Origin of the sequence: Streptomyces gossypii, from assembly GCF_025165795.1 — a bacterium.
Lineage (GTDB): Bacteria > Actinomycetota > Actinomycetes > Streptomycetales > Streptomycetaceae > Streptomyces > Streptomyces gossypii.
Map to the genome: position 1 here is coordinate 57,672 of NZ_JAJAGO010000016.1, position 113,594 is coordinate 171,265.

The window sequence follows — 113,594 nt, forward strand, 5'->3', positions numbered from 1 at the left end:
GGGCACCTGGCGCAGCAAGCGCATCGTGCTGGCGAAGGAGCGGGTCGGCTTCTCGCTGCACGAGACCACGCTCTACGCAGGTACGGAAACCTCGATGTGGTACGCCAATCACATTGAGGCCGTACTGTGCGTAGAGGGCGAGGCCGAGCTCACCAACGACGAGACCGGTGAGAAGCACTGGATCTCCCCCGGCACGATGTACCTGCTCGACGGGCATGAGAAGCACACGGTTCGTCCGAAGTCCGACTTCCGGGTCATGTGCGTTTTCAACCCGCCGGTCACCGGCCGGGAAGACCACGACGAGAACGGGGTCTACCCGCTTCTCACCGAACCTGCCGAGGGCTGAGCGCCCCAGCAAGGCCGAGACGCCCCACGCGGCGCCACGTCGGTCGTTCGCCCAGCAGAAAGGGCCGTACGAGAGGAGAGGAAGGCAACACCATGATCACCGCACCCGAGCGCACCGCCGACCTGTACCCGACTCGCGGAACCACTGAGGTGGCATCACCGCGACTGGACCCAGTTGTGTGGTCCGAACCGGGAACGAAGGGGCCAGTCTCAGCCCCGGAACTGGCGGACTTCGAGCGGGACGGGTTCCTCGCGATCGACCAGCTGATCACGCCCGACGAGGTGGCGGTCTATCAGCGGGAACTGGAACGGCTCACCTCCGGTCAGGAGATGAGGGACGACGAGCGCTCGATCGTCGAGCCCAAGTCGCAGGACATCCGGACCGTGTTCGAGGTGCACAAGATAAGCGAGGTCTTCGCCGCACTGGTGAGGGACCCGCGTGTGGTGGGCCGGGCACGGCAGATCCTGGGGTCGGACGTGTACGTCCACCAGACCCGGATCAACGTCAAACCGGGGTTCGGTGCCTCAGGTTTCTACTGGCACTCGGATTTCGAGACCTGGCACGCGGAAGACGGTCTGCCGCGCATGCGGACCGTGTCGGTCTCGATCGCACTGACCGAGAACTACGACACCAACGGTGGCTTGATGATCATGCCGGGGTCGCACAAGACCTTCCTCGGCTGTGCGGGAGCCACACCGAAGGACAACTACAAACAGTCGTTGCAGATGCAGGACGCGGGCACGCCGTCCGACGAGTCGCTGGCCAAGTTCGCCGACGCGCACGGAATTCAGCTCTTCACCGGCAAGGCCGGGTCGGCGACCTGGTTCGACTGCAACTGCATGCACGGGAGCGGTGACAACATCACTCCGTATCCGCGGAGCAATGTGTTCATCGTCTTCAACAGCGTGGAGAACGAGGCGGTCGAGCCCTTCGCCGCCCCGGTACGACGCCCCAGCTTCATCGGGGCACGGGACTTCACCCCCGTGAAGTAGCCGGTGCGGTGGGGCGCAGTTGAGCCCCACCGGTACTCCGCCGGCTGGAGGGGCGGGGCCGCAGGGAGAGTCCCGCCCCTCACCAGCCATGAAGCCGGTCCGCAGCGCGAACCGCGCACGGACCCGCACGAGCCTCGGTGCGCACCGCATCGCTCGAACACCGCATCACTCGAACGGCTCAGCGCGGGCCTGGTGTATTCACCTGTTCGGTCAGGCCGTCGAGCCAGCGAACGAGACGGGCCCCCTCGCGGGTCATGATCTCCGGGTCGCGCAGGGCGTTGGAGAGCAGGGACATGCCCTGGTAGGCGCCGACGAGCGCCAGTGCCAGTTCCTCGGGGTCGGCCATGCCCAGCTGGCGGTACTGCTCTTCCACCCAGTCCAGCAGCCGGCGGATGACATGGCCCACCGCGAGGTCGAGGCCGCCCTCGGCTCGTTTGTCGAGTTCGACGGCGAGGGTGCCCGTGGGACAGCCGTAGCGGGCTGCGGTGTCGCGCCCGCTGACCCACGCTTCCACGAGCCCCTTGAGGCGTTCGCGCGGGTCGGGGAGCTGGTCGAGCCGGCCGGTGAGGGCCTCCAGGTGTCCGGTGTGCTCGGAGAGGGCGGCTTCCACCAGCTCGTCCTTGGTCTTGAAGTAGTAGTAGACGTTGCCCACCGGGACGTCGGCGGCGCGGGCGATGTCGGCGATGGTCGTGCGTTCCACGCCCTGCTCGTGGAGGACTCGGGAGGCGGCGGCCATCAGCCGCTGCCGCTTGCCGACGGCCTTCGCCCGGGGGTGCCGAGAATCCTTTGAGTCAGTCACCCAACTGACTATAGACAGCAGCGTGCCGGACCGTGTTAACGTCTCACCCAACGAAGTAAGTCAGCCAACTAACTTACTCATCGAGCCAGGGAGATCGACATGATCGTGGTGACAGGTGCGACCGGGAACGTCGGGCGGGCGCTGGTGCGGAAGCTGACCGAAGCGCAGGTACCGGTGACGGCCGCAGCCCGCCGTATCACCGACGCGGACGTGCCGCCAGGGGTACGGGCGGTGGCCGCCGACCTGGCCGATCCGGCGAGTCTGCCGGGCGCGTTCGACGGGGCGCGGGCGCTGTTCCTGCTGGTGGCAGGCGAAAACCCGCACGGCATCCTGGAAAGGGCGAAGACCGCCGGGATCCGCAAGGTCGTGCTGCTGTCCTCGCAGGGCGCGGGGACCCGCCCGGAGGCATACCGGCACCCGGGCCGGTTCGAGGCGGCCGTCCGGGAGTCCGGGCTCGACTGGACGGTCCTGCGGTCGGGCGGGATGGCCACCAACGCCTTCGCCTGGGCGGAGTCGGTCCGTACCCGGCGCACGGTCGCCGCGCCCTTCGGTGACATCGGCCTGCCCTTCATCGATCCGGACGATGTGGCCGCGGTCGCCGTCTCCGCCCTGACCCAGGACTCCCACCTGGGCGCCACCTACACGCTGACCGGTCCCGCGCCGACCACCCCGCGGGAGAGGGCGGCGGCGATCGCGGCCGTGCTGGGCGAGCCAGTCCACTTCACCGAGCAGACCCGCGCGGAGGCCCACCAGCTGATGGCGCAGTTCATGCCGCTGCCCGTGATCGAGGGCACCCTGGCCATCCTGGGTGAACCGACCGAGAGCGAGCAGCGGGTGAGCCCCGACGCCACGCGAGTCCTGGGCAGGGCACCGGGCACCTTCGCCGACTGGGCCGGCCGCAATGCCGCAGCCTTCCGATGAGCGCGCTCAGAGGGTGCTGAGCACCTCCAGCAGCCGGTCCACGTCCGTCTCGGTGTTGTAGAGATGGAAGGACGCCCGCAGGTTGCCCGCCCGTGCCGAGGCCTCCACGCCCGCCTCCTTCAGCCGGGCGGCGGCGTGGCCGAGACCCGGCACGGCCACGATCGGCGAGGCGGCGGGCACCGGCCGCAGTCCGAGCGCCTCGGCGCCCGTACGGAAGCGGTCGGCCAACCCCAGGTCGTACCGTCCGATCCGGTCGGTGCCGATCTCGCCGACCAGCGCGAAAGAATGTTCGGCGGCGATGTACGAGACGAACGCGGGCCGTTCGTCGAACCGCCGTGCGTCGTGGGCGAGTTCCTCGATCGGCCCGTAACAGCTGTTCCACGGCTCCTCGCCCGCGACCCAGCCGGAGTTGAGCGGCAGCAGCTCGTCGCCGACATCCTCCGGCACCACCAGCAGCGAGACGCCGTGGGGGCTCATCAGCCACTTGTAGGACCCGCACAGCAGGTAGTCGTATGTCTCGGGCGGCAACCGCAGCCAGCCGAGCGCCTGGGTGGCGTCGACGACGATCCGGATGCTGCGCCCGCTGCGTGGCTGCGCGTCCACCGCCGCTCGCAGCGCCGCCAGATCGGCAACCCGGCCGTCCGCGGACTGCACGGCACTGACCGCGACCAGCCCCGTCTGCGGGCCCACCGCCTCGGCGAGCCGCTCCAGCGGGACGCTGCGCAGCTTGAGGTCGGTACGTACCGCGAACGGGTTCACCAGGGAACTGAAATCATCGTCCGCGATCAGCACTTCGGCACCGGCGGGCAGCGAGGCGGCGATCAGTGCGGCGTGCGTGGCCACGGAGTTCCCGACGGCGACCCGGGCGGGGGGCACCTCCGCGATACGGGCGAACGCCGACCGCGCGGCGGCGAGGGCCGTGAAGTTGTACTCCGGCCCGGTGCGCCCGTGCGCCGCGTCCTCCGCCGCGTTCTTGAGTGCCCGCGCGGTGCGCAGCGGAAGCAGTCCGGTGGACGCGGTGTTGAGGTAGGTCTTCGTCAACGGCGCGAACTCCGCGCCTCCCAGGCTCGTCATGTCAGCAGCCTGGTACCGCATTCGGCGGCTGTCCAGTTCGGGTCTCGCGCGCCCGCCCCGGATTCTCGCCGTACGGGCAGGTCAGCCGGGATGTCCGCCGCCCGGAGCCGGAGCGCACGGTACCGGCGGGTGAGCCGGTACCGCACTCCGCTCCCCCGAACGGCGGAGGCGGATCATCGTACGGGGCGACGTACCGGCCCGCGCGGCGCGGCAGCGTAGGGCCCATGACCCAGACCTCCGCTCCTCCTGCTGTCTTTGCAGCTCCCGCTGTATCCGGTCCGCCCTCGGCGCCACACCGCGCCCGCGTCCTGTTCGTCATCGCGGTCGCCGCCTGCCTGCCCTACATCGTCCTCAAGATCGTCTGGATCTGCGGCGGCGACACCGGCATCCCCGCCGACAGCGTGCTGCTGGATCCCGACAGGAAGACGGCACTGCGCCTGGCGAACGGGCTGACCGTCCTGATGGACGCGGCGGTCCTCGGCCTCGCACTGCTGCTGACCCGGCCATGGGGCCGACGGGTCCCGGCCTGGCTGCTGGCCTTCCCGATGTGGCTTGCCACCGGACTGCTGGCGCCCATCATGGTCGCCTTCCCCATCCAACTGGTGGCTGGTGCCGGGTCCGCGGGGACGGCGGAGTCCCGGGCGTTCCTCGACCCGTGGGTGTTCGGGGTCGTCTACGGCGGCTTCATCGTCCAGGGCCTGGCCCTGGGCGGCCTGTTCGTCCCCTACGCGCGGGACCGCTGGGGCCGTCTGTGGCGCGGCCGGATCGGTGAGCTGCCGGACAGCCCGCTCGCTCCGGCGCGGAAGGCCACGGCCGTGGCCGCCGCCGCGCTGGCCCTCTGCCCGCTGACCACACAGCTGCTGTGGGCGTCCGGCTCGGCGGCCGGGCTCAGCGAAGACCTGGCCCAGGACCGGGGCAGCGATATGTACGTCAGCCAGGGTGTCGGCGCCCTGTTCGGCCTCGCCGCCGTGACGGGGCTCCTGCTGCTCGCCTTCCGGGCCCGTCCCGGACTGCGGCTGGCCGTGCCCCTCGCGATGGCCTGGACCGGCTCCGGCGTACTGACCGGATGGGGCGGCTGGATGACGCTCGCGTCGCTGGCCGTGGACGACGCGGAGGCGGGAGCCACCCCGGTCATGCACCTCACCTACTCTGTGCAGATGACCGTCGGCCTGCTCATCCTCACGGCGGGCGCACATTTCCTCGCCGAACGAGCGGCGTCCAGTGCTGTGTCCGGCAACGGCACCAGCAGCACCCCGCGCTCGGAACGATCCGCGGCGTGAGGTGTCCGCTGGGGCGTCGCGCACGGTTGCGCTGGGTGCATCTGCTGCTCGGCGGCGCGCTGCTGATGCCCTATCACCTGCTCGCGATGGCACTGCTGCCGGTGTTCTCCCCCGGTGCCGACCCGTTCCGCTCGGCCGGCTGGCAGCTCCTCGCCTACGGGGTGAGCCTCCCGCTCGTCGCGGCCACCGGCTGGCTCTTCCCCCTGGTGCGCACCCTGGAGACGCACGCGGCGCAGGCGCTGTGCGGCGTACGCGCCGACGTGCCGGCCGGCAGTCCGGCCGCCTCGGACCCCGCCCGGCTGCGTACGGCGGGCTGGTTCACGCTGCATGTCGGGCTCGGTGGGCTGGTCAGCGGGGCGAGTCTGGCAGTGCCGCCACTGGCTGTGGTGCTGCTGCTCATCCCGTTCGTCCCGAGTGTGCGGCACCGGGACTGGGGCCCCGGGTGGGGGTGGGTGGAGGGGCCGCTGTTCTGGACGACACCCTTCATCGGCGCGGCCCTGCTCGCGACGCTGGTGTCGGTGGCGTACGCGGCGGGAGTGCTGCTCGCGCGTGGCGCGGCCCACCTGCTGGGGCCGACTCCCGCCGACCGGCTCGCGGCGGCGGAGGAGCGGGCGCGGATGCTTGCTTCCCGCAACCGGCTCGCCCGCGACCTGCACGACTCGGTGGGCCACGCACTGAGCGCGGTCACCCTCCAGGCGGGTGCGGCCCGGCGCGTGCTGGACGCGGATCCGGAGTTCGCGCGCGAGGCGCTGACCGCCATCGAGGAGACCGCCCGGGACGCGGTGGCCGAACTGGACACGGTGCTCGGCATCCTGCGGGAGGCGGACACGGAGGGCGACCGGAAGGCTGAGGGCCCGCTGGGGCCCACGCTCGCGGCGGGGCTGGCCGGGCTGCTGGCGCGCACCCGCGCCTCCGGTGCGCGGGTGGAGTGCCGGGTGGGTGAGGAGGTGGTGCTCGAAGCGCTGCCCGCCGCCATCTCCCGCGAGGCGTACCGGATCATGCAGGAGGGGTTGAGCAACGCGCTGCGGCACGCGGGGACGCAGCCGATGACGGCGCGGCTGGTTCTGGCAGAAGGGGATGGGCGAGAGACCTTGGAGATCGTGATGGAGAATCCGCTGCCCAACGGGACGGGGCCCGCCGTCGGCACCGGCGGCGGACGCGGGCTGGCCGGGGTCGAGGAGCGGGCCACCCTGCTGGGCGGCTCGGCGCACGCCGGACCGGCCGATGCGCGCGGTACGGCGGTCTGGCGGCTGAGCGCACGACTGCCGCTCGCGGGCGGCGGGCCGGACCGTACCGGCGGGAGGGCCCGATGACCTCCGCCACACCGGCGCCACCCGCGCCGCTGCGCGTGGTGCTGGCCGACGACGAGCGGCTCGTACGCACCGCGCTGCGTGCGATCCTCGGCGCCGAATCCGACATGACCGTCGTCGGCGAGGCCGCGACCGGCACCGAGGCGGTCTCGGTCGTCCGCGAGGCCCGTCCCGACCTCGTGCTGATGGATGTGCGCATGCCGGAGATCGACGGGATCCGGGCGACCGAGCTGCTGCTGGAGTCGATGGGCGCGGACGCGCCCCGGATCGTCGTCGTCACGACCTTCGAGAACGACTCGTACGTCTACGACGCGCTCCGCGTGGGCGCCAGCGGCTTCCTGCTCAAGCGCGCGGCGGCCGAGGAGCTGGTCCAGGCCGTGCGGCTGGTCGCGCACAGCGACTCGCTGCTCTTCCCCTCCGCCGTACGCGGCCTGGCCGCGCGGTACGCGCCGGAGCGCGGGGCCCCCGCGGGGGACGGCCGGGAAGAAGCCGGCAGCCTGCGTTCCCGCCTCACGGAGCGGGAGGCCGAGGTGCTGCGGCTGATGACCGAAGGGCTGACGAACGCGGAGATCGCGGCCAGGATGGCGGTCGGCCCGGCCACCGTGAAGAGCCATGTCGCCTCGGTGCTCGCCAAGCTCGCCGCCCGCGACCGCACCCAGGCGGTGATCACCGCCTACGAACGGGGCTTCGTCACCCCGGGGTGAGCCTGCTGCGCAGCAGCCTCACGTACGGCGTCCAGCGGGCCGGGGCTGCGACCCTGCCGGTGGCGGCGAGCTCGGCGCGGTCCAGGCTTTGCTCCAGCACGGCGTCGTGACAGGGGCGGTACACCAGGGGCCAGCTGAGACGGGCGGTGCCGCGGGCGCGCATGACGAGCGTGTGGCGCAGCACGGTGCTGTGCTCGCCCTTCGGGTGCACGGTGTACTCGTGGAAGCCGTGGAAACCGCGCGGGCCGGTGAAGCGGAAGCGCACCCACTGGCCCGGCGCGTAGCCGATCACCGTGTACCGGACCGGGCCGTGCCCACCGCGCGCGCCGACGGCGAGCGCGCCGTCCAGCACCATGGGGGGCCAGTCGGCTTTCGGCCACAGCCGGTCCTCTGGCCCGGAGAGCCCGTCGATCAGCGCCCCAGCCTCCCGCTCCCCCACCGGCAGCAGCCTTTCGTGAACGTTGTACACCGCCATAGCCGCACTCTTCCCGTCGCGGACCGGTCGCGAGGCTGGTCCAGGTTTTAGAGGTATCTCTCTAAATACACTGGGGAGCATACTCTGAAACCATGGCCCGACCCTCGCGCTACGGTGCGTCCGATCTTCTCGACGCCGCGGTGCGGCTGGCCGCCGAGGGCGGCCCGGCGGCGGTCACGATGGCCGCCGTAGCCAAGTCCGTGGGCGCCCCGAGCGGATCCGTCTACCACCGCTTCGCCGATCGCCCCGCGCTCCTCTCCGAGCTCTGGCTGCGCACCCTCGACAACTTCCAGTCGGGCTTCCTGAGCGCACTGGAGTCGACTGCACCCCGGACGGCCGCGATGGACGCCGCCCGGCACACCGTGTGCTGGGCCCGCGATCACCCCGCCGAGGCGCGGGTGTTGCGCTACAACCCCCGGGACTTCGAACAGGCCCGCTGGCCCCAGGAGGCGGGCCGCGCGCTACAGGCCGCCAACACGCGCGTGTACGGCGCGGTCCACACACTCGCGCACCGACTCGGCGCCACCGGACAGGTGGACGTCGAGCGCGTCGTCGTCGCGGTCATCGATGTGCCGTACGCGCTGGTCCAGCGGCACCTGCAGGAGGGCAGCCCGGTGCCATCGCACGTGCTGGAGACCGTCGCGCAGTGCACTGCGGCTCTGCTGCCGGGCGGCGGCGAACCCCCGTCGTGACAGCGGGTGGCGCGGCGTAGCCGTCACCGGTTGCCCGTCCGTCAGCCGCCCAGTTCGGCAAGGGTGGCGTGGAAGTCGTCGGTGCCCTGCGGGGGACGGTTGTGCGGGAGGCGGGAGAGGACGCTCGCCATGCCGCAGGTGTCCGTGGCCGCCGAGAAGACCAGTCCGGCGCCGATCCCGGCGGCCAGCCAGCGTGCCGCCGGTGCACGGCGGCCCGCGGCCAGCCCCAGCAGCACGAGACCGCCCGCGGCGAGCCGGACCTGGCGCTCCATGGGCCAGACGGCGCGCGCCCCTTCGGGGTGGTCCAGCGGGTAACCCGCGCCCGCCCAGGCGGCGGTGCCACCGGCCAGCGTGGCGGCGGCGGTGTCGGCCTCGGCGAGCGTCTGGCATGCCCGTGCCGAACGGGCTCCGGAGGCACAGACGACCAGCAGCGCACTCCGGGCGCCGGCCGCACGGAGTGCGGGCAGCGCCTCGTCCAGCCGGTCCAGCGGGATGTTGCGCGCTCCGGGGAGGTGGCCGCTCGCGTACTCACCGGGGGTGCGGACGTCTATGAGCGTGAACTCGCCCAGGCGGGAGGCGGCCTGGGCGGGTACCAGGGAGGCGGGGGTGGTCACGAAGGGTCCTTTCGGTCGCGCCGGGGCACCGGTGCTCGGTCGTCCGTGCGAGGGCGGAATTCTCCACGCTACCCGGGAGGGCGCCTTTCCCCCCCAGACGCCCAGGGTGGTCGCGCACTGCGACCTCAACCACACGTGAAATTGAAGACCGCATCCACTGCTTCGAGAAGTTCCTGACCCGGCGCCTGGGTGGGAAGCTCACCAACACCCCGGACGGGTAAGCCCGTTCGCGCGCCCCGCGACTGAACGGCGGAGTGGGGCCGCCCTCGGGCAGCGGCGGAACGGCCGTTGAAACGCTCACCACCGTGCATGATGGAGCACCAAACGATCATCTACGGGAGGCAGCACCGTGAACGAGAGCATGGACCGGGGCCTGGCCGACGGACTGTCAGACGCCCTCCACTTCGCGGCGCCGGACTCGGACTCCGCCCTCTCGGACCTCGCGAGCTCCGGCGTCGTCAGCTGGCTGATCCTCGGCCTGATCGCGGGCACCGTCGCCAAGGTGCTGCTGCCGGGCCGCGATCCGGGCGGGGTCATCGGCACGGCGCTCATAGGCGTGGCCGGAGCCTTCCTCGGCGGCTGGCTGTCGGCCACCTTCCTCGACCGGCCGGTCAGCGACAACTTCGTCGATCCGGCGCTGTGGGTCGCGGCGATCGCGGGCTCGCTGGTGCTTCTGGTCGGCTACCGGATCTTCTTCGGGCACTCCCGCGACCGCCGCTGACAACGGCGGCTGTCCGCCACCCCGACCCGGAGGGGCAGGGGTGGCGGACAGTCGGGCAGGCGGGGCGTTCAGCCGGCCGATCGGCCGCGGCCGTGTGGCCGAACGGCTCAGTACGGGCCGTTGACGTTGTCGATCGAGCCGTACCGGTCGGCCGCGTAGTTGCAGGCCGCGACGATGTTGGCGACCGGGTCGGCCTGGTCGTACGCGGTGCCCTCGACGTGGTAGGCGTCGAACGTCGGCTTGATGACCTGCAGCAGACCGATGGACGGCGTGCCGTTCTGGGCGTTGATGTCCCAGTTGTTGCTGACGTTCGGGTCGCCACCGGACTCCCGCATGATGTTGCGCTCGATGCCCTCGTAGGAGCCGGGGATGCCCTCCTGCTTCATGATGGCCATGGCCTCGCGGATCCACCCGTCCAGATTGTCCGGGTAGCTCTGCCCGCTCGCCGCCGGGCTGTCGGCCGGCGTCTCGCCCGAGTCCACGGCTGTGCGGTCGGCACTGCGGTCGGCGCGCTCCTGCCCCGAGCCTTCGTCCTGCCCGTTCGCGGCCTCCGAGACGGCGAGGGTGAGCTTCTGGCCGGGGAAGATCAGGTCCGGGTCGTCGCCGATGACCTCGCGGTTGGCCTCGTGGACGGTCGACCAACCGCCCTCGATGTCCTGGGCGGTGGCGATGCGGTGCAGGGTGTCACCGCTGACGACGGTGTACGACTCCGCACCGCCCTTGCTCTGCTGCACGGCGGACGTCGTGGCGGACTGCGCCTTGTCCGTTACGGAAACGGGAGCCGCCTGTGCGCCACCGGCGAACACCAGCGGCGCTGCCAGACCGGCACCGCCGACCGTGAGGGCAAGGAAAAGGCGGGAAGTGTTACGGGAATTGATGGGGTTACGCGAACGTCGATGGCGACCACGAGACATGGTTGTGCGTCCTCTCCTGCGCCTGCGAGGTGAGCTGTCGGATTCGGACAGGAGTTGCCCGGCCATACTCCAGCGCTCGACAGCAGAAGCTGCAGCGCAAGGGGCATGGCTTCACCCCGAGCCGGCCGCGTGACGTGCGGCACGGCACTTACCTGGTTCCCCCGCTCCTGCCACGGTGAATGCTGTTTCCCTCCACCGGGGCAGGATTCGGCGTCCGGCGGCGGAACCCCCATCACAGGTCCGGGGGCGAGGAAACATAAACACAGGGCCTTACGAGAGACAAGGCGCTGGAACCCCGCCACTCGCATTCCGGAGAAGGGGCTCGCAAATTCCGCCACGGTATGCTGTGGATCATTTTCCGTGCGTGAGAAGCGCGAATTCCGGGATTTCCCCAATAGGTGGCCTGTGCGCGCGAATTGACGGCGCGCCAACGTCTGAGCCCTTGCGTGGCGGTGCACCGGGCGGCAGAGCGGACGGCTCCGATGTGACTCCCGGCACAGGGCTCTTGGGCGATACCGCTATATCCGTCCATAGCCGACATCGGCCCCATACGGGCTGATCCTCGGGGACGGGCGCTCCGCCCGGCCGCCGGCCGGAGGAGAGAGGCGCGGCGCGGGTGTGCGTACGCAGCCGTCACCGTCCGCACGCAAAGACGGGTATCGCACCGCTTCCGGTTCCCTCCCTGGGCCCCCGGTTCTGCCGGAGCGTGATCGCTCCCCGTGCCCCGCTCCCGCACCCCACCCCTGCCGGGCCTGGCGTGCCGTGCGCGGCAGGAGCACGATGGAGGGGTACCAGCAGCGCGGGAGGCCTCTGCCAGGACCGGCCCGGTGCGCGCCGCCCGGTCGGCCCGCCTTCCGCCGACAGGCGAGGGAGGTACGGAGCAGCATGGCCACATTCATGGATGTCCACACGGGAATGACGGGCATCACCGAAGATCAGCTCAGGGAGGCGCACACCGCCGACCGGGCGATCGAAGGCGATGAGAACGTCCGCTTCGAGAAGGCATGGGCCGACCCGGAGGCGGGCGTCGTCTACTGCCTCTCCGAGGCACCCTCCGCTGAGGCGGTGCAACGGATCCACGAGCGGGCGGGTCACCCGGCCGCCGAGATCCACGAGGTGCCGCTGGAGGTCTGAGTCCGCCCGGCTTCCGCTCCCAAGGCCACGACCGCCCCGGCCGCCCGTCGCCGGGGCGGTCGTGGTTCCCGCCGGAGGCGGTTACGCCCTGGTGCACGTCGTTACGTACAGCCCGCCCGCTCCATGGCCAGTACCGCCAGTGAGCGGGCGGTGGCGGCGGGGTTTTCGGTGACCGAGAGGCCGCCGAGCACCGTCGCCCCTTCATGCAGCAGCGCGAGCTCGTCCGCGAGCCCCGCCGGGTCCGCCGCGCCCGCTTCCTCACCCAGCTCACGCAGATAGCCGCGCAGCCAGCGCTTCTGGTCCTCGATCACCGCCCGGCCGGGATGCGCCGGACCGGTCAGCTCGGCGGCGGCGTTGACGAAGGCACAGCCACGCGGGTTCTCCCGGCGCATCCACTCCCCCAGCCCGTCGAAGGTCGCCAGTACGCGCCCGTACGCGCTGCCGCCGCCTGCCGAGACCCGGGCGGTCAGCCACTCCCGCCAGCGCTGGTCACGCTCCCGCAGGTACGCCGCGACCAGGGCTTCCTTCGAGCCGAAGCGGTCGTAGAGCGTCTTCTTCGTGACTCCCGCCTGCCGGGCGATCAGGTCCACTCCCACCGCGTTGATGCCGCGCCCGTAGAAGAGCAGGGCCGCCGCGTCCAGGATCTTCCGTCCGCCGGGCGTGAGCGTCCCGTTCGCCACCCGATCACCTCCGCACTTGCAGTAAACCGATCTGTCTAGTTCACTCTACTCCCATCGGGAGTAAACAGATCGGTTTACTCGTCGCATCCGCCGCACCCGCCGCACCCGCCGGGGCTGAGAAGGACGAGGGAGATCCATGCGTGGCACCGCCATATCCACCGGGCTCGTGGTGATGTGGAGCTCCGGGTTCATCGGGGCCGAACTGGGGACCAGGGAGACCACCGCCGACACGCTGCTGATGTGGCGCTTCCTCGTCGCCTCCGCGCTCCTCGGCGGCGCGTGGCTGCTGCTGCGCCGCCGAAGGCTGCCGCCACGGGCCCTGGCGGAGCAGGCACTGATCGGACTGCTCTCCCAGGGCGTCTACCTCGGCGGAGTGGTCTGGGCGGCCGGTGCAGGAGTCCCCTCCGGGACCTCGGCACTGATCGCCGCCCTCCAGCCGCTGGCCGCAGGCGCGCTCGCCGGGCCGCTGCTGGGCGAGACGGTGCGCGGGCGCCAGTGGCTGGGCCTGGGGATCGGGCTCGCCGGAGTCGCGCTTGTCGTGGGGGACGACCTCTCCGCACCGGCCGCCGCACCGCTCTGGGCCTACGCGCTGCCGTTCGCCGGTATGGCGGGCCTGCTGGCCGCGAGCTTCCTGGAACGGCGAGCCCGGCACCCGCTCGCCCCCGCCGACACGCTGCCGCTGCACTGCCTCACCAGCGCGCTCGCCTTCACCGTGATCGCGGGGGCGGCGGGGCACGCGGTTCCGCCGGGCGGCGGCTCGTTCTGGATGGCGGTCGGCTGGGTGGTGCTGCTGTCCACCGTCGGCGGCTACGGCTTCTACTGGCTCAGCATGCGCCGTAACGGAGTCACCCGCACCAGTGCCCTGATCTACCTGACGCCGCCGACCACCGCCATATGGGCGTACACGATGTTCGGGGACGCACTGGGCCTGGCCGCCGTGGCGGGGATGGTGCTGAGCGTGGTCGGGGTCCTCGCGGCCACCGTCCGGGTGAAGGGCGGACCGTCGGTGACGGCAGCGGTGCGGGCGGGGACCGGGGCGGGGACTTGCATGGGGCCTGGCAGTAGTACTGGGGCAAAGGAACCGCAAAGCGAAGTCGTTCGTTAGCCGGATCATGACTGCAATGACCCCTGGCTCGAATCTTCCGCTGACCGCCACGCGGGTGGCGGTCGAGGTCACCGCTCCGGTGCGGCTCGACGTGTCGGGCCTGCTGATCGCCGCCAACGGCAAGGTCCGCTCCGACGACGACTTCGTCTTCTACAACCAGCCCAGCGGACCAGGCGTTACCCACAGCAGCGGCGCGGCCGACACGATCACTGTGGAGACCGGCGGTGTGCCCGCCGACATCGAAAAGATCGTCGTGACGGCGAGCCTGGACACCCCCGGCGCCACCTTCTCCGGCACCGAGCCGACGGCCACCGTGCGCGACGTGGGGACGAACGCCGTCATCGCCACCTTCACCCCGCCCCGGCTCGGCCCCGAGACCGCCCTCGTGGTGGTCGAGGTCTACCGGCGGAGCGGCGCGTGGAAGGTGCGCGCGGTCGGGCAGGGCTATGCGAACGGTCTGGGCGGGATCGCGACGGACTTCGGCGTGAGCGTGGAGGAGCCCGCACCCCAGGCCGCGCCGCAGGCCCCGGCACCTCAAGCCCCGGCACCACAGGCGCCCGCCCCACCGGCTCCGCAGGCGCCCGCCGCCCCGGCCCCGCCTCCGCCGGCGCCCCCGGCGCCCCCGGCTCCTGCCGCACCTGCCGCACCAGCCGCACCAGCCGCACCAGCCGCAGGCGGCAGAATCAACCTCGACAAGGGCAGGGTCAACCTGCAGAAGAACGAGACGGTCTCGCTCGTCAAGGGCGGCGCCCCCATGCTGTCCTCGGTGCGGATGGGGCTCGGCTGGGAGCCCGCCTTCCGCTCCAAGGACATCGACCTCGACGCCTCGGTCATCGCGTACGACGCCAACCGCAAGAAGGTCGACGCCTGCTACTTCGGCAAGCTCGTCATCCTGAACGGCGTGATCCAACACTCGGGCGACAACCTCACCGGCGAAGGCGCGGGAGACGACGAGGCGATCACCGTCCATCTCGGCAGCCTTCCGCCGCAGGTCACCGGGCTGGTCTTCACGGTGAACTCCTTCTCGGGGCAGAAGTTCACGGATGTGGCCAAGGCATACTGCCGCCTGCTGGACGCGGGCAGCGGTGAGGAGCTTGTGCGCTTCGACCTCACCAACGCCGAGCCGCGTACGGGCGTGCTGATGTGCAAATTGATCCGCCAGTTCTCCGGCGAGTGGGAGATGACCGCCCTGGGCGACTACGTCGACTCGCGTACGGTCCGGGGCATGGTGAAGCCGGGCGGCGCCGCGCTGTAGCGGGTACGGACCGGGAGGGTGCCCGCCGGCGGGCACCCTCCCGGTCCCGCTCCATACCGCCCGCGGCCTCAGCGCACGCGCTTCCAGGGGCCCGTCACAGCCAGCAGGATGCCCGGCGTCTGGATGTTGGCGAAGAGCGTGCTGCCGTCGGCCGAGAAGCAGACCCCGGCGAACTCGCTGTACTCCGGCTCCTCGTCGGTGCCGAGATTGAGCTCGTTGCGGGCGAGCGGATAGGTCTCGCCGCTGTCGGTGGCACCGAAGAGGTGCTGGTGCCCGGAGCCGTCCTCGGCGAGGATCAGGCCGCCGTAGGGCGAGACGGTGATGTTGTCGGGCCCGTCCAGTCCGCCCGTCTCTGAGGGCTCCTGGTTGACGCCGAGGCGGACCTTCAGGGTGACCGTGCGCCGCTTCGGCTCGTAGAACCAGACCTGGCCGTCGTGCGGTACACCCGGGCTGTCCGAGGCGCGGGCGTAGGAGGAGACGAAGTAGGCACCCCCGTCGGCCCACCACATGCCCTCCAGTTTGCGGGCACGGGTGACCTCGCCCTCTCCGAACTGCTCACGCACCGGCTTCTCCCGTGCGTCACGGTCCGGTACGTCCACCCAGTCCACGCCGTAGACGACGCCGATCTTGGTGCTGTGCGAGAGGTCTTCGACGAAACGGCCGCCCGAGTCGAAGCACTTCATCGCCTGCAGGGTGCCCGCGTCGTCGGCGAGACCACGCAGCTGCCCGCGACCGTGCCGGAAGTCCTCCGGCGGGGCCCAGCGGAAGAAGAGGCCGTTGGGCTCGTCGGCGTCCTCGGTCAGGTAGAGGTGGCCGCGCTTGGTGTCGACGACGACGGCCTCGTGGTCGTACCGGCCCAGCGCCTTGATCGGCTTCGGGTCCTGATTGGCGCGGCGGTCGTGCGGGTCGACCTCGAAGACATAGCCGTGGTCCTTGGTCATGCCGTTCTCGCCGGCACGGTCGGTGTTCTCCTCGCAGGTCAGCCAGGTGCCCCACGGGGTGCTGCCGCCCGCGCAGTTGGTGGAGGTGCCCGCGATGCCGACCCATTCGGTCACATGATCGCCGTGCTTGGAGACCTCCACGACCGTGCAGCCGCCCGAGGCGGCCGGGTCGTAGACCAGGCCGTCGGTGAGCGGCACCGGGTGCTTCCAGTTCGCGCGGGGGCCCTTCAGCTCGTGGTTGTTGACGAGCAGGGTGGCCCCCCGCGCGCCCTCGAAGGCGGCGGTGCCGTCGTGGTTGGAGGGAGTGCTCTCCCCCGTCTCCAGCGTTGTCTCGCCCGAGTGGGTGAGGATCCGGTACGAGAAGCCCGCGGGCAGCGCGAGGATGCCCTCGGGGTCGGAGACGAGCGGGCCGTAGCCGGGGCCGTCGTGATGTCCGTGTCCATGGCCGTTGCCTTGCCCATGACCGTCGTGCCCCTTCCCGTCGGCCAGCGCGCCGGGCGCGGTGGCCAGCACACTCACGCTGCCCGCGAGGGCGACTCCGGCGCCCCCGGCGGCGGATCGCTTGGCGAAGTCTCTCCGGCTGATCGGCATCGTCTGTCTGCCTCTCCTGTGCGCGTCGTCAGTGGTGGCGCGGCACACATTGCGCGCCGCCGACGAACCGGGGCTGAACTGTGCACGACGCCACGGGGCTGTTTCACGGACAAGCGGAAGGCAAGCGTCCGCCGACGGGCGACGGGCCGCGAACGGCAGCGCGCAGCAGGCCCCGCTCACCGATCCAGCCTGGTCCAGACGACCCCAGGCCCGAGAAGACCGCGAGGACAGGGCCTGGGGAGGCCCCGTCCTCGCTGCGTTGTTCGGGCCCGCGGCGATCCGGGAGCGCCCTAGTCGCGCGTGTGCGACCGTGCCTTGAACGCGGCCTTGCGGGCCTCCTTCGCCGCCCCCTTGTCGGGATGGATGCGGCCCATCGCCTCCAGTACGTAGGCGGTGGAGGGGTGATCGACCTGCCACGCCTTGTCGAAGAACCCGGTGTGCTGGTCGACCAGGCCCTGCACCAGGCTCTGGAGTCCCTCCGGCTCGCCCGCCGTGGCCAGTTGGGCCGCGAGCGTGTCGATGGTGAGCCAGAAGACCATCGCCTCGTCCGGCTGCGGCACGTCCGAGGCTCCGAGCTCGACCAGCAGGACCCGTGCCAGGCCGCCCAGTTCGCGGTCGTCGAGCACCTCGCGCAGCGCTGGTTCGCCCTGCGAGCCCGTGAGGGAGAGCGCCAGCTGGCAGGCGAGGCGGCGGGCGGGGGCATCCTTGTCGCTGCCCTGCCCGGCGGCGAGGAGCTCACGCGCGGCGTCCAGCCGGACACGGTCCGCCAGCCACTGTTCGATCTCCAGCCGGGCGCTGTCCTCCGGGAAGGAGGGCACGGCCCCGAGCAGGGTCTCGGCGCTCTCCCCGGCCAGGTCACCGATGACGGGGGCGTCGACGCCCGCGTCGCGCATGCGCTCACGCACGCCGTACATGCCGAGCGGGGTCAGCCGCACCATGCCGTAGCGGGAGACGTCCTCGTCGTCCGGCTCGTCCGGCAGGTCTCCCTCGGACTCCTGGGTGAGCGCCTCGTCCACCGGCTGGTAGGCGATCAGGCCGGTCGGCTCCAGGATCCGGAACTGATCGTCGAGGCGCATCATGGCGGCGGAGACCTCCTCCAGCACCTCGTCCGTCGGCTCCTCCATGTCCTCGGGGACGATCAGCGAGGCGGCCAGTACCGGCAGCGGGACCATGGCCCCCTCGGTGACGGCCGGGTCGGTGACCGAGAGAAGGTAGAGGTTGCCGAGGACGCCGTCGAGGAACTCGCTCTCGTCCTCCGGATTCCAGTCCAGGGCGTCGAGATCGATGGAGTCCGGGTCGAGCCTGCCGTCCTCGCTGACGGCCGGGTCGAGCCCGTCCAGCAGGTCCTCGAGGCTGGGCGTGGCGGCGTCCGCCAGGACGCTCTCCAGCCCGCTCTGCCAGATGTCCAGCACATCCTGCGGGCTGCCGCCGCCGGTCAGCCGGTCCAGCTCCTCGCCGACGGTGGCGGTGGCCACCGGTTCGTCGCTCTCCAGGCTGGGCTCGGCGCCCTCGTCCTCCTCGATCTCGACGAGGCCGGTGTCGACGGCGAGGTTCCACGCCTCGGACACCTCGGCGGGGCCCTCCCCGCCGTCATCCAGATCGAGGTGGACCGTGGCCTCCTTGAGCTGACCGCCGAGCAGCTCGCCGCCCGCACCCACCCGGATGCCCGGCCCGGCCCAGCGGGCGAGGCGCACCGCGCGCGCGAAGAGCGGTGCGGCCAGCGCGTCCCTGGCCAGATCGGCGTCGGCGGGCAGCCGCACGGGCGGCAAGGCGGGACGTTCGTCACCGGGCATGGGGTGGCTCCTTGTGCGGCTTGGTGCGGTGCGGACAGTACGCGCGGATGGCGCGGCACCCATGGTGTGGTGCCCCAGCCTAGGGCGTGTCCGGTGGGTCTTCGGAAGGGTTCAGCCCGCAGGGGGCGCCTCTCGGGCCGCCGGGCTCGGAGGGAGGCCGGCGCGTTCATCCCCGCTTGGCCCGGAGTACCCGCGACGTGCCTTGACAACGCCCGTGCCCTCGGGGAGTTTTACGCGCGTAGAGCGGCCGGGGCGTCCCGCAGGACTCCCTCGGCCCCGGCTGCGTTCCGGTTATTCCACCCGCCCCGGAGGACCTCTTGACCACCCGCCATCACGCCGCACTCGGTGCGCTCACCGTCGCCGCGCTGACCTCCGCACTGCTGACCGTGCCCGCCGCCGCGCGGTCCGCCGCGGACGCCGACGGGCAACTGCGGATCCACGACCTCCAGGGGTCGACCCGCCTCTCCCCCTACGCGGACCGCACGGTGCGCGAGGTCCCCGGCATCGTCACCGGTGTACGCGGCTACGGCTCGAAGGGCTTCTGGATCCAGGACCCGCGAGGGGACGGCTCAGCGGCCACCAGCGAGGGCATCTTCGTCTTCACCGGCTCCGGTCCCGCGCCGGGAGTGCGGGTGGGGGACTCCGTGCTGGTCTCCGGCAAGGTAGGCGAGTACTACTACGGCGGCAGCGGCTCCGGAAACCAGTCGGTTACCCAGATATCCGGTCCGGAGGTGACCGTGGTCTCCTCCGGCCACCGGCTCCCCCGCCCCGAGAAGCTGCACGCCGACCGCATCCCGGAGGCCTACACCCCGCCGGGGGACCCCGCGCAGGAGGACGGCATCGAGGGGCTGGCACTGCGGCCGGAGCGTTATGCGCTCGATCTGTACGAGTCCCTCGAGGGGATGAACGTCCAGGTGCCCGACGCCCGGGTGGTCGGTCCGAGCACCCCGTACGGCGAACTGTGGGTGACGGTGAAGCCCCGGCAGGAGCGCACCGTACGCGGCGGCACCCGCTACAGCTCGTACGACGCGCAGAACTCCGGGCGTCTGAAGATCGAGACGCTGACCCCGCTGTCCGAGGAGCCGTTCCCCGCCACCGACACCGGTGACCGCCTGACCGGCGGCGCGGCCGGGCCGCTGGACTACGACCAGTTCGGCGGCTACAACCTCGCCGCCCGGGAGACGGTGACGGTCGAGCGGCGTGAGCTGCCCCAGGAACGCACCCGGGCGCAGCGGCGGGGCGAACTGGCCGTCGCCACCTACAACGTGGAGAACCTCGACCCCGGTGACGACCCGGCGAAGTTCCAGCGGCTTGCGGACGGTGTCGTCGAGAACCTGGCCTCGCCCGACATCCTGGCGCTGGAGGAGATCCAGGACGACACCGGCGCCAGGAACGACGGCACCGTCACCGCCGGGAAGACCGTGAGCAAGCTGATCGACGCCATCGCAGCCGCCGGCGGCCCGCGCTACGAGTGGCGCGGGATCGCCCCGCAGGACGGCCAGGACGGCGGACAGCCCGGCGGCAACATCCGCAACGTCTTCCTCTTCAATCCCGAGCGGGTGTCCTTCACCGACCGCCCCGGCGGCGACGCCACCACGGCGACCGGCGTCACCGAGCAGCGCGGCCGGGCCGCGCTCACCCACTCCCCCGGCCGCGTCACGCCCGAGGACGCCGCCTGGGAGGACAGCCGCAAGCCGCTCGCGGGCGAATTCCGCTTCCGCGGACGGCCGGTGATCGTGGTCGCCAACCACTTCGCCTCCAAGGGCGGCGACCAGCCGCTGCACGGACGCGTACAGCCGCCGCAGCGGTCCTCGGAGAAGCAGCGGCTCCGGCAGGCGACACAGGTCAACACCTTCGTCAAGGAGGTGCTCGCGGTGCAGCGGAAGGCAAAGGTGGTGGTGCTCGGCGACATCAACGACTTCGAGTTCTCCCCGACCACCCAGGCTCTCACCGACGGGCACGCGCTGCGCAGCACCGTCCGCAGCCTGCCGCGTGACGAGCGGTACACCTACGTGTTTCAGGGCAACGCGCAGGTGCTGGACCAGACCCTGGTCTCCCCCGGCATCCGGCGCTTCGACTACGACATCGTGCACACGAACGCCGAGTTCGCGGATCAGGTCAGCGACCACGACCCGCAGGTGCTGCGCTTCCGCCCCTGAGGGGAGCGCAGCACGACGGGGGCGGCGGGCGGACGGCGGGGGCGGAGCGGCCGGGCCGGGGCGGAAGTTGAGCACTGCTAAACGGATGTCCCAGCACAACTAAGTGGACCTGTGCGGCGGTCGGGAACCAGACTCCGCCCATGACCCCCCGTCCCGGCCTCTTCGGCCGTACCGCAGCCGCCATGATCACCCCGTTCGACGCTGCCGGCACCCTCGACCCGGAGGGCGCCCAGCGGCTGGCCATCCGGCTGGTGGACGAGGAGGGCTGCGACGCCCTCGTGCTCAGCGGCACCACCGGCGAAGGGCCCACCACCTCGGACGCCGAGAAGACCACTCTGGTACGCGCCGTCGTGGAGGCGGTCGGCGACCGGGCGGCGATCGTCGCCGGGGTCGGCACTTACGACACCCGGCACACCGTCGTACTGGCCCGGGCCGCCGAACGGGCGGGCGCGCACGGCCTGCTGGTCGTCACCCCGTACTACTCACGCCCCGGCCAGGAGGCCGTCGCCCAGCATCTGCTGAGCGTCGCCGACGCCACCGGCCTTCCGGTGCTGCTCTACGACATCCCCGGCCGCACCGGCACCGCACTCACCGCCGACACGCTGCTCAGGCTCGCCGAACACCCGCGTATCCAAGGAGTGAAGGACTGCGCGTACGACCTGATGAAGTCGGCGAAGGTGATGGCCGCGAGCGACCTCGCCTACTACTCCGGGTGCGACGAACTGATCCTCCCGCTGTGCTCGATCGGCGCCGTGGGATGTGTGAGCACCGTGGCCAACGTGGCCGGGAGCCAGGTGTGCGCGATGCTGGACGCCTACGAGAAGGGGGACCACCGCGAGGCGGCGCGCCGCCATCTCGCTCTCATCCCGCTGGTGGACGCCCTGATGTCCGAGGCCCCGGGCACGGTGACGGTGAAGGCCCTGCTCCACGCCCAGGGCCTGCCGGGCGGCCCGGTGCGCGGCCCGCTCCTACCGGCCGACGCCGCCCTGACGGCCCGCCTCCTGGAGACCTTCGCCCAGGCGACGGCTTCTCAGTAAGGGCCGCCGTCCGGATCGTCCTCGCCCACCCCGCCTGTCACGTCCCGTACGAGCAGCGCCGCGCCCGCCACCGCACCCGGCATCAGCAGGACCGCGACGAACGGCACCAGGAAGCTCAGCACCAGCGGCACGCCGAACCCCAGCGCCAGGCCCTTGCGCGCACGCAGCAGTCGCAGCCGGTCCCGTACGGGGATGTCGCGGCGCTGCATGGCGACCGAGGTCAGCTCCAGCGTGAGGAAGAACCCGGACACGCAGATCCCCAGGACCGGGACGACCGTCTGGCCGATGACCGGTATGAAGCCCAGCAGGAAGAGCGGCGCGGCCAACAGCAGCGCACGGAAGAGCACATGGAGGCTGTCCCGCAGCGAGATCCACAGCTCCTGCCACAGCGGCCGGTCGGGCCCGACCGGACAGTCGCCCTCGGACTCCTCGACCTGCTCGGAGAGCTTCTCGTAGAACGGGTCGCCGATCAGCAGGGTGACGGCGGTGAAGGTGAGGACGGCGAGCAGCAGCCCTCCCATCCAGAGCAGGACGGCGAACAGGGTGCGCAGCCCCGTCCGCCATGTGTCGCCCCAGTCGTCGGCGAAGGGGGTGGCCCAGACCGCGAGGTCGTCCGTCCAGAAGGCGAGGCCGGTCAGCGCCGCCGCGTACAGCACGAGCGCCACCAGGGCGGGCAGCAGCCCGAAACCGAACCACCGGCCGTGCCCGGCGACCCAGCGCTGCCCGCGCACCAAATACCGCAGCCCCAAACCAAGATCACTCATGGCGGGCACGATATCCGGTGCGCGGGCGGCAGCCGAGGCCCGGCGGCGGGAACCCCCCTGCTGCTCCCGCTGCCGGGCGCGCACCGGCCCCGGTCGGCCCGTGGGTCACCGGCAGGTCACCGGCGGGTGAAAACGGGTTCCCACTCGTCGGCCTTCTGGCCGTCCCGGAAGCCGGTCAGCTGCTTCACCCGGGTGCCCTCGACGTCCACCAGCAGGAGCTGCTGGCGGAACTCATCGGCGCCGTCGCATCGCTTGGGATCGCAGCCCCAGGCGATGAGCCGCTCGTCGTCGGCCCAGGCGAGCAGCTCCTGCACGGGCTGTTTGGCAACCCGCTTCCCGGTCTTCGCGTCCAGCACCTCGGTGGCGATCTCGTCGCCCTCGCCCGCGAACTCACCGGCGGACAGCTTGCCGCCGGGTGACCTGCCCGCCAGGGAGTACGCAAGGTTCTCGCCGGTCGGGGGCTTCGTCTCACGCCCCTCGAGATCGTAGAAGGTCTTCAGCGGCTCCATGATGTTGCGAACGAACACATGGGTGCCGTCGGCGCTCCATTCGACGTCCTCGCGGGCGTTGAAGCGGGTCTTCGGCTCCCCCGGAGACAGCTCGAACCACTTCACGGCGTCGACGTCGATGTCGATGTCGATGTCGATGTCGATGTCGATGAGGTAGTAGCCGGTACGGCTCCGCACCGGTCCGGGTTGCCTCTTGCCGTCACTCATGACCGGTTTGTTCTTGTGCAGCCGGTCCGGGTTCTTGCTGTACGTGGTGGCGAGCAGGCGGCTGCCGTCCGGGGACCAGGAGACTCCGGCAGCGCCCCGGTCCAGCTCGATCCACCGCTCCACCTCGCCGGACTCCAGATCGAGGATGCCGACCCGCTTGCTGGGCAGCGGCCCCTCCAGCACCGCAGCGGTGTGCAGGTTCGGGGCGACGTCGGCCCAGGCCCAGCCCGTCTTCTCGTAGCGCCCCTCGGAGGGGTCGTACAGGTGCCAGTTCCAGCTGTCCACCACGTCACCGTTCGGCTGCTCGATGCGCTCGCGCGTGGTGTAGGCGGACATCGCGGTGTTCCCGGCCGCGATCAGATCCTCGGGCGGTGACTGGTCCGGGTGCGCGAGCACGTCCTCGACGACCGTCCGGTCGGCGGCCCGGTTCCCCTCGCCGCCGATGTCGAGGCCGGGGATCACGAGGGCGGCGGCCACCACGGCGGTCGTGGCCATGGCGGCGCCGGTCAGGGCGCGGACACGGCGGCGGCGGCGGACGCGCAGCACCCGGTCGGCGAAGTCGCGCGGTGCGGCCGGGGGCTCGCGCTCGGACATCTCCTGGAGGGTTTCCCTCACCAATTGTTCGACGTTCACGGCCCTACCTCCGCTGGGGTCACTGCGCCGGACGGTCCGGGCACGTCGCTGAGGCCGAGGGCGGACAGTTCGGGTGCCAGGCTGCGCAGCCTGGCGAGTGAGCGGTGCGTGGTGCTGCGTACGGTGCCGACCGAGCAGCCCAGCAGCCGCGCGACCTCCGTCTCCGGAAGATCCTCGAAGTAGCGGAGCACCAGGACGGTGCGCTGGCGCGGCGTGAGTCGGGACAGCGCGCGGCGCACGGTCAGCCGCAGATCCGCGTCATTGTCGGGCCGCTCCCTGGCGGCGCTCTCCGGCAGGTCGGCGACGGTCAGTTCGCGCTTCCGCCAGCGCAGCCGCCAGCGGCTGATCTGCTGGCGGTAGAGCACCTGCCGTGCGTACGCCTCCGGTTCCTCGACGCGGTTCCACCGGCTGGCGACCTTGATCAGCGCGTTCTGGAGCAGGTCCTCGGCGGCGTGCTCGTCACCGCCGCTCAGCAGGATGGCGGTCCTCAACAGCGCGGGCGATCTGTTCGCCACGAATTCACGGAATTTCTCCTGCCCCTGGGCATCCATCTTCACCTTTCGACGTAGTGACGCTCCTTGGGACGCCTCCGGGCCGCTCCCGCTATGCCTCGCCTGTGGGATTCGTGGGGGAACCGTGGGACCCGTTGCGGGGAAGGGCACGGCAAGAGGCCCGCACCGGGCGCTCCGGTGCGGGCCTCTCGTATGGTCGTCCGGTCAGTTGTGGCTGTGGAGCACCTCGTTGAGGCCGCCCCAGGAGCCGGTGCGCTGGAGGGCGTGGACGGTGCCCGTGGTGGAGTCGCGGCGGTAGAGGAGGTTGTGGGCGCCGGAGAGCTCCAGCGCCTTGACGACCTTCCCGTCCGGAAGCGTCACCCGGGTACCCGCGGTGACGTAGAGGCCCGCCTCGACGACGCAGTCGTCGCCCAGCGAGATGCCGATGCCCGCCTGCGCCCCGAGGAGGCAGCGCTCGCCGATGGAGATGACCTGCTTGCCGCCGCCGGAGAGGGTGCCCATGATCGAGGAGCCGCCGCCGATGTCGGAGCCGTTGCCGACCACGACGCCCGCGGTGATCCGGCCCTCGACCATGGAGGTGCCCAGGGTGCCCGCGTTGAAGTTGCAGAACCCCTCGTGCATGACCGTGGTGCCCTCGGCCAGGTGGGCGCCCAGCCGCACCCGGTCGGCGTCCGCGATCCGCACTCCCGTCGGGGCGACGTAGTCGGTCATGCGCGGGAACTTGTCGATGCTGGTGACGTTCAGCAGCACGCCCTCGGCGCGGGCGGCCAGCCGTGCCTCCTCGACCCGGTCGACGGGCACCGGGCCGATCGTGGTCCAGGCGACGTTGGCGAGCAGTCCGAAGAGGCCCTCCAGGTTCTGACCGTGCGGGCGTACCAGGCGGTGGCTGAGCAGGTGCAGGCGGAGGTAGGCGTCGTGTGCGTCGGCGGGCTTGTCGTCCAGCGAGGCGATGACCGTACGTACGGCGACGATCTCGACCCCGCGGCGCGGGTCGGGGCCCAGTGCCTTGGGGGCCGCGTCACCCAGCAGCTCGGCGGCGCGCTCGGCGGTCAGCCGCTCGGTACCGGCCGGGCCGGGGTCGGCGGCGAGCGCGGGAGCGGGGTACCAGGTGTCGAGGACGACCCCGTCCGCTGTGACGGTGGCGAGCCCGGCGGCGACGGCGCCGGTCGTAGTGGTGGTGGGTGCGTCGGTCATACGCCGAACCTAACCGGAGCCGGGCACGGATGGCCAACCGGTGCGAGGAGCGGCCCGCCCCCCTGCTGCGGGCCGCTCCCCGGTGTCAACGCCGCTCGCCCGGCTGGACGGCCTCAGCCGACGTGTAGGGCTCCGCCTCCTTGGGGGACGCCTCCTTGAGGGACTCGGGCTCCTTGAAGGTGCCGGTGTCGCGGCCGGTGCCGCCCTCTTCGGGATCGACGGGAATGACGTACCTCTTACCGCGGGACCCGCCGTCTTCCGACTCCATGTTCTCGAAAGACTCCAAGGGCAGGCCGCCGGAGGCGCCTCCTTCCGGCTTTTCCACACCCGGGGGCCGCTGCCCCTCCTTGTCGACAAGCGCGGCCTCGCTGACGAGGCCGTTGATGAGGATGTCGCCCTTCTTCATGGGCGGCCCCTCGCTCCCCGGGTCCGAGTCCTCCGTGGCGACCGTGCGCCCGCCCACATAGCGGAGGGTCTCCGGGTCGAACAGGAGCTCGTCCCGCATGCCGTACATGAAGGCGGACTCCAGGAAGAGCGCGACGGCCGGACGGCCCTTCGCGTCCTTGACCAGGTGATCGACGGCCTTCATCCCGTCCAGTTCCGCGAGTGCCCGGAGGACCTTGGCCATCCCTTCGGGCGGCGCGGGATAGGTGCCGAGCAGGACGGTGGCCGCTCCGAAGTTGTGGAGGGCCTCGGGCTCCTTCGCGGGCGCCTTCGGGTCCTGCGGATAGAACTCGCGGGCCCTTTCGAAGATCCCCTCCGCGTCCTCGGGCAGCGCGGCGAGGAACTCGTAGCGCTCGCCGTGGGAGTGGTCGTCCCCCTCCTTCCAGTCCTCGAACTGCGGGTCGTTGTAGAGGGTCCAGGACTCCTGCCTCTTGGGCGCGGGGGGCGGGCCGGTCTCATGGCCTCTGACGGTCTGCTGGTAGACCCACTGCCCGTCGCGCGGCTTCGGGTCCGGCTGGGCCGCCGCGGTGCGCGCGGCCCTGAGCAGCAGGGCGGACGCGTCGCTCAGATCCGGCGCCTGCTGCACGTTCGAGGCGGCGGGGTGGGCCGGGGTGTCGGCAGCGTCACCGGCGAGCTGGGTGCCGACCAGTACGGCCGCGGCGACCGCCGCGGCGGCGCCGACCGAGGTGATCCGCCAGTCGCCCCACACCCGAAGGCGTGCCGAGCGGTGGTCCATGGCGTCGGTGAGCCGCTGACGGCCGGGGCTGAGCCGTGCGTGGTCGGGCACGGGTGCGTCGTCGCGCAGCTCGCGCACCGTGGTGATCTCGTCCATCTCAGGACACCTCCGCAACATCGTGGGCAACCATCGGATTGACGCCAAGGGCAGCCCGCACTTTGCGGCGGGCCCGGTTCAGCCGGGACCGGACGGTTCCGACGGGTATCGACAGCGCTTCGGCTACCTCTTGATAACTCAGCTCCGCCCAGGCCACGAGGAGCAGCACATGCCGGTCCCGTGCCGGGAGGGCTGCCAGCGCGGCGGCCAGCGGCCCGTGCGCGGCCTGTGCGGTCACCCTGGTGTCGACCTGGTCCGACCAGGATTCGGCGACCGGGTCCACGCCGGTACGGGCGAGCGCGCGCAGTGCGCGCAGCTCACTGCGGCGGTGCCTGCCGATCAGGTTGGCCGCGATCCCGTAGAGCCAGGGCCGCGCGCTGGACCGGTCGGTGTCGAAGCGCGCGCGGGTGCGGAAGGCGACCAGATACGTTTCCGCGGTGATGTCGTCGGCGACGGTGTCGCCCAGCCGGCGTGCGGCGTAGCGGTGGATGTCGGCCGCGTGCCGGTCGTACAGCTGCGCGAAGATCTCCGGTCTTTCCCGGGACTCGTCGATGATCGCCGCGTCGCTCATCGGCGGATCGCTGCTCGGTGCGTCGTGCGTCGGCGGATCGTTCACATGCTCCCCCGGGCTGGGTGGCGAGTTGGCGTTCTGCCCTCTGTTGCCCGGAGGCCCGATATGGGTTCACGGGAGTTCACCTCCCGGGTGTGACCACCTGCGCGGCGCCCAGTATGCCCGTGAGCATTCCGCGGATCTCCTGGCTGCCGGCCTCCCGGTCCGTCAGCAGGAACTGCAGCATCAGGCCGTCCAGCAGGGCGGCAAGGGCCCGCGCGGTCGCGTCGTCCGGGGTGCGGCGGCGGAGCAGCGTGGCGAGCCCGTCCAGGCACTCGGCGGCCTGCGGCCGGAGTGCGTGGTGGCGGAGGGCGGCCAGATACAGCTCGTACTCCAGCCGGGCGCGCCTGCGGTCACCGCTCAGCGACTCCTGGAGCAGCCGGACGAGCTCGTCCACGAACGGGACCCCGGGGTCGATGCTCCGCTCCCAGAGCTCGGCCCCGGCCAGCCACTCCTTGCCGGTCTGCCGCAGCGCGGCGTGGAGCAGGTCATCGCGGGAGGCGAAGTGGTAGGTGGTGGAGCCCAGTGGCACGTCCGCCTCGGCGGCCACCCGGCGGTGGGTGAGTCCGTCGATGCCGTGTTCGCCCACCACGCGGATCGCCGCCTCGATGAGGCGCTGGCGGCGATCGGGGTCGTACCGGCGGGCCATCAGTGGGCACCTCCGAGGTTGAGCACGACGACACCGGCGACGACCAGCGCGATGCCCGCGATCCGTGCCGCGGAGACCGTCTCACCGATGAAGACCATGCCGATCGCGGCGACGACCGCCGTGCCGGCCCCGGACCATATCGCGTAGGCGGTGCCCACCGACATGGTCTTCAGGGTCTGCGCCAGCAGCGTGAAGGCGATGACATAGCCCAGACCCGCACCGAGTGAGGGCCAGAGCTTGGTGAATCCGTCGCTGTACTTCATGGCGGTCGTGCCGAGAATCTCGGCGACGATCGCCGCCGCGAGGGTTGCGTAGACCATGTGTACGACAGTACCCATCGATATGTACGCTCGTCCACAGTGCGGTGCGCGCACTGTCGTGACGCCTACGGGACCTCGCGGAGGTAGAGCGCGCCGCAGGTGTGGCAGAAGGGATGGCCCTCGGTGGTGCCCCAGACCTCGGGGGACTGGGTGGCCGCGGTGGGTGCCAGGTCGAGGCCGCAGAGCGCTTCCGTCGCGCCCTCGCGCGTCATGTGCCACAGCTTGGGCGGGTACTTGCGTACGGGCTCGACGTCGTCCGCGTACTCCGCGCGCATCTCGTAGTCCATGTTCTGCCCCTTCCGCCGCTTCCGCCGCTTCCGAGTGTGGCGCGGCGGGAGCCGGGCGGCATCCCGGGCACGGGCGCGGCGGCCCAGCAGCACAGCAGCCCTGCCCGCCGGGGACACCGGCGGGCAGGGCTGCTGTGCTGGGCTGGGCTTGTGGTGGGCTGTGCTGGGCTGCTGGGGCTCAGACGTTGAAGCCGAGCGCGCGGAGCTGCTCACGCCCGTCATCGGTGATCTTGTCGGGGCCCCACGGGGGCATCCAGACCCAGTTGATCTTCAGGTCGTTCACGATGCCCTCGGTCGCCGAGCGGGCCTGGTCCTCGATGACGTCGGTCAGCGGGCAGGCCGCGGAGGTCAGCGTCATGTCCAGAGTGGCCACATTGGCCTCGTCGACATGGACGCCGTAGATCAGACCGAGGTTGACGACGTCGATCCCCAGCTCGGGGTCGACCACGTCGTACAGTGCCTCGCGGACCTCTTCCTCGCTCGCGGGCTTGGTGGTGGTCTCGCTCATGCCGCTTCCCTTTCCCCGGGCTTGTCCGTCAGTCCGGTGTCGCCGTCGCCCAGTGCCTGGGCGGTGGCGTCCTTCCATGCCATCCAGCTCAGCAGAGCACACTTCACCCGAGCCGGGTACTTGGAGACACCGGCGAACGCGACGGCGTCCTCCAGCACCTCCTCCATCGCGTCGTCCGGCTCCAGCTGCCCCCTCGACTGCATCAGCTCCAGGAAGCTCTCCTGGATCCGCTGCGCCTGGGTCAGCTCTTTGCCGACCAGCAGTTCGTTCAGCACGGAGGCGCTGGCCTGGCTGATGGAGCAGCCCTGCCCCTCGTAGCTGACGTCGGCGATGGTCTCGCCCTCGTACCTCACCCGCAGGGTGATCTCGTCGCCGCACGTCGGGTTGACGTGGTGCACCTCGGCGTCGCCGTCGCGCAGCCCGCGCCCGTGCGGGTGCTTGTAGTGGTCCAGGATCACTTCCTGGTACATGGAATCAAGCTTCACGAGTCCGTCCCGTCCCTGCCGTCAGCCGGTCTGCCGTCAGTCACTCTGCAGTCAGTCGCTGTCTGTCTACCCGAAGAAGTTCCGCACGTATTCCAAGCCGTCCACCAGCGCGTCGACCTCGGCCGGCGAGGTGTACAGATAGAACGACGCTCGCGTGGTCGCGGGAATTCCATAGCGCAGGCAGACGGGCCGTGCGCAGTGGTGACCGACCCGGACGGCGATGCCCACCTCGTCGAGTACCTGCCCCACGTCATGCGGGTGAATGTCACCGAGGGTGAACGAGATCGCCGCGCCGCGGTCCTCGCCTGTGTTCGGCCCGATGATCCGCAGATCCGGCACCTCCCGCAGCCGCTCCACCGCGTACGAGGTGATCGCGTGCTCATGCGCCTCGATGCGGTCCATGCCGATCGCCGAGAGGTAGTCCACGGCCGCGCCGAGGCCGACGGCCTGGGCGATCGGGGGCGTACCGGCCTCGAACTTGTGCGGCGCGGGCGCGTACGTCGAGGAGCTCATCGTGACGGTCTCGATCATCTCGCCACCGCCCAGGAACGGCGGCAGGTCGTCCAGCAGGCCCTTGCGGCCCCACAGCACGCCTATGCCCGTCGGACCGCACATCTTGTGGCCGGTGAAGGCGACGAAGTCGGCCTGCAGCGCCTGCACGTCGAGCACCATGTGCGGGGCGGCCTGCGAGGCGTCGATGACGACGAGGGCGCCGACCTCCTGGGCGCGCCGGATGATCGGCTCGACCGGGTTGACCGTGCCCAGGATGTTGGAGACGTGGACGAAGGAGACGACCTTCGTCTTCTCCGTGATGATCTGGTCGATGTTCGAAAGGTCGAGACGCCCCTCGTCCGTGAGCCCGAACCACTTCAGCTTCGCGCCCGTGCGCTGCGCGAGCAGCTGCCACGGCACGATGTTGGAGTGGTGCTCCATCTCCGTGATGACGATCTCGGAGTCGCGCTCCACGCGGTACGGCTCATCCGCCCAGCCGAGCATGTTGGCGACGAGGTTGAGTGACTCCGAGGCGTTCTTGGTGAACACCACCTCGTCGCGGCTCGGTGCGTTGATGAAGGCGGCGACCTTGTCGCGCGCGCCCTCGTACAGCGCGGTGGCCTCCTCGGCGAGCACGTGCACACCGCGGTGGACGTTCGCGTTGCTCCGCTCGTAGTAGCCGTTGAGCGCGTCGAGAACCTGCCGCGGCTTCTGCGAGGTCGCGGCGTTGTCGAGGTACACCAGCTTCGTGCCGTCATGGACCGAGCGGTCCAGGATGGGGAAGTCCTTCCGGAGCACCTCGGTGTCGAGGAGGCCGGTGAGCTCACGGCCGGGGGAAGTCACGCGGTTGCGCCGCCCTTCACATACGACTCGTAGCCCTCTGCCTCCAGCTTGTCCGCGAGCTCCGGGCCGCCGGACTCGGCGATCCGGCCGTGTGCGAACACGTGGACGTGGTCGGGCTTGATGTAGCGCAGGATGCGCGTGTAGTGGGTGATCAGCAGGGTGCCGACCTCGCCGCTCTCGCGGACGCGGTTGACGCCCTCGGAGACCACCCGGAGTGCGTCGACGTCCAGACCGGAGTCGGTCTCGTCGAGCACGGCGATCTTCGGCTTGAGAAGCTCCAGCTGGAGGATCTCGTGGCGCTTCTTCTCACCGCCGGAGAAGCCCTCGTTGACGTTGCGCTCGGCGAAGACCGGGTCGATCTTGAGGCGCACCATCGCCTCCTTGACCTCCTTCACCCAGGTACGCAGCTTGGGTGCCTCACCGCGCACGGCCGTCGCGGCGGTGCGCAGGAAGTTGGAGACGGAGACTCCGGGAATCTCGACCGGGTACTGCATCGCCAGGAAGAGTCCGGCGCGGGCGCGCTCGTCGACGGACATCTCCAGGACGTCCTCGCCGTCGAGCGTCACCGTGCCGCTGGTGATCTTGTACTTCGGGTGGCCGGCCAGCGAATAGGCGAGCGTGGACTTACCGGAGCCGTTCGGCCCCATGATCGCGTGCGTCTCGCCCTGCTTCACGGTCAGGTCGACGCCGCGGAGGATCTCGTTCGGACCGTTCTCGGTCTCGACGGAAACGTGCAGGTCGTTGATCTCAAGCGTTGCCATGGGGAACTCAGGACTCCTGGGTGACGGAGACGAGCACGTCGTCCCCTTCGATCTTTACGGGGTATACGGGGACAGGCAGCGTCGCGGGCGGGCCGGACGGTTTGCCGGTGCGCAGGTCGAAGCTGGAACCGTGCAGCCAGCACTCGATCTGGCAGCCTTCCACCTCGCCCTCGGAGAGCGAGACATGCGCGTGCGAGCAGATGTCGTAGATCGCGAAGACCTCACCGCCCTCCACGCGGACGACCGAGACGGGCGTGCTGTCGATCTCCACCCGCTTCGGGGTGTCCTCCTCCAGCTCGCTCAGCGCGGCCACGCGTACGAACCCTGCCTCGGCGCTCATGAGACGGAAACTTCCAGCTCAGCCTCGATCTTGGCGATCAGGCGGCTCTCGACGTCCGGCAGGCCGATCTTCTGGATGAGCTCGGTGAAGAAGCCCATCACGACGAGGCGGCGGGCCTCCTGCTCGGAGATGCCACGGGCCATGAGATAGAAGAGCTGCTCGTCCTCGAAGCGGCCGGTCGCCGAGGCGTGGCCCGCGCCGACGATCTCGCCGGTCTCGATCTCGAGGTTCGGCACCGAGTCGACCCGCGCGCCGTCTCCGAGGACCAGGTTGCGGTTCAGCTCGTAGGTGTCGGTGCCCTCGGCCGCCTTGCGGATCAGCACGTCGCCGATCCACACCGCGTGCGCCCGCTCGCCCTGCAGCGCGCCCTTGTAGGCGACGTTGCTGCGGCAGTGCGGGCTGTCGTGGTCGACGAAGAGGCGGTGCTCCTGGTGCTGGCCGCTGTCGGTGAAGTACAGGCCGTAGAGCTCGGCCTCACCGCCGGGGCCCGCGTAGTTGACCCTCGGGTGCAGCCGTACGACGTCGCCGCCGAAGGTGACGACCACGGACTTGAAGCTGGCGTCCCGCCCGACCAGGGCGTTGTGCTGGGAGCAGTGGACGGCGGTGGCGTCCCAGTCCTGCACGGAGACCACGGTCAGCTTCGCGCCGTCGCCCAGCACGTACTCGACGTTGGCCGCGCGGACGTTGTCGCCCGTGTGGTCGATGACGATGACCGCCTCGGCGAAGGCGCCGATCTCGAAGACCGTGTGCCCGAAGCTGACACCGCCCTCGCCGTGCAGGCTCAGCCGGATCGGCTCCGTGAGCACGGCCTCCTTGGGCACCGAGACGACCGACGCCTTCTCGAAGGAGCTGAACGCCTGTGCGGCGACCCGGTCGACGGGCTTGCCCGCCCGGCCGATCCGCTCGTCCTCACGGGCGACCGCCTCGACGGTGACGCCTTCGGGCGCGGAGACCTCGACCTTGAGCGAGCCGGACGCCTGCGCCGTGCCGTCATGGAGTCCGCGGAGCCGCTCGAGCGGCGTGAAACGCCATTCCTCCTCGCGGCCGTGCGGCACCGGGAATTCGGCCACGTCGAAGGACGGCGCCGCGCTCATCCTGGTGGCGACGGTGGATTCGGCGGCCACCGCGATCGATCCGGTGGTGTTCGAACCGCCCGGGATGTTCTGAGCCTCAGCCATGACTGTCGCTTTGCTCACTCTCTGTCTGTCTGTGTGGCGTCTGTCTGTGTGGCGGGTCTGTCAGGCGGCCGTCCCCGCCCAGGGCGGCGGGGACGGAGGGGATCGGCGTCAGCCGACCGCGCCTTCCATCTGCAGCTCGATCAGCCGGTTCAGCTCCAGCGCGTACTCCATGGGCAGCTCCTTGGCGATCGGCTCGACGAAGCCGCGCACGATCATCGCCATCGCCTCGTTCTCGGAGAGGCCGCGGCTCATCAGGTAGAAGAGCTGGTCGTCGCTGACCTTGGAGACCGTCGCCTCGTGGCCCATCGTCACGTCGTCCTCGCGGACGTCGACGTACGGGTAGGTGTCCGAGCGGGAGATGGTGTCCACCAGCAGCGCGTCGCAGAGCACGTTCGACTTGGAGCCCTCGGCTCCCTCTGCGATCTCGATGAGACCCCGGTAGGAGGTACGGCCGCCGCCACGCGCCACCGACTTCGAGACGATGTTGGACGACGTACGGGGCGCCATGTGCACCATCTTCGCGCCGGCGTCCTGGTGCTGGCCCTCGCCCGCGAACGCGACGGAGAGCGTCTCGCCCTTGGCGTGCTCGCCCATCAGGTACACGGCCGGGTACTTCATGGTCACCTTGGAGCCGAGGTTGCCGTCGACCCACTCCATCGTCGCGCCCTCGTAGGCGACGGCACGCTTGGTGACCAGGTTGTAGACGTTGTTCGACCAGTTCTGGATCGTCGTGTAGCGGCAGCGGCCGCCCTTCTTCACGATGATCTCGACGACCGCGGAGTGCAGCGAGTCCGAGTCGTAGATCGGCGCGGTGCAGCCCTCGACGTAGTGCACATAGGCGTCTTCGTCGACGATGATCAGCGTCCGCTCGAACTGGCCCATGTTCTCGGTGTTGATCCGGAAGTACGCCTGCAGCGGGATGTCGACGTGCACACCCGGCGGGACGTAGATGAAGGATCCGCCGGACCAGACCGAGGTGTTCAGCGCGGCGAACTTGTTGTCACCGGTCGGGATGACCGTGCCGAAGTGCTCCTGGAAGAGCTCCGGGTGCTCGCGCAGCGCGGTGTCGGTGTCCAGGAAGAGGACGCCCTGCTCCTCCAGGTCCTCGCGGATCTGGTGGTAGACGACCTCCGACTCGTACTGCGCGGCGACACCGGCGACGAGGCGCTGCTTCTCCGCCTCGGGGATGCCGAGCCGGTCGTAGGTGTTCTTGATGTCCTCGGGCAGGTCCTCCCAGGACTGGGCCTGCTTCTCGGTGGACCGCACGAAGTACTTGATGTTGTCGAAGTCGATGCCGCTGAGGTCGGAGCCCCAGTTGGGCATGGGCTTCTTCGAGAACAGCCGGAGGCCCTTCAGACGCATCTTGAGCATCCACTCGGGCTCGCTCTTCTTGCCCGAGATGTCACGGACGACGTCCTCCGAGAGGCCGCGCTTGGCCGTGGCACCGGCGGCGTCGGAGTCGGACCAGCCGTATTCGTAGTTGCCCAGACCCTCGAGCTCGGGGTGAGCGGTCTCCGTAGGGAGCGTCATGCGGGGTTCCTCCCGGCAGTTTGCGCAGATGCTGTGGTGGCGTTGCTGGTGCTGGTGGTCCTGGTGGTCCTGGTGGTCTGGGAAGTCTGTGCGCCCGGCGCGCCTCGCGCAGACTGGGCGGTCTGCGCGTGCGGCACGAAGGTCGTGCACACCCCGTCGCCGTGGGCGATGGTGGCAAGCCGCTGCACGTGGGTGCCGAGGAGGTTCGAGAAGACCTCGGTCTCCGCCTCGCACAGTTGCGGGAACTGCTCGGCGGTATGCGCCACCGGGCAGTGGTGCTGGCAGAGCTGCTCACCGGCGGAAGCGGGCGCACTGCGCGCCGTGGCAGCGTACCCATCCTCGGTGAGGGCCTCGGCCAGCGCCTTCGCACGCCCCTCGGGCGGCACCTTGGCCAGTGCCTCCTCGTAGCGCTCCGCCTGGGCCGCGACCCGGGCGCGGGCGAAAGCCAGGACCGCGGCCTCACCCGGCTCGCCGCCGCCCGCCGAACGGGCGATCCAGTGCATGGCGTCGGCCGCCAGCTCGTCGTACGCCTGGTCGAAGGCATCCCGGCCGCACTCGGTGAGCGCGAACATCTTGGCCGGGCGGCCCCGGCCACGTGAGCCGTAGACCCGCTTCTCGCGGGGCTCCACGACGCCCTCGGTGAGCAGGGTGTCCAGATGGCGGCGGACCGCCGCCTGCGTGAGTTCGAGGCGCAGTGCCAGCTCGGCCGCGGTGGACGGCCCGTGGTCGAGGATGGAGCGGGCGACGCGGTTCCGCGTGCCGTGCTGTTCGTCGGTGACGGCGGGCACGCTCGCACCACCGGCGGCCGGTGCGGCCGTCGGGGACGCCTCGCGCGCATCGCCGTCCTTTTTCACAACACCATTGTTGCGTAATTCACCGGAGTCCGGCAAGCCACGCCTGTGACCTGCTCGAATGGAGTACATCACGTAAGGCCAGCCTTACCCGCGCGGCCCCCGGAACCCCGCGAATCCACCCTGACCTGGTCTCTCTAGACTCTTCGTATGCACTCAGCCCGTACGCGCCCCGCACCGGCTGTCGAGGTCGCGGGCCTGGTGAAACGGTATGGCCGCAAGGCCGCGGTGGACGGGCTCGATCTCACCGTCGCCGCCGGTTCCGTCACCGCCGTCCTCGGGCCCAACGGCGCGGGCAAGACCACCACCATCGAGACCTGCGAGGGCTACCTCCGCCCCGACGCGGGCACCGTCCGCGTCCTCGGACTCGACCCGGTCACCGACGCGGCGCGGCTGCGGCCCCGCATCGGGGTGATGCTCCAGAGCGGCGGCGTCTACTCGGGCGTACGCGCCGTGGAGATGCTGCGCCACATGGCCGGTCTGCACGCCCACCCGCTGGAGGTCGGCCCGCTCGTCGAACGCCTCGGGCTGGGCAGCTGCGGCCGTACGCCCTACCGGCGGCTGTCCGGCGGGCAGCGGCAGCGGCTCGCCCTGGCGATGGCCGTGATCGGGCGCCCCGAGCTCGTCTTCCTGGACGAACCGACCGCCGGCCTCGACCCACAGGCCCGCCGGGCCACCTGGGACCTGGTGCGCGAGCTGCGTACGGACGGAGTGACCGTCGTGCTCACCACCCACCACATGGACGAGGCGGAGGAGCTGTCCGACCTGGTCGCGATCGTGGACGGCGGCCGGGTGATCGCCCAGGGCGCGCCCGAGGAGCTGTGCCGGGGCGGCGCAGAGAACAGCCTGCGCTTCGGCGGGCGCCCGGGCCTCGATCTGGTCTCGCTGCTCAAGGCCCTGCCCCCGGAGACCGCCGCGGCCGAGCTGACCCCCGGCGCGTACCGTCTCACCGGCACGGTCGACCCGCAGCTGCTCGCGACGGTCACGTCATGGTGCGCGCAGAACGGCGTGCTGCCGGACCGGATCTCGGTGGAGCGGCGGACGCTGGAAGATGTCTTCTTGGAGCTGACCGGCAGGGAGCTGCGCTGATGGCCACGGACACGACCGGCACCCCGCCCTCCGAGGCGCCACCGCGCGGCGGGAGCTTCACGCCCGCCCCCGGGGCCGCTCCGCTGCCGCGCATGATCGCCGCGCAGGCAGCGCTGGAGACCCGGATGCTGCTCCGCAACGGCGAACAGCTGCTGCTGACCGTCCTCATCCCCACTCTGCTGCTGGTCCTCTTCAGCGCCGTCGACATCATCGAGCTGCCGGGCACGGCGGCCGACGGCGGCGGGGACGAGCGGGCGGACTTCCTGACCCCCGGCATCCTCGCCCTCGCCGTGCTGTCCACGGCGTTCACCGGCCAGGCCATCTCCACCGGCTTCGACCGCCGCTACGGCGCGCTCAAACGTCTCGCCGCCTCCCCGCTGCCGCGCTGGGGCCTGATGACCGCCAAGACGTGCTCCGTACTGGTGATCGAGCTGCTCCAGGTGCTGCTGCTCATGGCGGTGGCGCTCACGCTGGGCTGGTCGCCGCACGGCAACCCGGCCGCGGTCGTACTGCTGCTGCTCGCGGGCACTGCCGCCTTTTCCGGGCTCGGCCTGCTGATGGCCGGGACGCTGCGGGCGGAGGCGACGCTCGCCGCCGCGAATCTGGTGTTCATCCTGCTGCTCGTCGGCGGCGGTGTGATCGTGCCGCTGGAGAAGTTCCCCCCAGGGGTACGGGACGCACTCGAACTGCTGCCGATCACGGCACTGTCCGACGGGCTGCGCGACGTCCTCCAGCACGGCGCCGGAGTGCCCTGGGGAGCGCTGGCCGTGCTGGGCTGCTGGGCGGTCCTCGGGCTGGCAGCCGCCGCCCGGTTCTTCCGGTGGGAGTGAACCCCCCTTGTGAAGGGGCGCACAAGAGGGTCGTAACATGACTCCGTGCCGAAACTGCCCGAAGCCGTACGCAACCCCATCACGTACATCGGGGCCCGCTGGACACCCACCCAGCGCACCCTCGAACGCGCCACCCTCTCCGCCGTGGTCATGAGCGTGCTCATCATCGTGACGGGCGGCGCCGTACGGCTCACCGGCTCCGGGCTGGGCTGCGAGACCTGGCCGAAGTGCAGCGAGGAGAGCTTCACCGCCACCTCGGAGATGGGCCTGCACGGCGCCATCGAGTTCGGCAACAGGATGCTCACCTACGTGCTCTCCGCCGCCGTCGGCTGGGCCATCGTCACAGTGCGCGCCGCCAAGCCCGCACGCAGGCAGCTCGGCAGGCTGGCCTGGGCGCAGTTCTGGCTGGTCATGGGCAACGCGGTGATCGGCGGCATCACCGTGCTGACCGAGCTCAACCCGTACACGGTGGCCGGACACTTCCTGCTGGCCCTCGCGCTGCTCACCGTCTCCACCATGACCTGGCTGCGCGCCCGCGAGGGCGACGGCGAGCCGCGTCCGCTGGTGGGCAAGCCGGTCCAGCAGCTGGTCTATGTGCTGGGGGCGGCCTCCTGCGCGCTGGTGGCGGCGGGCACGGTCGTCACCGGCTCGGGGCCGCACGCGGGCGACAGCTCAGATGTGCCCCGGATGCCGCTGGACCCGGAGACGGTCACACAGCTGCACGCCTCGCTGGCCTGGATCGTGGTCACGCTGACCGTCGGGCTGTGGTTCGTCCTGCGCGCCGTGGACGCCCCCGTGGGCCCCCGCAGCCGCACCCGGGAGCTGTTCCTGGTGCTGATGGCGCAGGGCGTGATCGGCTACGTGCAGCACTTCACCGACCTCCCCGAGATCCTGGTGGGCATCCACCTGCTGGGCTCGACGCTTGTATGGATCGCGATCTGCCGTCTCGTGCTGTCGCTGCGCGAGCGGGGGCTCCCGGAGTCCGGCTCCGCGTCGGTGACCGTGACCGTCCCGGCCGCGGTGCCCGAGGACGAGACCCTGGCGGTCTCCGGCAGGTAGCGCCGGTGCCGGTTGCCGGGCGTGCGGCCGGACCTCCATGGACTACTCGGCTTACCCGTCGGTAGCATCAGGGTCATGGCAGAGACACAGCACTCCGACGAGCCGACGGCCGACTCCGACAGCGCTCACGGGGCCAGCGGCGGCGGCAGCATGAGCAGCGGCCGGGACGAGCGGCGTACGGCGCGGCTGACCAGGCGGATCATCGCTTTCACGGACGCGCACGAGGGCCCCGTGGAAGGCCAGATCGCCTATCTCGGCCAGAGCGGCGCCCGCATCGTCATGGTGGCGGAGGACGGCACCTGGGGAGACCTGGTGGCCCGCTCGAAGGAGATCGCCGAGGAGGCCGTCGAGCGTGCGGGCATCACGGTACGGGAGAGCTTCGACGGCCCGATGGCCGACCGCGTACGCACCGGACCCTACGAGTGGTCCCGCATGGCAGGCATCCAGCTGGGCGGCTGAGTTTTCGTGCTCGGTTCGCCTCCTCCCGCCGGGGCCTGAGGGACCTGAGGCATGCCTCATGGCCCCGCGTTCGCCACCCCATCACCCGGGGCCCGCGTACCCCCACCGGCACCAGCCGGGCGAGTGAGCCGAAGAGGGCGCCGGTGTCGGAAGTGACGAGGTCAAACGAGCGAGGCACGAGCGAGTGCAGCGCCGAGGGGTGTCGACACGGGTACAAGCCCTCGGAGGCGAACCGGGCACGAACTAGAGGAACGGGTCGATGGCGACGGCGAGGAAGACCACGGAGATGTACGTGATCGACCAGTGGAAGAGCCGCATCTCCTTGAGCTTGCCGCCGGTGACCCCGGCCCGCGCTCGCGACTGGAGGCCGTGCGCTTCCTTGAGCCACCAGGCGCCGGCGATCAGCGCGACGACGGGGTAGAACCAGCCGGTATAGCCCAGCGGCCAGAGCGACAGCGATACGGCGACCATCACCCAGCTGTAGAGGACGATCTGCCGGGCCACCACCGCGTTGCCCGCCACGACGGGAAGCATCGGTACGCCGACCCGCGCGTAGTCGTCCTTCACCTTCATCGACAGCGGCCAGTAGTGCGGCGGCGTCCAGAAGAACATGACCAGGAAGAGCACCAGGGCGGCCCAGCCGAGTTCGTTCTTCACCGCGGTCCAGCCGATGAAGACCGGCATGCAGCCCGCGATCCCGCCCCAGACGATGTTCTGCGCCGTGCGCCGCTTGAGGATCATCGTGTAGACGACGACATAGAAGAGCAGCGCGCCGAGCGCCAGTGCCGCCGACAGCCAGTTGACCAGCAGGCCGAACCAGAGGGTGGAGCCGATCGCGAGGGTGATCCCGAAGACGAGCCCCTCGGTCGGGCTGACGAGCCCGGTGACCAGCGGCCGGTGCTCGGTGCGGTGCATCAGCGCGTCGATGTCCCGGTCGAGGTACATGTTCAGCGCGTTGGCGCCGCCTGCCGAGAGATAGCCGCCGATGCAGGTGACCAGTACCAGCCACAGATCGGGCACACCCTGCGCGGCGAGGAACATCACCGGGATGGTGGTGATCAGCAGGAGTTCGATGATGCGCGGTTTGGTGAGAGCGATGAAGCCCCTCACCCTGGCACCGAGCGGCCGGTGGACGGTGCTGTTGTCGAGCACCCCCGCAGGACGGGATTCGACGGCCGTCACGAACACCCCTGATCAGATCATCAACAGTCTTAGACGAGCGAGCCCCGGGCAGGAAGCCCCGGTGAAAGCTCACGCTTACCACGCCACTTTAGACGTTGGCCATAGCCGCTCTCCTTCGGGGTGCCTCCGTGTTGGGAGACGGTGCCGGGCCGGGGAATATCGCCCGTCCGATACCGATTGTCCCCAGCAGAGGCCTCGTGCCTGGCGGCGAGGTGGCACAACGTGGACGTTCGAAAGGACGGGTACGCCGACAGCGGTACCCTCGACATCGCCGGTGCACCGTCCGTCACCGGCATTCGATCATGTGGAGAGGAGCCCTGACGCAGGGTGAGCAACAAGCCGACCACCACAGACCTTGACTGGACCGAACTGGACCAGCGGGCAGTGGACACCGTCCGAGTCCTCGCGATGGATTCCGTGCAGAAGGTCGGCAACGGCCACCCCGGCACGGCTATGAGCCTGGCGCCCGCCGCCTACCTCGTCTTCCAGAAGCTCATGCGGCACGACCCGACCGACCCCGACTGGACGGGCCGCGACCGCTTCGTCCTGTCGATCGGCCACTCCAGCCTGACTCTCTACATCCAGCTCTACCTGGCTGGTTACGGCCTGGAGCTGGACGACCTCAAGGCGTTCCGCACCTGGGGCAGCCGTACGCCGGGTCACCCCGAGCAGGGGCACACCGCCGGAGTGGAGACGACGACCGGGCCGCTGGGCCAGGGCGTCGCCAACGCCGTGGGCATGGCCATGTCCGCCCGCTACGAGCGCGGTCTCTTCGACCCGGACGCCGCCGCCGGCAGCTCCCCGTTCGATCACACGATCTGGACGTTCGCGGGCGACGGCGACCTCCAGGAGGGCATCTCCGCCGAGGCGTCCTCGCTCGCCGGTCACCAGCGGCTCGGCAACCTCGTCCTGCTGTGGGACGACAACCACATCTCCATCGAGGGCGACACCAAGGTCGCCATCTCCGAGGACACCGCCGCCCGGTACGAGGCGTACGGCTGGCATGTGCAGCGCGTCGAGCCGCAGCCCAACGGCGACCTTGACCCCGAGGCGCTGTACGCGGCGATGAGGGCCGCGCAGGCGGAGACCGAGCGCCCGTCGTTCATCGCCGTCCGGTCGATCATCGCCTGGCCCGCCCCGAACGCCCAGAACACCGGCGCCTCGCACGGCGCCGCGCTGGGCGACGAGGAGGTCGCGGCCACCAAGAAGCTGCTGGGCCTCGACCCGAACAAGACCTTCCAGGTGGACGAGGACGTGCTCGCGCACGCCCGCGGCGCGATCACCCGCGGCCTGGACGCACGCGCGGCGTGGGACAAGCGCTTCGCCGACTGGCGGGCCGCCGCTCCGGAGCGGGCGGCCGAGTTCGACCGCATCCGCAAGGGCGAGCTGCCGCAGGGCTGGGAGCAGCTGCTGCCGTCCTTCGAGCCGGGCAAGGGCGTCGCCACCCGTAAGGCGTCGGGCGCCGTACTCAAGGCGCTGGGTCCCGTCATCCCCGAACTGTGGGGCGGTTCCGCCGACTTGGCGGGCTCGAACAACACCTCCTTCGCGGACACCTCGTTCCTGCCCGAGGGGAACAAGGCGCCGGGCGCCGATCCGTACGGCCGCACGGTGCACTTCGGCATCCGTGAGCACGCGATGGCCGCCACCATGAACGGCATCGCGCTGCACGGCAACACGCGGATCTACGGCGGCACCTTCCTGACGTTCTCCGACTACATGCGCAACGCGGTGCGACTGGCCGCGCTGATGAAGACGCCGGTCACTCACGTCTGGACGCACGACTCCATCGGCCTGGGCGAGGACGGCCCGACCCACCAGCCGGTCGAGCACCTGGCCTCGCTGCGGGCGATTCCCGGGCTCAACATCGTCCGCCCGGCCGACGCCAACGAGACTTCGCTGGCCTGGGCCGAGATACTGCGGCGGCACGCGGACAAGCCCGCACCCCACGGCCTCGCGCTCACCCGGCAGAACGTCCCGACCTACCCGGCCAACGAGCACACGGCCCGCGGCGGCTACGTACTGGCCGAGGCCGAGGGCGGTGAGCCGCAGGTGCTGCTGATCGGTACCGGCTCCGAGGTGCAGCTGGCCGTCGAGGCCCGCGAGCAGCTCCAGGAGCAGGGCGTGCCCACTCGCGTCGTCTCGATGCCCTGCGTCGAGTGGTTCGAGGAGCAGGACCAGGCATACCGTGACAGCGTGCTGCTGCCGCGGGTGAAGGCACGGGTCGCGGTGGAGGCCGGGGTCGGGCTGACCTGGCACCGGTACGTGGGTGACGCGGGCCGGATCGTCTCCCTGGAGCACTTCGGCGCGTCCGCCGACTACGAGACCCTCTACCGCGAGTACGGCATCACCTCGGAGGCCGTCACCCAGGCCGCCAAGGAGTCCCTGCAGGCCGCAGCGCGCTGAGCGTCCGCACTCGCGCACGCACACGATCGATTTGGAGATGCACATCCCATGACAGACGCACTCAAGCGCCTCTCCGACGAGGGCGTGGCGATCTGGCTGGACGACCTGTCGCGCAAGCGCATCACGTCCGGCGCGCTCGGCGAGCTGCTCGATGAGCAGCACGTGGTGGGCGTCACCACCAATCCCACGATCTTCCAGAAAGCGATCTCCTCCGGCGACGGCTACGGCGAGCAGCTTGCCGATCTCGCCGCCCGCGGGGTGACCGTGGAAGAGGCAGTCCGCATGATCACGACGGCTGACGTCCGGGACGCGTGCGACATCCTCCGGCCGCTCTACGACTCCACCGGAGGCCAGGACGGCCGGGTCTCCATCGAGGTCGACCCGCGGCTGGCGCACAACACGGCGGCCACCGTCGCCGAGGCCAAGCAGCTCGCCTGGCTGGTGGACCGGCCGAACGCGCTGATCAAGATCCCCGCCACCCGTGGCGGCCTGCCCGCCATCACCGAGACGATCGCGACGGGCATCAGTGTCAACGTCACGCTGATCTTCTCCCTGGAGCGCTACCGCGAGGTGATGGACGCCTACCAGGCAGGTCTGGAGCAGGCGGACGCCAAGGGGCTGGACCTCTCCTCGATTCACTCGGTTGCGTCGTTCTTCGTCTCCCGGGTGGACACCGAGTTCGACAAGCGCATCGACGCCCTGGGCGACGACGCGGCCGAAGCGGCCAAGGGTCTGAAGAGCAAGGCGGCCCTGGCCAACGCCCGGCTGGCGTACGAGGCGTACGAGGAGGTCACCGCCGCCGACCGCTGGAAGGCGCTGGCCCTCCGGGGCGCCAACGCGCAGCGCCCGCTGTGGGCGTCGACGGGCGTGAAGGACCCGGCGCTTCCGGACACCCTCTACGTCACGGAGCTGGTCGCTCCGAACACGGTGAACACCATGCCGGAGGCCACCCTGGAGGCCACCGACGACCACGGTGAGATCACCGGCGACACCGTCCGCGGCAGCTACGCGGGCGCCCGCGCCGACTTGGAGGCGCTGGCGAAGCTCGGCATCTCCTACGACGACGTCGTGCAGGTGCTGGAGGACGAGGGCGTCGACAAGTTCGAGAAGTCCTGGATGGATCTGCTCAGCTCCACCGAGGCGGAGCTCAAGCGCCTCGCGCCGAAGGAGGCGTAACCGAAAGTGAGCAGCGCGGTAAATCCGCTGCGAGACGCCCAGGACCGACGGCTCCCGCGTATCGCGGGGCCGTCGGGCCTGGTCATCTTCGGCGTCACGGGCGATCTGTCACGCAAGAAGCTGATGCCCGCGGTCTACGACCTGGCGAACCGCGGGCTGCTGCCCCCGGGCTTCTCGCTGGTCGGCTTCGCCCGCCGGGACTGGGAGCACGAGGACTTCGCGCAGGTCGTCCACGACGCCGTCAGGGAGCACGCACGCACACCGTTCCGTGAGGAGGTCTGGCAGCAGCTCGCCCAGGGCATGCGCTTCGTGTCGGGCGTCTTCGACGACGACGACGCGTTCCGCACCCTCAAGGCGACGATCGAGGAGCTGGACAAGTCGCGGGGCACCGGCGGCAACTTCGCCTTCTACCTCTCGGTGCCGCCGAAGTTCTTCCCCACCGTCGTGTCCCAGCTCAAGGAGCACGGGCTGTCCGACGGGCAGGGTGACTCCTGGCGGCGGGCGGTCATCGAGAAGCCCTTCGGCCACGATCTGAAGAGCGCCCAGGACCTCAACTCCGTCGTGCACGACGTCTTCCGGCCCAGCGAGGTCTTCCGTATCGACCACTATCTGGGCAAGGAGACCGTCCAGAACATCCTGGCGTTGCGCTTCGCGAACACGATGTTCGAGCCGCTGTGGAACAGGTCGTACGTCGACCACGTGCAGATCACCATGGCCGAGGACATCGGCATCGGCGGGCGCGCGGGCTACTACGACGGCATCGGTTCGGCCCGGGACGTCATCCAGAACCACCTGCTCCAGCTGCTGGCGCTCACCGCCATGGAGGAGCCCGTCTCCTTCGAGGCCAAGCCGCTGGTCACCGAGAAGATGAAGGTGCTCAACTCCGTGCGCCTGCCGGAGGACCTGGCCGCGCACACGGTGCGGGGGCAGTACGCGGCGGGCTGGCAGGGCGGCCGGAAGGTGCTCGGCTATCTCGACGAGGACGGCATCGACCCCCAGTCGGGGACGGACACCTACGCCGCCATCAAGCTGGAGATCGACAACCGGCGCTGGGCGGGCGTCCCCTTCTATCTGCGCACCGGCAAACGCCTGGGCCGCCGGGTCACCGAGATCGCGGTCGTCTTCCAGCGCGCCCCCCACTCTCCCTTCGGCGCCACCGACACCCAGGAACTGGGGCAGAACGCCCTGGTCATCCGGGTCCAGCCGGATGAGGGCGTCACCATCCGCTTCGGCTCCAAGGTGCCGGGCACGCAGATGGAGATCCGCGACGTGACGATGGACTTCGCCTACGGCGAGTCCTTCACCGAGTCCAGCCCGGAGGCGTACGAGCGTCTGATCCTCGATGTCCTCCTCGGCGACGCGAACCTCTTCCCGCGCCACCAGGAGGTCGAACGCTCCTGGGAGATCCTCGACCCGATCGAGGAACACTGGGAGAGGCACGGCAAGCCCGAGCAGTACCCGGCCGGGACCTGGGGTCCCGCGGCGGCGGACGAGATGCTCGCGCGAGACGGACGGAGCTGGCGGCGCCCATGAACATCGATCTCACGGACACCACCTCGGGGCAGATCAACACGGCGCTGGTGCAGGCCCGCCGGGCCAGCGGCTCGCCCGCGATCGGCATGGTGCTCACCCTGGTCATCGTCACCGACGAGGGCAACCACTACGACGCGCTGAAGGCCGCAGCCGAGGCGTCCAAGGAGCACCCGTCACGGATTCTGGTGGTGGTGCGGCGTCCCGGCCGCTCGCCCCGTGACCGCGCCAAGGCACGACTGGACGCGGAGGTCCGCACCGGCAACGGCTCCGGTGAGACGGTGCTGCTGCGGCTGCACGGCGAGCTGGCCGCGCACTCGTACAGCGTGGTGCTGCCGCTGCTGCTGCCGGACGCGCCGGTGGTCGTCTGGTGGCCGGAGGACGCCCCGGAGCACCCCTCCGAGGACCTGCTGGGCACACTGGCGCAGCGCCGGATCACCGACGCGGCACAGACCGAGGACCCGGTGGCGTCGCTGCGGCTGCGCGCCGAGACGTACGCGCCGGGCGACACGGATCTGGCCTGGACGAGGATCACCGGGTGGCGGAGCGTGCTGGCGGCCGCCCTGGACCAGAAGCAGATGAAGATCACCGCCGCGCAGGTCGAGGGTGAGGCGTACAACCCGTCGACGGAGCTGCTGGCGCTGTGGCTTGCCGAGCGGCTGCGGGTGCCGGTGGAGCGGATCGTCTCCGAAGGTCCGGGCATCACGGCCGTACGGATGGAGACCACGGACGGGCAGATCTGCCTGGACCGGGCGGACGGCTCGCTGGCGGAGCTGGCCGTGCCGGGGCAGCCGGACCGGCATGTGGCGCTCCAGCGGCGCACGACGGCGGAGCTGATCGCCGAGGAGCTGCGGCGGCTGGACCCGGACGAGGCGTACGAGGAGGCGGTGCGCTTCGGGCTCAGCAGGCTGGGGGCTGCGGTGACGGCCTCGGAACCGCCTGCGGGCGGCGGCCCGGCGGGTGGCGCGACTGCCATGGGCGACGGCACGGCAGCCGAGGGCGCGGCAGCCGACGGCACGTCAGACGGCCCCGGCTCCGACGGCGGGACCGCCGAACCACAGGCCGAACCGCAGCCGGTCGCCACCCGGAAGACCACCGCCGCACCGGAGGCGAAGAAGAAGCCGACGGGCCGCCGGAGCGCCAAGTGACCACCACACCGCAGGTCGTGGTGTACCACGACAAGGAGGAGATGGCCCAGGCCGCCGCCGCGCGGCTGACGGCCAGGATCGTCGAGGCGCAGTCCGCGCGCGGCACCGCCTCCGTCGTGCTGACCGGCGGGCGCAACGGCAACGGGCTGCTGGCGGCGCTTGCCGCCCCCAGGGCCCGTGACACCGTCGACTGGTCCCGGCTGGACTTGTGGTGGGGCGACGAACGCTTCCTTCCCGACGGCGATCCGGAGCGGAACGTCACCCAGGCCCGCGAAGCGCTGCTCGACTCGGTACCGCTGGACCCGGCCCGCGTGCACGCGATGCCGCCGTCGGATGGCGCGTACGGCGGGGATCCGGCGGGCGCGGACTCGGCCGCGGCGGCGTACGCGGCCGAACTGGCCGCCGCGACGGGCCCGGAGGACCACGGGCCGGTGCCCGCCTTCGACGTGCTGCTGCTGGGCGTCGGCCCGGACACCCATGTGGCGTCGCTCTTCCCCGAGCACCCGGGGGTGCGCGAGACGGAGCGCACCGTAGTGGCCGTACACGGCGCGCCCAAGCCGCCGCCGACGCGCATCTCGCTCACGCTGCCAGCGATCCGCGCGGCCCGCGAGGTGTGGCTGCTGGCCGCGGGCAGGGACAAGGCGGAGGCGGCGGCCGTCGCGCTGTCCGGCGCGGGCGAGATCCAGGCCCCCGCCGCGGGCGCGTACGGCCGCTCCCGCACGCTCTGGCTCCTCGACACGGCCGCGGCCGCCCATCTCCCCCGCGACCTCTCCACCCCACCCGCCTCCTGACGGCGCGCGGCGTCAGCGCTCGGGCACCACGAACCGCGCCGCAAGCGTCGCTTCGGCGAGGCGCGCGGGCAGCATGGCGTTGGCCCGGTGCCCCGGGGCGGTGGTGTCGAGGACGATCATCCCGGTCTGGAGATCCGCTCGTAGTCACCCTGGAGCTGCCAGACATCAGCGCCGCGGGAGACGCGTATCGGCCAAGTATCACCTGATGACACGGTGCAGCTCGGCCCAGACGTGCTTGCCGGGTGCCCCGGCACGGGGCGCGATGGCCCAGTGGTCGGCGAGCTGGGAGACGAGGAGGAGCCCCCGGCCCGTCTCCGAGTCGGCGGGCGGCGCCTCGGCCCACGCCGCGACCGGCGGCTGCCGTTCGGTACGGGTGACGGTGACCTCGGTCCGGAAGCTCTCGCCCTCGGCGGTCGGGCTCTGACGGAGCCGGACGCGGAAGTCCCGGCCGGGTCTCAGAACTACTCGTTTCTGCGAACGCGAAGCGTGACGGTTTCCGCCTGGACCAGGCCAGTCACGCCGATCACCGGGGCCTGCCCACCGCTCGGTTTCCGCCGCCGTCGGCAGGGGTCACGATCGTCATCTGACAAGACCCGCCTGATTCCTCAGGCTTGACGTATGCCGATATCGGAATACGATGGAACCCATGGCACGAGCAGCGACGACGTCGGACGTCTTCAACGCGATCGCCGAGCCGCAGCGCCGGGAGATCCTGGCGCTGCTGCGGGCGGGTGAGCGGTCGGTGACCGAGTTGGCCCAGGAGTTGGGGATGACCCAGCCGGGGGCGTCCAAACACCTGCGGGTGCTCCGGGAGGTCGGGCTGGTGCGGGACCGCAAGGCAGGCAAGCAGCGCTTGTACGGCCTTGACGCCAGCGGGCTGCGACCGGTCCACGAGTGGACCGGCGGTTTCGAGCGGTTCTGGAACGAGAGCTTCGACCGACTGGACGCCTACGTGCAGGACCTGAATCAGACACGGAAAGCGGAGTAGCTGATGAGCACGACAGGACAAGGAACGCCGGCGCAGTCGGCGACAGCCGACCGCGAGATCGTGATCTCCCGGGTCATCGACGCCCCGCGGGAGCTGGTGTTCGAGGCGTTCACCGAGGTGCGGCACCTTTCGCAGTGGTGGGGGCCGGAGGGGTTCACCACCACCACGCGGGCGTTCGAGTTCCGCGTCGGCGGGGAGTGGGACTTCGTGATGCACGGACCGGACGGGACGGACTACCAGGAGTGGATCTCCTGGACCGAGCTCGCCCCGCCGGAGCGGATCGCGATGCTCCACGGTGAGACCCGCGACGACCCGAACGCCTTCGAGTCGGTCCTGACGTTCGAGCCCGACGGTGCGGCGACCCGGATCGAGATGCACACGGTGTTCCCCACCAAGGAGCAGCGCGACGAGGCGGTCGAGAAGTACCACGCGATCGAGGCCGGCCAGCAGACCCTGAGCAGCCTGGCTGCCTACGTCACCGAGATCGTTCGGAAGGGAGTTGAGGGCTGATGGCCGGGAAGGTGTTCTTCAGCGTGTCGATGTCGCTGGACGGTTTCATCGCGCCCGAGTCCTCCGAGGACTTGATGGGGCAGCAGTGGATGGAGCTCCAGCGGTGGATCTTCCCGCAGCGGTTCTTCCGCGAGAACCTGAAGCTGGGCGAGGGCGGCAAGGAGGGGCGCGACAACGACATCGTGCGGGAGACGTTCGAGCGCACCGGCGCGAGCGTGATGGGCAAGCGCATGTTCGACGCCGGCGAGCGGATGTGGCCGGAGGAGGCGCCGTTCCACACGCCGGTCTTCGTCGTGACGCACGAGAGGCGTGACCCCTGGGAGCTGCCGGGCGGGACCACGTTCCACTTCGTCAACGACGGCATCGAGTCCGCGCTCGACCAGGCCCGCGAGGCCGCCGGTGATCGCGACGTCCGCATCGCGGGCGGCGGCGCGACGATCTTGGAGTACGTGAACGCGGGCCTGATCGACGAGTTCTCGATCGCGCTGTCACCCGTGCTGTTCGGCTCCGGAATCCGCCTGTTCGAGGGCGTGGACGCGGGCCGCGTGGCCCTGGAGCAGGTCCGCGCGGAGCCCTCCCCGAGGGTGACGCATGTGACCTACGCCGTCCGGGAGCGGTGATTGTCCCGAACTCAGCGCTCTCCCGCCGAGGTCAGCTGCCCGCGGACGGCCCGGCCCGCCCTGGCGGCGACGACGGACTGACCCCGAACCGGCCGCCGCGCAGCCCGACCCCAGAACCTCAGAGGACCCCGGCCACGGCCGGGGTCCTCTGACATGCGCGCATACGGGCGCCTTCGATCCGAAGGCTACTGGCAGGCTACTTGTCACCCGGGGTGCCGCTCGTCAACGGCACCCCAACTCTCGGCAGAGGGACGGGAGTTCCTGTGACCAGTGGGGCAGGCTGGTACCGCGGTTCCTCATGCGGTAATCCGTGACGGCTCACACACCGCGTTGACCAGCACAGACGCGCTGACGCATGCGGCTGTCTGCGCGGAGCGCGTCTCCTGTACGCGGCCAGGGCGTGACCTCCCCGCAGGGGACCGCTGACCTATGCCCCGGCCGGACATGCGGCCCTGCGGGCGGCACGGAAGCGCTCGTAGCCGGAGCCCGCGCCGGGCGGTGTCGGTGGTGCCGGCGGGGCGGTACGGCAGTCGCGGCAGCGGCGTTCACCGGAATCGGTGGGCGTGAACAGCCGGGGCTGAGTGGGGCGGCCCTCGCATTCGCGCATGCGGACGACGCGTGGTTCCGGGCGTGGAGCGGACAGAACTTCCGGTGGTCCGTCCGGGAGCGCGTGCTCCAGCCGCCAGCGCAGCCCGCCCAGCGGAGAACGGGCGCCCGCCAGCCCCTGGGTGAGCGCGCGCCGGACCTCCTCGTACGAAAGCCCGCTGCTCGCCAGCCAGCGCGCGGCCAGCGACGCACGGCGCGGGCCGGCACGGCCGGACACGGATCGGTGCGGGCGAGGGAGCGCAGCAGCGCGTGCGCTTGCGCTTCGGCCGGGGGCTCGACCGCCTCGGGCGGTGGGTGGGTGGTGTGCTCTTCGAAATTCTTCTGTGGTTGACGGCCGACGGCCCGACTGGCCGGTTCACCGACCGCCGGATTCCGGTCACTCGGCGCCGCTGCCCCGCGTCCGTCCCGCGCGGCGGCGGCGTCCTCGGCCGACAGCGGCACATTGGACAGCAGCTGGACCGTGGCGAACCTCCCGCACTCCCCCTGAACGCGCCACTCGTGCAGATATCCCTCGGCCAGCAGTTCGCGCTTGGCCTGCTGGAAGGCGGTCTTCTTGCGCGGACGGCCGTGGCGCTCAGCGCCTCGCCGGCGCCGTCCGGCAGCGAGAGCTGCCAGGCCAGCAGGAGCACAGCGTGCGAGGACAGGCGCGGATGGCGGCACCGAAGGCGGCGACCGCATCGAGATCGCCACCAGCCTCGGCACCGTTCGTGTTCGCGACTCGAAGGACCGCACGGGAGCCATACTCGCGCTGCCGCCCGAACGCTGGGCCGCCTTCGTGGAATTCGCCGCCAAGGGCTGATCGCCTTGGGCATGAGCCGCCGGATGTGGTCAAGGCCCTCGTGCTCCAGCAGGTGGAAACCGTTCGCACGGCCCTACCGTGACGTGGAACGGCCCGTAGTCACCCACCGCCCCCTGCCCCGCCCGGCCCGACCTGCGGTTCCATGGGCCCGCCAGGAGCGCGATAGGCCGAATGGGTGTGGATGCCGGGAAATGTGCACCCTTTCCAGCCCGTTGCGTGTCTTTCCCAGCGTTCGGCCGACTGCGGCCGAACGCACGAGGCGCGTCGGCTCAGCTGAGGAAGCCACGGAGCGCGTCGTCGTGCGGAGCACGAAGGAGAGGGTATTGGCATGCGATACACCAAGCGCACCTTCGCGGCACTGGTCTGCGCGTTCGCCTTGCTTCCGGCAGGGTCGGCGCTGGCCGGGAGCGGGCCCGCGCCCAGCCCGTCGGAGTGGGAGAAGCCGAAGTCGGCGGCTCCCTCGGCGACTGGGAACCCGCTGAGCAAGAAGGCGAAGGCGGCGGCGGTCTGTTCGGACGCCAAGCCGATCGGCGAAGTCCGGTACATCGACCGGGGCGGGGTGCACATCGCCTCCGTGAAGCAGTTCCACTCGGCCAGTTGCAAGGAGAACTACGGCTACCTCTGGGTCTGGGATTCGTTCCGCCAGAACAACAAGGCGTACGACATCACGGTCGCCGTCTACAGCTACACCCAGGACGAGGTGCTGGGGAAGCGCTCGTGGACCAACACCAGTGGTCAGGAGTACTGGTCGCAGGGCACCAAGACCTCGGGTGAGTGCACGGCAGGCGTCGGCTCCCTGCGCCGGGCGGGCGACCCGCTGCCCGGACAGGCGGCCAGCACCAAGAAGTGCTGAGCGGCACCACTTGGTAAGGCGGACCGGCCCGTGCCCTCGGTGGGTGCGGGCCGGTCCCGCGCCGCGCGGCCACGCCCACCGATGGTGTGCCCGCTCTCCGGGGAAGAGGAGTTGTTCACCGCAGCGGAGGCACCTGCTGAACAATTCCGGAGCTGCTGTAGTCGTCCAGACCTCCAGTCCGCCTGACACCCGGGCTGCGAGGCCAGGGTTCAGGAGCAGAACCGAATGAGGAGGACCAACCTGTGAGGCTCACCCTCTTAACCCGTCTCGCACCCTGGAGACGCGGGCGGCTGCCGCTGGCATTCGCCGTCCTCGCCCCGGTGATGGCGGTGATGGCGATGCTGCTCGTGCCGACCACCGCGCAGGCCGCCGACGTCCAGATCACCCCCGCCGCCGGCGCCGTCACGGCCAGCACCCATGACGGGAACGAACCCGGAAACGTCGTGGACAACGACTACGTCTCCCGTTGGTCGGGCGAAGGCGACGGCGCCTGGCTGCAGCTGGACCTCGGCGAGTCCAAGACCGTCACCCACATCAAGATCGCCGTGCACAAGGGCACCACCCGGCAGAACGTCTTCGAGCTCCAGTACTGGAACGGGTCGAGCTGGGCCACCGTCTACGACGGCCAGAGCAGCGGTACGACGACGGGCCTGCAGTCGTTCGACTTCGACCCCGTCCAGACCTCGAAGGTCCGCTACCTCGGTCACGGCTACACCGGTGACGGCGAGGGCGACTGGAACAGCCTCACCGAGGTCGAGGTCTGGGGCGGCCCCGGCGACGGCGATGACGACGGCGGCGAGACCAAGCTCCCGTCCGAGGTGCTCGACCTGAGCGACTGGAAGGTGACGCTGCCCATCGGCGACGAGGAGGACCCCACCGAGATCTTCCAGCCCCAGCTCGCCGGCTACTCCCACGACCCCTTCTTCCTCGTCCCCGAGCCCGGGGACGCGGTGCGGTTCCGCGCGCCCGTCAACGGCGTCACCACCAGCGGCTCCAGCAACCCGCGCTCCGAGCTGCGGGAGATGGAGAGCGGCGGCGGGGATGAGATCGAATGGTCCTCCACGTCCGGTGGCCCGCACACCATGACCGTCCGGGAGGCCTTCACCCACCTGCCCGAGGACAAGCCGGAGGTCGTCGGCGCCCAGATCCACGGCGGCGATGACGATGTCACCGCGCTGCGCCTGGAGGGCTCGAAGCTCTGGATCACGAAGGACGACACCACCAACCACCACCTGATCACCGACAACTACCAGCTCAACACCGTCTTCGAGATCAAGTACGTGGTGAACGACGGTGAGATCGACATCTACTACAACGGTGGGCTGGAAACGACGATCGACCACTCCGACTCCACCAACTACTTCAAGACCGGCGCCTACACCCAGGCTGACTGCGAGGACTCCTCCCCGTGCAGCGCCGACAACTACGGTGAGGTCAAGATCTACGATCTGGACGTCACCCACGGCGACGACCAGGGATCCGACCAGACGCAGGCCGCCGAGCGGCACGGCTGGGGCACCCCGCTGCCGGTCTCGGACGAGTTCGACTACACCGGCGCGGTCGACCCCGCCAAGTGGGCGACACCGTCGGGCGAGTACGGCGGCACCGAAGGATGCTGGGAGGGCCACGCCGGCAACGGCCGCCGGTGCGCGAAGAACAGCACGGTGGCGGACGGCATGCTCACCATGCGCGGCGAGGCCAACGGCGACACGGGATGGCTCCGCCAGGAGCATGACGGCCAGTACGGCCGGTGGGAGATCCGGTCACGCTCACGGAACACCGGATCGAGTGGCGGCCTCTACCACCCGCTGCACCTGATCTGGCCCACCGAGGGCAACCGGCTCGAAAACGGCGAGTACGACTGGGTCGAGTACTCGGACCCCGACGCACAGTGCCTCACGGCCTTCCTGCACTATCCGCAGAGCCCCTCGGACAAGAAGGAACGCCGCGACCTCTGTCCGCTGGACATGAACGAGTGGCACAACTTCGCCTTCGAATGGACACCGGACGCATTGGTCGGCTATGTCGACGGAGAGGAGTGGTTCCGAGTCTCCGGCGGCGCGGACTCCGACCGCGGGGACATCCAGGACATGCCCTCAGGTCATCTCAACATCCAGCTCGACAACTTCACCGGCAGCAGCGGCCTCCGCCCGGCGGTCTTCGAGGTCGACTGGGTCCGACTCTACGAGTAACGAGCCTCACGACTTGATGCTCTGAGGTGCAGTCGGAGTGCGGGCCGAACCGGAAGAGCGCGAGAGGGGAGTTGGGCATGGCGGCAGAGAACATCGACGAGGTCGTGGACGAGCTTGCCGGGATCGTGCGGGAGGCCGGCCGTACCGGTGACCGGGCCGGGTACTTCGCGGCGCTGTACCGGCAGGTGACCGTGGAGGTCCGCACGGCCATCCACGGCGGACTGTTCGACGACGGCGCCCGAATGGACCGTTTCGACACGCTCTTCGGCAACCGCTACTTCGACGCGTACGACGCCTGGCACCGTGACCGGAGCGGGCCGCGTTGCTGGCGCGAGTCGTTCGGGCTGCTCGACGACGCAGACACCGTCATCGTCCAGCACCTGCTGCTCGGCGTGAACGCGCACATCAATCTCGACCTGGCCATCGCCGCCGCGCGGACCAGCCCAGGCGAGGCCATCCACGCGTTACGGCGCGACTTCCTGCTGATCAACGAAATCCTTGCGCGGGTGGTGCTGGTGGTGCAGGACTCGGTCGGCGCCCTGTCGCCGCTCATGTCGCTGCTGGACCAGGTCGGGGCCCGCACCGACGAGCGGATCCTCGACTTCAGCGTCCGTCAGTCACGTGAGGAGGCGTGGTACAACGCTGTCCTGCTTGCCGGGCAGAACGAAGGGGAGCGCGAGGCCACCATCGAGCGGCTCGACATCCGGACCGCCGTGCTCGCACGGTTGCTGGCACGACCGGGCGGCCTCGCCCGGCCCGCCCTGCAGCTGATCCGGAGCACCGAGAGTGCTGACGTACCGGCTGTCATCACCCACCTGGACAACGCCATGCAGCGACCCTCCGCCCGGCAGGGGACGGGGTGACGCCCGGCGGTCGACCGTGCGGCATCCCGCTGGAAGGGGCCAAGCCGGGACTCCTCACGACGCGGCCTCCTTCATCGCCTGCGGGTAAAGGCTCCGGGCAACGCCCCAGTCCGCTCCCTGGAAGAGTTGCCCACGGCTCAGCATCGAAGTCGATTCTGCTCGCCGCCAGGTTCAGGCGTACGCCTCGTACGAAGATCACCGCGGGCATATGCTGACCGCTCCGCATTGATCACGGGGGTGGGCGGATGGGCACTGCCAATATACGGGAGATGCGCGGTATACGCGCCGTACGGGACGCTCGCGGGGCGTCCGCGCCGCGCGGTGGCGGCGGCGATGGCGCTCTGCCTGGGCGCCGGCCTGCTGGGCGGTTGGGGGATCAATGACGACGGTCCGGGGCACCATCTGACGTACGACGACTCCGTTTCGGCTGCGGCGACCAGCAAGTACTGGCCCAGCCGCGGCGGGCGTCAGGACGACGAGGAGTTGCTGCGGGCCGCGGCACGAGCCTTCGCCTTCTACCGGGAGCGGACTGGCCAGTTCGACGCCCGGGCCCGCGCCAACGAGCTGAGCGCGGGCGAGCCGACAGTGCTGTTCGCCGGCTCGCTTGGCGCGAAGAAGGTGCCCACGGTGCTGCTCGGCTCGCGGCAAGTGCTCTTCCGTTACGAGGAGCGGGAAGGCGAGAAGGCTGACAGCCCCCTCACGACGCCGTCGCCCTACGCGGTGGAGTCGCTGCCCCGAACAGTTCAGTATGGCTCCTCACCGCTGGTGCTCAACCCGTCCAGGAACGGGTCAGCGCCGCGGAAGGACCTGCGGCTGCTGGTGCCCGAGGGCATGACGAAGCTGCGCGTCGCGGGCTTCGAGGGGAAGAGCTACGACTGGCGGCCGGTCACGGTGAAGAACGGCGTCACCGGGCCGCTGCGGACCTACGATCCCAGCTTCACCTCCGTGAGCCGGGAGGATCAGCGGCACAGCATCGGAGGGTGCCGCGACCACGGACTGCTCCTGCGGGCCACCATCGAGCCGAGTACGGGGGAATCGCACGAGATGTTCTACGTCGTGCGCGGCAAGGACTTCCACGCCGTCAGCGCCAGGCTGGGGGGGCACCGACATGTTCGACGCCCCGCATGTCCGCACCCTGGCCCGGTCGCTCATGTGCGAGAACGGGCCCGTCGAGTGGGACGAGCACATCACCGAGGTGTCCTCGGAGCGGGTATGGACCGGTGAGTCGGCCGACGGGCAGGGGCGTCAGGAGATCATCCGCCTGGACACGGAGTCGCCAGCGCGGGCCACTTCCACCTCCCGGCTGCTGGTCGGGGTCGACGAGCCCCGGCATCTGACCTACCTCAGCAAACCTCAGGAATCCGGCACGGGCGACACGCACTTCGACAGCCTCTACGGGGTGTGCGCCTCCTGGGACGGCCGGGTGGTGGTGGCCGACGGCAGCAAGGTCACCAGGATCGAGGTCACCGAGCTGGGCTCCGGGGAGACGTACACGGCTGACGGAGACTCACTCGTCGCACGGCGTAAGGTCAGCGGCGACGAGCCCGGAGCGCTGACCGCGGCCGTCACCCGGACCAGGCGTCACAAGGGCGGCCGCGAGACGCCCTATACCGGCGTCATCCACTGCCACCACGCACTGGACACCCCAGACTTCTGACGCTGCCGTCGTACCAACGGCAAGGTCAAGGTCTCATGGCCGGGACGACCTCGCCGAGGTGTCGGGTCGACTCGGACGCCGGACCGCCGAAGGCCGCTCCGCGCCCTCTGGCCGTGTCCTAGCCACTAGCGTTAGCGGGGCCTGGGACGGATGCGAGGAGGCACGGTGATCACTTGGCGGCGGGTGACCGAGGGGGACTTCGGGTTGCTGCGGGAATGGCTGGCGCAGCCGCACGTGGCCCGGTGGTGGCACCACGACACGTCCCCGGAGGCCATCGCACGGGACTTCGGGCCGGCGGCACGCGGCGAGGAGCCGTCCGAGGACCTGCTGGTCATGCTGGACGACACCCCGGTTTCCTTGGTCCAGCGGTGCCGGTATGCGGACTACCCCGACTACCGGGCCGAGTTGGCCGCACAAATCGACCTGCCCGACACGGCCGTCACTATCGACTACCTGCTCGGCGACCTCGCACGGGTGGGGCAGGGGCTGGGCCCGCGCATCATCCGGGCGATCATCGCGGCCACCTGGACCGACCATCCGGACGCCGCCGCCGTCGTCGTCCCGGTCCACGCGGCCAACCGCGCCTCGTGGCGGGCGCTGGAGAAGGCCGGACTGCGAAGAATCGGCCCCGCCGACCTGACCCCGGACAACCCGGCGGACGACCGCACCCACGAGGTCTACCGCATCGACCGCCCCGCCACCCCAGACTGACCACGGTTGACGAAGATCGCCATACCGTCGGCGGACTTCAGGTGGCGAGGTGGAGTTCGGCCCAGATGTGTATTCCGGGCGCGCCGGTGCGAGGCGTGATGCCCCAGCGGTCGGCGAGCGGGGAGACGAGATACAGGCCGCGGCCCGTCTCGTCTGGGAAGGTCGTCAGCTGCCAGCGAGCCGTGGAACGTGCCGGGCCGCGGTCTCCCCGGCCCGGTCAGCCGTACATCGCCACGCGGTAGAGAGTCGCAAGCGCGTCGTCGACGGGATGGGGCTGCGGCTTGCCGGAGGAGTCGAACCCGTTCCACCTCTGCAGGTTCACCGCGACTGCCATCTGCCGCTTGCCGTCGGCACGGGTCATGGCCAGCGCTCCACCACCCCAGACCGTGCCTCCATGGCCCCAGAAGATGCCCTGCCCGGGCCCCTCCATCGGGTACAGGCCGAGGCCGTAGTCGATCGTCTTGCCCTCTTGGGAGACGACCGGGGCAGTGCGTTGCATCTGCGCCAGCGACGACGGGCTGACGATCTCCCCGGCCAGCAGCATGCCGTAGAAGCGATTGAGGTCGGTGACGGTCGATATCAGCGAGGCCGACGGTCCCGCGTATGACATGTCGAAGACGCTGTAGTCGCGCGGAGGGTCGATCATGCCGAACCATGCCTCGTAGAGCTGCGAGTGCGGCCCTTCGACGTACGGGCCGGCGGGGAATCCGGTGTCCCGGAGCCCGGCGTGCTCGATGACGTTCCGGGTGATGCACAGCTCGGCCGTTGTGCCGCTCACCTCTTCCAGGAGTTGGGCGAGGAGCAGGTAGTTGGTGTTGGAGTACACCCCCGGAGTGCCGCCCGGGGTGCCGACGGCAGGTGCGGTGACCCCCATCTCGATCAGTTCGGCGGGGTCGAACCGCGTATGCCGGTGGTCGTCCAGGCTCTGCGGCCTGGTGTCCGCGGCGACGGGGAACGCCTTGAGGGAGGGGTAGGCGTACGGGAGGTACTCGGCGAGGCCGCTGGTGTGGTTGATCAGCATCCGGACCGTGATCGCGTCACCGCGTTCCTTGGGAACCAGCTTCGGAAGGTACCGGCCGATCGGTGTGTCGAGACCGATCTGACCGCTCTCGACCTGTTGCAGGACCGCTGCGGCGGTGAAGGTCTTGGTGATGCTGCCGACCCGGTGCCGCATGTCGGCGGTGACGGGGCGGCCGGTGGCGACATCGGCGACCCCGGCGGCACCGCGCCAGACCTGGTCACCGTCTCGCACCTCGGCGAACAGGCCCGGCATCCCGGCGCGGTGGACGTCTTCGATGGCTGCGTTCAGCGCTGCGGAATTCAGTGGGTTCTTCACGTCCTGCGTCCTTTCGTGTTCCCCGGGGTGAGCTCCGCATCGGTTGCCTGACCCGGGTGACAGGGCACGCGTGACACGTCGGCCCGCCTGCTGCCGGGTCGCTCGGCACGCTCATGTCCTCATTATGCACGCGGTGCGTGCAACGCCAAGTGCACAAGTTAGACTGAGTTCGACGAGAGGGGCGAAATGACAGGTCGAAGGCGTTGGTCGACCGAGGAAATCCTGGATGCGGCAGTGGAGTTGCTGCGCACGAGCGACACAGAGTCGTTCAGTGTGCGCAAGCTCGCCGCGACCCTTGGGACCGATTCCTCCAGTCTCTACCGGCACTTCCGCAGCAAGACAGAACTGCTGCGCGCGGTCGCCGACCGCATCCTCCTGGCCTCCATGGACGACTACCACCCCGAGGGCGACTGGAAGCAGCGCATCACCGCCCTGGCCCTGCGCGTGAGGGAGGCGTTCGGCCGGCAGCCCCAGCTCGCCGCTGTCTGGGGACGGTATGCGTCAGGCGGCGCCGGTTCCCGGCTGGTCGTGGAAGAGGTACTACAGGCCCTGCGCGCGTCGGGACTGCCCGACGCGGAGATCCCGGCGCGCTACCACCGGCTCGCGGTCCTCATCGCCGCGCTGATCGCCTCCGAGGCCGAAGTCAGCACCATCACTTCGGAAGAGTACGAACAGGGCATGGAGCTGTTCCGCGTCACGGTACTCGGCGCCGACCCCGAACACTTCCCCGCCCTGGCCTACTTCGCCCGCGACGTCCGCCCTCTGGGGGTGGATCGCCGCGCCGCGTTCGAAGAGATCCTCGCCGCCCACCTTGCCCACATCGAGGCCGCAATCTGCCCGAGCTAATGCCGCGTACGCCAATTTTTGCCCCGTCGACGATGGCGCGTAGGCATAGGTCGTCGGCCGCTTGGAGGTCAAGTGCGCGCTGAGCAGTCCCTACGGCCTCGGCGGCCTGAGTGGGGCCGGGCGGGGCTTTGGCCCCGCCCGGCCGGGCGTCACTTCTCGAGGAGCGTGACGCGGAAGGACCGCGGTGTGGAGATGTTGCCCGCCGCGTCGATGGTCCGGTACTCCACGGTGTGCGTGCCGTATTCGGGCGTCGCGTCGTCCCATGGCACCCCGCGGAACGAGCCGAGCTTGCCGTAGACGAGATCGTCGATCACGGTGCCGCCAGGGGTGAAGCGGAACGGAGCGTCCGCGTCCGTCGGCCAGCCGTAGTACGTGTACCAGCCGTCGCCGTTGACCCGGAACTGCGAGATCACATGGCCGTCCTGGTCATCGGCCGACGTCAGCTTCATGGTGAACGGCCCGTCGTACACGTACTCCGCCGGACGGCCCGGCCGGTGCACCGTGTGCAGCGGTTCGGAGAGGTCGTACGTGGCCTTGGCCGCTGTTGCGTCCACGGCCCACTTCAGGGACTGTTTCGTGCCCGGAATGCGCGCCGTCAGCGTGTGGGTGCCCGGGCGGAGCTTGAGCGCGCCGAGGTCCAGGTCGCGGTCGTTGCCCCGGTTGTGCACCGTACGCCCGTCCAGCTTCCACTGCACCCGGTAGGTCCGCTTGGTGGGATGCGTGGTGTCGGCGTACACCACCGACTCCGCGCCGACCGGCGTATCGGTCGCGGTGTGCCCGGTGAACTCGGGTGAGACCGGAGTGCGCCGGGTCGGCGGTGCACCCTTGCCCGCCTGGACGGTCCACGTCACCCTGCGGGTCAGGGAGGTCTCCCGGATCGCCGGGTCGCGCACGAAGGACGTGGGGTCGGTGACGGTGGCCGTCACGGTGTGCTTCCCCGGGCTGAGGTCGAGACGGCGCAGGTCGAGGGTGCGCACCGACTTCGCGGCCTGCTTGCCGTCGACGGTCCAGTTTGTGGAGAGCTCGCCGCCGACCGGGTGGAGGGTGTCCACCCATAGGGTGCGGTCGTCGCGCACGGGCGCGGCGTTGGGGGCGTGCGCTTCGACAAGGTCTACCTTGTCCGTGATGGCCTGCGTCATGACCTCGCGCTCGACCTGGTCGAAGGAGTAGCCGAGGCTCTTCATCATCGAGTGCTCACTGGGCCGCCAGACGCCCTTGGTCTGGTAGAGGCCGCCCTCGTGACCTCCGATGGTGCCGCCGGACAGGCTCTCCTCACCCAGCCAGCGCCACCACTTCTTCCGCTCGGCCCGCATCTCGTCCTCGGTGAGCAGGGTGTGGTGGCGGGAGGCGGGTTCGTCTCCGGTGTAGGTGCCGCCGGGTTCGCCGCGTGCGTAGTAGTCGTACTCGTCCTGGAGCTTGCCCAGCGAGTGGCCGATCTCGTGCGGAGTGATCAGTGTGGAGAGGGCGTTCCCGCCGCTCGCGGTGGCGTAGGTGCCGCCCGCGCCGCCGTACGTGTCGCTGTTGCCGAGGGCCACGATCTGCCGGTTGGCGCTCTCGGTGCCCGATACCAGATCGGCGAGGGCGGCCGCCTTCCGGGAGTCGACGGTGAGCAGCCGCTGCACACTGTCCGCGTTGCAGCCGCCCCAGAAGCCCATGTCGAGCGGGGTGTCACGGTGCGGCGAGGTCAGGGACGGGTCACAGTCGACGCCGGACTCCGCGGAGGGGGTCTCGACTGCCCAGACGTTGATGTAGGAACGGTAGGAAGCGAAGGGCTCCTGGCTCCACAACACGTTGAGGTGCTTCTCGATGTCGGCCCGGAACTCCGGGAGTTGATCGGCGGTGTAGCCGTCGCCCAGGACGACGAGGTTGAAGCGCCGGTCGGCGGGGCCGGTCGTCTGGACCGGCACAACGGTCGCGGCGTCGGTCACCTCGGCGACGCTCGCCTCAGCGGCGCTAGCCCGCGCGGGCTCCGCGGTGGCGGACGGCGCCACCGTGACACACACGCCCAGGAGCGCCGCCGCGGTGGCGGCACTCGCAAATTTGTCCGGGATTCTCATAAGCTCGCAGCGTACGGCGATGTCCGGGTGGTTGGTAAGAGGCTGAGCGGAATGATCGCCTCCGACTTCCCGGACGCACGGTCACGGCACCCGGATGCGGCCTTCGGCCAGCCCGAGGGCTCTGCTGACCAGTTGCTGCGCGCAGGGTGCAAGGTGCCCTTCCGGGCGGCGGGTGCCGCCCGGAAGGGGGCCGTCAGCTGCCGGGGACGGTGTCCTCGAAGGTGGTTCCGGATTCCCGGTAGGCGTCGATCTTCTCGTTCACCTGGGCGGGAGTCAGCACCTGGTCCTGCGTGTGCAGGACGTAGTCGACCTTCTGGTCATAGGCGCGCGGGGTGGTGGAGGTCTGTCCGGCGAGATCGATCAGCCACTGGTTGAAGTTGATCGACATGTCGCGTTCGGGCAGGTAGCGGGCCTCGTGGGTGCCGAACAGCTGGCCGTCGACGTAGTAGTTGATGGCGTTGTCGTCGATGGTGAGCACGAGGTCGTGCCAGCCCTGGTAGCTCTGCCGCGATTCGGTGTGCCGGTTGACCGCCTCCCACGGGTCCGGACGGTAGGTCTCCCACGAGGTGACGTAGAGGATGTTGGAGGGCTCGCCCCAGCCGCCGTTGGGGAGGTACTCGAAGTCGTATTCCGAGTAGTCGTCGGCCATCGGGGCCGTCAGGTCGTTGATGGGGAAGAACGTCTGCACGAGGTGGTCGCCGTCCGGCCCGGATTTCGGGGCGTCGGAGAAGTGGACCCGCGCGGCGTACGTCCCGTTCCTGAACTTGGTGGCCTGGGTGAGGATCTCGGTGTGCTCGGTGGACGCGCCGGTCCCGGCCGTCGAGGTCTCCATGTTCATCAGGGAGTTGCCGCCCTCGGTGGCGAAGGTGACGTTCGACGGGTCCCAGGTCGCGCCGGGCACTCCGGGGCCGCCCGCGTTGGAGCGGATGCTCCAGCCGTGCGCGCGGATCTGCGGGTCGGTGTGGCCCGAGTAGTTGAAGTCGTCGAACAGGCTGGGTGCGTCACCGGGCGGGTCGGGGTCCGGGTCCGGGTCCGGACCGGGGTCGTTCCCGTCGGGGGCGGTGCCCCAGGCGATACTGCCGCCGACCTGCGCCGTGATCTTGTCGGCGTTGCCGTACGAGGTGCGGCTCGCGTCGAAGGAGTAGTCATCGCTCTGTCTGACCGGCTGCCAGTTCGTCTGGTGGAAGCGCAGTTGGAGGTCGCCGGTGTCGGCGCCCGGGGCGAGCGAGCCTGCCCCGGAGGTGAAGCCGACTTCGAGGTAGCGGTCCGCGGTGGCCGTCGGGTTGGCGAGCCTGCCGAAGGTGCCGGTGACGTTCGCGCAGCCCTTGACCGCCCAGGAGCAGGCGAAGCGGTATTCGGCGGAGGCCGAGTCCGCCTTGAAGTAGTAGCGGACCTTGACGCCGCTGAGCGGCGTGCTGCTGCTGCCGGTGTTGACGACCTTCAGCCAGGGCTCGGTCTGGTCCGCGGTGGCGCCGGTCGCTCCCGTCTTGTACTGGACGGCCAGGGTGCCGTCGGCGGCCGTGGCCGGGGGTGCGGTGAGTCCGGCCACGCACAGGCCGGACGCGGCGGCTACGACGAGCGCGGTGCGTGCGGCCGTGCTTCGCCGCTGTTTCTTTCCGTACATGAGTGCTTCCTTCCGGTAGGAGGTCGGGATTCCTAGGAGACACGTGCCGTTCTGGCCACCGCGGCGGAGGAGGGCCGCGGTGCGAGTGGGCGGTAGTTGACGCCGAGGGCGTCCAGGCGTGCGGTGTGCCGCTCCAGGCAGGGCAGGAAGTCGTCGGCTCCGCCCGCGCTGTCCGTCCACGCCCGGTCGGCGAGTGCGCAGAGCCGCGGGAAGGCCAGGTACTCGATGTGGCCGGGGGTGGTGACGAACTCCGTCCACAGCTGGGCCTGGGTGCCGAGTACCCGCGCGGCGGCCTCGCTCTCCCATGCCTCGGGGGCCGGGTCGAGCGCGTGGACGGCCTTGAGGTCGACGACGGCGCCGGGCTGGGCGGCGGGCTCGCCGGAGTCCTCGGACTGCGCGTAGTCGAGGTAGGTGGAGAGGTAGTGGGCCGTGACCACGTCGTGGCCCCGGCGGGCGGCGTTCAGGCCGTCCACCTGGCCGCGCCAGGACATGACGGTGAAGCCGGGCGGCAGTTCGGCGCCGGTCTCGGCCCAGCCGGTGGGCCGCCGCCCGTGCTGCACGAGGAACTCACCGATGCGGCCCATGAACCAGCCGTGCAGTGCCTGCGGTCCGGACAGCCCTTCGGCCGCCACCCGCCGGCGCGCCGCAGGGCTCCGCTCCCACTCCACGGTGGGGCACTCCTCGCCGCCGAGGTGGATGTGCTCGGACGGGAAGACGTCCATGACCTCTGCCAGGACCGTCCGGCAGAAGTCGAGGACTTCGTCGTGGACGCCGAGGACGGTCTCGCAGACTCCCCACCGGGTCCAGACGTCCAGCGTGCGGCCGGGGTTGTTGCCGAGTGCGGGATAGGCGGCGAGGGCGGCCCGCACATGGCCGGGCATCTCGATCTCGGGGACCACGGTCACCCCGCGCCGCGCCGCGTAGGCGACCAGCCCGGTGAGTTCGGCGCGGGTGTAACTGCCGCCGTGCCGGCGCCCGTCGTACGTGGTGGAGCCTGCCGGGCCGACCATCGACTGGGCGCGGTGGCCGCCGATCCCGGTGAGCCGGGGGAGCGCGGGGACGGGCATCCGCCATCCCTGGTCATCCGTCAGGTGGAGGTGCAGCACGTTGAGTTTGTGGAAGGCGAGCAGGTCGACGTAGCGGCGCAGATAGGAGACGGGCTGGAAGTGACGGGCCACGTCCAGCATGGCTCCGCGCCAGCGGTAGCGCGGCACATCGGTGATCTCGGCACACGGCATCGACCAGGCCTCGCGGCGCGGCGCTGCGGCCTCGGGCGCTGCGGCGAGGGCCGCCGGGGGCAGGAGCTGGCGGATCGTCTGGATGCCGCGGAGCAGGCCGGTGGCGTGGGCGCCGCGGAGCAGCAGTCCGTGGGGGCCGATGGTGAGGCCGTACCCCTCCTCGCGCAGGCCGCTCAGCTGCGGGTCCACAGCCAGCACGATCTCGCCGGCGGGGGAAGCGGGCAGCGGCAGTCCGGTGGCCGGCCCCAGCAGCGTGCGCAGCAGGTCCGCGGCGTCCTCCGCTCCGGGCATGGCCCGTACGGAGGTGGTGGCGTCGAGGGTGAAGCGGCCGGGCCGGGGCACTACGCGGGTGGGGCGCGGGACGAGGTCGAAGTGGGTGCGGCTTGCGGGCATGGCGGCCTCCGGTTCGAAGCGGGACGGGTCCGTGCTGGGCGCGGCGTGCAGGGGGCCAGAGGGTCAGCCCTTGACGGCGCCGCCCGTCATGCCTGTGGCGACCCGTTTCTGGAGCACCAGGAACAGGATCAGGACCGGCAGGGCGAAGAGCGTGGAGGCGGCCATGGTGGCGCCCCAGTCGGTGCCGAAGACGTTGGAGAAGGACGACAGCCAGACGGGCAGGGTGCGGTCGTCCTGGTTCTTGATGATGAGCATGTTGGCGAAGGCGAACTCGTTCCACGCGGTGATGAAGCCGAACAGCGAGGTGGCGAGCAGGCCGGGTGCCAGCAGGGGGAAGGTGACCCGGCGGAATGCCTGGGCGCGGGTGCAGCCGTCGACGCGTGCGGCCTCTTCCAGTTCCACCGGGATACCGGTCAGGAAGCTGCGCAGGGTCACGATGGTGAACGGCAGCGTGATCATGAAATAGATCAGCGTGAGCATGGACAGCCTGTCCAGCATCCCGGTGTCCCGCGAGATGATGTAGATCGGGATCAGCATGGCCTCCCAGGGCGCCACCTGGGCGATGAAGACCATGAGCAGGAAGCCGCGCCGCCCCTTCCAGCGCATCCGGGCCACGGCGAAGGCCGCGCCGACCGCCACGATGAGGGCGAGCAGCACCCCGCCGAGGGTGACCGTCAGGCTGTTGCGCCAGAAGATCCAGAATCCGTCCGCCCGCACGGCCGTCGAGAAGTGCTCCAGGGTCAGCGAGGTGGGCAGGAAGACCGGGGTCTCGGACTGGATGTCCCCGGTCGGCTTGAAGGCGGTGAGCACCATCCAGTACACCGGAAAGACGGAGCAGAGCAAGACGACGAGGGCGGTCACGGTCAGCGGCAGCCGCCGCAGACGCCGCCGCAGTCGCACTCGCCCGTGGCGCCGCTTCGCCTGTGCCTTTCGTCCGGTGCCGCCGTGCGCCGCCGCCGCGCCGGGTCCGGTGAGGGTGTGCGGTCTGCCGGGGCGGGTCCCCGTCGCGGCACTCACAGTTCTGCCTCCTGCTTGTACATCTGGCGGAAGTAGGCGATGAGGACGGTGACCAGCAGCAGCACGGTGATGGTGGAGGCGGCCGCGGCGAGGTCGTAGCGGTGCAGGGACTGTGCGACCTGGAAGGCGTAGACGGGCAGGGTGGTGGTCGCTCCGTTGGGCCCGCCCTGGCTGACGGCCCAGATCTGGGCGAAGCAGCGGAAGACCCAGATGACCTCCAGACACAGCACCAGGCCGAAGATCGGCCGCAGCATCGGCAGGGTGAGGGAGCGGAAGATGCGGGCCGCGCTCGCGCCCTCCGTGCGGGCCGACTCGTAGATCTCCTCCGGCACGGTGACCAGCGCGGCGTGCAGGGTGATCGCCGCGAACGGCACGGACTGCCAGACGACCAGCACCACCAGGATCGCGAAGGTGGAGTTGCCGTGGGCGAACCAGGTATAGCCCTCGAAGGAGTCGAAGCCGATCCGGACCAGCACCCAGTTGACGACGCCCATCTGCGACTGGAAGAGCCACTGGAAGACCGTGGTGGCGGCGATGTGCGGGGTCGCCCAGGCCAGTACCAGCCCGCTCATCACCAGCATGCGCATCCGACGGCCGAGCCGCTGGAGCATGAGGGCGACGAGGGTGGCCAGCACCATGATCAGCACGACGTTGACCGCGGTCCACACGAAGGTGCGCCGGACCACCTCCCAGAACTCCGTGTCGCCGAGGATCTCGCGGTAGTTGTCCCAGCCGGCGAATCCGGCGCCCCCGCGGATCAGTTCGCGCATGCCGAAGTACTGGAAGGAGATCAGCAGGTTCCGCAGGACGGGGTAGGCGAGGAGGAAGGCGGCACCCAGCACGGTGGGCGCGACAAGCAGGTAGGGCCAGAGTCCGGCGATCCGGCGTGGCACGGAGGGCAGGGGGCGACGGCGCGGTGGACGTGGCGGTGATTCGACGACCGGGTTCTTCCGCACGGTTGCGGTCACGGCCTCCTCCTTCCCAGGCTCGTGTGGTCAGGACGACTTCGCGTTGAGGGTCTTGCCGATCGACTCGGACGCCTCCTTCGCGGCGGACTTCGCGTCACCCCCGGTCAGCACCCGGGTCTGGTACGCCTTGATCGGGTTGTTGGCCTCTACGGCCGTCCACTGCGGCGAGTTGGGCGTGGCCCGCCCCCCGGGTGCCGCCTCCGCCATCTCCTTTGCCCCCTCCGTTCCCTTCAGCGCACCGGACAGCGAGGCACGGTTGGGCACGTAGCTCATGGTGGTGGCGAGCTCGGTCTGCCACTTGTCGCCCGCGAGCGCCTTGACGACCTGGTAGGCGAGGTCGGGGTGGGCGGACGTCTCGGGGATCACCAGGTCGGAGCCGCCGAGGAAGACGGTGCCCGGTTTGTCGGCGCTCTTGCCGGGTATCGGGAAGAAGCCCAGCTTGCCTTCGAGTTCGGGGTTGCTCTCGACGGCGGCGCGGGCTACTCCCGGAGCGGAGATCATCTGGGCGACGTTGCCTTCACCCATCACCTCTGCCTGCGGGGGCTCGGCCTCGTCGGCGTCCTTTGGCCCCTTGCCGTGGGACTGGAGCTCCCGGTAGAAGTCCATTCCGCGCAGCGCTTCCGGGGTGTGCAGGGAGCCCTTCCAGGTGCCGCCGGATCTGACGGCCAGATCGCCGCCCTCGTCCCAGATGAAGCCGGCAAGCACGTGCCAGGACTGGCCGGGCAGGTAGATGCCCTGAGTCCCGCCGGAGTTGAGCTTCGCCGAGGCTTCGGTCCACTGATCGCGGGTCTTGATCGCGGCGGCGTCGATGTCCGCCTTCTCGAAGAGGTCCTTGTTGTAGACGACGACACGGTTGGCGGCGTACCACGGGATGCCGTACTGCTTGCCGTCGGTCCTGCCGGGCTCGGCGAGACCGGGGAGCCAGTCCTCGCCCTTGAGTTCGCCGACCTTGCCGGTCAGGTCCCGCACTCCGCCGCTCTCCGCGTACTGCGCGACCTGGGTGTTGCCGACCTCGATCACGTCAGGGGCGTCGTTGCTGGCCAGTGCGGAGGTGATCTTCTGGCTGATGCCCTCCCACTCCTGGATCTGGATGTCCAGGACGGTGCCGCTGTGTCTCTTCTCGAAGTCCGCCGCGAAGCGGTCGAGGTAGGAGTCGGTGACGCTGTCCTTCATCACCCATACGGTCAGCTCCTCGGAACCGCCGGATGAACCGGAGGAGTCGGAGGAGCCGCAGGCGCTGAGCCCGGCGGTCATCGCGAGCGCGGACAGGCAGGCAAGCAAGCGGAACTTCACGATGCACCTCGACCAGGAGAGACCTAACCACTTGACCAGTGGTAGCCAACTGGATACATGACCTGTTGGTGGTGATGAAAATGGCATGGACCAATGAGGTCGTCAAGTACCCCTGCATACTTCGCTTTACAGGCCCCACCAAGGGCATTGCCGATCACCCGAGGGCGGGCCGCCCTTCCCAGCAGCTAGACTCCACTTACCAGATGACCACCTTCGACAAGCTCAGCACCACTGGTAAACAGAAAAAGGCAACAAGGGGGCATGACGTGAGGGACGGGGACAACTCCGCGGCAGGGGACACCAGTCAGGGCACCGGCACGGACGGCTACGACGAGAGGGGCCCGGAGGCCGGCACTCCGGGAGCGGTGCTCAAGCGGGAACGAGTGCGCGAGGTGATTCTGGAGCTGATCGAGTCGCGCCAGGCCGGTGACGCCATCCCGTCCGAGCGCAGCCTCTGCGCCCGACTGGGCGTCTCCCGGCCCACGCTGCGGGCAGCCGTGGACGAACTCGTGGCCACCGGACTGCTCGTGCGGGAACACGGCCGCGGCATGTTCGTCGCGCCCCGGAAGATCACCCAGGAACTCGTCTCCGGCGACCAGCTGCTCAGCGTGCCGCAAGCCTCCGGCACATGGTCGAGCCGGCTGCTGGAGTTCACCACCGTCCAGGCCGGCGCCCGGACGGGGCGGAAGCTGCGGCTCTCCCCGGCCGCCGAGATCGTGTACGTCGCGCGGCTGCGGCTGGTCGAGGGGGCGCCGATCGCCATCGAACACCTGCACATTCCGGCCGGGTTGGTGCCCGGTCTCTCCGCTCCGGAACTGGAGGCCGGTGACCTCTACGAGCACCTGGGCGAACACCACCAGGTGCATGTCCGGGAAGCCGTCCAGGCGATCGAGCCCACCGTCGTCACCCGGGCCGAGGCCGATCTGCTCGACGTGCCGGTGCTCTCCCCCGCGCTGCTCTTCGAACGGCTCACCACGGACACCGAGGGCCGCCCGGTGGAGTATGTGCACTCGATCTACCGGGGCGACCGCTACCGCATCGTCTCCAGGCTGACACTCGGCCCGACCGGTGCCACCTCCTCCGACCCCGGCGAGCACCACCCCGGCATCCCGCCAGGGGACTTCGCCTACCGCGACCCGATGACCTCCTCCACCGTCGGAGACATCCAGTCGGGCCGTTGACGTAGGGGCGGACGAACCGGCTCAACCCCTGGCGGCTGCTTCGCGGCGAAGCCACTGGAGCAAGGCCGGGTTGTCGACGGTGGTGATGACGCCGAGTGTGGCGTGATGGTGGCGGTCGTCGCCCAGCAGGGCCAGCATGCTCGCGGCCAGGTCCACACGGGCGGTGAACCTGCCGTCGGCGTGGCCCTCGACAAGGGTGTAGTCGGTGGCCGACGGCAGGTGGTAGAGCCCGCTCGGTCGCACGATCGTCCAGTCCAGATCGCTGGCCCGGACCAGCGTCTCCATCCGCCGCATGTCGTCGTACAACGTCTTGCCCAGCACCCTCGTCACGTAGGGCAGAAGTACTCGGTTGAACAGGAATCCGCCGTCGGAGTACGGGTGCGGGTCGACCCCGCTGGAGCTGACCACGGCGAGCCGACGCACCCGATGCCGATCCATCGCGGCGATGATGTTGGCCACTCCCTCCGAGTACGTGCTGATCGGCTGTTTCCCGGCAGGCACCCCGAGCGTCGACAGCACCGCGTCCCGACCGTCCACGACGGCGTCGACGGCGACCGCATCGAGCACATCGGCACCGACCACCTCGAGTCGGTCATGGTGCAGCGGAAACGCGTCAGGCTGCCGGGTGACCGCGGCGACCTGGTGTCCGGCGGCGAGTGCCTGGCCGGTGAGCAGCCGGCCAGTGGGGCCATTGGCTCCGAAGACTGCGATACGCATGACGACGGTCCTTCCCTGGTTGGTGCGCCTTTTCGAGAACGGTCGGGCAAGCTGCGCGCGGCGACTGGGGCGGGGCGCAGTCAGCTTTCCGGTGAGTCCGCGGCCCGGCCCGCCTGCCGCGTCTCGCGCAGGACCGCCCAGGCGTCCCGTACGGGGCCCACGTGCCCGAGCTTGTCGGGGTTGCTCACCGTGCGGATCGTCTGGATCTGCCCGTCGAGGATGTCGAGCGTCCAGGTGTTGATGACCTTGCCGTCCTGGTCGCGGAAGATCGCGCCGGGGTGGCCGTTCATCTGGTGCGGTTCCACGACGCCGCCGATCCGGACGAACGGTGGAAGGAGCGCGGCGAGCACCCGGCACACATGGTGAGCGCCGAAGAAGCCCTTGGCCCACTGCGGGGCCTTGCCTCCGCTGTCCGCGACCATCGACACGTCGGCGGCGAGCAGTTCCCGCAGTCCGTCGAAGTCGCCTTCCCGCAACGCGTCGAAGAACCGTTCGGCGAGTTCGTCGCGCACGCGCCGGTCGGCCTCGAACCGGGGGCGGCCCTCGTCCATGTGGCGGCGCGCACGCACCACCAGTTGGCGGCACGCCCCCTCGGAGCGGCCCACCGCCGAGGCGATCTCCGGGAAGCCGAAGGCGAACACCTCCCGCAGCACGAAGACCGCCCGCTCCAGCGGGCTGAGCCGCTCCAACAGCAACAAGGCCGCCATCGACACCGAGTCGGCAAGTTCCGCCGACTGCTCCGGATCCTGGTAGGGGTCGGTGAGCAGTGGCTCGGGGAACCACGGTCCGACGTACTCCTCGCGCCGGACGCGAGCCGAGCGCAGCACGTTGATCGAGATGCGGGTGACCACAGCCGACAGGTAGGCCTTGGCCGAGGCGGGGGGTGTGGTGGAGATCGCGCAGCGCAGCCAGGTCTCCTGGACGGCGTCCTCGGCTTCGGCCACGCTGCCCAGGATCCGGTAGGCGATCGAGAACAGCAGCGGTCGCAGCTCCTGGAACTCCTCGGTGCTGATCACGCCGGCTCCTCCACGAAGCCCTGCCGCCACAAGGGGTTGCGCAGCTCGTCGGCGAGGGCGCCGGGCCCGCAGGACCCGCCACAGCGCACCTGGTGGCCGACGGCCGGGAGTTGCGGTACCAGCCGCCTCCCCGCAATCCCGGTCCCGCTCGTCACACATACCCGCATGTTCATCATCTTCCTGACGTCAGCGCCTGTCTTCGCTCTCTGAGACAAGACAGCGCGGCCGCCTGTGACATGGCCCCCGGTCCGGCCGTCAGGAAGAGCGTCAGGAAGGGCTGCCAGGAAGAGCTGTCAGGAAAGAGCTGCCTGCCGCGCCACCGCGGAGGCGACGCTCTCGCCGACAGGTCAATGGTGCCTCTCCGCCGCGCCGGACGCCTGGATTCAGCGTCCGCGCAGGGCCCGGTACTCGGCGACGAGGGCGGACGTGGAGGAGTCCAGGCCGGGGACGGGGGTGCCGTCCGTCAGCGCGGGCTCGATGCGCTTGGCGAGGACCTTGCCCAGCTCCACGCCCCACTGGTCGAAGCTGTCGATGTCCCAGACGGCGCCCTGGACGAAGACCTTGTGCTCGTAGAGCGCGATCAACTGCCCGAGCACGGAAGGGGACAGCTCCGTGGCGAGCAGGGTCGTCGTCGGGTGGTCGCCCCGGAAGGTGCGGTGTGGCACCTGCTCCTCGGGGACGCCCTCCGCCCGCACCTCGTCCGCCGTCTTGCCGAAGGCGAGAGCCTGGCCCTGGGCGAACAGGTTGGCCATCAGCAGGTCGTGCTGCCCGGCGAGCGGGCCCAGTTCCTCCACCGGGCGGGCGAAGCCGATCAGGTCGGCGGGGATCATCCGGGTGCCCTGGTGCAGCAACTGGTAGTAGGCGTGCTGCCCGTTGGTGCCCGGAGTGCCCCAGACGACCGGGCCGGTCTGCCAGTCGACGGGGCGGCCCTCGCGGTCCACGGACTTGCCGTTGGACTCCATGTCCAACTGCTGGAGGTAGGCGGTGAACTTGGAAAGGTAGTGCGAGTACGGCAGCACGGCATGCGACTGGGCGTCGTGGAAGCCGCCGTACCAGACGCCGAGCAGGCCCATCAGCAGCGGTGCGTTGGCCTCCACCGGGGCCGTACGGAAGTGGTCGTCGACAAGCCGGAAGCCGTCCAGCATCTCGCGGAAGCCGTCCGGGCCGATGGCGGTCATCAGGGAGAGGCCGATCGCGGAGTCCAACGAGTAGCGTCCACCGACCCAGTCCCAGAACTCGAACATGTTGGCCGTGTCGATGCCGAAGGCGCCGACCGCCTCGGCGTTCGTCGACAGGGCGACGAAGTGCCGGGCGACCGCCGACGGTCCAGCACCGAGACCGTCCAGCAGCCAGCGCTTCGCCGCCGTCGCGTTGGTGATCGTCTCGATGGTGGTGAAGGTCTTGGAGGCGACGATGAACAGCGTCTGGGCCGGGTCCAGATCGCGCAGTGCCTCGTGCAGATCGGCGCCGTCGACGTTGGAGACGAAGCGGAAGTCCAGATCACGGCGGGTGTACGGGCGCAGCGCCTCGTACGCCATCGCCGGACCGAGGTCGGAGCCGCCGATGCCGATGTTGACGACGGTGCGGATGGGGAGCCCGGTGTGCCCGGTCCACTCCCCCGAGCGCACCCGGTCGGCGAAGGCGCTCATCCGGTCGAGCACCGCGTGCACCAAGGGGACGACTTTCTCCCCGTCGACTTCGATCACCGCGTCGCGCGGGGCGCGCAGCGCGGTGTGCAGGACCGCGCGCCGTTCGGTGAGGTTGATCTTCTCGCCGCGGAACATCGCGTCGCGCAGCCCGGCGACGCCGACCGCCTCGGCCAGCTCGCGCAGCAGCCGGAGCGTCTCGTCGGTGACCAGGTGCTTGGAGTAGTCGACATGCAGATCGCCGACCTGCACGACGTAGCGTGCGGCGCGGTCCGCGTCGCGCTCGAAGAGCTCGCGCAGCCCCGCCTCCCCCAGCTCCTCACGGTGCTTGGCCAGCGCGTGCCACTGGGGCAGCTGGTCGAGCCGGGTGTGGCCTTCGGTGTTCGTCTGCCCTGTCTGCACAGTCAGCCCATTCATCTCGTACGTGCCCCGCCGCACCCCAACCTAAAGGATCGACGGCACGGGCGCGCACCCGTCGGGGGTGGGCGGCCGTGCCGTCGTGGGATGTCCAACTGCCGGTCGCAGCCGCCGGGCAGGCGGCGGTCCAGGGACAGCGGCTCAGATCTCGCCGCGGAGCTTGGCGAGCGCCTCGGCGAGGATCGCCTCGCCGTCGGCGTCACTGCGCCGCTCCCGCACGTACGCCAGATGGGTCTTGTACGGTTCCGTGCGTGGCGGATCCGGCGGATTCTCGCGGTCCGTCCCGGCCGGGAAGCCGCAGCGGGGGCAGTCCCACGTCTCGGGGATCTGCGCGTCGCCGGCGAAGCTCGGCTGGGTCTCGTGCCCGTTGGAACACCAGAAGGAGATGCGCAGACGCGGCGCGGAATCGCCCCGTTCGGCCTCACCCATCGGGCCCGCTCCGACCCGGCTTCCCCGGATCGCGTTGCCACTTGCCACGGTCGTAACTCCCTGCCTCACGGTGCCGCGGAGCAACAGCGAAGCAGCTCCGCCGCGGGCGCCCTAGTGTACGTAGGGTCCAACGCACGTCCAGTGACCGGAGTTACCGCGTCGGTCACGAACGCGAGCCCATGATAGGCCGCGGATACGCGTGGGCGTCAGTCGAACTTCATCAGCAGACCGAGCACCACGATGATGGCGAACCAGGCAAGGGCGACGACGACCGTGAGGCGGTCGAGGTTGCGCTCGGCCACCGAGGAGCCTCCGACGGAAGACTGCATGCCGCCACCGAACATGTCGGAGAGGCCGCCGCCCTTCCCCTTGTGCATCAGCACCAGCAGCATCAGCAGACCACTGAAGGCGAGGAGGGCGATAGAGAACCCCATGACCACGGCTGGACCAACTCTCTCGGACTACGAGCGAACTCGGACGGTGAGTGAACTCGGACGGTGAACGAACGACTGCTTACGGGTAACGCTGAGGACAGCGGGTGGGGCCGGGCGTGAGGCCCGGCCCCCGACAGGGTACGACGCGTGGTCCCCCGTCGTCACTCGTTGGTGGTGCGGCTACTGATCGCGGAACCGGACGATCTTCACAAACTCGTCGATGTCCAGCGCGGCGCCACCCACCAGCGCACCGTCCACATCGGATTGCGCCATGATCGCGGCGACGTTGCCGGACTTGACGGAGCCGCCGTACTGGATCCGCACGGCGGCGGCGACCTCTTCGCTGTACAGCTCGGCGAGGCGTACCCGGATCGCGTGGCAGACCTCCTGCGCGTCGTCCGGCGTGGCGACCTCACCCGTGCCGATGGCCCAGACCGGCTCGTAGGCGATCACGATCGTCGCCGCCTGCTCGGCGGTGACGTCCTTGAGGCCGCCGTCGAGCTGCGCGAGGGTGTGCGCGACCTGATTGCCCGCCTTGCGGACCTCGAGGCCCTCACCGACGCAGAGGATCGGCGTCAGCCCGTGCCGGTAGGCGGCCTTGACCTTCGCGTTGCACACGGCCTCGTCCTCGCCGTGGTACTGGCGCCGCTCCGAGTGCCCCACCGTGACGTAGGTGCACTTCAGCTTGGCCAGCATCGGTCCGGAGATCTCGCCGGTGTAGGCGCCGGAGTCGTACGCGGAGATGTCCTGGGCGCCGTACTTGATCTTCAGCTTGTCGCCGTCGACCAGGGTCTGCACCGAGCGCAGGTCCGTGTACGGAGTCAGAACGGCCACCTCGACGGCCTCGAAGTCCTTGTCGGCGAGTGCGAAGGCGAGCTTCTGCACGTGCGCGATGGCCTCAAGGTGGTTGAGGTTCATCTTCCAGTTGCCCGCCATCAGGGGCGTGCGGCTGCTCATACGGTCAGTCCTCCAGTGCGGCGAGGCCGGGGAGCGTCTTGCCCTCGAGATATTCGAGGCTGGCGCCGCCACCGGTCGAGATATGGCCGAAAGCGTTCTCGTCGAAGCCGAGCAGCCGTACGGCTGCGGCGCTGTCTCCGCCGCCGACCACCGTGAAGGCGGCACCGCCCGAGGGTGCCTCGGCGTCGAGCAGACCCTGGGCCACCGCACGAGTCCCGGCGGCGTAGTCGGGGTGCTCGAAAACCCCCATCGGGCCGTTCCAGAAGATGGTGGCCGCGTCGGCGAGCTTCGCTGCGTACAGCTCACAGCTGCGCGGCCCGATGTCCAGGCCCATCAGCCCCGCCGGGATGGCGTCCGCCGCCACGGTCTCCGGGCCGGTTGGCGCCTTGGCCTTCAGATCGGGGAAGGAGGGGGCCACGACGACGTCGACGGGGAGCACGAACTCCACGCCGAGCTCCTTCGCGCGCTTGAGGTAACCGCGCACGGCCGGGACCTGGTCCTCCTGGAGCAGCGAGGAGCCGACCTCGTGGCCCTGGGCCTTGAGGAAGGTGTACGCCATCCCGCCGCCGATGAGAATCCGGTCAGCCTTCGTCATCAGATGGTCTATGACGCCCAGCTTGTCGGAGACCTTGGCACCGCCCAGCACGACGGCGTACGGACGCCGGACGTCCTCGGTGAGCTTCCTGAGCACCCCGACCTCGGTGGCGATGAGGCCGCCCGCGGCGTGCGGGAGCCGGGCCGGCAGGTCGTACACCGAAGCGTGCTTGCGGTGTACGGCGCCGAACCCGTCGCCGACGTAGAGATCGGCCAGCTGTGCCAGCTCGTCGGCGAAGGCGCCGCGCACGGCGTCGTCCTTGCTGGTCTCACCGGCGTTGAAGCGGAGGTTCTCCAGCAGCGTGACCCCGCCGTCGGCAAGTGAGCCGACGGTGGCCTTCGCGCTGTCCCCCACGGTGTCGGTGGCGAAGGCGACCTCGCCGCCCACGGAGGTGCCGAGCAGTTCACCGAGCCGCTGCGCCACCGGCGCGAGCGAGAACTGCTGCTCCGGGGCGCCCTTGGGGCGGCCCAGATGGGAGGCGACGACGACCCGGGCACCGGCTTCGGCGAGCCTGCGGATCGTCGGGACGGCGGCGCGGATGCGGCCGTCGTCGGTGATGGTGGTGCCATCGAGCGGAACGTTCAGATCGGCGCGGACGAAGACCCGCTTCCCGGCGACCTGAAGATCATCGATCGTCTTCATACTTGGTGGAACTCCTTGCTTCCGGCCCTGCCGCTGCACGGCCTGCCCCTGCACGGCCCAGGGCCTGCGGCGCGCGCCATCGCGCCCCGCAGGCCCTGGGCCTGTCCCATGTCGGCGTGTGAGCGCGGAACGGTCAGAGCTGCTCGCCCACGAAGACCGTGAGGTCGACGAGGCGGTTGGAGTAACCCCACTCGTTGTCGTACCAGCCGACGATCTTGACCTGGGCGCCCTGGCTCATGGTCAGGCCGGAGTCGAGGGTGCAGGAGGCGGGCCAGTTGACGATGTCCGAGGAGACGATCGGGTCCTCGGTGTACTCCAGGTAGCCCTTGAGCTGGCCCTCGGCGGCCTTCTGGAAGGCCGTGTTGACCTCGTCCCTGGTCACCTCGCGGTCCAGCTCCAGCACCAGGTCGGTGACCGAACCGGTGGGCACGGGCACCCGCATGGCGATGCCGTCGAGCTTGCCCTTGAGCTGCGGGAGGACGAGGGCGGTCGCCTTGGCAGCGCCGGTCGAGGTGGGGATGATGTTCTCTGCGGCGGCACGGGCGCGGCGCAGGTCCTTGTGCGGGAAGTCCAGGATGCGCTGGTCGTTCGTGTACGCGTGGACCGTCGTCATCATGCCCTTGACGATGCCGAAGCTCTCGTCCATGACCTTGGCCATCGGCGCCACACAGTTGGTGGTGCAGGAGGCGTTGGAGATGACGTGGTGGTTCGCCGCGTCGTACTTGTCCTGGTTGACGCCCATCACGATCGTGATGTCCTCGTCCTTGGCCGGAGCCGAGATGAGGACCTTCTTCGCGCCGGCGGCGATGTGCTTCGCCGCGTCCTCGCGCTTGGTGAAGATGCCGGTGGACTCGATCACGACATCGGCGCCGAGGTCCCTCCAGGGGAGCTGCGCCGGGTCGCGCTCAGCCATCGTCTTGAAGGTCTGGTCACCCACCGTGATGGTGTCTGCGGTGTGGCTGACCTTCTGCTTCAGACGGCCGAGGATGCTGTCGTACTTCAGCAGGTGAACCAAGGTCGCGTTGTCGGTCAGGTCGTTGACACCGACGATCTCGACATCCGCTCCCTGCTCCAGAAGGGCGCGGAAGTAATTGCGACCGATGCGGCCAAAGCCATTGATGCCTACGCGGATCGTCACGAACCGATCTCCTCGTTGGTGCGCCGGTATGGACTCCGGCGATGCTGTATGGGATGTCCCCGACCACCTCCGACCCTACCGCGCCAAGGGCCCCACGGTGACATCGCCTTCCCGGCGGGGGTTGGCCGAATCAGCCGCGCGCGCCCTGCGTCGCGGCGGCTCCCGCGGGGCGGGCGGGCCCACGGCTTGCGCCTGGCGGCAGGCCGCGGAACGTCGCACCGCCGCAGCTGTGGGCTCCCCGGAACGCTGGTTCGGCGGTGCCCACCCGGCGGCGCTGCCGGGTGGGCACCGCCGAACCGGCGTTCCGCCGGGGCACTGCTCGCCGGGGCACTGCCCGCCGGGGCCGCGCGCCGTGGCGGCGGGAAGAGCCGGAGCGCGGGCCGGTGGCAGCCTCGGGTCAGCCGACCATTTCCTCGGTGAGGGTCGCCTCCGTGGCCGGGATGCCGAGATCCTGCGCGCGCTTGTCCGCCATCGCCAGCAGCCGCCGGATGCGTCCGGCGACCGCGTCCTTGGTCAGCGGCGGGTCGGCGAGCGCGCCCAACTCCTCCAGCGACGCCTGCTTGTGGTCCATCCGCAGCCGCCCGGCCGCCGCCAGGTGCTCGGGGACCTCCTCGCCCAGGATCTCCAGCGCCCGCTGCACCCGGGCACCTGCCGCCACCGCGGCCCGCGCCGAGCGGCGCAGATTCGCGTCGTCGAAGTTGGCGAGGCGGTTGGCGGTGGCCCGCACCTCGCGGCGCATCCGGCGCTCCTCCCAGGCCAGCACCGCCTCGTGCGCGCCCAGCCGGGTCAGCAGCGCACCGATCGCGTCGCCGTCCCGGACCACGACCCGGTCCACCCCGCGCACCTCGCGCGCCTTCGCCGGGATCTGCAGCCTGCGGGCCGCGCCGACCAGGGCGAGGGCCGCCTCGGGCCCCGGGCAGGTGACCTCCAGGGAGGAGGAGCGGCCCGGCTCCGTCAGCGAACCGTGTGCCAGGAAGGCACCGCGCCAGGCGGCCTCGGCATCACAGGTGGCCCCAGAGACCACCTGCGGCGGGAGCCCCCGGATCGGGCGCCCCCGGCTGTCCACCAGCCCCGTCTGGCGGGCCAGCTGGTCGCCGCCCGCCACCACCCGTACGACGTAGCGCGAGCCGCGCCGGAGTCCGCCCGGGGCCATCACCACCAGATCGGAGGCGTGCCCGAAGATCTCCAGCACGTCCTTGCGCAGCCTGCGGGCCGCGATCCCCGTGTCGAGCTCCGCTTCGATCACGATCCGGCCGCTCACCAGGTGGAGGCCGCCCGCGAACCGCAGGATCGAAGAGACCTCCGACTTCCGGCAGCAGGTCCGGGTGACGGGGAGCCGGGAGATTTCATCCTTCACCGCTGCCGTCATCGCCATGGGCCGATCCTTCCATGCATCCGAAAAATACGGTCGTACGCGGCTGCCAGCAGCTCCGGGTCGTGCCTGGCCGAGCCCTCCGCAGGCCCTTCGGCCTGCGAGGTGGCCCCTGGCGCCGCCACCGGCGCCAGCGCGACGGTCGCCCCGAGCCGCTCGGCGGCCTCGCGGAGACTGTCCTGGTCCGGCACTGCGGCCTGGTCGGCCAACACCACGTCAAAGGCGAGTTTAGGGGCGTGTCGGGCCAAAACCTCCAAATGACGCTGCGGGGAGAAGCCATCCGTTTCTCCGGGCTGCGGAGCGAGGTTGAGCGAGAGCACCCGCCTGGCCTTGGTCTCCTGGAGCGCGTCGAGCAGCTCGGGGACCAGCAGGTGCGGGATCACGGATGAGAACCAGGACCCCGGCCCGAGCACCACCCAGTCCGCGTCCAGCACGGCCCGTACGGCTTCCGGCACGGCCGGAGGGTCCTGCGGCACCAGGTGCACCTGCTGCACCTCGCCGGGCGTCAGGGCGACGGTCGCCTGCCCGCACACCGTCGACAGACCCTGCGGGTCGGCCGGGTCGTGCCCCCGGACCCGCGCCTGGAGTTCCAGCGGGACGGCGGACATCGGGAGCACCCGGCCGTGCGCGCCGAGCAGTCTGCCCACCAGGTCGAGCGCCTGTACGTGGTCCCCGAGCTGCTCCCAGAGCGCGACGATCAGCAGATTGCCGACGGCGTGTTCGTGCAGGTCGCCCTTGCTCTCGAAGCGGTGCTGGATGACCTCGGCCCAGGTACGGCCCCATTCGTCGTCGCCGCAGAGCGCGGCCAGCGCCTTGCGCAGGTCACCCGGCGGCAGTACGCCCAGCTCGTCGCGGAGGCGCCCGCTGGAGCCGCCGTCGTCGGCGACGGTGACGACGGCGGTGAGGTCGCCGGTGATGCGCCGCAGCGCCGTCAGGGAGGCGGACAGGCCCATGCCGCCGCCGAGGGCGACCACCTTGGGCTGTGTGCCGCGCCGCCCGGCCGGGCCGCCGCCGAGCCGTCGCAGGCGTATGGTCCTGCGCGGCATTACTCGCGGCCCATGTCCCGATGCACGACGACGGTCTCCACGCCCTCGTCGGACAGTCGGCGGGCCAGCCGTTCGGACATGGCGACCGAGCGGTGCTTGCCGCCGGTGCAGCCGACGGCGACGGTGACGTAACGCTTGCCTTCGCGGCGGTAACCGGCGGCGATCAGCTGGAGCAGCTCCACATAGCGGTCGAGGAACTCCTTGGCTCCGGGCTGGTTGAACACATAGCCGGAGACCTCTTCGTTCAGCCCGGTGAAGGGGCGCAGCTCCGGCACCCAGTGCGGGTTGGGCAGGAAGCGGCAGTCCACGACGAGATCGGCGTCAACGGGCAGTCCGTACTTGTACCCGAAAGACATCACCGTCGCGCGCAGCTCGGGCTCCTCGTCGCCGGCGAACTGGGCGTCCAGCTTGGCGCGGAGCTCGTGCACGTTGAGGCTCGAGGTGTCGATGACCAGGTCGGCGTCGCCGCGCAGCTCGCGCAGCAGGTCGCGCTCGGCCTCGATGCCGTCCACGATCCGCCCGTCACCCTGGAGCGGGTGCGGCCGCCGGACGGACTCGAAGCGGCGTACCAGCGCCTCGTCGGACGCCTCCAGGAAGACCGTCCGCCGGGTGACCTGCTTGCCGTCCAGCTCGACGAGGGACTGCTTGAGGTTGTCGAAGAACCGCCTGCCCCGGACGTCGACGACGGCGGCGATCCGGGCGACGTTGCCCTGCGAGCGGGCACCGAGGTCGACCATCGTCGGGATCAGTGAGGGCGGCAGGTTGTCGACGACGAACCAGCCGAGGTCCTCCAGGCACTTCGCGGCGGTGCTACGGCCCGCTCCGGACATGCCGGAGATGATCACCAGCTCGGGGATCGTCGCTTCATCGGCGGCTGCTTCCGCCGCCTTGGCCGTGCTCACCTGTGCTGCTCCGTCTCCTGGGCTGGTGCTGGGCTGGTCTTCAGGCCCGCTCTGGTCTTCAGGTCTGCTCTGGTCTTCGTGTGCCGTGCTCATCGCGCTCCGCCCCCGTCGTACTCACTGTCGTTCTTCTTCCACGATCTCACCCGTGGCGGTGTTCACCGCCGGAGCGGCCGGTGCCGCCCCCGCCAGCCCGGCGGCGACCGACTCGGCCGTCTTGCGCCCGATGCCCGGCACCTCGCACAGCTGCTCGACGGTGGCGGCACGGAGCCGCTTCACCGAACCGAAGTGCTTGATGAGCGCTTGCTTACGCGTCTCGCCGAGGCCCGAGACGGCATCGAGCGGGCCCGCCTTCATCGACTTGGCCCGTTTGCTGCGCTGATAGGTGATCGCGAAACGGTGCGCCTCGTCACGGGCGCGCTGGAGCAGGTAGAGGCCCTCGCTGGTGCGCGGCAGCACCACCGGGTCGTCCTCATGCGGCAGCCAGACCTCCTCCAGGCGCTTGGCGAGGCCGCAGACGGCCACGTCGTCGACGCCCAGCTCGTCCAGGGCACGCTGGGCGGCGGCGACCTGCGGCTGCCCTCCGTCGACGACGAGGAGCTGCGGCGGGTAGGCGAACTTCTTGGGGCGCCCGTCCTCGTCCCGGCCGGTGAGTCCTTCCGGGGCGCCGGACTCGGTGTCCTCCAGCGGGACGTCGGACGCCTCGTCGAGGGCCGCACCGGCAGCCGTGTGCGGGGGCGCGCCCGTCTCGCCCGCGGGCCCCCACTCGCCCGTCCGCTGCTTCTCCCGGAGGTAGCGCCGGAAGCGGCGGCTGATCACCTCGTGCATGGCCCGTACGTCGTCCTGCCCGGCGAAGGACTTGATCTGGAAGCGGCGGTATTCGCTCTTGCGCGCGAGGCCGTCCTCCAGCACGACCATCGACGCGACGACGTCGTCACCCTGGAGGTGCGAGATGTCGAAGCACTCGATCCGCAGGGGCGCGGAGTCCAGGCCGAGCGCCTGGGCGATCTCCTCCAGCGCCCTGGAGCGGGTGGTCAGGTCGGAGGCCCGCTTCGTCTTGTGGAGGGCCAGCGACTGCTGGGCGTTGCGCCGCACCGTCTCCATCAGGTCGCGCTTGTCGCCGCGCTGCGGGATGCGCAGGCTGACGGCCGCGCCCCGGCGGTCGGTGAGCCATTGCGCTATCGGCTCCACCGGATCCGGCAGCGCGGGCACCAGCACCTCCTTGGGCACGGCGTCGCCGCTCTCCTCGCCGTAGAGCTGCTGGAGGGCGTGCTCGACCAGCCCGGCCGTGCCGACCTCCTCGACCTTGTCGGTGACCCAGCCCCGCTGGCCGCGCACCCGCCCGCCGCGCACATGGAAGATCTGCAGCGCGGCCTCCAGTTCGTCCTCGGCCACGGCGATCAGGTCGGCGTCGGTGGCGTCGGTGAGCACCACCGCGTTCTTCTCCATGGCGCGCCGGAGGGCCCCGATGTCGTCACGCAGCCGGGCTGCCTTCTCGTACTCCATCGCCTCGGCCGCCTCCTGCATCCGGGTTTCCAGGCGGCGCAGGTAGGTGCCGGTGCGGCCGGCCATGAAGTCGCAGAACTCGTCGGCGAGTTCCCGGTGGTCCTCGGGGCTGATCCGGCCGACGCAGGGGGCGGAGCACTTGCCGATGTAGCCCAGCAGGCAGGGGCGGCCTATCTGCGCGGAGCGCTTGAAGACGCCGGCCGAGCAGGTGCGTACGGGAAAGACCCGCAGCATCAGGTCGACGGTCTCCCGGATGGCCCAGGCGTGCCCGTACGGCCCGAAGTAGCGCACGCCCTTGCGCTTGGGGCCACGCAGCACCTGGACTCGGGGGTACTCCTCGTTCATGGTCACCGCGAGGGAGGGATAGCTCTTGTCGTCGCGGTACTTGACGTTGAAGCGGGGGTCGTACTCCTTGATCCAGGAGTACTCCAGCTGGAGCGCCTCGACCTCGGTGCTGACGACCGTCCACTCGACTGAGGCGGCCGTGGTCACCATCGTGCGGGTGCGCGGGTGGAGACCGGCCAGATCCTGGAAGTAGCTGGCGAGCCGCGAGCGCAGGCTTTTCGCCTTCCCGACGTAGATCACCCGGCGGTGCGCGTCGCGGAAGCGGTAGACCCCTGGGGAGTCGGGGATCTGTCCCGGCTTGGGGCGGTAAGTGGAGGGGTCAGCCATGAGTCACACCCTACTTCCGGACCCCCGCCCCGGAAGGCCGTAGGGCCTCTCCGGTCCGGGGTTTGCGGGGCCGCCCCGCCTGCGCTCGGCGGCCGGCGGGCTCACCAGCCGCGTTCGCGCCACTCCTGGATGTGCGGACGCTCGTTGCCGAGGGTGGTGTCCGAGCCGTGGCCCGGGTAGACCCAGGTTTCGTCGGGGAGGGCTGCGAAGAGCTTGGCCTCCACGTCGTGCAGCAGGCTCGCGAACCGCGACGCGTCGCCCCAGGTGTTGCCGATGCCGCCGGGGAAGAGGCAGTCGCCGGTGAACAGGTGCGGATGGCCGTGCGGGTCGTCGTAGACCAGGGCGATGGAGCCGGGGGTGTGCCCGGCGAGATGCACGGCGGTCAGCTGGGCGGCGCCGAACCGCACGGTGTCGCCGTCCGCCAGCGGGACGTCGGTGGGGACGGGGATGCCCTCGGCGTCCCTGCTGCCCGCGTAGGTCCGGGCGTCGGTGGCCTGCACGACGGTGTCCAGCGCCTGCCAGTGGTCCTGGTGCTGGTGGGTGGTGACGACGCCGGTGACGCCGTCGTCACCGATGAGCCGCAACAGGGTGTCCGGCTCATTGGCGGCGTCGATCATCAGCTGCTCGCCGGTGGCCCGGCAGCGCAGCAGATAGGCGTTGTTGTCCATGGGGCCGACCGCGACCTTGGAGATCATCATATCGGCGAGTTCGTGCACGTCAGGCGCTCCGCCGACCTTCACCACTCCGCTGTAAGCCATGGAGCAACGGTAGCGCTCCGCGAGGCGCCTGACAGCCCGCGGTTCTCGTCCGGTCCGGCGACTTTCGGGTCGGCGCCGGACCGGGAACGAAGCGTCATCACACCGAAGCGAAGCGTCACAGCACCGGGAGCACCGGCAGGGGTGCGGCGGCCGAGAGCCCGCTGCCGGTCGTCCGGCCGGTGAGCCAGCCGGTCAGCGCGGCGGGCGTGCCCACGATGACCAGCGGGTCACCCGTGGCCGCGCCGGTGCGCCAGCTGCGGCCGTCCTCCGCACGCAGCTCGATTGCCTCCCGGACGTCCGGGTGGCCGGTGAAGCGCTTGGCCATGTTGGCGGTCTCACGGTCGGTGAACTCGGCGGACAGGTCCTCGATCGTGTACCCGATGCCGAGGTCGACGTGGTGCAGCTCGACCTCGATCAGGCGACGGAAGGGGATGCCGGAGGCGAGATCCTTGACACCATTGCGCAGCTCGACGGTGCGCTGCCAGCCCTCGTCATCCTGGGCGGCGAACAGGGCGTCGAGCTGGTCGGATGCGGTGCGCACATCGGCGAGCTGCTCGGCGAGGGGGCGGTGCGCGTCCCGCTCGATGTCGGCGTCACGGATCTCGGCACCCGCGTACATCGGCCGTCCGGAGAGTACGTTGATGAGAGCGTCGGCGTTGCGCGCGAGATGGGCGAGCACGTGGCCGCGAGTCCAGCCGGGAAGCTGGGAGGGCTCCGTGACCGCGTCCGGCTCCAGGGCTTCGGTCGCAGCCAGCAGGCGGTCGGTGGCCTCCCGTACGACGGCGGCGTCGGCCGTCGCGGCGGCTGCGGGGGGCAGGTCGTGTGCTGACGAATTCATGATCCAAACGTACTCGGACCACACCTTCGGGTGAAGGAACCGAGGACTGTCAATAAATCGAATGCACGTGCTATAAGCTCGCGGGTACGGCATTTGAAGTACACCCTCGCGGCGCCCCCCATACCCTGGGGCAGGGGGCTCCGCCCCTCATCCACAAGGAAAGGTGCCTACCGGCGTGGCTGACCGTCTCTTCGTCCGTGGCGCTCGCGAGCACAACCTCAAGAACGTCTCCCTCGACCTCCCCCGTGACTCCCTCATCGTCTTCACGGGGCTCTCCGGGTCGGGGAAGTCCTCGCTCGCGTTCGACACGATCTTCGCCGAGGGGCAGCGACGCTACGTCGAGTCGCTCTCCTCTTACGCCCGCCAGTTCCTGGGGCAGATGGACAAACCCGATGTGGACTTCATCGAGGGCCTGTCCCCCGCCGTCTCCATCGACCAGAAGTCGACCTCGCGCAATCCGCGCTCGACTGTCGGCACCATCACCGAGGTCTACGACTACCTGCGCTTGCTCTTCGCCCGCATCGGCAAGCCGCACTGTCCCGAGTGCGGCCGGCCGATCACCCGGCAGTCACCGCAGGCGATCGTGGACAAGGTGCTGGATCTGGAGCCCGGCAGCCGCTTCCAGGTGCTCTCGCCACTGGTGCGGGAGCGCAAGGGCGAGTTCGTCGATCTCTTCTCCGAACTCCAGACCAAGGGGTACAGCCGGGCCCGGGTGGACGGCGAGACCATCCAGCTCTCCGAGCCGCCCAAGCTGAAGAAGCAGGAGAAGCACACGATCGAGGTGGTGATCGACCGCCTCACGGTGAAGGAGAGCGCCAAGCGGCGGCTCACCGACTCGGTGGAGACCGCGCTCGGCCTCTCCGGCGGCATGGTGATCCTCGACTTCGTCGATCTCCCCGAGGACGACCCGCAGCGCGAGCGGATGTACTCGGAGCATCTCTACTGCCCGCACGACGACCTCTCCTTCGAGGAGATGGAGCCGCGCTCCTTCTCCTTCAACTCCCCCTTCGGCGCCTGCCCCGACTGCACCGGCATCGGGACCAGGATGGAGGTGGACCCGGAGCTGATCATTCCGGACGAGGACAAGTCCCTCGACGAGGGAGCGATCCACCCCTGGTCACACGGGCACACCAAGGACTACTTCGCCCGGCTGATCAACGCCCTGGCCGACTCCCTGGGCTTCCGTACGGACATCCCGTGGGCCGGGCTGCCGACGCGCGCCCGCAAGGCCCTGCTGAACGGCCACCGGACCCAGATCGAGGTGCGCTACCGCAACCGCTACGGGCGGGAGCGGGCCTACACCACCTCCTTCGAGGGCGCCGTGCCCTTCGTGCGGCGGCGGCACCAGGAGGCGGAGACCGACACCAGCCGGGAGCGCTTCGAGGGCTACATGCGCGAGGTGCACTGTCCGACCTGCCAGGGCACCCGGCTGAAGCCGGTGGTGCTCGCGGTCACCCTGCAGGGGCAGTCGATCGCGGACATCGCCGCGATGTCGATCAGCGAGTGCGCGGACTTCCTCGGCACCATGAAGCTCACCGCCCGCGAGAAGACGATCGCGGAGCGGGTGCTCAAGGAGGTGAACGAGCGGCTGCGGTTCCTCGTCGACGTCGGTCTGGACTACCTGTCGCTGAACCGCGCGGCGGGCACCCTCTCCGGCGGCGAGGCCCAGCGCATCCGGCTCGCGACCCAGATCGGCTCCGGGCTGGTGGGCGTGCTCTACGTGCTGGACGAGCCGTCCATCGGGCTGCACCAGCGCGACAACCACCGGCTGATGGAGACCCTCGTACGCCTGCGCGACCTGGGCAACACGCTCATCGTCGTCGAGCACGACGAGGACACCATCAAGGCCTCCGACTGGGTCGTGGACATCGGCCCGGGCGCCGGTGAGCACGGCGGCGAGGTCGTGCACAGCGGGCCGTTGACGGAGCTGCTGAAGAACGAGAGGTCGGTGACCGGCCAGTATCTCTCCGGCCGGAAGAAGATCCCCACCCCGGACATCCGCCGTCCGGTGGACCCCACCCGCAGACTCACGGTGCACGGCGCGCGGGAGAACAACCTCCGGGACCTCGCTGTCAGCTTCCCGCTCGGGGTGCTGACCGCGGTCACCGGGGTGTCCGGATCCGGTAAGTCGACGCTGGTCAACGACATCCTCTACACCCACCTCGCACGGGAGCTGAACGGCGCCAAGTCGGTGCCCGGACGGCACACCCGGGTGGACGGCGACGACCTGGTGGACAAGGTCGTGCACGTCGACCAGTCGCCGATCGGCCGTACGCCGCGCTCCAACCCGGCGACGTACACGGGCGTGTTCGACCATGTGCGGCGGCTGTTCGCGGAGACGATGGAGGCGAAGGTGCGCGGCTACCAGCCGGGCCGCTTCTCCTTCAACGTCAAGGGCGGCCGGTGCGAGAACTGCTCGGGCGACGGCACCATCAAGATCGAGATGAACTTCCTCCCGGACGTCTACGTGCCCTGCGAGGTCTGCCACGGCGCGCGCTACAACCGGGAGACGCTGGAGGTCCACTTCAAGGGCAAGTCCATCGCCGAGGTCCTCGACATGCCGATCGAGGAGGCCGTGGACTTCTTCGCGGCCGTCCCCGCCATCTCCCGGCACCTGCGCACGCTCAACGACGTGGGCCTGGGCTACGTACGGCTCGGCCAGTCCGCACCCACCCTCTCCGGCGGCGAGGCGCAGCGCGTCAAGCTCGCCAGTGAGCTGCAGAAGCGCAGCACCGGCCGGACGGTCTACGTGCTGGACGAGCCCACCACCGGGCTGCACTTCGAGGACATCAGCAAGCTGATCGGAGTGCTCTCCGGGCTTGTCGACAAGGGCAACACGGTGATCGTCATCGAGCACAACCTCGATGTGATCAAGACGGCGGACTGGGTCGTCGACATGGGCCCGGAAGGCGGCAGCGGAGGCGGACTGCTGGTCGCGGAAGGGACGCCGGAGCAGGTCGCCGGCGTGACGGCCAGTCATACGGGCAAGTTCCTCCGTGACCTGCTGGCCGACGGGCTGAGCGAGGCGGACGTGGTGGTGCCCGCGGCGCGCGAGAACGGCAAGGGCGCGGCGAAGACCGCGGCAAAGGCGCCCGCCAAGAGCCCGGCCAAGGCGCCTGCCAAGGCCGCCGCGAAGACCGTGAAGAAGGCTCCGGCGGCGAAGAAGGCCGTGAAGAGCACCGCGAAGGCGGCCGCGCGCAAGAACTGAGCGGAGACGACGTAGGGTCGCGCCATGCAGAATTCGACTCCGCATGGCGCGGCGCGCCGTACCGTCCTGCACGGTGCGGCGGTTGCCGGGCTCGGCCTGACGGCCGCCGCATGCTCCGACGATCCGGACGACTCCGCGACCCCGACCGCACCGGTCAGCCTCGGCTCATCCGGGTCCGTCCCGGTGGGCGGGGCGAAGCTCTACCGGGAGGAGAAGCTGGTGGTCGCCCAGCCCGCCGAGGGTGACTTCCGCGCCTTCAGCGCGGTGTGCACGCACAAGGGCTGTGTGCTCAGCTCCGTCGAGCGGACGGAGGGCCACTGCGCCTGCCACGGCAGCCGCTTCGACGTCACCTCCGGTGAGGTGCTCCAGGGCCCGGCGACCAAGCCGCTGCCGAAGGTCCCGGTACGTGCGAAGGGCGGCGAGCTGACCGCCGGGCCGCAGGACTGACCGGAAGGGCGCCGGCGAGGGCGGCCCGCCCTGTTCACGTCCGTTCAGGCCCAGTCCCAGCCGATTCCGAGGAGCCCCGGCCCTGCGCTCTGCTCCGCCAGGTGCACCATCCGATGGCGCCCGGTGAGCGTCAGCTCGCGCTGCCCCGTGGGCCGCGCCCCCGGTGTCGTACGGGTGAAACCTCGGCATTGCACCGGAAGGGCGGCCTCGTCGAACCGCACCTGGAGAAGGTACTGCCCGCCGCCGAAGCTGAACCCGCGCACATACTCGCGGCAGGCGGGGCCGGTGCCGTCCTCGAAGCTGTAGCCGAAGACATGGGTGTCGCCGGACCGCAGACGGGTGTCGAACAACAGCTCGGCGACGACGATCCCGGCCTCCTCGTGCCTGCGGACCCTGCCCGCCCGGCAGTTCTCCATCCCCCGCAGCCCGACGCGTGCCGGAGCGCAGCCGGGATCGCCGTAGTGGATGGCGACATAGCGGTCAACGCCGTCCCGGTGCGCGCGGACGACCTGCTGCGAGTCGCGCCCCACCAGTTCGCGGGATGCCCCGACGCGTACCCGTTCGAAATGGCTGATGGTGTGCAGCCCGCCGTCGGCAGGTGTCCCCAGCGCGTCGAACAGCTGGTACAGCGGGCCTGAGGCATCCAGCAGGGAGCGGTAGGGGCGGGCGGGGGGACGCTCCGCACCGGGCGGGGGTGCCAGCAGCCGGATGAGCGCGTCCGGTGGCAGATCCAGCACCTCTTCCAGCGCGCGCACCGCGCGCAGCGACTCCGCCCGTACCGGCCGACGGGTGCCCTGCTGCCAGTAACTGAGGCTGGTGACCCCCACCTGGATGCCCTGCTGCGCCAGCCGCCGCTGAATGCGGTGCAGCGCGAGGCCGCGCGCCTCGATGGCGGCGCGCAGCGCGAGGGGGAAAGGTCCGGTGCGCAGTCGCTGCTCCAGCTCCGAGTGGACGTTCACCGGCTGAGCCCCCTTCTCGCACAGGTCGCCAGTACGGCCTGGCCTGGCGTTCACATCGGCGCCTGCCCGTTCACACCGGCCCTTCACCGCGCATTGAAGCTCGTTGACCTGCGAACGGCAACTCTCCATGCTCATGGCAAACGAGGACGACCCGCATCCGGATGCGCTTCTCCACTCCCCTCACCCCCCCTCGGGAGGAACGCCATGCCCCTGTCCCCCACCCGGCCGCGCACCACGGGCCGGACCCGCCCCCGCCGCAGACGGTTCGCCGTCACGGCCCTGGCCGCGGCCACCCTGCTGGCCGTACCCGGTGCCGTCGCCACCGCCGCGCCCGGGGGCGCGGCCGTCGCCACCGCCGCGCCCGGCGGTACGGAGGCGAGCGCCGCGAACCGGCTCGACATCACCATGCAGGCGCAGCAGCAGAGCAACTGGTGCTGGGCCGCCGGAGGCAACACCATCGCGTCCTACTACGGCCGGAACTACAGCCAGAACCAGTTCTGCAACGCCTCCTTCGGGAGGCAGCAGGGCTACGACTGCCCCAACTGGCAGGCAACGCTGGGCGATGTGCAGCGGGGACTGAGCTGGGCGGGGGTCCGCCCCGGCTCGTATGTCAACGGCTGGCTGAACTACTCCACCGTACGGGGCGAGATCGACGCCGGCCGCCCGGTCGAGACCCGGATCGGCTGGGACAGCGGCGGCGGTCACATGCATGTCCTCTACGGCTACGACACCAGCTCCAGCTGGGTGTACTGGGGAGACCCGTGGCCGTCGAGCGGGCGCTACAACTGGGCTTCGCACAACTGGTATGTGAACAACAGTTCGTTCGACTGGACCCACTCGCTCTACCGGATCGGAGCGTGAGGCGGCCATGACGCAGCACACCGGGCATTCCCCGCTGACCCGGCGCGCGGGCGTCGCGGGCGCGTTCGCCGCGCTGCTGCTCGCCACGGCGGGCCAGGCGCACGCGAAGGACACCCCGGCCCCGCCCCGTGCTCCCGCGGCCTTTGAACTGGCCGAGGCGCGGAAGGCGGTGACGGCCACGGAGTCGGACAAGGTACTCGCCCGCTTCTTCGCCCGGGACGGGGCGGTCAGCCGGTCCGCCGCCGACCCGAAGGCCCAGGGGGCGACGGTGCCGGTCTACTTCCTCTCCGCGGACTTCGTGCGGGGCGACACCGGCGCGCCGGTCGCCGAACTGGAGTTCCTGGCCACTCGCACGACCTCCTCGGACGGCCAGGTGGCCTCGGTCTGGACAGCCGCCACGGACGGCGCATGGCGGGTCGTCAACATCGCTACCGGAGACGACGAGACGGCCTTCGCCGCGAAGGGAGCCCGCAAGGCCGCGGGCGGCACGGTCTTCCGCGAGCCGCAGATCGACGCGTGGTACGTCCTCGACGGCGACCGGGTGCTGCCGCTGGACGCGCACGCGCGGAAGGCGGTGGGCACACGCGGCACGACGGTGGACGCCTACCGGCAGCGGGTGCACGAGGCGTACGGGGACAAGCTGCCCGGGTCGGGATACGACAGGAAGGGCTCGGCGGGCGGCTTCGGCCCGCAAAAGGCCCCGGCCGCCGGGGCCGAGCAGCCCGCGCGGACGGCGGCGGCTTCCACCTCGCCGTCCACCGGCGAGGTCACGCCCACGCTGCTGACCGGTGCCGGGGCGGTTACCGCAGCGGCAGCGGCAGGCGCCTGGCTCCTGCGACGACGCGGGCGTGGTTCGACCGCCTGAGCCGGCGTCAGCGATACCGTGTGCCCCGTCTTCCGTAAAACGGAACGCGGGGCACCGGTTGTTACCCGCAATTTCTTCCAAGCCCTCTGGTGTAGACCGGTCACACTTGCCACGCTGTGCGGCTGTGTGCGCAGGAAGCGCACACGCCTCACGTCTCGGTGGGAGATGTTGTGACTCAAGTCCACACACGCGAAAGACTCTGCGCGCGTGCGCTGATACCAGCGGCGACCGCGCTCGCGCTCATGGCCGGACTCGCGCCCTCGGCCCACGGCGCACCCGCGCCGTCCGGCGCGACGGCGCGGCACGCCGTACCGGCCGCGTCCGGATCCGCGCAGCACGGGCGGACCGCGAACGACGGGCCCGGCGCCGACGACGGCGGCATGGAGCTCTCCAGGGCGAGCCGTCCCGTCGCGCCCGGCACCACGCTGACCTCCTTCGACCGGCTCAACCCGGGCAAGTGGCTGCGAGCCGACGCGCTGAGCGTCGACCTGAAGGGCGGTGCGCGATTCGATTACCTGTCCTCCGGAAAGGTGTCGGAGCGCGGCACGGTCACCGAGCTGGCCAAGGCGCACAACCCGGGCGAGGGACGGCGCACCGTCGCCGCGCTCAACGCCGACTTCTTCGACATCAACGAGACCGGCGCCCCGCTCAGCCCCGGCGTACGGGACGGGAAGCCCACTCACTCCCCCGCCCCGGGCAACTCCACCGTGGTGGGCATCGGCCCACAGAGCGCGGGCCGCATCCTCGATCTCTACTTCGAGGGCAGCGTCACCCTGCCGGACGGCGAGCAGCCGCTCGACGCGTACAACGCGGCCAACGTCCCCGACGGCGGCATCGGCGTCTACAACGCGCAGTGGGGTGCGGCGGACCGTGCGCTCACCACCGACGGAGCCTCCGGCACCACGGAGGTGACCGTACGGGACGGCAAGGTGGCCTCGGTCTCCGGGGAGCCCGGCAAGGGCGACATCCCGACCGGCAGCACGGTGCTGCTCGGCCGCGACGCCGGTGCCGAGAAGCTGGCGCAGCTGGAGACCGGTGACCCCGTGTCGGTCGAGTACGACGTGCGTACGGACGACGGCAGCGAGGTCCCGCGCACGGCGGTCGGCGGGCGCGGTGTGCTGGTCGAGGACGGCGAGCCGCAGGACTGGGAGGGGAGGCCGAACAACGCGACGGCGCCCCGTACGGCGGTCGGCTTCTCCAAGGACGGCTCGACGATGCACGTCCTCACCGTCGACGGCCGTCAGGCCGCCTCCGGCGGTGTCACCCTGACCGAACTGGCCCGGATGATGGACGAGCTGGGCGCCCACGACGCGCTCAACCTCGACGGCGGCGGCTCGTCCACACTCGTCGCCCGCGAACCCGGCTCGGACACCACCCAGTTGGCGAACGCCCCCTCGGACGGTCAGGAGCGCGAGGTCCCCAACGGACTGGCGCTGACCGCCCCCGACGGCAGCGGGCGGCTCAAGGGCTTCTGGGTGGAGACAGCCGCGGACCCGGCGAAGGCGCCGACCGCGGACAACGTGCCCGGCGGGCACCCGGAGCGCGTCTTCCCGGGCCTGACCCGGCAGTTGACGGCGGCCGGCTACGACGAGTCGTACGGTCCCGCCGAGGGCTCGCCGCACTGGCGCGTCGGCACTCCCCGCATCGGCCGGGTGGACAAGGACGGCACCTTCCACGCGCGACGCGGCGGCACCACCGAGGTGACGGCCCGCTCCCGGCGGGCCGAGGGGTCCACCAAGCTGGAGGTCATCGGCGAACTGGACCGCGTACGGGCCTCGCAGGAGCGGGTCGGCCTGGCCAAGCAGGGCGACAAGGGCACGTTCGGCATCATCGGCTACGACGCGCGGGGCACCAGCGCCCCCATCGACCCGGCGGACGTCGAGCTCGACTACGACCGCTCGCTGTTCACCGTCACCCCGGACCCGGCGGGCGGCGGCTTCACCGTCTCGGCACGCAAGGCCGACGCGTCCGGGCAGGTCACCGCCACCGTCGACGGACACACCACGGTGCTCGGCGTCACGGCCGGACTGCGCGACCAGCGGGTGGCGGACTTCGAGGACGCCGCCGACTGGAAGTTCAGCGCGGCACGGGCCGAGGGCTCGGTCTCGGCCGAGCCCGCCGGGCAGGAGGGCACCGGGCTCCGGCTGGACTACGACTTCACCAAGTCCACCGCCACCCGCGCCGCCTATGTCAGCCCGCCGGGCCACACAGCCGTGCCGGGGCAGCCGCAGAGCTTCACCCTTTCACTCAAGGGCGACGGCAAGGGCGCCTGGCCCTCACTCCAGCTGACGGACGCGGAAGGCACCAGCCAGGTGCTGCGCGGCCCGCACGTCGACTGGGAAGGCTGGCGGCAGATCACCTTCGAGGTGCCGGAGGGCGTCAGCTATCCGCTGGACCTGCGCCGCTTCTACCTCGCCGAGACCCGGTCCGCCGAGCAGTACAGCAGCAGCGTGGTGATCGACGAACTCACCGCACAGACACCGCCGGATCTGGAGCTGCCCGCGGCGGAGCCGGTGCGCGACCCGCTGATCTCGACGGCGTCCGATGTGCGGGGGCACGACTGGCGGTTCGCGGTGATGTCCGACGCCCAGTTCGTCGCCCGGGACCCGGACAGCGAGATCGTGCGGCAGGCCCGGCGGACCCTGCGCGAGATCCGTGCGGCCGAGCCGGACTTCGTCGTCGTCAACGGCGACCTGGTGGACGAGGGCTCGCCCGCCGACCTGGCGTTCGCCCGCAGCGTCCTGGAGGACGAGCTGGGCGACGCGGTGCCCTGGTACTACGTGCCGGGCAACCACGAGATAATGGGCGGGAAGATCGACAACTTCGTGCAGGAGTTCGGCCCCGCGCAGCGCACCTTCGACCACAAGGGCACCCGCTTCCTCACCCTGGACACCTCCTCGCTGACCCTGCGGGGCGGCGGCTTCGGGCAGATCGAGGAACTGCGCGAGCAACTGGACGCGGCACGCCGCGACCCGGCGGTGCGCTCGGTGGCCGTCATCCAGCACACACCGCCGCGTGATCCGACGCCGCAGGAGGCCAGCAGGCTGACCGACCGGCTGGAGGCCGACCTGCTGGAGGACTGGCTGGGCGACTTCCGTGCGCGCTCGGGCAAGGGCGTGATGTTCATCGGTTCACACGTCGGGGTCTTCGACGCCTCACGAGTGGACGGCGTCCCCTATCTGATCAACGGCAACTCCGGCAAGGCACCCGCCGCCCCGGCCGCCGAGGGAGGCTTCACCGGCTGGTCGATGGTGGGAGTGGACCGGCAGGGCAAGGAGCGGTTCGCCGTACAGACCAGGGCGCATGTCGACGGACTGGTGCTGGAGGCGCCCGCAGAGCTGCGCGTGGGTGCGTCCGGGAAGGCGGGGGCGACGGTGCACCAGGGCACCGGCGACAAGGTGCGTGAGGTGCCGGTCGGCTGGCCGCTCAGCGCGGACTGGTCCGGCTCCGGGAACCTGTGCGTGGACGGCGAGCACCGCAAGGGAGAGAAGAAGAAGCGCTGCGTCGCCTCGTACGACCCGGTGACCGGCACCCTCAAGGCGCTGCGCGCGGGCACCGTCACGCTTGAGGTCAAGGTGAACGGCGCCCGCGCGGAACGCGAGGTGGTACTGCGGCGCTGACGCGCAGGCGGTCAGCGCTTGCTGTCGGCGTCCGCGTCGGCGTCAGCGCGCTTGTCCTCGGCGGCCACCGCCTGTGCCGCCTCCCTCTTGGAGGCGTACAGGCTGGTGGCCGTCGTGATGATCAGCACCGCGCAGATGACGCCGAGCGAGACCGGGATGCTGATCACCGGGACATGCACCCCGGCCTCATGCAGCGCGTGCAGCACCAGCTTCACACCGATGAAGCCGAGGATGACCGACAGCCCGTAGCTGAGGTGGACCAGCTTCTTGAGCAGCCCGCCGATGAGGAAGTACAGCTGGCGCAGGCCCATCAGAGCGAAGGCGTTGGCCGTGAAGACGATGTACGGATCCTGGGTCAGGCCGAAGATCGCGGGGATGGAGTCCAGCGCGAACAGCACGTCGGTGGTGCCTATGGCCAGCATCACGATGAGCATCGGCGTCATCAGCCGCTTGCCGTTCTCGTGGATGAACAGCTTGGTGCCGTGGTACTTGTCCGTGGAGGGGAATCGGCGCTCGACCAGCTTCAGGAGGCGGTTCTCCTCGAACTCCTCGTCCGCCTCCTCGGCGCGCGCCTCCTGGATGAGCTTCCACGCCGTCCAGATCAGGAAGCCGCCGAAGATGAAGAAGACCCAGGAGAAGGTCGAGACGATCGCTGCCCCGGCCGCGATGAATCCGGCGCGCAGCACGAGCGCTATCAGCACGCCGACCATCAGCACCCGCTGCTGGTAGATCGTCGGGACCGCGAACTTGGCCATGATCAGTACGAACACGAAGAGGTTGTCGACACTGAGCGACTTCTCCGTGACGAAGCCCGCGAAGAACTCACCGGACGGCTGGCCCCCGGCGAAGACGAAGAGGCCGATCCCGAAGAGGGCGGCGAGAGTGATCCAGACCGCCGTCCAGATCCCGGCCTCCTTCAGGGAGACCTCATGCGGCTTACGGCCGCCTACGAAGAAGTCGACGGCGATCAGGGCGCACAAGCCGACAATCGTCAGAACCCACGCGGTCAGGGATACATCCATGTTTCAGACACCTCCGGCTGATTACTGCCGGAGGTCTCTTCCGCCCTGGCCGCGCTCTCGCACTGCCGGACCGATACCCCGGGACCAGTCCGACCGGTCCGTATTGACGAGGCACCGCGAGGCTGGGAATGCTGGGAATACTCCCCTCCGCCCAAGTAGAGTAAAGCAAGACCAAGAAAAGGTAAAGCTCTACTTTGCCTTCGGCCGGTGCGGGGAGCCGCACGTCCGGACGCGGAAGCCGGACGGGCCGTGTTGCCCGTCCGGCTTCCGCTGTCCGCCGCTCAGCACCCGTCAGCGCGTCAACGCCGGCCGTACGCCTGCCGGGCCGTCGCGACCCGTTGCAGTACCTGGGGGACCACCTGGCTCCCACCCGGCACCAGCGGCGGCTCGTACGTCCAGGCATGCCCCACCCAGGGATCGGCGAGGTGGTCGTCCGGCACCGGTGTGATGCGCAGCAGCGCCCGCCACAGCGGGTCGAGCACCGGGCCGTACGCCTGGGCCTCCTCGCGGTCGGCGACCATCAGCAGATTGACCCCCACGGCAGGCCCCTCGTCCGCGATGTAGCGGAGCTGGGTGACCGCGCGGTCGTCGAAGCCGTGCGGGAAGTCGTGCACGATCAGCAGCTGCTCGGCCGTGTCGAGATCGGGCGGCAGCGATTCGGTGGCGCCGCTGCGCACGGCCATCTGCACCAGATCCACCCGCTTGGTCAGCTTGGCCAGCACCTCGTTCACCCCGCTCGCCCCCACGCCGGGCGGCTGGCGCAGTGCACCGGACTCCAGCAGCGGGACCAGAGAGGTCGCGGCCGAGCCGGCCGGGTCGATGACGTTCAGCGTGAAGTCGTCGACCGGGTAGACGGCGACCAGCCGGGCGGCTATCGCCACCGCGGTCTCCGCCGCCAGACGCCGCAGCTCATCCGAACCGACCAGCGCCGACTCGACGGAGCCGCCGCTGCGCCCGCTGTCGATCCACAGCCCGCGATCCAGCGGGAGGCGCACCAGCATGGGGATCCGCAGATCGGAACGCTCGGGCAGGGTGAGATCGCCCAGCCGCAGCGCCATCGGCACCTCCATCGGCACCTCGTACGCCTGCCAGACGGGGTTGTCCCACCGGGCGAAGGCGGCGGGCAGCGCGGGCTCGACAACGGCGGACTCGGCGACCAGCTGTCCCAGGTCGCGGTCGAGGACGACACTCGCCTGCTCGACGAGCCGGGCGTGCTTGGCGCGCGCCTCGTCACGGGCGGCGTCGGCGACCGGACCGACGCGCGTACGCGGATCGGAGAGCACCTTGTCGAGCTCCTGCTCGCGGCGCGAGTCAGCGAAGTCCACGGCGGAGCGGTACGCCGCGACCGTACGCGCCATGTCCTCGAACATGCTCCAGACCTGGTTGTACAGCCGCTCGTCCATGGACCAGCCGGACGCGTCCCCCGCCACCGGGGCCGGTGGCGACCCCGCGGGGGCGGGCTGCGCCGGGGCGGGTGCGGGCTGCGGCGGCGCCGGACGGCGGCTCGGGTGCTGATAGCTCACCGGACCAGAAGCCGGGGGCGACGCGGGACCGGACGCCGGAGCCGGTGACGCCGCCGCAGCCGGTGACGCCGCACCGGGCCGGGCCGGACGGTCGGCACGCGCCGCCGACGGCGGAGCCGCCGCCACCGCACGGGCCAGGCCCGCGGCCACCGCCTCGTTGATCGTGGCCGCCAGCTGCATGGCCTCCGGAAGCCCCTGGTCGTGGAGCATGGCGGCGAGACCGCCCGCATACCCCTGCCCGACCGCGCGGACCTTCCAGACTCCCTGCCGCCGGTAGAGCTCCAGGGCGACAACCGCGGACTCGGCGTCCAGCCCGGTCACCGTGTAGCTGGCGACCGGGCTTCCGTCGAGGGCGGTCACGGCGACGAAGGGAGCGGGGAAGGCACCGAAGCTCGTCGGCCCGCCCACTCCCGTCGGCAGCGCAAGCAGCACATTGACCCGGTGCACCGCCTCCGGCAGCGCGTCGAGATCGACCGCGAGCCGGTGCTCGGCGGCGGCCTGCCGGGACACTTCGAGCCCGGGAAGCTGCGGCTCGGCCGGATGCGCTATCCACCCGGCGTCCCTCATCCGCCCCTGCTCGTCGTTGAGTGTCGCCCCGGCCACCACAGGTTTCCCCGCCGACACCCGGATCTCCAAACGGGTCTCGGGCAGGGCATGGTTCTGCCCGCGGACCAGCTCGGCCGTCATTCTCGCGCCCCCTCCACCGCTTCCCTCACACTTCCTCTTTCGCTCTTCCGTCTGCGCGTGCCTACAGGTGCGGCACGATCGTCGGCATCAGGTCCTGGAAGGTACGGCCCGCGGCGGGCTCGCCGATGGCCGTCATCTGCCAGCCGTTCCCCTGCCGGTGCACCTTGGCCATGATCTGTGCCGTGTACTGGCCGCCGCCGGTCAGGGTGTACCGCGCCATCTCCTGGCCGTTCGTCTCGTCGACCAGGCGGCAGAAGGCGTTCTCCACCTCCGCGAAGGTCTGGCCGGTGAAGGAGTTCACCGTGAAGACGATCTGGTCGATGTGGACCGGTACACGCTGCAGGTCCACCAGGACCGCCTCGTCGTCACCGCCCTGCCCCGCACCGCCGACCAGGTTGTCTCCGGTGTGCCGCACCGAGCCGTCGTCGCTCACCAGGTGGCGGAAGAAGACGACGTCGACCGGCTGCTTGTCGGCGAACAGCACCGCCGAAGCGTCCAGGTCGATCTCCTTGGCACGCTTGCCGAACAGCCCTCGGCGGGGAGCCGCCTGCCAGCCGAGCCCCATGCGCACCGCGGTCAGGCTGGCCCCATCCGACTTCTGCAGGCTGATGGCCTGCCCCTTGGACATGTTGACCGTCACCGCGCGTCCCCTCTCAACGTTTCCACGCCGCCATCACCGACGGCGTCACCGAACCCTACGCAGTCGGACTGACACTCTGGCCAACTCGCCCCTCCTTTGTGTCGTTCTTGCAACACTCCGCAGGGGCATACCGGGACAGCCCTCAGGACAGGCCCTAGGAGAGGCCCGCCTCCCGCATCTGCCGGAGCTCCTTCTTGAGGTCCCCCACCTCGTCACGCAGCCGCGCCGCGAGCTCGAACTGCAGCTCAGCGGCGGCGGCCCGCATCCGCTCCGTCATCTGTTCGATCAGCGCTGCCAGTTCGGCCGCGGGGCGGTCGGTGAGCACCTCGGTGGCCGCTTCGCCCTTGGCGCCAGCGCCCTTCCCGGCCCGCGCCGCCCTGCCACCCAGTGCGGGCACCGGCGCCGTGGGCTTGCCGTCCGGACCCTGGTGGCGGTAGCCGGTGCCGAGGAGCTGCTCGGTGTCGATGTCCTCCCGCGCGATGTCGGCGACGATGTCGCCGATCTTCTTGCGCAGTGGCTGCGGATCGAGACCGCGCTCCTCGTTGTACGCGACCTGCTTCTCCCGGCGGCGGTTCGTCTCGTCGATCGCCTTCTCCATACTCGGGGTGATCTTGTCGGCGTACATGTGCACCTCGCCGGAGACGTTGCGCGCCGCACGCCCGATCGTCTGGATCAGGGAGCGGCCGGAGCGCAGGAAGCCCTCCTTGTCCGCGTCCAGGATGGCGACCAGGGAGACCTCCGGAAGGTCCAGACCCTCCCGGAGGAGGTTGATGCCGACCAGTACGTCGAACTCCCCGGACCGCAGCTCCCGCAGCAGTTCGACCCGGCGCAGCGTGTCGACGTCGCTGTGCAGATAGCGGACCTGGATGCCGAGTTCGAGGAAGTAGTCCGTCAGGTCCTCGGCCATCTTCTTGGTGAGGGTGGTGACCAGGACACGCTCGTGCTTCTCGGTGCGGAGGCGGATCTCGTGCACCAGGTCGTCGATCTGCCCGTCGGTGGGCTTGACCACGACCTGCGGGTCGACCAGACCCGTCGGGCGGATGATCTGCTCCACCACGCCGTCGCCGCGCGAGAGTTCATACGGCCCCGGGGTGGCCGACAGGTAGACCGTCTGGTCGATCCGCTTCTGGAACTCCTCCCACTTCAGCGGCCGGTTGTCGATCGCGGAGGGCAGCCGGAAGCCGTGGTCGACAAGCGTCCGCTTGCGGGCGGCGTCCCCCTCGTACATCGCGCCGATCTGCGGCACCGTCTGGTGCGACTCGTCGATCACGAGCAGGAAGTCGTCCGGAAAGAAGTCGATCAGGGTGTGCGGGGCGGTACCGGCCTCGCGGCCGTCGATGTGCCGGGAGTAGTTCTCGATCCCGGAGCAGGTGCCGATCTGGCGCATCATCTCGATGTCGTACGTCGTCCGCATCCGCAGCCGCTGCGCCTCCAGCAGCTTGCCCTGCTTCTCCATCCGGGCCAGCTGCTCCGCCAGCTCCGCCTCGATGCCGGTGATGGCCCGCTCCATCCGCTCCGGACCGGCGACGTAGTGCGTGGCGGGGAAGACGTGCAGCGTGTCGTCGTCGGAGATGACCTCGCCGGTGAGCGGATGGAGGGTGGAGAGCGCCTCGATCTCGTCCCCGAACATCTCGATCCGGACGGCCAGCTCCTCGTACACCGGGAAGATCTCGATGGTGTCGCCGCGCACCCGGAAGGTGCCCCGGGTGAACGCCGTGTCGTTCCTCGTGTACTGGATGTCGACGAAGCGGCGCAGCAGCTGGTCCCGGTCGACCTCATCGCCGATCTTGAGGGAGACCATCCGGTCGACGTACTCCTGGGGGGTGCCCAGGCCGTAGATGCAGGACACCGAGGCGACCACGATCACGTCACGGCGGGTCAGCAGGGAGTTCGTCGAGCTGTGGCGGAGGCGCTCGACCTCCTCGTTGATGGAGGAGTCCTTCTCGATGTAGGTGTCCGTCTGCGGGACGTACGCCTCCGGCTGGTAGTAGTCGTAGTACGACACGAAGTACTCGACGGCGTTGTGCGGGAAGAGCTCGCGGAACTCGTTGGCGAGCTGGGCGGCGAGCGTCTTGTTCGGCGCCATCACGAGGGTGGGGCGCTGCAGCTTCTCGATCATCCACGCGGTGGTCGCCGACTTGCCGGTGCCCGTCGCTCCCAGCAGCACGACGTCCTTCTCGTCCGCGCTGACGCGCCGGGTCAGGTCGGCGATGGCCGCCGGCTGGTCACCGCTGGGCTGGTAGGGGCTGACGACCTCGAAGGGCGCCACCTTGCGTTCGATCTCTGTAACGGGCCGCATGAATCCACCGTACGACCCGCCACTGACAACCGGCTCCGCTCCGGTCTCCGCTCCCGCTTTCTGCCGGGCTTGGCCGACTGCCTCCGTTCAGCCCATGGACATGTACCGCCCGGTTGCGTGTATACCGCATAGGGGAACGTGTTCGCTGTCCGTGTACAGACCGACGCGAGGAGTCCGCATGCCGATCCGCCCCTTCGCCCTGACTGCCGGCGCCATTCTCGGAATGTCCGTGCTCTTCCCCGCCATGGCCAACGCCACACCGGCGGAGCGGCCGGGCGACACGCCCCTGGTCCTCGCCCACCGCGGCGCCTCCGCCTATGCCCCGGAGAACACCCTCGCGGCCGTCGACAAGGCCGCTGAGCTGGGAATCCGATGGGTGGAGAACGACGTGCAGCGCACCCGGGACGGCGAGCTGATCGTGATGCACGACACCACGCTGGACCGCACCACCGACGTCGAGGAGGTCTTCCCCGACCGCGCCCCGTGGAACGTCTCGGACTTCAGCGCGGCGGAGGTCGCGCGGCTCGACGCGGGCTCCTGGTTCAGCGACTCCTACGCCGGTGCCCGGGTCCCCACCCTCCGGCAGTACCTGCGCAAGGTCGGCGCCAATCACCAGAAGCTGCTGCTGGAGATCAAGCGGCCCGCGCTCTATCCGGGTATCGAGGCCGACACGCTCGAGGAGCTGGGCAACGAGGGCTGGCTCGGTCGCGGACATGTCCGCTCCAAGCTGGTCATCCAGAGCTTCGACGCCGAGTCGGTGTCGGCGGTGCACTCCCTGAAGCCCGCCGTGAAGACCGGCTTCCTGGGCACCCCGGCGGTCGGCGAGCTGCGCGAGTACGCACGCTTCACCGACCAGATCAACCCGAACTACGCGACGGTCACCCAGGAGTACGTGGACGCGGTGCACGCCGTGAAGGGCGTGCACGGCAAGCCGCTGGAGGTGTTCACCTGGACGGTGAACGACGCACCGACGGCGCGGGCGATGGCGGAGACGGGCGTGGACGGCATCATCACGAACTACCCGGATGTCGTGCGGGACGCGATGGCCCACGAGTCGCAGGACGACCTGGTGCCGGACCGCTTCTGACACGCACCTGAGCGCTGCCGCGCACGGGCCGTCGCAGATTGTCGGTGGCGGCCCGTAGGCTGCGCGTGTGTCGAATACCACACACTCCTGGGCCTGGATCTCCCGCGACTCCCCGATCGGGCCGCTGCTGCTGGCGGCGACCGAGGCGGGCCTCCTGCGGGTCGTCTTCCACGCCGACGCGGAGACACGCACACGCGCGGTGGCCCAACTGCGGACGAGGTTCGGGGCCGGTGGCGCCGGGGAGTCCCCGGAGGCGTCCGCCTGGGTGGAGGAGGCGGCGCGCCAGCTGGACAGCTACTTCGAGGGGGCGCTGAAGGCTTTCACCGTCCCCCTGGACTGGTCGCTGACCGGCGGCTTTCATGAGCGGGTGCTGCGCGAGCTGGCCACGGGGGTGCGGTTCGGAGCGACGGTCGGCTATCAGGATCTCGCCGACCGGGTCGGCGAGCCGGGTGCGGCGCGCGCCGTGGGCGTCGCCATGGGCGCGAATCCGCTGCCGGTCGTGGTGCCCTGCCACCGGGTGGTGGAGAGCGGCGGCGGGATAGGCGGGTTCGGGGGCGGCCTGGAGACCAAGCGCGCCCTTCTCACCCTGGAAGGCCTGCTCCCGGAGCCACTCTTCTAGGGGGCTCTAGGGCTGCGGGCCCGGTCCGGGCCCGCGCGTCCGGGAGCAGTCCCGCCGTGTGCGGGATCAGAGATTCACGCCCTGCTTGTGCAGGAAGGGCACGGGGTCGATGCCCGAGCCGTAGACGGGCGTGGTGCGGATCTCGAAGTGCAGGTGCGGGCCCGAGGTGTTGCCGGTGTTGCCGGACAGCGCGATCTTGCTGCCGGTGTTCACGTGCTGGCCGACCCCTACGTTGATCTTCGACAGGTGGGCGTACTGGCTGTACTTGCCGTTCTCGTGCTTGATCACGATGCGGTTGCCGTACGATCCGCCGTCACCGGTGGTGACTACGGTGCCCTTGTGCGCGGCCTTGACCGGGGTGCCGGTCGGGACACCGAAGTCCTGGCCGGAGTGCTTGTGCGACCAGCGGTCGCCACTGTTACCGAAGTCCGCGGTCAGTGTGTAGGGCTTGTCGATCGGAGATTGCCAGGAGGCCGCCTTCTTCTTGGCGGCGGCAGCCTTCTCGACCGCGGCCTTCTTCACCGCGACCTTGTGAGCCGCGATGGCCTCGTACTGCGCGTCGGACTGCTTCTTCGTCGCGCCGGCAAGCTCGGTGGCCGTACCACCGGCGAACGCGTCCTGCTGGGCGCCGGACCGTGCGTCGGGCTGGGCGTCGGGCTGGGCCGCTGCGGCCACACCCGCACCGGCACCCATTGCCAGCGAGGCGCTGAGTCCGGTGGCGATCACGGCCGCCCGGGTACGGGAGCGCTTCGTGGCCACGGCGAGAGCGATGTTCTTCGGCATGCGGGTACTACCTCCGGAATTTGTGGAATTACCTGGCTTTGCGCCCGGTCTCCACATTGGTAACCCGTTCATCCGTTCTCGACCAAAATCGCCGGATACTAAGCAGCCACGTACTGGAAGACAGGGAATCGCCTCTCTTTTCCGGCACGAAGACCGCCCCGTATACCGCTTCCCGCCCGGTGATCTCCCGCGTACCGCCCCGGCACCGCCCGCCCCGAACTGCGCGTTCGCCGGGAGGGAGCCCTTGGGGCAGGAAAGACCGAAGCGCCTCGGCAGGCCGGGGAAGAAGTCCGGGACTTTGGTCCCGCGGCCTTGCTATTCCGCTTCGTAGCCCGAAATTCGCTGTGCCTCACCTCACCAGCGGACGGCTGTGTCCTGGTTATCAGCGGCCTTTTGTGTGACCTGGCGCACGCCTTTTCTGTGATGTGGCGCACTTCTTTCTTGTGACGTGGCCCACTTCTTTCGGCAATCGCCCCGCGTCTCGTCACGGGCCCCGCTCAGACGTGGCCGGGCTGGCAGACTGCGCGTCGTGACCGACATTCCCAAATCAGCCGACGCTCCTGACGTGGCTCTCCCCACGGCCCCCGGGGCGACGGCTCACGACCCCGCCGGGCTGGCCGCGCTGCGCCGCCGTACGCACGCCGTGCTGATCGTCAGCCAGATCCTCGGCGGTCTGGGGGTGGCGATCGGCATCGCGCTGGCCGCCGTGCTGGCCGAGGAGGTCAGCGGTTCCGAGGGGCTCGCCGGCCTCGCGTCCACCGCCTCGGTCGTCGGCACCGCCATGCTCTCCCTCCCTCTCGCCACCCTGATGGCCGCGAGAGGGCGCCGCCCCGGACTCACCCTGGCCTATCTCATCGCGGCCGTCGGCGGGGCGATCGTCGTCCTCGGCGCCGTCCTCGACAACTTCCCGCTGCTGCTGGCCGGGATGGCGGCCTTCGGCGCCGGTTCCTCCGCCAATCTCCAGGCGCGCTTCGCCGCCGCCGACCTCGCCGAGCCGGAACGGCGCGCCCGGGCGATCTCCACCGTCGTCTGGGCCACCACCATCGGCGCCGTACTCGGGCCCAACATCGCGGCCCCGGCCGGCCGCAGCGTCTCCGCGCTCGGCATCGGCATCCCGGCCACCGCGGGCCCCTATCTGTGGGGTTCGGTCATCTTCCTCATCGCGGGGGCCCTGGTGCATCTGCTGCTGCGTCCGGACCCGCTGCTGACCGCCCGCGCTCTCGCCGCCGCCGAGTCGGCGGCAGCTGGTGAGCGGCCTGCGGAGGACGCCCGCTCTCTGCGCGCCGGCGTGGCCGCGGTGCGGGCTTCCTCGCACGCCAGGCTCGCCCTCGTCACCATCGCCGGTACGCACACGGTGATGGTCTCGATCATGGTCATGACCCCGGTCGCGCTGAGCCACCACGGTGCGGGCATCGACCTGATCGGCCTGGTGATAAGCGGCCACATCGCCGGGATGTACGCCCTCTCACCGGTGATGGGCTGGCTCGCCGACCGGGTCGGGCGACTCAGCGTGATCCTGCTGTCCGTAGCGCTGCTGGCCTGCGCCGCCGCGCTCGCGGGCTCGGCCGGGGCGGACCACGCACAGTCCGCCGCCGCGCTGCTCGTGCTCGGCCTGGGCTGGTCCGCGGGCCTGGTAGCCGGTTCCGCGCTGCTCACCGACTCGGTGCCGGCGCCCGCCCGCGCCGCCGTCCAGGGGCTTTCCGACCTGACGATGAACTCGGCGGCGGGGGTGGGCGGCGCGCTGTCCGGGCTGGTCGTCGCGCAGGCGGGCTACGGGTGGCTCACCGCGCTGGCCGCGGTGCTGCTCCTGCCCGTCGCCGGACTGACCCTGCTCGGCACCCTGCGCCGGGCGGCCCACGATCAGCGCGGGTGACGTCAAGAGGTGACGTCAAGGGGTGACGTCAGCGCGGGTAGACCCGAAAAGGCACGCCCCGGTGGCCGCCGAACCGGTCGGCGACCTGATCCCATCCCTGAGTGAGGAGCCCTCGCGCGTACGCCTCCGGCTCCTCGTCGCTGAGCGCCGTGATGTAGGCACGATGCTCGGCAAGTGAGGCGACGGCACGCTCCACGGACTCCGCACCGATCCGCACCGCGTGCGTCGGCTCCGGCGATCCCACCACCGCCACCCAGCGCACCCCGCCCCAGGGCTTCGCTCCCTCCGCCGCCAACTGCTCTGAGAAGATCCACTGGTTGCCCGCGTCTCCCGCCGCGTCCAGCGTGGCGCGCCCGACGACCCGATGGTCCGGAGTGTTCCACCAGACTCCATCGAAGGTGTCATGGTGGTTCAGGGTGACAAGCAGTTCGGGCCGCCACCTGCGGATCGCGGCCGCGATGTCGCGGCGCAGGGCCAGACTCTCCTCGATGACGCCGTCCTGGTAGTCCAGGAACGTCAACTCCTGCACGCCGACGGCGGCCGCGCTGGCGCGCTGCTCCGCCTCCCGCACCCGCGCCGCCTCCTCGGGCGCCATCCCCGCGATGCCCGCCTCGCCCCGGGTCACCAGCAGATAGGCGACCTCGCGCCCGGCCGCGCGCCACTCGGCGACGGCAGCGGCGGCACCGTACTCCAGATCGTCCGGGTGTGCGACGACCGCGAGAGCCCGCTGCCAGTCCTCCGGCATGGGTTCGAGCTGCCTGGTCCGCTCGGCGGACACGGCGTCCTGCTGGCTCATGGTCCTCCTCCTGCCACTGTCCTTCACTGCGTTGATACGGGTGATACGGGTGGTGCGGGCGGTGCCAGGAGCGTGGCGGGTGTGGCGTCACCCGGACGGTGGCACCTCGCCCCACCCGTAAGGGCTCCGCCGCCTTTCCGTACCCGGCGGCGTCCGACAGGGGTTTCCCGCCCGGCGCATCCCATCGGCCCGCACCGAGGACCGAGCCGCTCCTCCGCTCGGCCCTGCGTGCAAGCTATCGCCCCGCCCGCCTGCCGAGACCACCATGGACGCATCGGACATGTTCCCGGCACCCGAGGAGACCCCACCGTGTTCGCCGCGAAGACCTTCACGACGCACTCCACGACGCAGTCGCAGGACCAGCCCCAGTCCCAGCCCGTGACGCGCTCGCACAACCGTTCGTCCCTCACCCATCGGCTGCGCTACGCCGCCCGCAACCCGCGACGGATCGTCCCGTTCCTGCGGCGTACGGCCCGAGACTGGCGGCTGCGGCAGCAGACGGGCGGCGACCACATCGCCTACTACCGCGCCGTCATGAAGTCGGACACCGCCCGCAATCCGCGCGGTGCCGTGGGCACGCCCACCCAGGAACGCTGGAACGCCCTGGGGAAGATGCAGTTCGACTATCTGATCTCGCACGGACTGTCGCCCGCGGATCACGTACTCGACATCGGCTGCGGCAACCTGCGCGCCGGGCACCATCTCATCCGCTTTCTCGAACCCGGCAACTACCACGGCCTCGACATCTCCCCGGACATCCTGCTGGCGGCCCAGCGCACCCTGACCGAGCAGGGGCTGCAGGCCCGGCTGCCGTATCTGACGCTGGTGAACGACCTGCGGCTCGCCCACCTGCCGGCCGGTCACTTCCAGGTCGTGCACGCGCACAGCGTCTTCTCGCACTCCCCGCTCGAGGTCATCGAGGAGTGCTTCGGCCATGTCGGCCGGGTGCTGGCTCCCGGAGGCTACTTCGACTTCACCTACAACCGTACGGGCGGTCCCGAACACCAAGTCCTGCGTGAGGACTTCTACTACCGCCCGGGCACGCTGCTCGCCCTGGCCGCGGCGCACGGACTGGAGGCCCATGTCATGGACGACTGGGAGGAACTGCCGCACCAGCAGTCCAAGATCCGCGTCCGGGCTGCCGACACCCAGACGGTCGCATCCGGCACCTGATCCCGCGCTCCCGTGATCCGGGCCGTCCTCCGCCATCGCCGTGGCCGCATGCCAGTGCCGCGTCAGACGCGGCTGGAGGTATCGAGGGGAGCGAGGTGCTGGACTGGGCCGACGCCTACAACGCGGCCAACTGCGCGCGGGCCCTGCGCAAGGAGGCTTGGCGTGAAAGCCGTTCTGCGAGAGGTTGTGAGACCGAAGGCCGAGGGTAAACCGGACCAACTCCCCGCCTCCGCCACGTCTGCACACAGCCGTTCGTGCGGCCTGCTTGAGCCTGCTGGCATCGCTGCTCGCGGCCTGATCAACGGACCACGCGTGGCAACGACCGCTCGAATTCACCGTTGGGCTGGGGCCCTTTCCTGTGCTCATGGCGCACGATGGGCGGCCATGAGCCGACCCGCCGGATGGGTGAAGCTTCGCGACGCGTCCCGGACCTCGGCGAGCCTTCCCGGAATTGTCGCTATTCCGCATCAGTGTCCTCTCTGTCGGAGGCACACAAGGGGTCTCCGTGGATTACGAAGGCAGGGAGAATAATGCGTAAGCTTCAGAAGCTTGCTGTTGTTGCGGCCATGGTCGGCAGTGTCGGCATCGTCGGCGCCGGCACCGCCGTCGCGGGTGGCGGCCACGGGGGCGGCAAGGTCGCCATCAGCCAGTCCACCGAGTGCAAGTCGCACGACCTCAACGTCAGCGTCCTGAGCAACATCGGTGTTCTGAACGGCCTGGCCGGCAACCTCCTCAACGGCGAGGGCAACCCGGGTCAGACGGCCATGCAGCAGGGCTCGACGATGGGCTGCAACAACACTGCTGGCTGATCCCCAGACGGCAGCGAACGGGCGCCGACGGAACAGGCTCGGGGCGCCACCGTCGGGGCCCGTTCCCCTCCTGCCTGCCTGACTCTCTCCGCATCTCCCCTGCGTCCCGCGCCCCGGCCTCACGGCGATCGGGCGCCGGTAGTGCCGGTAGTGCCGGTAGTGCCGGTAGTGCCGGGGGCGGCGAGTTCGGCTTACACGATCAGGTTCTCCAGGTAGTGCCCTTCCGTACGGTCGTACGTGCCGCCGCAGGTGATCAGGCGCAGGGCCGCGCGGCCTCGGGTGTCGCCGTCGGCGCGGTCGATGAGGACCGCGTCGCTCTCCGTCCCCCTGCTTTCCTGACCCGCGCCGCGCTCAGCCCGGCGGCCCGCTCCAGGCGGGGTGGCGGGGGTCGTCGGTGCGGATGACGATGCCGGCGGTCTCTGTCGGCCGCACCTCCTCCTCGTAACGTGCGAAGGCGGGCAGGGTCCAGCGTGCCCCCTCCTCCACGCGCCGGGCCAACGCCCCAGCGGTGAGGCTCAGGTGGACGCTCAGGTCGAACGGGAATCCGTGTCCGAGCAGCAGCGGCCCGTGCAGCAGCAGCACCCCGCCGTCCGGCAGCCCGACGGGGCCGCTGCGGGTGGCACGGTCGGTCTCCGCGTCCCACAGGTCGGGCAGCACCCGCCCGCTGCCGCCGGGCTCCAGCGGCCGGAACACCTCGCGCCACAGCGCTCCGGTGTCGTACCAGCTGTCGTAGTAGGCGTCCGGGTCCCGCTTGCCGTACTCGAAGCGCAGGGAGGCGGGCCGCAGAAAGCCCGCCGTGGCGACGGGAAGTGCGGGACGGCCGGCCGCGCGCAGTGCCTCGGCGATGTCCTCCGCCGCTCGCTCCGGGCGGGTAGCGGGGGCGCCGTCGACGGCCACCCGCAGCCGTCCGCTGTCGTGGGGCCGCAGGTCCATGAGGTGCCGGGCCAGTTGTCCGGTGAGCCGCTCCCACGTGATCGCTTCCAGTCGCACTCCCCCATCATGCAGGGTGTGCGCCCGCGCGCATTCGCACACACAGGGGTTGCGCAACCTGCTGCGCGATGCACCCCGGTCGGGGTACGGTGCCTCTCCCCCGTCCGCGGAACGTCCGTTTTCGGACATGCGCGTGGGCGGGCAACAGGGGGAGCACGGGCCGCGCGCTGCGCGCTCGGTGGAACACGGGGGAACGTGTGCACAACGACATCACTGTGGTGACGGCGAATTTCGAGCTGGTACGGCGGCGTGCCGACCACGTCGTCAAGTATTTCTACGCTCATCTGTTCGCGGCCAATCCGGAGCTGCGGACCCTGTTTCCGGCCGAGATGAACGACCAGTTCGAGCGCCTCTTCAGCGCCCTCGGGCACCTGGTCGCCCATCTCGACAACCCCACACTCCCGGACCACCTGGCCCAGCTCGGCCGCGACCACCGGAAGTTCGAGGTCACCGCGGAGCACTACGAGGCCGTCGGCCGCAGTCTGGTCGCGGCCATGCGGTTCGGCAGCGGGCGGGCCTGGACGCGGGAGACCGAAGCGTCCTGGAACGCCGTCTACACGAGCGTGGCCACCTCCATGATCCGCGGCGCCCGCGAGGCCCGGCTGCGCCAGGAGCCCCGCTGGTGGGACGCAACGGTGCTGCACCAGCGGCTGTACCAGGGGCGTACGGCCATCATCAGCGCCCTCCCGGACCAGCCCTACCCCTACCGCGCCGGGCAGTACGCGACGCTCCAGCTGCCCGGGCTCCCCCGGGTCTGGCGGCCCTACTCGCTGGCCCGCGCGCCCCGTGGTGACGGAATCCTGGAGTTCCATGTCGCCCGGGTGAAAGGGGGTCGGCTCAGCAACGCGCTGTGCGACCGGCTGACAGCAGGCGAAAGGTTACGCCTCGGCCCCGCCTCGGGCACCGCGACGGCCCCGCGCGGGGCGGGCCCGGTCACGCTGCTGGCCGCGGGCAGCGGCTGGTCCTCGGTGAAGGCGGTACTGGAGGAGCTGGCCACGCGACGGCCGCCGCACCCCGTACGGCTGGAACTGGTGGCGCGCGCCCGTGAGCACTTCTACGACCCGGACACCGTGGCCGGACTGGACGAGAAGTACCCCTGGCTGGAGGTCTCCTGGTGGTATCCGCGTCCGGGAGAGCCGCGAGTACGTGCGGCACGCCGGCTGCACGCGGCTCTGCTCGCCCGCGGGGACTGGGAGGCGCAGCACGTCTACCTCAGCGGCCCGCGCTTCTTCGTCTCGGAGATCTCCGAGCTGCTGTCGCGGCAGGGAGTCACCCCGGACCGGATCAGCCACGACCGGCTGCCCCCGACGAGCAGCCACTCCGGCCCGCGCACGGATCACGCCGAGCACTTCCTCGCCCCGCGGCCCGCACCGTGGATCGATCCGGACGCGCGTGCGGACTGCGCGTACGAACGGCCCGCGGGGGCCGCGGGGGCCGCGGCGTACGAGGGCTCGGATAGCCCCGCCGCCCCGGGCGGCGGGGCCCGGCTCAGCCTGCCTGGAGCGCGTCGAGCCGTTCCTTGAGCGCGTCGACGGACTGGAAGCTCGCCCCGAGCAGCGCCACATGCTTCCAGCGCAGCGTCCCGTCCGGGCCGATGAGGAACACCGCACGGCGCAGTCCGATGCCGGGGGCCGTGATCCCGTACGCCTTCGCCACCGTACGGTCCGGGTCGGCGAGCAGCGGCATCCGCAGATCGTGCTTGCGGGCGAACGCCTCATGGCTTTCCAGATCCTGCGGGCTGATCGCCCAGACCTCGGTCTCCCGGGAGCGGAAGACCTCCAGCTCGGAGGAGTAGGCGCACAGTTGCCTCGTGCACACGCTGGTGTCGTCGCCGGGGTAGAAGGCGAGCAGGAGGGGGCGGCCGGGTGGCGGGTCGGCGGCGAGGGTGAAGTCGGCTCGCTCGACGGTGCTCTGCCCCTCCCCGGCGCCGCTGCCGGTGAGGCGGATGCCGGAGAGCGTGAAGCCCGGTGCGGGCAGGCCGGTTTCGGGGGTCTTCGCCACGGTGTCGTCCTTCGGGTTGGTCACGCACGGCATGAGGAGGACCCGGGGGCGTAGCCAACCCCCGGGCCCATGGTTGCCACCCTGGTGCACACGCCTCCGCGGTTCAGGGAACGGATCAGTGTGATGACGTCGTGCTCTGCCTTTGAGCCACCGCGCATCGAGCTGCGCGGGCCGGAGTCGAACCGGCAATCTCGACGCCTGGTCCGGACCGGTTGCCGAGGCGATGGGCGGCGCATACTGAATCTGGAGCGAGAGTCTGAGATTGACTGCGGCTCCGTGCTGATCCGCACGGGCCGCACCCTGACGACAAGCTTCAGCGTCAGCTTTGCGCTCCTGGCGCACCCCGGCCGCCCGCACACGGCGCACAGCCGGGGAGTTTCTGAGGTTAGCCGAAGAGATAGCCGAAGACGACCTCGCCTACGCGCTGGTCGTCGATCTCCATGCCGTTGGCGTCCTCCCGGGCGAACTTCACCGCCTGCTGAAGCTTCTCGATCCGCTCCAGCAGTTCGTTCACCCGGCGGGCGGGCAGCGCACCGGAGAACTTCACGGTCGTCCAGTAACCGACCGGAATGTCCTCGTAGTACACCTCGACCTGGGCCGGGTGCTTCTCCGTGGCCTCCGCCTTGACGTGGTTGCGCGGCACCTTCTTGGTGCGCAGCGTCCGCACCTGCTCGGTCCTCCAGCTGTCCGTGGACGGGTCGACGGTCCACGACTCGGAGGCGTCCAGCACCGGGAGCCTGCGCAGGAAGGCACCGAGCTCGCCGAGCTGCTTCTCCAGGAAGAGCAGGTACGAGACGGGCACGTCGCTCAGCAGCGTGCGTCCCTCCACGGTCACATCGGCACGCGCGTCGCAGTTCGCCCAGTCCTTGGTGGCCGTCACATCGAACAGCCGGGTGAGGGTGCGCGCGGTGTCCCGCAGTACGTCCTCGGCCTTCACCTGTACCCGGGTGGACTCGGGCGGCAGCTGCTCGCCCTCTTCGTCCTTCGGCTGATAGGTCCGTGAGATACCGGCCAGCAGGGCGGGCTTGGTCAGCCCGTGCTGCACGGACGCCAAGTCCTGCTGGGACTTGGACTTGACGCCCTTCTCAACTGCGATGATCTGATTGAGTTTCGCCACACCGGGCACACTAGCCGCTTGTATCCCCTGGCCGCGAAGGCTTTGTTCCTCCTCTCTCCGCTGCGGTCCGGCCTCAGCCGACGGCCTGCGACGCGTGATAGAGCGCGTAGAGGATCGCGGGCAGCGCGCCGACGAACACACCGAGGGCGACGATGACCGTGGGCAGCCGCGGATTGGCGCGCAGCACCCTGACGAGATAAGCGACGAGCAGAAAAAACGCCAGGGTCACTACGACCCCGGCGATCAACCACTGCGAGAGAGCATCCTGCATGAGACCTGCTCCTTGTGACTATGCCTAGTCCGGCTTTCTTCTCTCGCACGCACCCGGCAGCAGCCCGCACCACGCTCTAGGTAGGGAGAGCGGCGGAACGCCGCCGAAGTGCGGCGGGGATGTGACGGTAGCTCAACCACCGTGCTGCGCACCAGGGTTGTCAGAGCGCACAGGAATGGCGGGGTCACCCCGGGCTACCACCCCCGGGGGCCCCGCATGTCAGTACCGGACTAGGCAAGCCACAAAGCACTGGCCAGCAAGGGTGGCCTGTCGTGCTGCACGAACGCTCAACGCGCATTCTCTCCGATCTCTCTCTTTTCACTTAACGACTGCTAGACGCCCCCTTGTTAAGCTGAGAGCTCGTGGCGTGGGCGTCACACGCGCCGGACACCGCCGTGCGGAGCACCAGGGGGTAGCAGTTGTCGATCGGCTTCGGACTACTCGGCCCCGTGGAGCTGAGTGCGAGAGGCAGAAGGGCGGATCCGGGCCCCCCTCAGCGGCGGGCGCTGCTGTCCGTACTTCTGCTCGCCTCGGGCAGGGCCGTCACCGTCGCGACACTGCGCGAGCGGATCTGGAGCGGCACCCCGCCCACTTCCGCCACGGGCGCCATCCATCTGCACGTTCACCATCTCCGCACTCTGCTGCTGTCGCTCATCCCGCCGGGCGCGGGCAGCGATGCGGGACCGCAACTGTTGACGCACCCCGGCCGCCCCTCACTCCAGGTGAGTTATGCGCTGGAGGTCGCTGACGGGCGTCTGGACGTCACGCGGTTCCGCAGACTCCTGAGTGAGGGCGCGCTCGCCCGCGCGCGGGGCGACACCGTCCTCGCGCTGGACCGCTTCGACTCGGCACTGGCGCTGTGGCGGGGAGACCCGATGCCCGAGCTGCGCCCCACCGAGTTCATACGGAACGCCCGGCTCAACCTGTGCGACATGCGGGCGGACGCGTCCCGGCAGCGCGCGGAATGCCTGCTGGCCAACGGCCTCCTGGCCGCCGCGCGGGACGAGCTGTCCCAGCTGTACGTGGAGCGCCCCTATGACGAGCGTGTGGTGATCCTGCTGTCGACCGCTCTGCTGCGGACCGGCGCGGACGGGCAGGCGCTGCGGTTGGTCACGGACGCGCTCCAACGCTGGCAGCGGGAGCACGGCTTGCTGCCGCACGCCTTGCGGCGGCAGCGCGACCGGCTCATGAGCGGCGAAATGCCGCACAGCCCGTCGGAGGCGGCGTCATGAAGGTGAAGGCACGGCTGCTGGGCCCGCTCCTCCTGACGCTCGACGGGTTCGACATCACCCCGACGGCGTCACGGGCACGGACACTGCTGGCCGGGCTGTTGATGGGCGGCGGCCGTACGGTACAGGCGGATGCGCTGATCGAGGAGGTGTGGGGCGAGGGCAGTCCGCTCAGCGCCCCTGCCCTTCTGCAGAACCACATCCACCGCCTCCGCAAGCATGTGGATGCGGTGGCGGGGGCCGGGCGGGGCCGTGAGTTGTTCGTGAGCGGCCCGGCCGGCTACGGACTCCGGCTCGACGAGCGGGACCTCGACAGCCATCAGTTCCTCTCGCTCCTCGGCCGAGCACGGGTCGCGGAGTCGGAGAACAAGCCCGCCGAGGTCTGCGAGTTGACCGAAGCGGCGCTGGACCTGTGGCGCGGCCCGCCACTGGCGGGCTCCCCGAAAGGGGTGCTGACCACCCCGTACGTCGTGCGGCTGGAAGAGCAGCGACTCGAAGCGTTCACTCTGCGGGCCGAAGCACAGCTGAGGCAGGGCCAGTACGGGCTCGTGGTCGCCGAGCTGCGCGGTCTGGTGTACGAGCATCCGCAGCACAGCCGGTTGCGGTTCCAGCTGGCCACCGCGTTGCAGGAAGGCGGGCAGTCAGTCGAGGCACGGGAGATTCTGCGGGCGCTGTCGTCGGCACCCGGCACTCCCTCGGACACCCCGGGCACGAGTGCGGGCCCTCTG

General features: G+C 70.4%; 107 protein-coding genes and 1 riboswitch (2 of these 108 cut by a window edge). Of the genes, 48 read left to right on the forward strand and 59 right to left on the reverse strand.

Annotated elements, in window-relative coordinates; translation table 11 throughout:
- Both LHJ74_RS28550 and thpD read left to right on the forward strand, forming a co-directional pair.
- Positions 1-346 carry the 3' portion of an ectoine synthase gene (locus LHJ74_RS28550; RefSeq protein WP_260221097.1) on the forward strand. Its footprint begins 59 nt before the window's first position, so 346 of the gene's 405 nt are visible here — the last part of the coding sequence; the start codon falls outside the window, past its left edge; it ends in the stop codon at positions 344-346.
- A gap of 92 nt (positions 347-438) precedes the next feature.
- Entirely contained in the window at positions 439-1,338 is a 900-nt protein-coding gene (gene thpD, locus LHJ74_RS28555) for an ectoine hydroxylase (protein WP_260221098.1), read from the forward strand.
- A 178-nt stretch (positions 1,339-1,516) separates the two neighbouring features.
- On the opposite strand, the gene LHJ74_RS28560 is transcribed toward thpD, so the two are convergent.
- On the reverse strand, positions 1,517-2,137 hold the full coding sequence (locus tag LHJ74_RS28560; protein WP_260221099.1) for a TetR/AcrR family transcriptional regulator: 621 nt from the start codon (positions 2,135-2,137) through the stop codon (positions 1,517-1,519).
- 99 nt (positions 2,138-2,236) lie between these two features.
- On the opposite strand from LHJ74_RS28560, the gene LHJ74_RS28565 reads away from it, so the two are divergent.
- A complete protein-coding gene (locus tag LHJ74_RS28565; protein WP_260221100.1) occupies positions 2,237-3,058 on the forward strand; it encodes an SDR family oxidoreductase in 822 nt (273 codons plus the stop codon).
- A 6-nt stretch (positions 3,059-3,064) separates the two neighbouring features.
- On the opposite strand, the gene LHJ74_RS28570 is transcribed toward LHJ74_RS28565, so the two are convergent.
- Positions 3,065-4,132 carry an aminotransferase class V-fold PLP-dependent enzyme gene (locus LHJ74_RS28570; RefSeq protein WP_260221101.1) on the reverse strand — a complete coding sequence of 356 codons (1,068 nt, stop codon included), beginning with the start codon at positions 4,130-4,132 and terminating at the stop codon, positions 3,065-3,067.
- Between the two features lie 224 nt (positions 4,133-4,356).
- Here LHJ74_RS28570 and LHJ74_RS28575 point away from each other — a divergent pair, with 224 nt between their 5' ends.
- The 3 genes from LHJ74_RS28575 to LHJ74_RS28585 all read left to right on the forward strand — a co-directional run bounded on the left by LHJ74_RS28575 (position 4,357) and on the right by LHJ74_RS28585 (position 7,426).
- Positions 4,357-5,412 (forward strand): hypothetical protein, encoded by a 1,056-nt coding sequence (locus LHJ74_RS28575; RefSeq protein WP_260221102.1) that lies wholly within the window; start codon positions 4,357-4,359, stop codon positions 5,410-5,412.
- Between the two features lie 65 nt (positions 5,413-5,477).
- Positions 5,478-6,725 carry a sensor histidine kinase gene (locus LHJ74_RS28580; RefSeq protein ID WP_260221203.1) on the forward strand — a complete coding sequence of 416 codons (1,248 nt, stop codon included), beginning with the start codon at positions 5,478-5,480 and terminating at the stop codon, positions 6,723-6,725.
- The gene (locus tag LHJ74_RS28585; protein WP_260221103.1) at positions 6,722-7,426 is read left to right on the forward strand and encodes a response regulator transcription factor; all 705 of its coding nucleotides are present in this window, start codon (positions 6,722-6,724) and stop codon (positions 7,424-7,426) included. The genes LHJ74_RS28580 and LHJ74_RS28585 overlap by 4 nt, the downstream gene beginning before the upstream one ends.
- On the opposite strand, the gene LHJ74_RS28590 is transcribed toward LHJ74_RS28585, so the two are convergent.
- On the reverse strand, positions 7,413-7,901 hold the full coding sequence (locus tag LHJ74_RS28590; protein ID WP_260221104.1) for an SRPBCC family protein: 489 nt from the start codon (positions 7,899-7,901) through the stop codon (positions 7,413-7,415). The two genes, LHJ74_RS28585 and LHJ74_RS28590, sit on opposite strands and share 14 nt — an antisense overlap.
- Before the next feature lie 92 nt (positions 7,902-7,993).
- On the opposite strand from LHJ74_RS28590, the gene LHJ74_RS28595 reads away from it, so the two are divergent.
- Positions 7,994-8,593: a TetR/AcrR family transcriptional regulator gene (locus tag LHJ74_RS28595; protein ID WP_260221105.1), complete on the forward strand. Its 600-nt coding sequence runs from the start codon at positions 7,994-7,996 to the stop codon at positions 8,591-8,593.
- A 41-nt stretch (positions 8,594-8,634) separates the two neighbouring features.
- Here the strand turns inward: LHJ74_RS28595 and LHJ74_RS28600 are convergent, their stop codons facing one another.
- Positions 8,635-9,207: a rhodanese-like domain-containing protein gene (locus tag LHJ74_RS28600; RefSeq protein WP_260221106.1), complete on the reverse strand. Its 573-nt coding sequence runs from the start codon at positions 9,205-9,207 to the stop codon at positions 8,635-8,637.
- Positions 9,208-9,568: 361 nt separating this feature from the next.
- Here LHJ74_RS28600 and LHJ74_RS28605 point away from each other — a divergent pair, with 361 nt between their 5' ends.
- Entirely contained in the window at positions 9,569-9,928 is a 360-nt protein-coding gene (locus LHJ74_RS28605; protein ID WP_260221204.1) for a GlsB/YeaQ/YmgE family stress response membrane protein, read from the forward strand.
- A gap of 107 nt (positions 9,929-10,035) precedes the next feature.
- Here the strand turns inward: LHJ74_RS28605 and LHJ74_RS28610 are convergent, their stop codons facing one another.
- Positions 10,036-10,662: a LysM peptidoglycan-binding domain-containing protein gene (locus tag LHJ74_RS28610; RefSeq protein WP_311203361.1), complete on the reverse strand. Its 627-nt coding sequence runs from the start codon at positions 10,660-10,662 to the stop codon at positions 10,036-10,038.
- A gap of 184 nt (positions 10,663-10,846) precedes the next feature.
- A riboswitch (cyclic di-AMP (ydaO/yuaA leader) is annotated at positions 10,847-11,065 on the reverse strand.
- Positions 11,066-11,727: 662 nt separating this feature from the next.
- On the opposite strand from LHJ74_RS28610, the gene LHJ74_RS28615 reads away from it, so the two are divergent.
- Positions 11,728-11,976 carry an SCO4226 family nickel-binding protein gene (locus LHJ74_RS28615; RefSeq protein ID WP_260221108.1) on the forward strand — a complete coding sequence of 83 codons (249 nt, stop codon included), beginning with the start codon at positions 11,728-11,730 and terminating at the stop codon, positions 11,974-11,976.
- 101 nt (positions 11,977-12,077) lie between these two features.
- Here LHJ74_RS28615 and LHJ74_RS28620 read toward each other — a convergent pair whose 3' ends face one another.
- Complete coding sequence (locus LHJ74_RS28620) at positions 12,078-12,656, reverse strand: TetR/AcrR family transcriptional regulator (RefSeq protein WP_260221109.1); 579 nt, start codon at positions 12,654-12,656, stop codon at positions 12,078-12,080.
- Between the two features lie 136 nt (positions 12,657-12,792).
- On the opposite strand from LHJ74_RS28620, the gene LHJ74_RS28625 reads away from it, so the two are divergent.
- Positions 12,793-13,761, forward strand: a complete 969-nt coding sequence (locus tag LHJ74_RS28625) for a DMT family transporter (RefSeq protein ID WP_260221110.1) — start codon at positions 12,793-12,795, stop codon at positions 13,759-13,761.
- Positions 13,762-13,777: 16 nt separating this feature from the next.
- Positions 13,778-15,016 (forward strand): TerD family protein, encoded by a 1,239-nt coding sequence (locus LHJ74_RS28630; protein WP_260221111.1) that lies wholly within the window; start codon positions 13,778-13,780, stop codon positions 15,014-15,016.
- A 68-nt stretch (positions 15,017-15,084) separates the two neighbouring features.
- Here the strand turns inward: LHJ74_RS28630 and LHJ74_RS28635 are convergent, their stop codons facing one another.
- Together LHJ74_RS28635 and LHJ74_RS28640 are read right to left on the reverse strand one after the other, a co-directional pair.
- Positions 15,085-16,548, reverse strand: coding sequence for an alkaline phosphatase PhoX (locus tag LHJ74_RS28635; RefSeq protein ID WP_260221112.1), 1,464 nt, complete (start codon positions 16,546-16,548; stop codon positions 15,085-15,087).
- Positions 16,549-16,838: 290 nt separating this feature from the next.
- Positions 16,839-18,341: a hypothetical protein gene (locus LHJ74_RS28640; protein ID WP_260221113.1), complete on the reverse strand. Its 1,503-nt coding sequence runs from the start codon at positions 18,339-18,341 to the stop codon at positions 16,839-16,841.
- Between the two features lie 317 nt (positions 18,342-18,658).
- Between LHJ74_RS28640 and LHJ74_RS28645 the strand changes: the two genes are divergently transcribed.
- Both LHJ74_RS28645 and dapA read left to right on the forward strand, forming a co-directional pair.
- Positions 18,659-20,500, forward strand: a complete 1,842-nt coding sequence (locus tag LHJ74_RS28645; RefSeq protein ID WP_260221114.1) for a DUF8508 domain-containing protein — start codon at positions 18,659-18,661, stop codon at positions 20,498-20,500.
- 140 nt (positions 20,501-20,640) lie between these two features.
- A complete protein-coding gene (gene dapA, locus LHJ74_RS28650; protein WP_260221115.1) occupies positions 20,641-21,537 on the forward strand; it encodes a 4-hydroxy-tetrahydrodipicolinate synthase in 897 nt (298 codons plus the stop codon).
- On the opposite strand, the gene LHJ74_RS28655 is transcribed toward dapA, so the two are convergent.
- The 17 genes from LHJ74_RS28655 to LHJ74_RS28735 all read right to left on the reverse strand — a co-directional run bounded on the left by LHJ74_RS28655 (position 21,531) and on the right by LHJ74_RS28735 (position 35,489).
- Complete coding sequence (locus tag LHJ74_RS28655) at positions 21,531-22,301, reverse strand: EI24 domain-containing protein (RefSeq protein ID WP_260221116.1); 771 nt, start codon at positions 22,299-22,301, stop codon at positions 21,531-21,533. The genes dapA and LHJ74_RS28655 overlap by 7 nt on opposite strands.
- Before the next feature lie 116 nt (positions 22,302-22,417).
- The gene (locus LHJ74_RS28660) at positions 22,418-23,650 is read right to left on the reverse strand and encodes a WD40 repeat domain-containing protein (RefSeq protein WP_260221117.1); all 1,233 of its coding nucleotides are present in this window, start codon (positions 23,648-23,650) and stop codon (positions 22,418-22,420) included.
- Entirely contained in the window at positions 23,647-24,201 is a 555-nt protein-coding gene (locus LHJ74_RS28665; RefSeq protein WP_260221118.1) for a SigE family RNA polymerase sigma factor, read from the reverse strand. The genes LHJ74_RS28660 and LHJ74_RS28665 overlap by 4 nt, the downstream gene beginning before the upstream one ends.
- Before the next feature lie 165 nt (positions 24,202-24,366).
- On the reverse strand, positions 24,367-25,356 hold the full coding sequence (gene dapD, locus LHJ74_RS28670) for a 2,3,4,5-tetrahydropyridine-2,6-dicarboxylate N-succinyltransferase (protein WP_260221119.1): 990 nt from the start codon (positions 25,354-25,356) through the stop codon (positions 24,367-24,369).
- A gap of 85 nt (positions 25,357-25,441) precedes the next feature.
- Entirely contained in the window at positions 25,442-26,632 is a 1,191-nt protein-coding gene (locus LHJ74_RS28675; protein ID WP_260221120.1) for a CU044_5270 family protein, read from the reverse strand.
- Between the two features lies 1 nt (position 26,633).
- Positions 26,634-27,248, reverse strand: a complete 615-nt coding sequence (locus LHJ74_RS28680; protein ID WP_375546858.1) for an RNA polymerase sigma factor — start codon at positions 27,246-27,248, stop codon at positions 26,634-26,636.
- A gap of 76 nt (positions 27,249-27,324) precedes the next feature.
- The gene (locus LHJ74_RS28685) at positions 27,325-27,891 is read right to left on the reverse strand and encodes a TetR/AcrR family transcriptional regulator (protein WP_260221121.1); all 567 of its coding nucleotides are present in this window, start codon (positions 27,889-27,891) and stop codon (positions 27,325-27,327) included.
- The gene (locus tag LHJ74_RS28690; RefSeq protein ID WP_260221122.1) at positions 27,891-28,211 is read right to left on the reverse strand and encodes a DMT family transporter; all 321 of its coding nucleotides are present in this window, start codon (positions 28,209-28,211) and stop codon (positions 27,891-27,893) included. Before LHJ74_RS28690 ends, LHJ74_RS28685 begins: the two co-directional genes overlap by 1 nt.
- 65 nt (positions 28,212-28,276) lie before the next feature.
- Positions 28,277-28,498: a hypothetical protein gene (locus tag LHJ74_RS28695; protein ID WP_260221123.1), complete on the reverse strand. Its 222-nt coding sequence runs from the start codon at positions 28,496-28,498 to the stop codon at positions 28,277-28,279.
- A gap of 178 nt (positions 28,499-28,676) precedes the next feature.
- Positions 28,677-29,006 carry a metal-sulfur cluster assembly factor gene (locus LHJ74_RS28700; protein ID WP_260221124.1) on the reverse strand — a complete coding sequence of 110 codons (330 nt, stop codon included), beginning with the start codon at positions 29,004-29,006 and terminating at the stop codon, positions 28,677-28,679.
- The gene (gene sufU, locus LHJ74_RS28705; protein ID WP_311203362.1) at positions 29,003-29,491 is read right to left on the reverse strand and encodes a Fe-S cluster assembly sulfur transfer protein SufU; all 489 of its coding nucleotides are present in this window, start codon (positions 29,489-29,491) and stop codon (positions 29,003-29,005) included. The genes LHJ74_RS28700 and sufU overlap by 4 nt, the downstream gene beginning before the upstream one ends.
- A gap of 66 nt (positions 29,492-29,557) precedes the next feature.
- The gene (locus LHJ74_RS28710; protein WP_260221126.1) at positions 29,558-30,826 is read right to left on the reverse strand and encodes a cysteine desulfurase; all 1,269 of its coding nucleotides are present in this window, start codon (positions 30,824-30,826) and stop codon (positions 29,558-29,560) included.
- Entirely contained in the window at positions 30,823-31,587 is a 765-nt protein-coding gene (gene sufC, locus LHJ74_RS28715; protein ID WP_260221127.1) for a Fe-S cluster assembly ATPase SufC, read from the reverse strand. Before sufC ends, LHJ74_RS28710 begins: the two co-directional genes overlap by 4 nt.
- Before the next feature lie 7 nt (positions 31,588-31,594).
- The gene (locus LHJ74_RS28720) at positions 31,595-31,927 is read right to left on the reverse strand and encodes a non-heme iron oxygenase ferredoxin subunit (RefSeq protein ID WP_260221128.1); all 333 of its coding nucleotides are present in this window, start codon (positions 31,925-31,927) and stop codon (positions 31,595-31,597) included.
- A complete protein-coding gene (sufD, locus tag LHJ74_RS28725) occupies positions 31,924-33,105 on the reverse strand; it encodes a Fe-S cluster assembly protein SufD (protein WP_260221129.1) in 1,182 nt (393 codons plus the stop codon). Before sufD ends, LHJ74_RS28720 begins: the two co-directional genes overlap by 4 nt.
- Positions 33,106-33,213: 108 nt before the next feature.
- Positions 33,214-34,635: a Fe-S cluster assembly protein SufB gene (sufB, locus tag LHJ74_RS28730; protein WP_260221130.1), complete on the reverse strand. Its 1,422-nt coding sequence runs from the start codon at positions 34,633-34,635 to the stop codon at positions 33,214-33,216.
- A complete protein-coding gene (locus tag LHJ74_RS28735) occupies positions 34,632-35,489 on the reverse strand; it encodes a helix-turn-helix transcriptional regulator (protein ID WP_260221131.1) in 858 nt (285 codons plus the stop codon). Before LHJ74_RS28735 ends, sufB begins: the two co-directional genes overlap by 4 nt.
- Positions 35,490-35,636: 147 nt before the next feature.
- On the opposite strand from LHJ74_RS28735, the gene LHJ74_RS28740 reads away from it, so the two are divergent.
- The 4 genes from LHJ74_RS28740 to LHJ74_RS28755 all read left to right on the forward strand — a co-directional run bounded on the left by LHJ74_RS28740 (position 35,637) and on the right by LHJ74_RS28755 (position 38,923).
- Positions 35,637-36,575, forward strand: a complete 939-nt coding sequence (locus tag LHJ74_RS28740; RefSeq protein ID WP_260221132.1) for an ABC transporter ATP-binding protein — start codon at positions 35,637-35,639, stop codon at positions 36,573-36,575.
- Positions 36,575-37,405 (forward strand): ABC transporter permease, encoded by an 831-nt coding sequence (locus tag LHJ74_RS28745; protein WP_260221133.1) that lies wholly within the window; start codon positions 36,575-36,577, stop codon positions 37,403-37,405. The genes LHJ74_RS28740 and LHJ74_RS28745 overlap by 1 nt, the downstream gene beginning before the upstream one ends.
- 45 nt (positions 37,406-37,450) lie before the next feature.
- Positions 37,451-38,464, forward strand: a complete 1,014-nt coding sequence (locus LHJ74_RS28750; RefSeq protein WP_260221134.1) for a COX15/CtaA family protein — start codon at positions 37,451-37,453, stop codon at positions 38,462-38,464.
- 75 nt (positions 38,465-38,539) lie between these two features.
- Positions 38,540-38,923: a hypothetical protein gene (locus LHJ74_RS28755; protein WP_375546859.1), complete on the forward strand. Its 384-nt coding sequence runs from the start codon at positions 38,540-38,542 to the stop codon at positions 38,921-38,923.
- 243 nt (positions 38,924-39,166) lie between these two features.
- On the opposite strand, the gene LHJ74_RS28760 is transcribed toward LHJ74_RS28755, so the two are convergent.
- Entirely contained in the window at positions 39,167-40,105 is a 939-nt protein-coding gene (locus LHJ74_RS28760) for a heme o synthase (RefSeq protein ID WP_260221135.1), read from the reverse strand.
- A gap of 327 nt (positions 40,106-40,432) precedes the next feature.
- Between LHJ74_RS28760 and tkt the strand changes: the two genes are divergently transcribed.
- From tkt to LHJ74_RS28805, 9 genes are all read left to right on the forward strand, one after another.
- Entirely contained in the window at positions 40,433-42,508 is a 2,076-nt protein-coding gene (tkt, locus tag LHJ74_RS28765; protein ID WP_260221136.1) for a transketolase, read from the forward strand.
- 48 nt (positions 42,509-42,556) lie between these two features.
- The gene (gene tal, locus LHJ74_RS28770; RefSeq protein ID WP_260221137.1) at positions 42,557-43,684 is read left to right on the forward strand and encodes a transaldolase; all 1,128 of its coding nucleotides are present in this window, start codon (positions 42,557-42,559) and stop codon (positions 43,682-43,684) included.
- Positions 43,685-43,690: 6 nt separating this feature from the next.
- A complete protein-coding gene (gene zwf / locus LHJ74_RS28775; RefSeq protein ID WP_260221138.1) occupies positions 43,691-45,217 on the forward strand; it encodes a glucose-6-phosphate dehydrogenase in 1,527 nt (508 codons plus the stop codon).
- A complete protein-coding gene (opcA, locus tag LHJ74_RS28780) occupies positions 45,214-46,362 on the forward strand; it encodes a glucose-6-phosphate dehydrogenase assembly protein OpcA (protein WP_260221139.1) in 1,149 nt (382 codons plus the stop codon). The genes zwf and opcA overlap by 4 nt, the downstream gene beginning before the upstream one ends.
- Entirely contained in the window at positions 46,359-47,153 is a 795-nt protein-coding gene (pgl, locus tag LHJ74_RS28785) for a 6-phosphogluconolactonase (RefSeq protein WP_260221140.1), read from the forward strand. Before opcA ends, pgl begins: the two co-directional genes overlap by 4 nt.
- Before the next feature lie 205 nt (positions 47,154-47,358).
- Complete coding sequence (locus tag LHJ74_RS34270) at positions 47,359-47,577, forward strand: hypothetical protein (RefSeq protein WP_311203363.1); 219 nt, start codon at positions 47,359-47,361, stop codon at positions 47,575-47,577.
- Positions 47,578-47,799: 222 nt separating this feature from the next.
- Complete coding sequence (locus tag LHJ74_RS28795; RefSeq protein WP_260221141.1) at positions 47,800-48,141, forward strand: ArsR/SmtB family transcription factor; 342 nt, start codon at positions 47,800-47,802, stop codon at positions 48,139-48,141.
- 3 nt (positions 48,142-48,144) lie between these two features.
- Positions 48,145-48,651 (forward strand): SRPBCC family protein, encoded by a 507-nt coding sequence (locus LHJ74_RS28800; RefSeq protein WP_260221142.1) that lies wholly within the window; start codon positions 48,145-48,147, stop codon positions 48,649-48,651.
- Positions 48,651-49,271: a dihydrofolate reductase family protein gene (locus tag LHJ74_RS28805; RefSeq protein WP_260221143.1), complete on the forward strand. Its 621-nt coding sequence runs from the start codon at positions 48,651-48,653 to the stop codon at positions 49,269-49,271. The genes LHJ74_RS28800 and LHJ74_RS28805 overlap by 1 nt, the downstream gene beginning before the upstream one ends.
- Before the next feature lie 427 nt (positions 49,272-49,698).
- Here the strand turns inward: LHJ74_RS28805 and LHJ74_RS28810 are convergent, their stop codons facing one another.
- Positions 49,699-50,094, reverse strand: coding sequence for a hypothetical protein (locus LHJ74_RS28810; RefSeq protein ID WP_260221144.1), 396 nt, complete (start codon positions 50,092-50,094; stop codon positions 49,699-49,701).
- Positions 50,095-50,430: 336 nt separating this feature from the next.
- Between LHJ74_RS28810 and LHJ74_RS28815 the strand changes: the two genes are divergently transcribed.
- The 7 genes from LHJ74_RS28815 to LHJ74_RS28845 all read left to right on the forward strand — a co-directional run bounded on the left by LHJ74_RS28815 (position 50,431) and on the right by LHJ74_RS28845 (position 56,952).
- On the forward strand, positions 50,431-50,676 hold the full coding sequence (locus tag LHJ74_RS28815; protein WP_260221145.1) for a DUF397 domain-containing protein: 246 nt from the start codon (positions 50,431-50,433) through the stop codon (positions 50,674-50,676).
- A 328-nt stretch (positions 50,677-51,004) separates the two neighbouring features.
- Positions 51,005-51,529: a hypothetical protein gene (locus tag LHJ74_RS28820; protein ID WP_260221146.1), complete on the forward strand. Its 525-nt coding sequence runs from the start codon at positions 51,005-51,007 to the stop codon at positions 51,527-51,529.
- 338 nt (positions 51,530-51,867) lie between these two features.
- Positions 51,868-53,721, forward strand: coding sequence for a polysaccharide lyase family 7 protein (locus LHJ74_RS28825; RefSeq protein ID WP_260221147.1), 1,854 nt, complete (start codon positions 51,868-51,870; stop codon positions 53,719-53,721).
- A gap of 77 nt (positions 53,722-53,798) precedes the next feature.
- Positions 53,799-54,584: a DUF5995 family protein gene (locus LHJ74_RS28830; protein ID WP_260221148.1), complete on the forward strand. Its 786-nt coding sequence runs from the start codon at positions 53,799-53,801 to the stop codon at positions 54,582-54,584.
- 333 nt (positions 54,585-54,917) lie between these two features.
- Positions 54,918-55,808, forward strand: a complete 891-nt coding sequence (locus tag LHJ74_RS28835) for a hypothetical protein (protein ID WP_260221149.1) — start codon at positions 54,918-54,920, stop codon at positions 55,806-55,808.
- On the forward strand, positions 55,735-56,241 hold the full coding sequence (locus LHJ74_RS28840) for a hypothetical protein (protein WP_260221150.1): 507 nt from the start codon (positions 55,735-55,737) through the stop codon (positions 56,239-56,241). The genes LHJ74_RS28835 and LHJ74_RS28840 overlap by 74 nt, the downstream gene beginning before the upstream one ends.
- A gap of 165 nt (positions 56,242-56,406) precedes the next feature.
- Positions 56,407-56,952, forward strand: coding sequence for a GNAT family N-acetyltransferase (locus LHJ74_RS28845; RefSeq protein WP_260221151.1), 546 nt, complete (start codon positions 56,407-56,409; stop codon positions 56,950-56,952).
- 217 nt (positions 56,953-57,169) lie between these two features.
- Here LHJ74_RS28845 and LHJ74_RS28855 read toward each other — a convergent pair whose 3' ends face one another.
- On the reverse strand, positions 57,170-58,288 hold the full coding sequence (locus tag LHJ74_RS28855) for a serine hydrolase domain-containing protein (RefSeq protein ID WP_260221152.1): 1,119 nt from the start codon (positions 58,286-58,288) through the stop codon (positions 57,170-57,172).
- 186 nt (positions 58,289-58,474) lie between these two features.
- Here LHJ74_RS28855 and LHJ74_RS28860 point away from each other — a divergent pair, with 186 nt between their 5' ends.
- Entirely contained in the window at positions 58,475-59,134 is a 660-nt protein-coding gene (locus tag LHJ74_RS28860; protein ID WP_260221153.1) for a TetR/AcrR family transcriptional regulator, read from the forward strand.
- A 149-nt stretch (positions 59,135-59,283) separates the two neighbouring features.
- Here the strand turns inward: LHJ74_RS28860 and LHJ74_RS28865 are convergent, their stop codons facing one another.
- From LHJ74_RS28865 to LHJ74_RS28890, 6 genes are all read right to left on the reverse strand, one after another.
- Positions 59,284-61,191 carry a M64 family metallopeptidase gene (locus tag LHJ74_RS28865; protein ID WP_260221154.1) on the reverse strand — a complete coding sequence of 636 codons (1,908 nt, stop codon included), beginning with the start codon at positions 61,189-61,191 and terminating at the stop codon, positions 59,284-59,286.
- A 193-nt stretch (positions 61,192-61,384) separates the two neighbouring features.
- Entirely contained in the window at positions 61,385-62,815 is a 1,431-nt protein-coding gene (locus LHJ74_RS28870) for a cellulose binding domain-containing protein (RefSeq protein ID WP_260221155.1), read from the reverse strand.
- A gap of 32 nt (positions 62,816-62,847) precedes the next feature.
- Positions 62,848-64,446 carry a beta-N-acetylhexosaminidase gene (locus LHJ74_RS28875; protein WP_260221156.1) on the reverse strand — a complete coding sequence of 533 codons (1,599 nt, stop codon included), beginning with the start codon at positions 64,444-64,446 and terminating at the stop codon, positions 62,848-62,850.
- 63 nt (positions 64,447-64,509) lie between these two features.
- A complete protein-coding gene (locus tag LHJ74_RS28880; RefSeq protein WP_375546860.1) occupies positions 64,510-65,463 on the reverse strand; it encodes a carbohydrate ABC transporter permease in 954 nt (317 codons plus the stop codon).
- Positions 65,460-66,365, reverse strand: a complete 906-nt coding sequence (locus tag LHJ74_RS28885; protein WP_260221208.1) for a carbohydrate ABC transporter permease — start codon at positions 66,363-66,365, stop codon at positions 65,460-65,462. The genes LHJ74_RS28880 and LHJ74_RS28885 overlap by 4 nt, the downstream gene beginning before the upstream one ends.
- Positions 66,366-66,458: 93 nt before the next feature.
- The gene (locus LHJ74_RS28890) at positions 66,459-67,724 is read right to left on the reverse strand and encodes an extracellular solute-binding protein (protein ID WP_260221157.1); all 1,266 of its coding nucleotides are present in this window, start codon (positions 67,722-67,724) and stop codon (positions 66,459-66,461) included.
- 203 nt (positions 67,725-67,927) lie between these two features.
- Here LHJ74_RS28890 and LHJ74_RS28895 point away from each other — a divergent pair, with 203 nt between their 5' ends.
- The gene (locus tag LHJ74_RS28895) at positions 67,928-68,905 is read left to right on the forward strand and encodes a GntR family transcriptional regulator (protein ID WP_260221158.1); all 978 of its coding nucleotides are present in this window, start codon (positions 67,928-67,930) and stop codon (positions 68,903-68,905) included.
- Between the two features lie 21 nt (positions 68,906-68,926).
- Here LHJ74_RS28895 and LHJ74_RS28900 read toward each other — a convergent pair whose 3' ends face one another.
- The 14 genes from LHJ74_RS28900 to LHJ74_RS28965 form a co-directional block, all read right to left on the reverse strand.
- Positions 68,927-69,622, reverse strand: a complete 696-nt coding sequence (locus LHJ74_RS28900) for an NAD(P)-dependent oxidoreductase (protein ID WP_260221159.1) — start codon at positions 69,620-69,622, stop codon at positions 68,927-68,929.
- An 80-nt stretch (positions 69,623-69,702) separates the two neighbouring features.
- Positions 69,703-70,638: an RNA polymerase sigma-70 factor gene (locus tag LHJ74_RS28905; RefSeq protein ID WP_260221160.1), complete on the reverse strand. Its 936-nt coding sequence runs from the start codon at positions 70,636-70,638 to the stop codon at positions 69,703-69,705.
- 383 nt (positions 70,639-71,021) lie between these two features.
- A complete protein-coding gene (gene pgi / locus LHJ74_RS28910) occupies positions 71,022-72,686 on the reverse strand; it encodes a glucose-6-phosphate isomerase (RefSeq protein ID WP_260221161.1) in 1,665 nt (554 codons plus the stop codon).
- A gap of 156 nt (positions 72,687-72,842) precedes the next feature.
- Positions 72,843-73,178 carry an RNA polymerase-binding protein RbpA gene (locus tag LHJ74_RS28915; RefSeq protein WP_260221162.1) on the reverse strand — a complete coding sequence of 112 codons (336 nt, stop codon included), beginning with the start codon at positions 73,176-73,178 and terminating at the stop codon, positions 72,843-72,845.
- 158 nt (positions 73,179-73,336) lie between these two features.
- Positions 73,337-73,564 carry a preprotein translocase subunit SecG gene (secG, locus tag LHJ74_RS28920; protein ID WP_260221163.1) on the reverse strand — a complete coding sequence of 76 codons (228 nt, stop codon included), beginning with the start codon at positions 73,562-73,564 and terminating at the stop codon, positions 73,337-73,339.
- A 180-nt stretch (positions 73,565-73,744) separates the two neighbouring features.
- Positions 73,745-74,521 carry a triose-phosphate isomerase gene (gene tpiA / locus LHJ74_RS28925; RefSeq protein ID WP_260221164.1) on the reverse strand — a complete coding sequence of 259 codons (777 nt, stop codon included), beginning with the start codon at positions 74,519-74,521 and terminating at the stop codon, positions 73,745-73,747.
- 4 nt (positions 74,522-74,525) lie between these two features.
- Complete coding sequence (locus LHJ74_RS28930) at positions 74,526-75,758, reverse strand: phosphoglycerate kinase (RefSeq protein ID WP_260221165.1); 1,233 nt, start codon at positions 75,756-75,758, stop codon at positions 74,526-74,528.
- Between the two features lie 133 nt (positions 75,759-75,891).
- Positions 75,892-76,896, reverse strand: coding sequence for a type I glyceraldehyde-3-phosphate dehydrogenase (gene gap, locus LHJ74_RS28935; protein ID WP_260221166.1), 1,005 nt, complete (start codon positions 76,894-76,896; stop codon positions 75,892-75,894).
- A gap of 397 nt (positions 76,897-77,293) precedes the next feature.
- A complete protein-coding gene (gene whiA, locus LHJ74_RS28940) occupies positions 77,294-78,271 on the reverse strand; it encodes a DNA-binding protein WhiA (protein ID WP_260221167.1) in 978 nt (325 codons plus the stop codon).
- A complete protein-coding gene (locus LHJ74_RS28945) occupies positions 78,262-79,314 on the reverse strand; it encodes a gluconeogenesis factor YvcK family protein (protein WP_260221168.1) in 1,053 nt (350 codons plus the stop codon). Before LHJ74_RS28945 ends, whiA begins: the two co-directional genes overlap by 10 nt.
- A complete protein-coding gene (rapZ, locus tag LHJ74_RS28950) occupies positions 79,314-80,309 on the reverse strand; it encodes an RNase adapter RapZ (protein WP_260221169.1) in 996 nt (331 codons plus the stop codon). Before rapZ ends, LHJ74_RS28945 begins: the two co-directional genes overlap by 1 nt.
- A 21-nt stretch (positions 80,310-80,330) precedes the next feature.
- Positions 80,331-82,391 (reverse strand): excinuclease ABC subunit UvrC, encoded by a 2,061-nt coding sequence (gene uvrC / locus LHJ74_RS28955; RefSeq protein ID WP_260221170.1) that lies wholly within the window; start codon positions 82,389-82,391, stop codon positions 80,331-80,333.
- Positions 82,392-82,492: 101 nt separating this feature from the next.
- Positions 82,493-83,149 carry an MBL fold metallo-hydrolase gene (locus tag LHJ74_RS28960; RefSeq protein ID WP_260221171.1) on the reverse strand — a complete coding sequence of 219 codons (657 nt, stop codon included), beginning with the start codon at positions 83,147-83,149 and terminating at the stop codon, positions 82,493-82,495.
- Positions 83,150-83,264: 115 nt separating this feature from the next.
- A complete protein-coding gene (locus LHJ74_RS28965; protein WP_260221172.1) occupies positions 83,265-83,987 on the reverse strand; it encodes a maleylpyruvate isomerase family mycothiol-dependent enzyme in 723 nt (240 codons plus the stop codon).
- 175 nt (positions 83,988-84,162) lie between these two features.
- On the opposite strand from LHJ74_RS28965, the gene uvrA reads away from it, so the two are divergent.
- The gene (gene uvrA / locus LHJ74_RS28970) at positions 84,163-87,195 is read left to right on the forward strand and encodes an excinuclease ABC subunit UvrA (protein ID WP_260221173.1); all 3,033 of its coding nucleotides are present in this window, start codon (positions 84,163-84,165) and stop codon (positions 87,193-87,195) included.
- A 24-nt stretch (positions 87,196-87,219) separates the two neighbouring features.
- The gene (locus tag LHJ74_RS28975) at positions 87,220-87,642 is read left to right on the forward strand and encodes a QcrA and Rieske domain-containing protein (protein WP_260221174.1); all 423 of its coding nucleotides are present in this window, start codon (positions 87,220-87,222) and stop codon (positions 87,640-87,642) included.
- A gap of 44 nt (positions 87,643-87,686) precedes the next feature.
- Here LHJ74_RS28975 and LHJ74_RS28980 read toward each other — a convergent pair whose 3' ends face one another.
- Positions 87,687-88,601, reverse strand: a complete 915-nt coding sequence (locus tag LHJ74_RS28980; protein WP_260221175.1) for a helix-turn-helix domain-containing protein — start codon at positions 88,599-88,601, stop codon at positions 87,687-87,689.
- Between the two features lie 204 nt (positions 88,602-88,805).
- On the opposite strand from LHJ74_RS28980, the gene LHJ74_RS28985 reads away from it, so the two are divergent.
- The 3 genes from LHJ74_RS28985 to LHJ74_RS28995 all read left to right on the forward strand — a co-directional run bounded on the left by LHJ74_RS28985 (position 88,806) and on the right by LHJ74_RS28995 (position 93,947).
- Entirely contained in the window at positions 88,806-89,462 is a 657-nt protein-coding gene (locus LHJ74_RS28985; protein ID WP_260221176.1) for a papain-like cysteine protease family protein, read from the forward strand.
- A gap of 7 nt (positions 89,463-89,469) precedes the next feature.
- Positions 89,470-90,327 carry an LPXTG cell wall anchor domain-containing protein gene (locus tag LHJ74_RS28990; RefSeq protein WP_260221177.1) on the forward strand — a complete coding sequence of 286 codons (858 nt, stop codon included), beginning with the start codon at positions 89,470-89,472 and terminating at the stop codon, positions 90,325-90,327.
- A 242-nt stretch (positions 90,328-90,569) separates the two neighbouring features.
- Positions 90,570-93,947: a phosphodiester glycosidase family protein gene (locus tag LHJ74_RS28995; RefSeq protein WP_260221178.1), complete on the forward strand. Its 3,378-nt coding sequence runs from the start codon at positions 90,570-90,572 to the stop codon at positions 93,945-93,947.
- A gap of 11 nt (positions 93,948-93,958) precedes the next feature.
- Here the strand turns inward: LHJ74_RS28995 and LHJ74_RS29000 are convergent, their stop codons facing one another.
- The 4 genes from LHJ74_RS29000 to uvrB all read right to left on the reverse strand — a co-directional run bounded on the left by LHJ74_RS29000 (position 93,959) and on the right by uvrB (position 100,118).
- Positions 93,959-94,969, reverse strand: coding sequence for a TerC family protein (locus LHJ74_RS29000; RefSeq protein ID WP_260221179.1), 1,011 nt, complete (start codon positions 94,967-94,969; stop codon positions 93,959-93,961).
- Between the two features lie 299 nt (positions 94,970-95,268).
- Positions 95,269-97,179 (reverse strand): TerD family protein, encoded by a 1,911-nt coding sequence (locus LHJ74_RS29005; protein WP_260221180.1) that lies wholly within the window; start codon positions 97,177-97,179, stop codon positions 95,269-95,271.
- A gap of 61 nt (positions 97,180-97,240) precedes the next feature.
- On the reverse strand, positions 97,241-97,819 hold the full coding sequence (locus tag LHJ74_RS29010) for a TerD family protein (protein ID WP_260221181.1): 579 nt from the start codon (positions 97,817-97,819) through the stop codon (positions 97,241-97,243).
- A 154-nt stretch (positions 97,820-97,973) separates the two neighbouring features.
- Entirely contained in the window at positions 97,974-100,118 is a 2,145-nt protein-coding gene (uvrB, locus tag LHJ74_RS29015) for an excinuclease ABC subunit UvrB (protein WP_260221182.1), read from the reverse strand.
- Positions 100,119-100,296: 178 nt separating this feature from the next.
- Here uvrB and LHJ74_RS29020 point away from each other — a divergent pair, with 178 nt between their 5' ends.
- Positions 100,297-101,205 carry a glycerophosphodiester phosphodiesterase gene (locus tag LHJ74_RS29020; RefSeq protein ID WP_260221183.1) on the forward strand — a complete coding sequence of 303 codons (909 nt, stop codon included), beginning with the start codon at positions 100,297-100,299 and terminating at the stop codon, positions 101,203-101,205.
- 67 nt (positions 101,206-101,272) lie between these two features.
- On the forward strand, positions 101,273-101,824 hold the full coding sequence (locus LHJ74_RS29025; RefSeq protein WP_260221184.1) for a methylated-DNA--[protein]-cysteine S-methyltransferase: 552 nt from the start codon (positions 101,273-101,275) through the stop codon (positions 101,822-101,824).
- A 66-nt stretch (positions 101,825-101,890) separates the two neighbouring features.
- Here LHJ74_RS29025 and LHJ74_RS29030 read toward each other — a convergent pair whose 3' ends face one another.
- Positions 101,891-102,607, reverse strand: coding sequence for a M23 family metallopeptidase (locus tag LHJ74_RS29030; RefSeq protein ID WP_260221185.1), 717 nt, complete (start codon positions 102,605-102,607; stop codon positions 101,891-101,893).
- A 538-nt stretch (positions 102,608-103,145) separates the two neighbouring features.
- On the opposite strand from LHJ74_RS29030, the gene LHJ74_RS29035 reads away from it, so the two are divergent.
- Positions 103,146-104,480 carry an MFS transporter gene (locus LHJ74_RS29035; protein ID WP_375546861.1) on the forward strand — a complete coding sequence of 445 codons (1,335 nt, stop codon included), beginning with the start codon at positions 103,146-103,148 and terminating at the stop codon, positions 104,478-104,480.
- A 28-nt stretch (positions 104,481-104,508) separates the two neighbouring features.
- Here the strand turns inward: LHJ74_RS29035 and LHJ74_RS29040 are convergent, their stop codons facing one another.
- Positions 104,509-105,276, reverse strand: a complete 768-nt coding sequence (locus LHJ74_RS29040; protein ID WP_260221186.1) for a PIG-L deacetylase family protein — start codon at positions 105,274-105,276, stop codon at positions 104,509-104,511.
- A 378-nt stretch (positions 105,277-105,654) separates the two neighbouring features.
- Between LHJ74_RS29040 and LHJ74_RS29045 the strand changes: the two genes are divergently transcribed.
- Entirely contained in the window at positions 105,655-106,449 is a 795-nt protein-coding gene (locus LHJ74_RS29045; RefSeq protein ID WP_260221210.1) for a class I SAM-dependent methyltransferase, read from the forward strand.
- 530 nt (positions 106,450-106,979) lie between these two features.
- Positions 106,980-107,258, forward strand: coding sequence for a hypothetical protein (locus tag LHJ74_RS29050; RefSeq protein WP_260221187.1), 279 nt, complete (start codon positions 106,980-106,982; stop codon positions 107,256-107,258).
- Between the two features lie 351 nt (positions 107,259-107,609).
- On the opposite strand, the gene LHJ74_RS29055 is transcribed toward LHJ74_RS29050, so the two are convergent.
- Complete coding sequence (locus tag LHJ74_RS29055) at positions 107,610-108,248, reverse strand: nucleoside/nucleotide kinase family protein (protein ID WP_260221188.1); 639 nt, start codon at positions 108,246-108,248, stop codon at positions 107,610-107,612.
- 197 nt (positions 108,249-108,445) lie between these two features.
- On the opposite strand from LHJ74_RS29055, the gene LHJ74_RS29060 reads away from it, so the two are divergent.
- A complete protein-coding gene (locus tag LHJ74_RS29060) occupies positions 108,446-109,771 on the forward strand; it encodes a globin domain-containing protein (RefSeq protein WP_260221189.1) in 1,326 nt (441 codons plus the stop codon).
- On the opposite strand, the gene LHJ74_RS29065 is transcribed toward LHJ74_RS29060, so the two are convergent.
- The 3 genes from LHJ74_RS29065 to LHJ74_RS29075 form a co-directional block, all read right to left on the reverse strand.
- Positions 109,737-110,249, reverse strand: a complete 513-nt coding sequence (locus LHJ74_RS29065; RefSeq protein ID WP_260221211.1) for a peroxiredoxin family protein — start codon at positions 110,247-110,249, stop codon at positions 109,737-109,739. The genes LHJ74_RS29060 and LHJ74_RS29065 overlap by 35 nt on opposite strands.
- A gap of 385 nt (positions 110,250-110,634) precedes the next feature.
- Positions 110,635-111,366, reverse strand: a complete 732-nt coding sequence (locus LHJ74_RS29070; protein WP_260221190.1) for a DUF7873 family protein — start codon at positions 111,364-111,366, stop codon at positions 110,635-110,637.
- Positions 111,367-111,439: 73 nt separating this feature from the next.
- The gene (locus LHJ74_RS29075; RefSeq protein ID WP_260221191.1) at positions 111,440-111,637 is read right to left on the reverse strand and encodes a hypothetical protein; all 198 of its coding nucleotides are present in this window, start codon (positions 111,635-111,637) and stop codon (positions 111,440-111,442) included.
- 419 nt (positions 111,638-112,056) lie between these two features.
- Here LHJ74_RS29075 and LHJ74_RS29080 point away from each other — a divergent pair, with 419 nt between their 5' ends.
- On the forward strand, positions 112,057-112,869 hold the full coding sequence (locus tag LHJ74_RS29080) for an AfsR/SARP family transcriptional regulator (protein ID WP_260221192.1): 813 nt from the start codon (positions 112,057-112,059) through the stop codon (positions 112,867-112,869).
- Positions 112,866-113,594 carry part of the coding region annotated (locus LHJ74_RS29085; protein ID WP_260221193.1) for an AfsR/SARP family transcriptional regulator on the forward strand (this coding region is incomplete at its 3' end). 1,393 nt of the annotated region lie beyond the right edge of the window, so 729 of the 2,122 annotated nt are shown. The genes LHJ74_RS29080 and LHJ74_RS29085, both read left to right, overlap by 4 nt.

Coding starts and splice junctions, on each gene's coding strand:
- thpD (WP_260221098.1), top strand. CDS start 439: ATGATCACCGCACCCGAGCGCACCGCCGACCTGTACCCGACTCGCGGA.
- LHJ74_RS28565 (WP_260221100.1), top strand. CDS start 2,237: ATGATCGTGGTGACAGGTGCGACCGGGAACGTCGGGCGGGCGCTGGTG.
- LHJ74_RS28570 (WP_260221101.1), bottom strand. CDS start 4,132: ATGACGAGCCTGGGAGGCGCGGAGTTCGCGCCGTTGACGAAGACCTAC.
- LHJ74_RS28575 (WP_260221102.1), top strand. CDS start 4,357: ATGACCCAGACCTCCGCTCCTCCTGCTGTCTTTGCAGCTCCCGCTGTA.
- LHJ74_RS28580 (WP_260221203.1), top strand. CDS start 5,478: ATGCCCTATCACCTGCTCGCGATGGCACTGCTGCCGGTGTTCTCCCCC.
- LHJ74_RS28585 (WP_260221103.1), top strand. CDS start 6,722: ATGACCTCCGCCACACCGGCGCCACCCGCGCCGCTGCGCGTGGTGCTG.
- LHJ74_RS28590 (WP_260221104.1), bottom strand. CDS start 7,901: ATGGCGGTGTACAACGTTCACGAAAGGCTGCTGCCGGTGGGGGAGCGG.
- LHJ74_RS28595 (WP_260221105.1), top strand. CDS start 7,994: ATGGCCCGACCCTCGCGCTACGGTGCGTCCGATCTTCTCGACGCCGCG.
- LHJ74_RS28605 (WP_260221204.1), top strand. CDS start 9,569: ATGGACCGGGGCCTGGCCGACGGACTGTCAGACGCCCTCCACTTCGCG.
- LHJ74_RS28615 (WP_260221108.1), top strand. CDS start 11,728: ATGGCCACATTCATGGATGTCCACACGGGAATGACGGGCATCACCGAA.
- LHJ74_RS28625 (WP_260221110.1), top strand. CDS start 12,793: ATGCGTGGCACCGCCATATCCACCGGGCTCGTGGTGATGTGGAGCTCC.
- LHJ74_RS28630 (WP_260221111.1), top strand. CDS start 13,778: ATGACCCCTGGCTCGAATCTTCCGCTGACCGCCACGCGGGTGGCGGTC.
- LHJ74_RS28635 (WP_260221112.1), bottom strand. CDS start 16,548: ATGCCGATCAGCCGGAGAGACTTCGCCAAGCGATCCGCCGCCGGGGGC.
- LHJ74_RS28640 (WP_260221113.1), bottom strand. CDS start 18,341: ATGCCCGGTGACGAACGTCCCGCCTTGCCGCCCGTGCGGCTGCCCGCC.
- dapA (WP_260221115.1), top strand. CDS start 20,641: ATGACCCCCCGTCCCGGCCTCTTCGGCCGTACCGCAGCCGCCATGATC.
- LHJ74_RS28655 (WP_260221116.1), bottom strand. CDS start 22,301: ATGAGTGATCTTGGTTTGGGGCTGCGGTATTTGGTGCGCGGGCAGCGC.
- LHJ74_RS28665 (WP_260221118.1), bottom strand. CDS start 24,201: ATGGATGCCCAGGGGCAGGAGAAATTCCGTGAATTCGTGGCGAACAGA.
- dapD (WP_260221119.1), bottom strand. CDS start 25,356: ATGACCGACGCACCCACCACCACTACGACCGGCGCCGTCGCCGCCGGG.
- LHJ74_RS28675 (WP_260221120.1), bottom strand. CDS start 26,632: ATGGACGAGATCACCACGGTGCGCGAGCTGCGCGACGACGCACCCGTG.
- LHJ74_RS28685 (WP_260221121.1), bottom strand. CDS start 27,891: ATGGCCCGCCGGTACGACCCCGATCGCCGCCAGCGCCTCATCGAGGCG.
- LHJ74_RS28690 (WP_260221122.1), bottom strand. CDS start 28,211: ATGGTCTACGCAACCCTCGCGGCGGCGATCGTCGCCGAGATTCTCGGC.
- LHJ74_RS28695 (WP_260221123.1), bottom strand. CDS start 28,498: ATGGACTACGAGATGCGCGCGGAGTACGCGGACGACGTCGAGCCCGTA.
- LHJ74_RS28700 (WP_260221124.1), bottom strand. CDS start 29,006: ATGAGCGAGACCACCACCAAGCCCGCGAGCGAGGAAGAGGTCCGCGAG.
- sufC (WP_260221127.1), bottom strand. CDS start 31,587: ATGGCAACGCTTGAGATCAACGACCTGCACGTTTCCGTCGAGACCGAG.
- LHJ74_RS28720 (WP_260221128.1), bottom strand. CDS start 31,927: ATGAGCGCCGAGGCAGGGTTCGTACGCGTGGCCGCGCTGAGCGAGCTG.
- sufD (WP_260221129.1), bottom strand. CDS start 33,105: ATGGCTGAGGCTCAGAACATCCCGGGCGGTTCGAACACCACCGGATCG.
- sufB (WP_260221130.1), bottom strand. CDS start 34,635: ATGACGCTCCCTACGGAGACCGCTCACCCCGAGCTCGAGGGTCTGGGC.
- LHJ74_RS28740 (WP_260221132.1), top strand. CDS start 35,637: ATGCACTCAGCCCGTACGCGCCCCGCACCGGCTGTCGAGGTCGCGGGC.
- LHJ74_RS28745 (WP_260221133.1), top strand. CDS start 36,575: ATGGCCACGGACACGACCGGCACCCCGCCCTCCGAGGCGCCACCGCGC.
- LHJ74_RS28755 (WP_375546859.1), top strand. CDS start 38,540: ATGGCAGAGACACAGCACTCCGACGAGCCGACGGCCGACTCCGACAGC.
- tal (WP_260221137.1), top strand. CDS start 42,557: ATGACAGACGCACTCAAGCGCCTCTCCGACGAGGGCGTGGCGATCTGG.
- opcA (WP_260221139.1), top strand. CDS start 45,214: ATGAACATCGATCTCACGGACACCACCTCGGGGCAGATCAACACGGCG.
- LHJ74_RS34270 (WP_311203363.1), top strand. CDS start 47,359: ATGACACGGTGCAGCTCGGCCCAGACGTGCTTGCCGGGTGCCCCGGCA.
- LHJ74_RS28795 (WP_260221141.1), top strand. CDS start 47,800: ATGGCACGAGCAGCGACGACGTCGGACGTCTTCAACGCGATCGCCGAG.
- LHJ74_RS28800 (WP_260221142.1), top strand. CDS start 48,145: ATGAGCACGACAGGACAAGGAACGCCGGCGCAGTCGGCGACAGCCGAC.
- LHJ74_RS28805 (WP_260221143.1), top strand. CDS start 48,651: ATGGCCGGGAAGGTGTTCTTCAGCGTGTCGATGTCGCTGGACGGTTTC.
- LHJ74_RS28820 (WP_260221146.1), top strand. CDS start 51,005: ATGCGATACACCAAGCGCACCTTCGCGGCACTGGTCTGCGCGTTCGCC.
- LHJ74_RS28825 (WP_260221147.1), top strand. CDS start 51,868: ATGCTGCTCGTGCCGACCACCGCGCAGGCCGCCGACGTCCAGATCACC.
- LHJ74_RS28830 (WP_260221148.1), top strand. CDS start 53,799: ATGGCGGCAGAGAACATCGACGAGGTCGTGGACGAGCTTGCCGGGATC.
- LHJ74_RS28835 (WP_260221149.1), top strand. CDS start 54,918: ATGGCGCTCTGCCTGGGCGCCGGCCTGCTGGGCGGTTGGGGGATCAAT.
- LHJ74_RS28840 (WP_260221150.1), top strand. CDS start 55,735: ATGTGCGAGAACGGGCCCGTCGAGTGGGACGAGCACATCACCGAGGTG.
- LHJ74_RS28860 (WP_260221153.1), top strand. CDS start 58,475: ATGACAGGTCGAAGGCGTTGGTCGACCGAGGAAATCCTGGATGCGGCA.
- LHJ74_RS28865 (WP_260221154.1), bottom strand. CDS start 61,191: ATGAGAATCCCGGACAAATTTGCGAGTGCCGCCACCGCGGCGGCGCTC.
- LHJ74_RS28870 (WP_260221155.1), bottom strand. CDS start 62,815: ATGTACGGAAAGAAACAGCGGCGAAGCACGGCCGCACGCACCGCGCTC.
- LHJ74_RS28875 (WP_260221156.1), bottom strand. CDS start 64,446: ATGCCCGCAAGCCGCACCCACTTCGACCTCGTCCCGCGCCCCACCCGC.
- LHJ74_RS28895 (WP_260221158.1), top strand. CDS start 67,928: ATGACCACCTTCGACAAGCTCAGCACCACTGGTAAACAGAAAAAGGCA.
- LHJ74_RS28900 (WP_260221159.1), bottom strand. CDS start 69,622: ATGCGTATCGCAGTCTTCGGAGCCAATGGCCCCACTGGCCGGCTGCTC.
- secG (WP_260221163.1), bottom strand. CDS start 73,564: ATGGGGTTCTCTATCGCCCTCCTCGCCTTCAGTGGTCTGCTGATGCTG.
- tpiA (WP_260221164.1), bottom strand. CDS start 74,521: ATGAGCAGCCGCACGCCCCTGATGGCGGGCAACTGGAAGATGAACCTC.
- LHJ74_RS28930 (WP_260221165.1), bottom strand. CDS start 75,758: ATGAAGACGATCGATGATCTTCAGGTCGCCGGGAAGCGGGTCTTCGTC.
- whiA (WP_260221167.1), bottom strand. CDS start 78,271: ATGGCGATGACGGCAGCGGTGAAGGATGAAATCTCCCGGCTCCCCGTC.
- LHJ74_RS28945 (WP_260221168.1), bottom strand. CDS start 79,314: ATGCCGCGCAGGACCATACGCCTGCGACGGCTCGGCGGCGGCCCGGCC.
- rapZ (WP_260221169.1), bottom strand. CDS start 80,309: ATGAGCACGGCACACGAAGACCAGAGCAGACCTGAAGACCAGAGCGGG.
- uvrC (WP_260221170.1), bottom strand. CDS start 82,391: ATGGCTGACCCCTCCACTTACCGCCCCAAGCCGGGACAGATCCCCGAC.
- LHJ74_RS28960 (WP_260221171.1), bottom strand. CDS start 83,149: ATGGCTTACAGCGGAGTGGTGAAGGTCGGCGGAGCGCCTGACGTGCAC.
- LHJ74_RS28965 (WP_260221172.1), bottom strand. CDS start 83,987: ATGAATTCGTCAGCACACGACCTGCCCCCCGCAGCCGCCGCGACGGCC.
- LHJ74_RS28975 (WP_260221174.1), top strand. CDS start 87,220: ATGCAGAATTCGACTCCGCATGGCGCGGCGCGCCGTACCGTCCTGCAC.
- LHJ74_RS28985 (WP_260221176.1), top strand. CDS start 88,806: ATGCCCCTGTCCCCCACCCGGCCGCGCACCACGGGCCGGACCCGCCCC.
- LHJ74_RS28990 (WP_260221177.1), top strand. CDS start 89,470: ATGACGCAGCACACCGGGCATTCCCCGCTGACCCGGCGCGCGGGCGTC.
- LHJ74_RS28995 (WP_260221178.1), top strand. CDS start 90,570: ATGGCCGGACTCGCGCCCTCGGCCCACGGCGCACCCGCGCCGTCCGGC.
- LHJ74_RS29000 (WP_260221179.1), bottom strand. CDS start 94,969: ATGGATGTATCCCTGACCGCGTGGGTTCTGACGATTGTCGGCTTGTGC.
- LHJ74_RS29005 (WP_260221180.1), bottom strand. CDS start 97,179: ATGACGGCCGAGCTGGTCCGCGGGCAGAACCATGCCCTGCCCGAGACC.
- uvrB (WP_260221182.1), bottom strand. CDS start 100,118: ATGCGGCCCGTTACAGAGATCGAACGCAAGGTGGCGCCCTTCGAGGTC.
- LHJ74_RS29020 (WP_260221183.1), top strand. CDS start 100,297: ATGCCGATCCGCCCCTTCGCCCTGACTGCCGGCGCCATTCTCGGAATG.
- LHJ74_RS29030 (WP_260221185.1), bottom strand. CDS start 102,607: ATGCCGAAGAACATCGCTCTCGCCGTGGCCACGAAGCGCTCCCGTACC.
- LHJ74_RS29040 (WP_260221186.1), bottom strand. CDS start 105,276: ATGAGCCAGCAGGACGCCGTGTCCGCCGAGCGGACCAGGCAGCTCGAA.
- LHJ74_RS29050 (WP_260221187.1), top strand. CDS start 106,980: ATGCGTAAGCTTCAGAAGCTTGCTGTTGTTGCGGCCATGGTCGGCAGT.
- LHJ74_RS29075 (WP_260221191.1), bottom strand. CDS start 111,637: ATGCAGGATGCTCTCTCGCAGTGGTTGATCGCCGGGGTCGTAGTGACC.